This window comes from Streptomyces sp. TBY4 (genome assembly GCF_024213195.1).
Classification (GTDB): Bacteria; Actinomycetota; Actinomycetes; order Streptomycetales; family Streptomycetaceae; genus Streptomyces.
In genome coordinates, this window is sequence record NZ_JANAVF010000002.1 from 115,344 (window position 1) to 226,952 (window position 111,609).

Annotated in this window: 103 protein-coding genes (2 of these 103 running past the window's edge); 49 read left to right on the forward strand and 54 right to left on the reverse strand. The window is 73.6% G+C overall.

Going from position 1 to position 111,609, the window contains the following annotated elements:
- Both NLX94_RS04850 and NLX94_RS04855 read right to left on the reverse strand, forming a co-directional pair.
- Positions 1-2,713, reverse strand: the 5' portion of a protein-coding gene (locus tag NLX94_RS04850) for an FAD-binding and (Fe-S)-binding domain-containing protein (RefSeq protein ID WP_254381324.1). 224 nt of this gene lie to the left of the window's left edge; 2,713 of the gene's 2,937 nt are visible here — the first part of the coding sequence; it begins with the start codon at positions 2,711-2,713; its stop codon lies off the left edge, out of view.
- A 98-nt stretch (positions 2,714-2,811) separates the two neighbouring features.
- A complete protein-coding gene (locus NLX94_RS04855; protein ID WP_254381325.1) occupies positions 2,812-3,273 on the reverse strand; it encodes a MarR family winged helix-turn-helix transcriptional regulator in 462 nt (153 codons plus the stop codon).
- 107 nt (positions 3,274-3,380) lie between these two features.
- On the opposite strand from NLX94_RS04855, the gene NLX94_RS04860 reads away from it, so the two are divergent.
- On the forward strand, positions 3,381-5,333 hold the full coding sequence (locus tag NLX94_RS04860) for an ABC transporter ATP-binding protein (RefSeq protein WP_254381326.1): 1,953 nt from the start codon (positions 3,381-3,383) through the stop codon (positions 5,331-5,333).
- Between the two features lie 63 nt (positions 5,334-5,396).
- Positions 5,397-6,236, forward strand: coding sequence for an endolytic transglycosylase MltG (gene mltG, locus NLX94_RS04865; RefSeq protein WP_254381327.1), 840 nt, complete (start codon positions 5,397-5,399; stop codon positions 6,234-6,236).
- Here the strand turns inward: mltG and NLX94_RS04870 are convergent.
- The 8 genes from NLX94_RS04870 to NLX94_RS04905 form a co-directional block, all read right to left on the reverse strand.
- Positions 6,222-7,331 carry an FAD-dependent oxidoreductase gene (locus tag NLX94_RS04870; RefSeq protein ID WP_254381328.1) on the reverse strand — a complete coding sequence of 370 codons (1,110 nt, stop codon included), beginning with the start codon at positions 7,329-7,331 and terminating at the stop codon, positions 6,222-6,224. The two genes, mltG and NLX94_RS04870, sit on opposite strands and share 15 nt — an antisense overlap.
- Positions 7,332-7,383: 52 nt before the next feature.
- Positions 7,384-8,751 (reverse strand): cytochrome P450, encoded by a 1,368-nt coding sequence (locus tag NLX94_RS04875; RefSeq protein ID WP_254381329.1) that lies wholly within the window; start codon positions 8,749-8,751, stop codon positions 7,384-7,386.
- Between the two features lie 53 nt (positions 8,752-8,804).
- Positions 8,805-9,482 carry an HAD family phosphatase gene (locus tag NLX94_RS04880; RefSeq protein ID WP_254381330.1) on the reverse strand — a complete coding sequence of 226 codons (678 nt, stop codon included), beginning with the start codon at positions 9,480-9,482 and terminating at the stop codon, positions 8,805-8,807.
- A gap of 61 nt (positions 9,483-9,543) precedes the next feature.
- Complete coding sequence (locus NLX94_RS04885) at positions 9,544-10,023, reverse strand: Lrp/AsnC family transcriptional regulator (RefSeq protein ID WP_254381331.1); 480 nt, start codon at positions 10,021-10,023, stop codon at positions 9,544-9,546.
- An 87-nt stretch (positions 10,024-10,110) separates the two neighbouring features.
- On the reverse strand, positions 10,111-10,833 hold the full coding sequence (locus tag NLX94_RS04890; protein WP_254381859.1) for a DUF1295 domain-containing protein: 723 nt from the start codon (positions 10,831-10,833) through the stop codon (positions 10,111-10,113).
- Positions 10,834-10,889: 56 nt separating this feature from the next.
- Positions 10,890-12,179, reverse strand: coding sequence for a class I SAM-dependent methyltransferase (locus tag NLX94_RS04895; protein WP_374683902.1), 1,290 nt, complete (start codon positions 12,177-12,179; stop codon positions 10,890-10,892).
- The gene (locus tag NLX94_RS04900) at positions 12,116-12,907 is read right to left on the reverse strand and encodes a DUF1365 domain-containing protein (RefSeq protein WP_254381333.1); all 792 of its coding nucleotides are present in this window, start codon (positions 12,905-12,907) and stop codon (positions 12,116-12,118) included. Before NLX94_RS04900 ends, NLX94_RS04895 begins: the two co-directional genes overlap by 64 nt.
- Positions 12,904-14,190, reverse strand: a complete 1,287-nt coding sequence (locus NLX94_RS04905) for an NAD(P)/FAD-dependent oxidoreductase (protein ID WP_254381334.1) — start codon at positions 14,188-14,190, stop codon at positions 12,904-12,906. The genes NLX94_RS04900 and NLX94_RS04905 overlap by 4 nt, the downstream gene beginning before the upstream one ends.
- Before the next feature lie 183 nt (positions 14,191-14,373).
- On the opposite strand from NLX94_RS04905, the gene NLX94_RS04910 reads away from it, so the two are divergent.
- The 3 genes from NLX94_RS04910 to NLX94_RS04920 all read left to right on the forward strand — a co-directional run bounded on the left by NLX94_RS04910 (position 14,374) and on the right by NLX94_RS04920 (position 18,736).
- Entirely contained in the window at positions 14,374-15,867 is a 1,494-nt protein-coding gene (locus NLX94_RS04910; protein ID WP_254381335.1) for an SDR family oxidoreductase, read from the forward strand.
- Positions 15,868-16,259: 392 nt separating this feature from the next.
- The gene (locus NLX94_RS04915) at positions 16,260-17,627 is read left to right on the forward strand and encodes a deoxyribodipyrimidine photo-lyase (protein ID WP_254381336.1); all 1,368 of its coding nucleotides are present in this window, start codon (positions 16,260-16,262) and stop codon (positions 17,625-17,627) included.
- Between the two features lie 35 nt (positions 17,628-17,662).
- Positions 17,663-18,736, forward strand: coding sequence for a MerR family transcriptional regulator (locus NLX94_RS04920; RefSeq protein WP_254381337.1), 1,074 nt, complete (start codon positions 17,663-17,665; stop codon positions 18,734-18,736).
- Here the strand turns inward: NLX94_RS04920 and NLX94_RS04925 are convergent.
- Entirely contained in the window at positions 18,624-19,223 is a 600-nt protein-coding gene (locus NLX94_RS04925) for an RNA polymerase sigma factor (protein ID WP_254381338.1), read from the reverse strand. The genes NLX94_RS04920 and NLX94_RS04925 overlap by 113 nt on opposite strands.
- Before the next feature lie 87 nt (positions 19,224-19,310).
- Positions 19,311-20,042 (reverse strand): YoaK family protein, encoded by a 732-nt coding sequence (locus NLX94_RS04930; protein ID WP_254381339.1) that lies wholly within the window; start codon positions 20,040-20,042, stop codon positions 19,311-19,313.
- Positions 20,043-20,112: 70 nt separating this feature from the next.
- On the opposite strand from NLX94_RS04930, the gene NLX94_RS04935 reads away from it, so the two are divergent.
- From NLX94_RS04935 to NLX94_RS04950, 4 genes are all read left to right on the forward strand, one after another.
- Positions 20,113-20,706, forward strand: coding sequence for a histidine phosphatase family protein (locus NLX94_RS04935; RefSeq protein ID WP_254381340.1), 594 nt, complete (start codon positions 20,113-20,115; stop codon positions 20,704-20,706).
- Positions 20,707-20,829: 123 nt separating this feature from the next.
- A complete protein-coding gene (locus NLX94_RS04940) occupies positions 20,830-22,359 on the forward strand; it encodes an APC family permease (RefSeq protein WP_254381341.1) in 1,530 nt (509 codons plus the stop codon).
- Positions 22,360-22,388: 29 nt separating this feature from the next.
- Entirely contained in the window at positions 22,389-22,817 is a 429-nt protein-coding gene (locus NLX94_RS04945) for a universal stress protein (protein ID WP_254381342.1), read from the forward strand.
- 263 nt (positions 22,818-23,080) lie between these two features.
- Positions 23,081-24,589, forward strand: coding sequence for an FUSC family protein (locus tag NLX94_RS04950; protein WP_254381860.1), 1,509 nt, complete (start codon positions 23,081-23,083; stop codon positions 24,587-24,589).
- Here the strand turns inward: NLX94_RS04950 and NLX94_RS04955 are convergent.
- Positions 24,563-25,588, reverse strand: coding sequence for a LuxR family transcriptional regulator (locus NLX94_RS04955; protein WP_254381343.1), 1,026 nt, complete (start codon positions 25,586-25,588; stop codon positions 24,563-24,565). The genes NLX94_RS04950 and NLX94_RS04955 overlap by 27 nt on opposite strands.
- A gap of 135 nt (positions 25,589-25,723) precedes the next feature.
- Between NLX94_RS04955 and NLX94_RS04960 the strand changes: the two genes are divergently transcribed.
- From NLX94_RS04960 to NLX94_RS04970, 3 genes are all read left to right on the forward strand, one after another.
- Positions 25,724-26,008 carry a hypothetical protein gene (locus NLX94_RS04960; protein ID WP_254381344.1) on the forward strand — a complete coding sequence of 95 codons (285 nt, stop codon included), beginning with the start codon at positions 25,724-25,726 and terminating at the stop codon, positions 26,006-26,008.
- 208 nt (positions 26,009-26,216) lie between these two features.
- Positions 26,217-27,374, forward strand: coding sequence for a nitric oxide synthase oxygenase (locus tag NLX94_RS04965; RefSeq protein ID WP_254381345.1), 1,158 nt, complete (start codon positions 26,217-26,219; stop codon positions 27,372-27,374).
- A 76-nt stretch (positions 27,375-27,450) separates the two neighbouring features.
- Positions 27,451-28,518, forward strand: coding sequence for a lactonase family protein (locus NLX94_RS04970; RefSeq protein WP_254381861.1), 1,068 nt, complete (start codon positions 27,451-27,453; stop codon positions 28,516-28,518).
- A 109-nt stretch (positions 28,519-28,627) separates the two neighbouring features.
- On the opposite strand, the gene NLX94_RS04975 is transcribed toward NLX94_RS04970, so the two are convergent.
- Positions 28,628-29,542 (reverse strand): sirohydrochlorin chelatase, encoded by a 915-nt coding sequence (locus NLX94_RS04975; RefSeq protein WP_254381346.1) that lies wholly within the window; start codon positions 29,540-29,542, stop codon positions 28,628-28,630.
- A 109-nt stretch (positions 29,543-29,651) separates the two neighbouring features.
- A complete protein-coding gene (locus NLX94_RS04980) occupies positions 29,652-30,338 on the reverse strand; it encodes a uracil-DNA glycosylase (protein ID WP_254381347.1) in 687 nt (228 codons plus the stop codon).
- A 159-nt stretch (positions 30,339-30,497) separates the two neighbouring features.
- Here NLX94_RS04980 and NLX94_RS04985 point away from each other — a divergent pair, with 159 nt between their 5' ends.
- On the forward strand, positions 30,498-32,144 hold the full coding sequence (locus NLX94_RS04985; protein ID WP_254381348.1) for a von Willebrand factor type A domain-containing protein: 1,647 nt from the start codon (positions 30,498-30,500) through the stop codon (positions 32,142-32,144).
- 49 nt (positions 32,145-32,193) lie between these two features.
- On the opposite strand, the gene NLX94_RS04990 is transcribed toward NLX94_RS04985, so the two are convergent.
- The gene (locus NLX94_RS04990; protein WP_254381349.1) at positions 32,194-33,282 is read right to left on the reverse strand and encodes a sialidase family protein; all 1,089 of its coding nucleotides are present in this window, start codon (positions 33,280-33,282) and stop codon (positions 32,194-32,196) included.
- Between the two features lie 213 nt (positions 33,283-33,495).
- Here NLX94_RS04990 and NLX94_RS04995 point away from each other — a divergent pair, with 213 nt between their 5' ends.
- Positions 33,496-34,596 carry an NADH:flavin oxidoreductase/NADH oxidase gene (locus NLX94_RS04995; RefSeq protein WP_254381350.1) on the forward strand — a complete coding sequence of 367 codons (1,101 nt, stop codon included), beginning with the start codon at positions 33,496-33,498 and terminating at the stop codon, positions 34,594-34,596.
- Positions 34,597-34,729: 133 nt separating this feature from the next.
- Complete coding sequence (locus NLX94_RS05000) at positions 34,730-35,077, forward strand: helix-turn-helix transcriptional regulator (RefSeq protein ID WP_254381351.1); 348 nt, start codon at positions 34,730-34,732, stop codon at positions 35,075-35,077.
- A 40-nt stretch (positions 35,078-35,117) separates the two neighbouring features.
- Here the strand turns inward: NLX94_RS05000 and NLX94_RS05005 are convergent, their stop codons facing one another.
- The gene (locus NLX94_RS05005; RefSeq protein WP_254381352.1) at positions 35,118-36,473 is read right to left on the reverse strand and encodes an FAD-dependent oxidoreductase; all 1,356 of its coding nucleotides are present in this window, start codon (positions 36,471-36,473) and stop codon (positions 35,118-35,120) included.
- 52 nt (positions 36,474-36,525) lie between these two features.
- A complete protein-coding gene (locus tag NLX94_RS05010; protein WP_254381353.1) occupies positions 36,526-37,182 on the reverse strand; it encodes a DUF305 domain-containing protein in 657 nt (218 codons plus the stop codon).
- A gap of 85 nt (positions 37,183-37,267) precedes the next feature.
- Between NLX94_RS05010 and NLX94_RS05015 the strand changes: the two genes are divergently transcribed.
- Positions 37,268-38,749 carry a hypothetical protein gene (locus NLX94_RS05015; RefSeq protein WP_302168833.1) on the forward strand — a complete coding sequence of 494 codons (1,482 nt, stop codon included), beginning with the start codon at positions 37,268-37,270 and terminating at the stop codon, positions 38,747-38,749.
- Here the strand turns inward: NLX94_RS05015 and NLX94_RS05020 are convergent.
- From NLX94_RS05020 to NLX94_RS05035, 4 genes are all read right to left on the reverse strand, one after another.
- On the reverse strand, positions 38,740-39,384 hold the full coding sequence (locus NLX94_RS05020; protein WP_254381355.1) for a TetR/AcrR family transcriptional regulator: 645 nt from the start codon (positions 39,382-39,384) through the stop codon (positions 38,740-38,742). The two genes, NLX94_RS05015 and NLX94_RS05020, sit on opposite strands and share 10 nt — an antisense overlap.
- Before the next feature lie 37 nt (positions 39,385-39,421).
- Positions 39,422-40,147, reverse strand: a complete 726-nt coding sequence (locus NLX94_RS05025; RefSeq protein ID WP_254381356.1) for a phosphatase PAP2 family protein — start codon at positions 40,145-40,147, stop codon at positions 39,422-39,424.
- A 116-nt stretch (positions 40,148-40,263) separates the two neighbouring features.
- On the reverse strand, positions 40,264-41,202 hold the full coding sequence (locus NLX94_RS05030) for a M56 family metallopeptidase (RefSeq protein WP_254381357.1): 939 nt from the start codon (positions 41,200-41,202) through the stop codon (positions 40,264-40,266).
- Positions 41,203-41,303: 101 nt separating this feature from the next.
- Positions 41,304-41,852, reverse strand: a complete 549-nt coding sequence (locus NLX94_RS05035) for a DUF5134 domain-containing protein (protein ID WP_254381358.1) — start codon at positions 41,850-41,852, stop codon at positions 41,304-41,306.
- Positions 41,853-41,987: 135 nt separating this feature from the next.
- Between NLX94_RS05035 and NLX94_RS05040 the strand changes: the two genes are divergently transcribed.
- Positions 41,988-42,527 (forward strand): GNAT family N-acetyltransferase, encoded by a 540-nt coding sequence (locus NLX94_RS05040; protein ID WP_254381359.1) that lies wholly within the window; start codon positions 41,988-41,990, stop codon positions 42,525-42,527.
- Positions 42,528-42,551: 24 nt separating this feature from the next.
- Here the strand turns inward: NLX94_RS05040 and NLX94_RS05045 are convergent, their stop codons facing one another.
- On the reverse strand, positions 42,552-43,244 hold the full coding sequence (locus NLX94_RS05045) for a glycerophosphodiester phosphodiesterase family protein (protein ID WP_254381360.1): 693 nt from the start codon (positions 43,242-43,244) through the stop codon (positions 42,552-42,554).
- Between the two features lie 193 nt (positions 43,245-43,437).
- Positions 43,438-44,079: a PadR family transcriptional regulator gene (locus tag NLX94_RS05050; RefSeq protein WP_254381361.1), complete on the reverse strand. Its 642-nt coding sequence runs from the start codon at positions 44,077-44,079 to the stop codon at positions 43,438-43,440.
- A gap of 49 nt (positions 44,080-44,128) precedes the next feature.
- Between NLX94_RS05050 and NLX94_RS05055 the strand changes: the two genes are divergently transcribed.
- The 6 genes from NLX94_RS05055 (at position 44,129) to NLX94_RS05080 (ending at position 50,406) form a co-directional block, all read left to right on the forward strand.
- The gene (locus tag NLX94_RS05055) at positions 44,129-45,256 is read left to right on the forward strand and encodes an LLM class flavin-dependent oxidoreductase (RefSeq protein WP_254381362.1); all 1,128 of its coding nucleotides are present in this window, start codon (positions 44,129-44,131) and stop codon (positions 45,254-45,256) included.
- 83 nt (positions 45,257-45,339) lie between these two features.
- Complete coding sequence (locus tag NLX94_RS05060; protein ID WP_254381363.1) at positions 45,340-46,371, forward strand: alpha/beta hydrolase; 1,032 nt, start codon at positions 45,340-45,342, stop codon at positions 46,369-46,371.
- 81 nt (positions 46,372-46,452) lie between these two features.
- The gene (locus NLX94_RS05065; RefSeq protein ID WP_254381364.1) at positions 46,453-47,865 is read left to right on the forward strand and encodes a DUF6421 family protein; all 1,413 of its coding nucleotides are present in this window, start codon (positions 46,453-46,455) and stop codon (positions 47,863-47,865) included.
- A gap of 26 nt (positions 47,866-47,891) precedes the next feature.
- The gene (locus NLX94_RS05070; RefSeq protein ID WP_254381365.1) at positions 47,892-48,653 is read left to right on the forward strand and encodes an SDR family oxidoreductase; all 762 of its coding nucleotides are present in this window, start codon (positions 47,892-47,894) and stop codon (positions 48,651-48,653) included.
- An 11-nt stretch (positions 48,654-48,664) separates the two neighbouring features.
- The gene (locus NLX94_RS05075) at positions 48,665-49,753 is read left to right on the forward strand and encodes a low specificity L-threonine aldolase (protein ID WP_254381366.1); all 1,089 of its coding nucleotides are present in this window, start codon (positions 48,665-48,667) and stop codon (positions 49,751-49,753) included.
- Between the two features lie 53 nt (positions 49,754-49,806).
- Positions 49,807-50,406 (forward strand): transglutaminase family protein, encoded by a 600-nt coding sequence (locus tag NLX94_RS05080; protein ID WP_254381367.1) that lies wholly within the window; start codon positions 49,807-49,809, stop codon positions 50,404-50,406.
- Here NLX94_RS05080 and NLX94_RS05085 read toward each other — a convergent pair.
- Positions 50,342-51,646, reverse strand: coding sequence for an MFS transporter (locus NLX94_RS05085; RefSeq protein ID WP_254381368.1), 1,305 nt, complete (start codon positions 51,644-51,646; stop codon positions 50,342-50,344). The genes NLX94_RS05080 and NLX94_RS05085 overlap by 65 nt on opposite strands.
- 212 nt (positions 51,647-51,858) lie before the next feature.
- Between NLX94_RS05085 and NLX94_RS05090 the strand changes: the two genes are divergently transcribed.
- Positions 51,859-53,070 (forward strand): alginate lyase family protein, encoded by a 1,212-nt coding sequence (locus NLX94_RS05090; protein WP_254381369.1) that lies wholly within the window; start codon positions 51,859-51,861, stop codon positions 53,068-53,070.
- Between the two features lie 75 nt (positions 53,071-53,145).
- On the opposite strand, the gene NLX94_RS05095 is transcribed toward NLX94_RS05090, so the two are convergent.
- Positions 53,146-53,868 (reverse strand): 1-acyl-sn-glycerol-3-phosphate acyltransferase, encoded by a 723-nt coding sequence (locus NLX94_RS05095; RefSeq protein ID WP_254381370.1) that lies wholly within the window; start codon positions 53,866-53,868, stop codon positions 53,146-53,148.
- Positions 53,869-54,187: 319 nt separating this feature from the next.
- Between NLX94_RS05095 and NLX94_RS05100 the strand changes: the two genes are divergently transcribed.
- The 5 genes from NLX94_RS05100 (at position 54,188) to NLX94_RS05120 (ending at position 58,743) form a co-directional block, all read left to right on the forward strand.
- Positions 54,188-54,520, forward strand: coding sequence for a thioredoxin family protein (locus tag NLX94_RS05100; RefSeq protein ID WP_254381862.1), 333 nt, complete (start codon positions 54,188-54,190; stop codon positions 54,518-54,520).
- Positions 54,521-54,689: 169 nt separating this feature from the next.
- Positions 54,690-55,223 carry a flavin reductase family protein gene (locus tag NLX94_RS05105; RefSeq protein WP_254381371.1) on the forward strand — a complete coding sequence of 178 codons (534 nt, stop codon included), beginning with the start codon at positions 54,690-54,692 and terminating at the stop codon, positions 55,221-55,223.
- A gap of 201 nt (positions 55,224-55,424) precedes the next feature.
- On the forward strand, positions 55,425-56,210 hold the full coding sequence (locus NLX94_RS05110) for an electron transfer flavoprotein subunit beta/FixA family protein (protein ID WP_254381372.1): 786 nt from the start codon (positions 55,425-55,427) through the stop codon (positions 56,208-56,210).
- Positions 56,211-56,298: 88 nt separating this feature from the next.
- Positions 56,299-57,261, forward strand: coding sequence for an electron transfer flavoprotein subunit alpha/FixB family protein (locus tag NLX94_RS05115; RefSeq protein WP_254381373.1), 963 nt, complete (start codon positions 56,299-56,301; stop codon positions 57,259-57,261).
- A 183-nt stretch (positions 57,262-57,444) separates the two neighbouring features.
- Positions 57,445-58,743, forward strand: a complete 1,299-nt coding sequence (locus tag NLX94_RS05120) for an aldolase/citrate lyase family protein (RefSeq protein WP_254381374.1) — start codon at positions 57,445-57,447, stop codon at positions 58,741-58,743.
- Positions 58,744-58,815: 72 nt separating this feature from the next.
- On the opposite strand, the gene NLX94_RS05125 is transcribed toward NLX94_RS05120, so the two are convergent.
- The gene (locus NLX94_RS05125; RefSeq protein WP_254381375.1) at positions 58,816-61,134 is read right to left on the reverse strand and encodes a WD40 repeat domain-containing protein; all 2,319 of its coding nucleotides are present in this window, start codon (positions 61,132-61,134) and stop codon (positions 58,816-58,818) included.
- A 179-nt stretch (positions 61,135-61,313) separates the two neighbouring features.
- On the opposite strand from NLX94_RS05125, the gene NLX94_RS05130 reads away from it, so the two are divergent.
- On the forward strand, positions 61,314-61,496 hold the full coding sequence (locus NLX94_RS05130) for a hypothetical protein (protein WP_254381376.1): 183 nt from the start codon (positions 61,314-61,316) through the stop codon (positions 61,494-61,496).
- On the opposite strand, the gene NLX94_RS05135 is transcribed toward NLX94_RS05130, so the two are convergent.
- Positions 61,486-62,475: a LacI family DNA-binding transcriptional regulator gene (locus tag NLX94_RS05135; protein WP_254381863.1), complete on the reverse strand. Its 990-nt coding sequence runs from the start codon at positions 62,473-62,475 to the stop codon at positions 61,486-61,488. The genes NLX94_RS05130 and NLX94_RS05135 overlap by 11 nt on opposite strands.
- Positions 62,476-62,682: 207 nt before the next feature.
- On the opposite strand from NLX94_RS05135, the gene NLX94_RS05140 reads away from it, so the two are divergent.
- Complete coding sequence (locus NLX94_RS05140) at positions 62,683-63,723, forward strand: NUDIX domain-containing protein (RefSeq protein WP_254381377.1); 1,041 nt, start codon at positions 62,683-62,685, stop codon at positions 63,721-63,723.
- A gap of 31 nt (positions 63,724-63,754) precedes the next feature.
- Here NLX94_RS05140 and NLX94_RS05145 read toward each other — a convergent pair whose 3' ends face one another.
- A complete protein-coding gene (locus NLX94_RS05145; protein WP_254381378.1) occupies positions 63,755-64,489 on the reverse strand; it encodes an MBL fold metallo-hydrolase in 735 nt (244 codons plus the stop codon).
- Between the two features lie 99 nt (positions 64,490-64,588).
- The gene (locus tag NLX94_RS05150; RefSeq protein ID WP_254381379.1) at positions 64,589-65,953 is read right to left on the reverse strand and encodes a dipeptidase; all 1,365 of its coding nucleotides are present in this window, start codon (positions 65,951-65,953) and stop codon (positions 64,589-64,591) included.
- A 78-nt stretch (positions 65,954-66,031) separates the two neighbouring features.
- On the opposite strand from NLX94_RS05150, the gene NLX94_RS05155 reads away from it, so the two are divergent.
- Positions 66,032-67,549: a geranylgeranyl reductase family protein gene (locus NLX94_RS05155; RefSeq protein ID WP_374683903.1), complete on the forward strand. Its 1,518-nt coding sequence runs from the start codon at positions 66,032-66,034 to the stop codon at positions 67,547-67,549.
- A 354-nt stretch (positions 67,550-67,903) separates the two neighbouring features.
- Here NLX94_RS05155 and NLX94_RS05160 read toward each other — a convergent pair whose 3' ends face one another.
- Positions 67,904-68,362, reverse strand: a complete 459-nt coding sequence (locus NLX94_RS05160) for a nitroreductase/quinone reductase family protein (RefSeq protein ID WP_254381380.1) — start codon at positions 68,360-68,362, stop codon at positions 67,904-67,906.
- 148 nt (positions 68,363-68,510) lie between these two features.
- Here NLX94_RS05160 and NLX94_RS05165 point away from each other — a divergent pair, with 148 nt between their 5' ends.
- Together NLX94_RS05165 and NLX94_RS05170 are read left to right on the forward strand one after the other, a co-directional pair.
- Positions 68,511-69,209: a TetR/AcrR family transcriptional regulator gene (locus tag NLX94_RS05165; RefSeq protein WP_254381381.1), complete on the forward strand. Its 699-nt coding sequence runs from the start codon at positions 68,511-68,513 to the stop codon at positions 69,207-69,209.
- Between the two features lie 184 nt (positions 69,210-69,393).
- Entirely contained in the window at positions 69,394-70,374 is a 981-nt protein-coding gene (locus NLX94_RS05170) for a spherulation-specific family 4 protein (RefSeq protein ID WP_254381382.1), read from the forward strand.
- Here the strand turns inward: NLX94_RS05170 and NLX94_RS05175 are convergent.
- From NLX94_RS05175 to NLX94_RS05195, 5 genes are all read right to left on the reverse strand, one after another.
- Positions 70,360-70,701: a VOC family protein gene (locus NLX94_RS05175; RefSeq protein WP_254381383.1), complete on the reverse strand. Its 342-nt coding sequence runs from the start codon at positions 70,699-70,701 to the stop codon at positions 70,360-70,362. The two genes, NLX94_RS05170 and NLX94_RS05175, sit on opposite strands and share 15 nt — an antisense overlap.
- Before the next feature lie 3 nt (positions 70,702-70,704).
- Positions 70,705-72,189, reverse strand: coding sequence for an oxidoreductase (locus tag NLX94_RS05180; protein ID WP_254381384.1), 1,485 nt, complete (start codon positions 72,187-72,189; stop codon positions 70,705-70,707).
- A 62-nt stretch (positions 72,190-72,251) separates the two neighbouring features.
- Positions 72,252-72,503 carry a DUF6332 family protein gene (locus NLX94_RS05185; protein WP_254381385.1) on the reverse strand — a complete coding sequence of 84 codons (252 nt, stop codon included), beginning with the start codon at positions 72,501-72,503 and terminating at the stop codon, positions 72,252-72,254.
- Between the two features lie 131 nt (positions 72,504-72,634).
- Entirely contained in the window at positions 72,635-73,381 is a 747-nt protein-coding gene (locus NLX94_RS05190) for a maleylpyruvate isomerase family mycothiol-dependent enzyme (protein WP_254381386.1), read from the reverse strand.
- 67 nt (positions 73,382-73,448) lie between these two features.
- Positions 73,449-74,114 carry a hypothetical protein gene (locus NLX94_RS05195; RefSeq protein ID WP_254381387.1) on the reverse strand — a complete coding sequence of 222 codons (666 nt, stop codon included), beginning with the start codon at positions 74,112-74,114 and terminating at the stop codon, positions 73,449-73,451.
- Positions 74,115-74,180: 66 nt separating this feature from the next.
- Between NLX94_RS05195 and NLX94_RS05200 the strand changes: the two genes are divergently transcribed.
- On the forward strand, positions 74,181-74,843 hold the full coding sequence (locus NLX94_RS05200) for an alpha-ketoglutarate-dependent dioxygenase AlkB (RefSeq protein WP_254381388.1): 663 nt from the start codon (positions 74,181-74,183) through the stop codon (positions 74,841-74,843).
- 43 nt (positions 74,844-74,886) lie between these two features.
- A complete protein-coding gene (locus NLX94_RS05205; protein ID WP_254381389.1) occupies positions 74,887-76,275 on the forward strand; it encodes an ROK family transcriptional regulator in 1,389 nt (462 codons plus the stop codon).
- Positions 76,276-76,315: 40 nt separating this feature from the next.
- Here NLX94_RS05205 and NLX94_RS05210 read toward each other — a convergent pair whose 3' ends face one another.
- Entirely contained in the window at positions 76,316-76,960 is a 645-nt protein-coding gene (locus NLX94_RS05210; protein ID WP_254381390.1) for an ATP-binding protein, read from the reverse strand.
- Positions 76,961-77,240: 280 nt separating this feature from the next.
- On the opposite strand from NLX94_RS05210, the gene NLX94_RS05215 reads away from it, so the two are divergent.
- Positions 77,241-78,371, forward strand: a complete 1,131-nt coding sequence (locus NLX94_RS05215; RefSeq protein WP_254381391.1) for a PLP-dependent cysteine synthase family protein — start codon at positions 77,241-77,243, stop codon at positions 78,369-78,371.
- 70 nt (positions 78,372-78,441) lie between these two features.
- Complete coding sequence (locus tag NLX94_RS05220; RefSeq protein WP_254381392.1) at positions 78,442-79,104, forward strand: hypothetical protein; 663 nt, start codon at positions 78,442-78,444, stop codon at positions 79,102-79,104.
- Between the two features lie 27 nt (positions 79,105-79,131).
- On the opposite strand, the gene NLX94_RS05225 is transcribed toward NLX94_RS05220, so the two are convergent.
- Positions 79,132-79,623 carry an SRPBCC family protein gene (locus NLX94_RS05225; RefSeq protein WP_254381393.1) on the reverse strand — a complete coding sequence of 164 codons (492 nt, stop codon included), beginning with the start codon at positions 79,621-79,623 and terminating at the stop codon, positions 79,132-79,134.
- A 164-nt stretch (positions 79,624-79,787) separates the two neighbouring features.
- Between NLX94_RS05225 and NLX94_RS05230 the strand changes: the two genes are divergently transcribed.
- Positions 79,788-80,300: a GNAT family N-acetyltransferase gene (locus NLX94_RS05230; protein WP_254381394.1), complete on the forward strand. Its 513-nt coding sequence runs from the start codon at positions 79,788-79,790 to the stop codon at positions 80,298-80,300.
- A 24-nt stretch (positions 80,301-80,324) separates the two neighbouring features.
- Here the strand turns inward: NLX94_RS05230 and NLX94_RS05235 are convergent, their stop codons facing one another.
- From NLX94_RS05235 to NLX94_RS05255, 5 genes are all read right to left on the reverse strand, one after another.
- Entirely contained in the window at positions 80,325-82,796 is a 2,472-nt protein-coding gene (locus NLX94_RS05235) for a right-handed parallel beta-helix repeat-containing protein (RefSeq protein ID WP_254381395.1), read from the reverse strand.
- Positions 82,797-82,912: 116 nt separating this feature from the next.
- Entirely contained in the window at positions 82,913-83,524 is a 612-nt protein-coding gene (locus NLX94_RS05240) for a hypothetical protein (RefSeq protein WP_254381396.1), read from the reverse strand.
- Between the two features lie 246 nt (positions 83,525-83,770).
- The gene (locus NLX94_RS05245; RefSeq protein WP_254381397.1) at positions 83,771-84,595 is read right to left on the reverse strand and encodes an MOSC domain-containing protein; all 825 of its coding nucleotides are present in this window, start codon (positions 84,593-84,595) and stop codon (positions 83,771-83,773) included.
- 72 nt (positions 84,596-84,667) lie between these two features.
- The gene (locus tag NLX94_RS05250; RefSeq protein ID WP_254381398.1) at positions 84,668-85,270 is read right to left on the reverse strand and encodes a DUF6643 family protein; all 603 of its coding nucleotides are present in this window, start codon (positions 85,268-85,270) and stop codon (positions 84,668-84,670) included.
- A 257-nt stretch (positions 85,271-85,527) separates the two neighbouring features.
- Positions 85,528-86,787 carry a glycosyltransferase gene (locus tag NLX94_RS05255; protein ID WP_254381399.1) on the reverse strand — a complete coding sequence of 420 codons (1,260 nt, stop codon included), beginning with the start codon at positions 86,785-86,787 and terminating at the stop codon, positions 85,528-85,530.
- A gap of 597 nt (positions 86,788-87,384) precedes the next feature.
- Here NLX94_RS05255 and NLX94_RS05260 point away from each other — a divergent pair.
- Positions 87,385-88,203 carry a glutamate racemase gene (locus tag NLX94_RS05260; RefSeq protein ID WP_254381400.1) on the forward strand — a complete coding sequence of 273 codons (819 nt, stop codon included), beginning with the start codon at positions 87,385-87,387 and terminating at the stop codon, positions 88,201-88,203.
- 689 nt (positions 88,204-88,892) lie between these two features.
- Here NLX94_RS05260 and NLX94_RS05265 read toward each other — a convergent pair.
- On the reverse strand, positions 88,893-89,897 hold the full coding sequence (locus NLX94_RS05265) for an ADP-ribosylglycohydrolase family protein (RefSeq protein WP_374683904.1): 1,005 nt from the start codon (positions 89,895-89,897) through the stop codon (positions 88,893-88,895).
- On the reverse strand, positions 89,867-90,466 hold the full coding sequence (locus NLX94_RS05270; RefSeq protein WP_254381402.1) for a TetR family transcriptional regulator: 600 nt from the start codon (positions 90,464-90,466) through the stop codon (positions 89,867-89,869). The genes NLX94_RS05265 and NLX94_RS05270 overlap by 31 nt, the downstream gene beginning before the upstream one ends.
- 100 nt (positions 90,467-90,566) lie before the next feature.
- On the opposite strand from NLX94_RS05270, the gene NLX94_RS05275 reads away from it, so the two are divergent.
- The 4 genes from NLX94_RS05275 (at position 90,567) to NLX94_RS05290 (ending at position 94,415) form a co-directional block, all read left to right on the forward strand.
- Positions 90,567-91,649: an NAD(P)/FAD-dependent oxidoreductase gene (locus tag NLX94_RS05275; protein WP_254381403.1), complete on the forward strand. Its 1,083-nt coding sequence runs from the start codon at positions 90,567-90,569 to the stop codon at positions 91,647-91,649.
- Between the two features lie 74 nt (positions 91,650-91,723).
- Positions 91,724-92,239 (forward strand): hypothetical protein, encoded by a 516-nt coding sequence (locus NLX94_RS05280; protein WP_254381404.1) that lies wholly within the window; start codon positions 91,724-91,726, stop codon positions 92,237-92,239.
- A 40-nt stretch (positions 92,240-92,279) separates the two neighbouring features.
- Complete coding sequence (lnt, locus tag NLX94_RS05285; protein WP_254381405.1) at positions 92,280-93,914, forward strand: apolipoprotein N-acyltransferase; 1,635 nt, start codon at positions 92,280-92,282, stop codon at positions 93,912-93,914.
- A gap of 9 nt (positions 93,915-93,923) precedes the next feature.
- The gene (locus NLX94_RS05290; RefSeq protein WP_254381406.1) at positions 93,924-94,415 is read left to right on the forward strand and encodes an NUDIX domain-containing protein; all 492 of its coding nucleotides are present in this window, start codon (positions 93,924-93,926) and stop codon (positions 94,413-94,415) included.
- A gap of 86 nt (positions 94,416-94,501) precedes the next feature.
- Here NLX94_RS05290 and NLX94_RS05295 read toward each other — a convergent pair whose 3' ends face one another.
- Positions 94,502-98,827 (reverse strand): hypothetical protein, encoded by a 4,326-nt coding sequence (locus NLX94_RS05295; RefSeq protein ID WP_254381407.1) that lies wholly within the window; start codon positions 98,825-98,827, stop codon positions 94,502-94,504.
- Positions 98,828-99,010: 183 nt separating this feature from the next.
- Positions 99,011-99,829, reverse strand: a complete 819-nt coding sequence (locus NLX94_RS39275; protein ID WP_254381408.1) for a helix-turn-helix transcriptional regulator — start codon at positions 99,827-99,829, stop codon at positions 99,011-99,013.
- 279 nt (positions 99,830-100,108) lie between these two features.
- On the opposite strand from NLX94_RS39275, the gene NLX94_RS05305 reads away from it, so the two are divergent.
- Positions 100,109-100,564, forward strand: a complete 456-nt coding sequence (locus NLX94_RS05305; RefSeq protein WP_254381409.1) for a hypothetical protein — start codon at positions 100,109-100,111, stop codon at positions 100,562-100,564.
- A gap of 50 nt (positions 100,565-100,614) precedes the next feature.
- Positions 100,615-101,565 carry a hypothetical protein gene (locus tag NLX94_RS05310; protein WP_254381410.1) on the forward strand — a complete coding sequence of 317 codons (951 nt, stop codon included), beginning with the start codon at positions 100,615-100,617 and terminating at the stop codon, positions 101,563-101,565.
- 40 nt (positions 101,566-101,605) lie between these two features.
- On the opposite strand, the gene NLX94_RS05315 is transcribed toward NLX94_RS05310, so the two are convergent.
- Positions 101,606-102,391, reverse strand: coding sequence for a serine protease (locus NLX94_RS05315; protein WP_254381411.1), 786 nt, complete (start codon positions 102,389-102,391; stop codon positions 101,606-101,608).
- A gap of 279 nt (positions 102,392-102,670) precedes the next feature.
- On the opposite strand from NLX94_RS05315, the gene NLX94_RS05320 reads away from it, so the two are divergent.
- Positions 102,671-103,759: a hypothetical protein gene (locus NLX94_RS05320; RefSeq protein WP_254381412.1), complete on the forward strand. Its 1,089-nt coding sequence runs from the start codon at positions 102,671-102,673 to the stop codon at positions 103,757-103,759.
- Positions 103,760-103,763: 4 nt separating this feature from the next.
- Here NLX94_RS05320 and NLX94_RS05325 read toward each other — a convergent pair whose 3' ends face one another.
- On the reverse strand, positions 103,764-105,257 hold the full coding sequence (locus tag NLX94_RS05325) for a hypothetical protein (protein ID WP_254381413.1): 1,494 nt from the start codon (positions 105,255-105,257) through the stop codon (positions 103,764-103,766).
- Positions 105,258-105,451: 194 nt separating this feature from the next.
- Here NLX94_RS05325 and NLX94_RS05330 point away from each other — a divergent pair, with 194 nt between their 5' ends.
- Together NLX94_RS05330 and NLX94_RS05335 are read left to right on the forward strand one after the other, a co-directional pair.
- On the forward strand, positions 105,452-106,741 hold the full coding sequence (locus NLX94_RS05330) for a bifunctional GNAT family N-acetyltransferase/ATP-binding protein (RefSeq protein ID WP_254381414.1): 1,290 nt from the start codon (positions 105,452-105,454) through the stop codon (positions 106,739-106,741).
- Positions 106,742-107,060: 319 nt separating this feature from the next.
- Positions 107,061-107,378 carry a DUF6191 domain-containing protein gene (locus NLX94_RS05335; protein WP_254381415.1) on the forward strand — a complete coding sequence of 106 codons (318 nt, stop codon included), beginning with the start codon at positions 107,061-107,063 and terminating at the stop codon, positions 107,376-107,378.
- Here NLX94_RS05335 and NLX94_RS05340 read toward each other — a convergent pair.
- The 5 genes from NLX94_RS05340 to NLX94_RS05360 form a co-directional block, all read right to left on the reverse strand.
- On the reverse strand, positions 107,375-108,034 hold the full coding sequence (locus NLX94_RS05340; protein ID WP_254381416.1) for a hypothetical protein: 660 nt from the start codon (positions 108,032-108,034) through the stop codon (positions 107,375-107,377). The genes NLX94_RS05335 and NLX94_RS05340 overlap by 4 nt on opposite strands.
- Positions 108,031-109,656, reverse strand: a complete 1,626-nt coding sequence (locus NLX94_RS05345) for a serine/threonine-protein kinase (protein WP_254381417.1) — start codon at positions 109,654-109,656, stop codon at positions 108,031-108,033. Before NLX94_RS05345 ends, NLX94_RS05340 begins: the two co-directional genes overlap by 4 nt.
- A 111-nt stretch (positions 109,657-109,767) precedes the next feature.
- Positions 109,768-111,024 (reverse strand): Tm-1-like ATP-binding domain-containing protein, encoded by a 1,257-nt coding sequence (locus tag NLX94_RS05350; RefSeq protein WP_254381418.1) that lies wholly within the window; start codon positions 111,022-111,024, stop codon positions 109,768-109,770.
- 48 nt (positions 111,025-111,072) lie between these two features.
- Positions 111,073-111,567 (reverse strand): NUDIX domain-containing protein, encoded by a 495-nt coding sequence (locus tag NLX94_RS05355; protein ID WP_254381419.1) that lies wholly within the window; start codon positions 111,565-111,567, stop codon positions 111,073-111,075.
- A gap of 29 nt (positions 111,568-111,596) precedes the next feature.
- Positions 111,597-111,609 carry the final stretch of a cation diffusion facilitator family transporter gene (locus NLX94_RS05360; RefSeq protein ID WP_254381420.1) on the reverse strand. The gene runs 1,025 nt beyond the window's last position, so only the last 13 of its 1,038 coding nucleotides appear in the window; its start codon lies beyond the right edge, outside the window — the gene reads right to left on this strand; its stop codon occupies positions 111,597-111,599.

A 111,609-nucleotide genomic window follows, 5' to 3' on the forward strand; every position in this document is an offset into this window, starting at 1 on the left:
CCACCTCGTCGGCGCAGGCCTCGGCCACCGCCCGCAGCTGGGCCTCGTCGCCCAAGTGCCGCATCGAGCACGTGGGGTGGAGCACCGCCGAGCCCACCGTGCGCCGGACCTCCAGGCGCGGCAGGAGCTCCTCGGCGGCCCAGACGATGGAGTCGACGATCCGCAGCTCGGCGTGGAGCGCCCGGTTGTCGTCCGTCAGGTACGGGACCACCTCGTGGGCGATGCCCAAGGTGCAGGAGGAGGCGTCCACCACGAGCGGCAGCCGCCCGCCGGCCGTCCAGCCCCAGGCCGCTTCCACGATCCGGTTGGCCATCACGCGGTTGCCGGCGTCGTAGCCCTTGGAGTGCCAGATCGTCGCGCAGCAGGTGCCCCGGACGTCCCCGGGGATCCACACCGGCCTGCCGGCGCGCTCCGACACCGCCACCACGGCCTCCGGGAGGGAGGGGCCGGGCCGTCCCCCGGGACCGCCGAAGATCCGGTTGACGCAGGCCGGGTAGTAGACCGCGGCGGCGCCCCCGCGCCGGGTGGCGGGCAGCGTACGGGCCGCGGCGCCGGGGACCTGCGGCAGCCATTCCGGAACCAGGTCGGGCCGTACGGCCCTGCGCGCGGCCCCCGTCACGGCCCGCAGGACCCCGTCCCCGACCACGCCGGTGATCTTGTCGGCGGCGGCCACGGCCAGCCGTGCGGCCACTTCGACCGCGCCGAACCGCTGGGCGGCGAGCTCGGCGGCGCGCTCCTCGCGCGGGCTGTGCCGGCGGTGGCGGAAGTCCTTCATCAGGGCGCCGGTGTCGATGCCGACGGGGCAGGCGAGCTTGCAGGTGGAGTCGCCGGCACAGGTGTCCACGGCGTCGTACCCGTACGCATCGAGCAGTCCGCCGAGCACGGGGGAGCCGGGCTGCTGGCGCATCATCTCCCGGCGCAGCACGATCCGCTGGCGCGGGGTGGTCGTCAGGTCCTCGCTGGGGCAGGTCGGTTCGCAGAACCCGCACTCGATGCAGGGGTCGGCGACGGCCTCCACCTGCGGGATCGTCTTGAGGCCGCGCAGGTGTGCCTTCGGGTCGCGGTCCAGCAGGATCCGCGGGGCGAGCACCAGATCGGGATCGATGACCCGCTTGGTGCGCCACATCATCTCGGTGGCCCGGGGCCCCCACTCCAGTTCCAGGAAGGGGGCCATGTTGCGGCCGGTGGAGTGCTCGGCCTTCAGCGAGCCGTCGAACCGTTCCACGGTGAGCCGGCAGAAGGCGTCCATGAACGCGGCGTACCGCTCCACGTCCGCGGGCCGGCCGGCGTCGAAGGCGAGCAGGAAGTGCAGGTTGCCGTGGGCGGCGTGGCCGGCGACGGCGGCGTCGAAACCGTGCTCCGCCTGGAGTTCGAGGAGGGCCTCGCAGGCTTCGGCCAGCCGGGACGGCGGGACCGCGAAATCTTCGGTGATCAGGGTGGTGCCGGAGGCGCGGGCACCGCCGACGGCGGTGACGAAGGCCTTGCGGGCCTTCCAGTAGCCGGAGATGGTCCCGGCGTCGCTGGTGAAGGCGTTGGTCACCGAGGCCACGGGGGCCACCAGGTCCAGCCCGGCCAGCACCTCGGCGGCCCGCCGCTCGTACTCCGCGCGGCCGGCCTCGTCGGGGGCCCGGAACTCCACCAGCAGCGCGGTGGTGTCCTTGGGCAGCCCGGCCCAGTCCGCGGGGACGCCCGCGACGCTCACCGAGGCGCGCAGGGTGTTGCCGTCCATCAGCTCGACGGCCAGCGCCCCCGCCTCGTTGAAGAGCGGTACGGCCGCGGCCGCCGCGGGCAGCGAGGGGAAGAAGAGCAGCGCGCTGGTGAGTTCGCGGTCCAGCGGCAGGGTGTCGAAGACGACCTCGGCGATGAAGCCGAGCGTGCCCTCGGAGCCGACCATCAGCCCGCGCAGGATCTCGACGGGGGTGTGGCCGTCGAGGTAGGCGTCGAGGCGGTAGCCGGTGGTGTTCTTGATCTCGTACTTGGCCCGGATGCGCGCGACGAGCTCCGGATCGGCCTCGATCTCCTTCTTGATCTCCATCAGGCCGTGGCACAGGGCGGGCTCCGCGTGTGCCAGCTCCTCGTCGGCGAGCGGATCGGCGGTGTCCACGACGGTGCCGCTCGGCAGGACGAAGGTGAGGGAGGACAGGGTGCGGTACGAGTTCCTCGTGGTGCCCGCGGTCATGCCCGAGGCGTTGTTCGCGACGACTCCGCCGAGGGTGCAGGCGATGGCGCTGGCCGGGTCCGGGCCCAGCACGCGGCCGTGCCGGGTGAGCGCGGCATTGGCGCGCACGACGGTGGTGCCGGGCTGGATCCGGGCGCGCAGGCCCTCCTCCAGCACCTCGACCCCGGCCCAGTGGCGGCGGACGTCGACGAGGATGTCCTCGCCCTGCGCCTGGCCGTTGAGCGAGGTCCCGGCCGCCCGGAAGACGACCTCGCGCTGCTTGCCGTGGGCGTAGGACAGGACGGCGGAGACGTCGTCGATGTCCTCGGCGATCACCACGACCTGCGGCAGGAACCGGTACGGGGAGGCGTCGGAGGCGTAGCGGACCAGGTCGGAGACGCCCCAGAGCACCTTGTCGGCGCCCAGCAGCTCGGTCAGCTCGCTGCGAAGCGGCTCGGGGGTGCCGGTGGAGGCGCGCTCCGGCACCCGGTCGGGGGCGGGGCCGCTGAGGGTGCGCGGGCGCAGGGCCCCCGGCTTCGGTTCCAGCAGTGGCATCTGCAGCCCCTCAACTCGCGCCGTGTCGGTCGATCACACTCGGTCGATCTCACTCGTTCGGCGCAGCCCCGGCCCTCTCCCGGCCGGACCGTCGCCCGTCAGCAGCCGTGCTCCGCCGGAGCGTCCGCCAGAGCGTTCAGCAGGCCGCCGAGCACCTCGCGCTGATCGACGGTCAATGGAGCCAGGATCTCCTCTGCGGCGTCGGTTCGCGCGTTGCGCAGCAGGCGCAGCGTGGCGCGGCCGGTGTCGGTCAGCTCGATCCTTATGACACGGCGGTTCTCCGGGTCGGGCACGCGGCGGACGCAGTCGGCGGCCTCCAGGGCGTCGACCAGCGTGGTCACGGCGCGGGGCACCACCTCCAGGCGGGCGGCGAGGTCTGCCATCCGGGGCGGCCGCACCGTGGAGAAGTGGGCGACGGTGCGCAGCAGCCGGGACTGCGCCGGCGTGATACCGAGCGGCTCCAGATGGCGCTTCTGGATGCGGTGGAGCCGCCGGGTCAGCCGGAGCAGCTGCTCCGCGAGGACGCCGTCGGTCGTGTCGGTCTCGGAAGCGGTGCTCATGCTGCGGTCCTCATAATGGGAACGATATCAGGACAGGATTCATTGTGAGTATAGGTAACAATGAGCTATGCTCATTCGAGTCTCGTCACCTGTCATGAAGGAGGCCCATGCGCCCCAAGGAACCCGAGTGGGAACCCTCGAAAGAATCCCTTGACCCCAGCGGCCCCGCACCGGACGAGCGGCCGCGCGAGCTGCGCCGCATCGTCGGCCTCTTCCGGCCCTACCGGGGGCGCCTCGCCCTCGTCGGTGTGCTGGTCGCGGCCTCCTCGCTGGTCGGAGTCGCCACTCCGTTCCTGCTGAAGGAGATCCTCGACGTCGCGATCCCGCAGGGGCGCACCGGGCTGCTCAGCCTGCTCGCCCTCGGCATGATCGTGACGGCGGTCGTCACCAGCATCTTCGGCGTGCTCCAGACCCTGATATCCACCACCGTCGGCCAGCGCGTCATGCACGATCTGCGCACCGCCGTCTACGCACAGCTCCAGCGGATGCCGCTGGCCTTCTTCACCCGGACGCGCACCGGCGAGGTGCAGTCCCGCATAGCCAATGACATCGGCGGCATGCAGGCCACGGTCACCTCCACGGCGACCTCCCTCGTCTCGAACGCGACGGCCGTCATCGCCTCCGTCGTCGCGATGCTCGCGCTCGACTGGCGGCTCACCCTCGTCTCGCTGCTCCTGCTGCCCGTCTTCGTGTGGATCAGCCGCCGCGTCGGCGGTGAGCGCAAGAAGATCACCGCGCAGCGCCAGAAGCAGATGGCCGCCATGGCCGCGACGGTCACCGAGTCCCTCTCGGTCAGCGGCATCCTGCTGGGCCGCACCATGGGCCGCGCCGATTCGCTCACCCACTCCTTCGCGGAGGAGTCGGAGAAGCTCGTCGACCTCGAAGTGCGCTCCAGCATGGCCGGGCGCTGGCGGATGTCCACCATCGGCATCGTCATGGCCGCCATGCCCGCGCTCATCTACTGGGCGGCCGGCATAGCCCTGCAGACCGGAGCCCCCTCGCTCTCGGTCGGTACCCTCGTCGCCTTCGTCACCCTCCAGCAGGGCCTGTTCCGGCCCGCCGTGAGCCTGCTCTCGACCGGCGTCCAGATCCAGACCTCCCTGGCGCTCTTCGCCCGCATCTTCGAGTACCTCGACCTGCCGGTGGACATCACCGAGCGCGAGGACCCCGTCCGCCTCGACCGTGCCCGGGGCGAGGTCCGGCTGGAGGACGTCCACTTCGCCTACGACGCCAAGAGCGGCCCCACCCTGACGGGCATCGACATCACGGTCCCGGCCGGCGGCTCCCTCGCCGTGGTCGGCCCGACCGGATCCGGCAAGAGCACCCTGAGCTACCTCGTGCCCCGGCTCTACGACGTCACCGGCGGCCGGGTCGTCCTCGACGGAGTGGACGTGCGCGACCTCGACTTCGACTCCCTGGCCCGCTCCATCGGCGTGGTCTCCCAGGAGACCTACCTCTTCCACGCCTCCGTCGCGGACAACCTGCGCTTCGCCAAGCCGGACGCCACCGACGAGGAGATAGCGGAGGCGGCCCGCGCGGCCCAGATCCACGACCACATCGAGTCCCTGCCCGACGGGTACGACACCCTGGTCGGCGAGCGGGGGTACCGCTTCTCCGGTGGAGAGAAGCAGCGCCTGGCCATCGCGCGCACCATCCTGCGGGACCCGCCCGTGCTGATCCTCGACGAGGCCACCAGCGCGCTGGACACCCGCACCGAGCACGCCGTGCAGCGCGCCATCGACAACCTCTCGCAGGGCCGCACCACCATCACCATCGCCCACCGGCTCTCCACCGTCCGGGACGCCGACCAGATCGTGGTCCTCGACGGAGGTCGGATAGCGGAGCGCGGCACCCACGAGGAGCTGCTGCAGGCCGACGGCCGGTACGCGGCTCTGGTCCGCCGTGACCAGGAGACCGCGCTCGTGCCGGAGGCCCCTGAGTCCGGAGGGCTCCTGTCCGGGGCGCTCGGCTCCGAGATGCGCACGGCGGACCTGCTCAAGCGCGGGACGTTCAAGCCGGACACCCCGCGCGGCACCGAGCCGGCCCCGGTGAACGTGTGATCGTATGACCGGCGCACGGGTGAGATGTCGGGAATCCGATGGTTCGCGGGTTAGCGTGCCCGCATGCGTCATGAGAACCGGCCGCCGTCACCGCGCCGATCCCGGCTCACCCGCCGGGGCAGGCTGGCGCTCTTCCTCGGAACAGTCCTGGGACTCGGGGCAGCCCTCCTGATCCCCCTGTCCCCCGGGGAGCAGGCGCCCGAGAAGCCGCGCCAGTTGCTGATCCCCGAGGGCTGGCGGGCCCCGCAGGTCTACGCCGCCATCGACCGCGAGCTGAAGCTCCCCGCCGGCTCCACCAAGGCCGCGGCCGCCGCGAGCGCTCTGCCCCTGCCCGCCGAGGCGAAGGGCAACCCGGAGGGGTACCTCTTCCCGGCCACCTATCCGGTGACCTCGCAATCCACCCCGGCCTCGCTGCTCACCTACATGGTCGAGACGGCCAACCAGAAGCTCTCCACCCCGGCCGTCGCGGACGGCGGCAAGGCCCACGGGATGACCCCGTACCAGACGGCCACCCTCGCGAGCATCATCGAGGCCGAGGCCGAGACCCGCGGGGACATGGGCAAGGTCGCCCGGGTCGTGCACAACCGGCTGGCGAAATCGATGCCGCTGCAGATGGACTCCACCATCAACTACGCGCTGAACCGCTCCACGGTGGACACCAAGCTGAGCGAGACGAAGATCGACAGCCCCTTCAACACGTACGAACGCCAGGGCCTGCCCCCCACCCCGATCGACAGCCCCGGCCTCCAGGCCATGGCGGCGGCGGTGGCCCCGACCCCCGGGGACTGGCTCTTCTTCGTCACCGTGAAACAGGGGGACACCCGCTTCTCGGCGACGTACGAGGAACACAAACGCCACGTTGCCGAGTTCAACCGCCTCCGCGCAGCCTCACGCGCGACCTAGCCGGCGCGCGGTTGCCCCGGCCGGGGTTCGGGTGAGCAGCCGGTGGATCTCGCGGACCGCGGCGCCGCCGGCGCGGTTGGCGCCGATGGTGGATGCCGACGGGCCGTAGCCGACCAGGTGGATGCGGTCGTCGCGGGTCGCGCGGGTGCCTTCGAGGCGGATGCCGCCGCCCGGTTCGCGCAGGCGCAGGGGAGCCAGGTGGTCGATGGCGGGGCGGAAGCCGGTGGCCCACAGGATCACGTCCGCTTCGACCCGGGTGCCGTCCGGCCAGGCGGCCCCCGCGCGGGTGAGGTGGTCGAACATCGGGCGGCGGTCCAGGGCCCCCGACTCCAGTCCGCCCCGGACGGCCTCGTTCAGCGGCAGCCCGGTGACGCTGACCACGCTCCGGGGCGGCAGCCCCTGCCGGACCCTCTCCTCCACCAGGGCCACCGCCGCGCGGCCCTCGGCCTCCCCGAAGCTGCCGTCGCGGAACACCGGGGGCCGCCGGGTGACCCAGGTGGTCTCCGCCGCCACCTCGGCGATCTCCAGCAGGTGCTGCACCGCCGAGGTGCCGCCGCCCACCACGATGACCCGGGCTCCGGCGAACTCCTCCGGCCCCGGGTAGTTCGCGGTGTGCAGCTGGCGGCCCCGGAAGAGCTCCTGTCCCGGGTAGCGCGGCCAGAACGGCCGGTCCCAGGTGCCGGTGGCGTTGATCAGCGCCCGTGCCGACCAGCTTCCGGAGCGGGATTCCACCAGCAGCCGGCGGTCCTCCCCGTCGCGGACGGCGGTGACGTCCACAGGTCGGCGTACGCGCAGGCCGAAGCGGTCCTCGTAGGCGGCGAAGTACTCCGCGATCACCTCGGAGGACGGCCGCGGCGGGTCGGCGCCGGTGAGTTCCATCCCGGGCAGGGCGTGCATGCCGTGGACCTTGCCGTAGGTGAGCGTGGGCCAGCGGAACTGCCAGGCGCCGCCCGGGCGCGGCGCGTGGTCCAGGACCACGTGGCCGATGCCGGCCCGCGCCAGGTGGTAGGCGCTGGACAGTCCCGCCTGCCCCGCGCCCACGACGACCACGTCCACGTCCTGGACATCCACGTCCTGCACAGTGAAGTTGTTCACGGTTCTACTAACCTGCGGTCCTGTCGGGATCTTCCCCGGCGGGTGCGATCCGTCAGGAGCGGCGCGCCCGGAGGGTGGCCACGACCGGGTCCCTGGGCTGGAGGGTGAGCCCCGGCAGGACCCGCGCGAGCGCCGGGCCGCTGTCCAGGTGGAAGCGCTGGGCCACGACGGCCAGCACGAGGGCCGCCTCGACCAGGGCGAAGCGGGCGCCCAGGCAGGCGCGCGGCCCGCCGCCGAAGGGGAACCAGGCGTGTTCGGGGATCTGGTGGGCGTCGGCCGCGTCGGCGGACCACCGCTCGGGGCGGAAGGCCTCCGGCTCGGGGAACCAGCGCTCGTCGCGGTGCATCGACCAGGGGCTGATCCACACCGACAGACCGGCCGGGACCGGACGCCCGCCGAGCGTGGCGCCCTCCCTGGCCACCGCGGAGATCAGCCAGATCGGCGGATAGATCCGCAGCGCCTCCTTCACCACCTGTTGGGTCCAGGGGAGCCGCGCGTAGTCCTCGTACGTCGGCAGCCGGCCGCCGAGTACGCGGTCCAGCTCCTCCGCCAGCCGTTCGCGGGCCTCCGGCGCCCCGGCGAGCAGTTGCCAGGCCCAGGTCAGGGTGGTCGAGGTGGTCTCGTGGCCGCCGATGTACAGGGTGATCGACTCGTCCCGCAGCTCCGTGCGCGACAGCGGCCCGCCGTCCTCGTCGCGGGCGGAGAGGAGCCTGCTGAGCAGGTCGTCCCGCTCCTCCCCGGACGCCGAGGCCGTCTCGTGCTCCCGTATGACGTGCTCGATCTCGCGGTCGAGGACGTCCACCGCCGCCCGCATCCGGCGCCGGCCCGGCGTCTGCACCCACGGCGGCAGGAACATCGTCACGCCCCGGAACTCGGCGCCGAGTTCGCGCTGCGCGGTGGCCATGGCCGCGCTGATGGGCCCCTCCCGGCCGGCGGCGTCGCTCCCGAACAGGGTCCGCACCGCGATGCGCTGGGTGAGCCCGGCCATCTCCCGGTGCACGTCGATCCGTTCGCCGTCGCTCCACCCGGAGACCAGTGCGTCGGCGCACTCCACCATCGTGGCCGCGTACGCGCGCACTTGGCGCGGACGCACCGAGGGCTGGACCAGCGCCCGCTTGCGCCGCCAGTCCTCGCCGGTGGCCACGACCACCCCGTTGCCGAGCAACTGCCGGAAGGCCCAGCCCAGTTCGGTCGGGCTGAAGGTGGACTCCACGGCGCCGAGCAGCTCACCGGCGTGCTCCGGCCGCGAGACCAGGACGTTGCGCTGCGGGCCGAGCGCCCAGGGCACCCAGTCCCCGTACTCGTCGCGCAGCGACTCGAAGAAGGCCAGCGGATCGCGGGCGAAGGCCGGGAGGTTCCCCAGCAGGGGCCAGCGGCGCGGTCCGCGCTCGGAGCCCGGGGGCGTCAGGGTGGCGGTCACCCGGGCATGGTGACAGCGCCGCCCCCAGGACGCCAGAGCACGTTCCCGCGGTCTCAGGCGGCCTGCGCCCCGGTGAGCCAGGTGTAGGCGCTCTCCGCGCTGAACTCCGTCTGCCCGGAGGGGAAGAGGAGCCCGGCCGCCGCGAAGGCCGGGTCGTCGGCCGTGGCCGCCACGTAGGGGATCGCCACGCACCGCATGCCCGCCGCGTGCGCGGCCAGGGCGCCCGGCGCCGCGTCCTCGACGACCACGCAGTCGGCCGGTTCCGCGCCCAGCCGGCGCGCCGCCTCCAGGAACACGTCCGGGGCGGGCTTGCCCTGCGCGACCTCCTCGGCGGAGACCACCGTGGTCAGCAGCGCGTCCAGCCCGGTGCCCGACAGGACCGCGTCGATCGCCTCGAGCGAGGACCCGGAGGCCACCGCCATCGGAACGCCCTCGGAGTGCAGCCGCTTCACGAAGGCGCGCATTTCGGGGTAGGCCTCGGTGTGGCTCCGGGCGAGCTCCAGGTAGGCGGCGTTCTGCTCGGCGAGCAACTGCTCCACCGGGGCCTCGATCCCGTACTCCTCCCGGAGGATCTCCAGGGTTTCCAGGGTGCCGATGCCGATGTACCGGGAGTGCTGCTCCCAGGTGAAATCGGGGACGCCGTGGCGTTCCAGGGTGCGCCGCCCCGACTCGTAGTAGTTCGGCTCGCTGTCCACGAGGGTGCCGTCGAGATCGAATATGACGGAGATCATCCGCTGTGCCCGTCCTGCCGGTGCCGGTCCTGTACCTGTCGTACCTGTCCGGACCATCTTGTCAGGGTTTGCGTGCGCTCCGTCCCACGGACTCCACCAGGGGGAGGAGCCGGTGCGGCACGCGCTCGCGCAGCGCGACCTCGGTCCGGGTGCGCACCACACCGGGCAGCCGGATCAGCCGCTGGATGACGTCCTCCAGATGCGCGTTGTCCCGCGCGGCCACCCGGGTCAGCAGGTCCCCGCCACCGGTGATGGAGAAGGCCTCGATGATCTCCGGTACGGAGGCCAGGGCGTCGCCGACCTCGTCCAGGTGCCCCTGCGTGACCTCGATGTGCACGAAGGCCAGGACGGGGTGCCCGAGGGCGGCGGGGGAGAGGACGGGTCCGGTACCGGTGATCACCCCGGTGCGCTCCAGCCGGTCCAGCCGGGCCTGGAGGGTGCCGCGCGCGACGCCGAGGATCCGGGCGTACTCCCGGACGCTGGTGCGCGGCTGTTCGATCAGCAGGCGCAGGATCCGTGTGTCGAGCTCGTCCACCGCCATGCCGCGACTGTACCAACGCGGCCCGGATCGGACCCCCTGTGACCTGCGAAGGCACCGCGGCCGACGGGGCTGCCGCAGGGGCCGGGATCACCGCGGCCGACGGGGAGGCCGGGGCAGGAAGCCGCTGGTCCGGGCCCGGTACGCGGCGTAGCCCGGGCGGTCCGCCATGTGCCGCTCCAGCAGCCGCTTCCCGCTGCCGCCGATCAGCAGGTACGACATCACGAGCGGGGAGACCACCGATACCGCCGCCGCCGCTCCCGAGGTCCAGGCCGTCAGGGACAGCCCCCACCACACGCAGAAGTCGCCGAAGTAGTTCGGGTGCCGGGTCCAGGACCACAGGCCCCGGTCCATGATCCGTCCCCGGTTCGCCGGATCGGCCCTGAACCGGGCCAGCTGGTGGTCGCCGACCGCCTCGAAGAGCAGCCCGCACAGCCACAGCGCCGAGCCCGCCACCGCCAGGGCGCCGGGCCGCCCGGTCGCGTACGCCGCCGCCTGCACGGGCAGGGAGACCAGCCAGACCAGGCCCGCCTGGAGCAGGTAGACCGTGCGCAGCGCGTACCAGGTGCGGTTGCCCGGGGCCCGGGCGAGCAGCCGCTCGTAGCGCGGGTCCTCGCCGTGTCCGCGGCCCCGCCACGCGATGTGCCCGGCCAGCCGCAGACCCCACACCACGGCCAGGGCCGCAGGCAGCGGGTGGCGGCCGCCCGACAGCGCGTACGTGGTCACCGCGACGGAGACGAAGCCCAGGCCCCAGGCCACGTCCACCCCGCGGTGCCTGCGCAGCCGGACCCCGACGGCGAAGGCGGCCAGCATGACGGCGAGGGCCGCCCCCGCCGAGACGGCCAGGTTCAGCCCGAAGGCGCCCCAGTTCACCGGGAGCCTCCCTCGGCGGACGTCAGCAGGAACTGGTGCACGTCCAGGTACCCCGAGGCGAAGCCGGCCTCGCAGTACGCCAGGTAGAAGCTCCACATCCGCCGGAACGCTGCGTCGAAGCCCAGCTCCGCCACCCGGTCGGCCCGCTCGGCGAAGCGCTCCCGCCACAGTCGCAGCGTCTGCGCGTAGTGGGCCCCGTAGGCCTCGGAGCGGGTCACGCGCAGTCCCGTGTGCGAGCGCGCCATCTCCTCCACCACCCGCACCGACGGCAGCATGCCGCCGGGGAAGATGTACTTGTGGATCCAGGTGTACGTGTCCCTGGTGGCGAGCATCCGCTCGTGCGGCATGGTGATCGCCTGGAGCGCGACCCGCCCGCCCGGCGCCAGCAGCCGGTCCAGGGTGGCGAAGTACACCGGCCAGTACTCGGCGCCGACCGCCTCGATCATCTCGACGCTCACGATGGCGTCGTAACTCCCCTCGGCCTCCCGGTAGTCGCACAGCCGCACCTCGACCCGGTCGGACAGCCCGGCGGCCGCGATCCGGCGCAGCGCCAGCTCCCGCTGCTCCCGCGAGAGGGTCAGTGTGACCACGTGCGCACCGCGCCGGGCGGCCCGGACGGCCAGCTCGCCCCAGCCCGTGCCGATCTCCAGCAGCCGGGTGCCGGGACCGGCCTCCACCAGGTCCAGCAGCATGTCGATCTTGCGGTGCTGGGCCTCGGTGAGCTGCTCCCGGCCGGCGGGCAGGGTGCGGAACACCGCCGAGGAGTAGGTCATCGTCGGGTCGAGGAACTCGGCGAACAGCTCGTTCGACAGGTCGTAGTGGCGTTGGATGTTCGTGCGCGAGCCGGTCGGGGTGTTGCGTTCCGAGGCCGGGTGGCGCAGGGCCCACAGGCCGCGCAGCCGCTGGAGCGGGGCCGGGACCAGCCCCGTCACGTTCCCGGCCAGCACGGTCAGGACCGCGACCGGGTCGCGCGCGTCCCACTCCCCGGCCAGGTACGACTCGCCGAAGCCGATCAGCCCCCCGGCCGCGATCCGGCGCTCGAAGGCGTCCGGGTCGTACACCGCCATCGCCGGGCCGCCCCGCCCCAGCGTCCCGTCGGGGCCCATCCGGACCTGGAGCGGCAGCCGGTCCAGGGCCCGGCGGATCAGCAGCCGCCCGACGGCGGCCCGGGCCCGGGAGCAGGGCGGCACGGCCGGGGCGGTGGCGGTGGTGCTCGACGTGCTCACTTCAGACCCTCCTGGGGTACGTGTCGGGGTCGCGGCCGCACCGGCAGCCCGCGCAGCCACAGCCGGACGCCGTGGAAGCGGATGCCGGCGCTGACGGCGGCGGTGGACCAGGGCCGGCGCAGCGCGGCGCGCAGCAGCCCGCGGGCGCCGGCGGGACGGCGTTCGCCGCGGACGGTCGCGGTCAGGCGGGCGCCGTCCGCACCGCCGGCCAGCCGGACGCTCAGGGAGAGGCGTTCGCCCGGCTCGGGCAGCCGCATGCGGTAGGCGCCCTCCACCGCGAGGAAGGGGGAGACGTAGAACTCCTTGGGGACCGGGCCGGCTTCGGGGGCGCACCCGCCGCCGGAGCCCCCGTGATCCCCGTCGCCCCGGGCGGTCTCCGGCGGGAGCAGGTAGCAGTGCCGCTCGCCGTACGTGTTGTGCACCTCGGCGACCACCTGGCGCAGGATGCCGTCCGGGCCGCGGCACCAGTACACGGTCAGCGGGTTGAAGACGTGGCCGAGCACCCGGGCGTGCGCCAGCATCAGCACCCGGGAACCCGGCGGGAGTCCGGCGTCCCGCGCCGCGAGGAACGCGTCCAGCCCGGCCCGGATCGAAGGGGCGCCGCCGCCGAAGTGGTCCCGCGCCTCGAACCGGGCCAGCGGCCGCAACGCCCGTGGCAGACGCGGCAGTCGGTCGAGGTCCACCAGCCACAGGTAGGTGCGGTGCCGCAGCCGGTAGCGGGTCCCGCCCGACCGGACGTGCCGGATGTCGGCCAGGTAGAGGCGGGGCTCCGCCGGGCCGGGGCTCACCACGACACCCCCAGCGCAGCGGCGGCCGCCACGCCCGAGCGGCAGCCGTCCTCGTGGAACCCCCACCCGTGATAGGCGCCGGCGAAGGCCGTCACCGGCCCCGACAGGGCGGGCAGCAGGCGCTGGGCCGCCACCGACTCCGTGGTGTAGACGGGGTGTTCGTACTCCATCTCGGCCAGGACCAGCTCCGGCCGCACCGCCCCGTCCGCGTTCAGCGTGACCACGTACGGCTCCGGCCCGTCCAGCCCCTGGAGGCGGTTCATGTCGTAGCTGACCCGTACGTGCGCGTCGTCCGGCCGGCACCCCGACAGCCGGTAGTTCCAGCAGCCCCGGGCCCCGGGGGCGCGCGGCAGCACCGAGGTGTCGGTGTGCAGCAGGGTGCGGTTGCGGGAGTAGCGGAAGGCGCCGAGCGCGGTCCGTTCCGCGTCCGTCGGATCAGCCAGCAGGCGCAGCGCCTGATCGGCGTGGACGGCGACGACCACCGCGTCGTAGAGGTCGGTGGCCCCGCCGGCGGTGGTGACCGACACGCCCCGCGGGGTGCGCGCGAGCGCCCGTACCGGAGCGGCGAGGTACACGGCGTCCAGCCGTTCGCGGATCCGCTCCACGTAGCGCGCCGAGCCGCCGGCGACCGTACGCCAGCTCGGCGAGCCGCCGACCGACAGCAGGCCGTGGTGCTCCAGGAAGCGGAACAGGTACCGGGCCGGGTATCCGAGCGCCGTGTCCGGCGGGCAGGACCACACCGAGGCGACCAGGGGGATCGCGAAGTGCGCGGTGAAGTAGGCCCCGAAACGGCCCTGTTGCAGGAACTGGGCCAGGGTGATCCCGGCACCGGCAGGGGAGGCGGTCGCCAGCAGTCTCCTGGCCCGCCGGTGGAAGGCCGGGATCCGGGCCAGCATCCGCAGGTACTCCGGGTTCGCGGCGGACCGGCGCCCGGCGAAGAGTCCGCGCGGCCCGCGCGCACCCGCGTACTCCAGCCCGCACCCCTCGCAGTGGACCGAGAGGCTCATCGTCGTCGGGCGGGTGGCCACCCCCAACTCGCCGAAGAGCCGCAGGAGGTGCGGGTAGGTGCGGTCGTTGTGGACGATGAACCCCGAATCCACCGCCCGCACCACCCCGTCCGGGCCCTTGAGCTCGTGGGTGTGCGCGTGCCCGCCCAGCCGGTCGTCCGCCTCGTACAGGGTCACCTCGTGCGAGCGCGCCAGGACGTACGCCGCCGTCAGTCCCGACACGCCCCCGCCGATCACGGCCGTCCGCGGACGCCCCGCCGGCCCTCGCTGGGTCATCGTGTTCCTCCCTCGTCTCCCCGCCGCCCTCGTCCGGGGCACCCCGTCACCCCCACTTCGGAGCGGAGGGGGGTCTTGGATGTGCCGTACGGGGGAATCCCGCATCCGGCCCGGCGCGCCGCGGAGAATCGGAGGCAGGGGGTGGAGGTACCGAGGAACAGCGCACGAAGAGCGGAGACAGCCATGACGGGCAAGAACTGCCTGGTCACCGGGGCCACCGGATACATCGGCGGACGCCTCGTACCCGAACTGCTGGACGCCGGGCACCGGGTCCGCTGCCTGGCCCGCACCCCGGAGAAACTGCGCGACCATCCCTGGGCCGGGGAGGCCGAGATCGTCCGGGGAGACGTCACCGACCCGCCGTCCCTCGCCGGGGCGATGACCGGCATCGACGTGGCCTACTACCTCGTGCACTCCCTCGGCACCGGATCCGGCTTCGAGGAACGCGACCGGGACGCCGCCCGGGCCTTCGCGGAGGAGGCCCGCGCCGCCGGGGTCCGCCGCATCGTCTACCTCGGCGGCCTCACCCCGGCCGACATCCCCGTCCGCTCCCTCTCACCGCACCTGCGGTCCCGCGCCGAAGTCGGGGAGGTCTTCCTCGACGGAGCCGTCCCGGCGACCGTGCTCCGCGCCGCGGTCGTCATCGGGTCCGGTTCCGCCTCCTTCGAGATGCTGCGGTACCTCACCGAACGGCTGCCCGTCATGGTCACCCCCAGCTGGGTCGGCACCCGCTGCCAGCCCATCGCCGTCCGCGACGTCCTGCGCTACCTCGTGGGCAGCGCCGGCATGCCGCCCGAGGTGAACCGGGCCTTCGACATCGGCGGGCCCGACGTGCTCACGTACGAGGAGATGATGCGCCGCTACGCCGCCGTCGCGGGGCTGCCCGCACGGCTCATCCTGCGGGTCCCGATGCTCACCCCGAGGCTGTCCAGCCACTGGATCGGCCTGGTCACCCCCGTGCCCAGGGCGCTGGCCCGGCCGCTCGCCGAATCCCTGCGGCACGAGGTGGTGTGCGCGGAGCACGACATCGCCGCCCACGTCCCGGACCCGCCGGGCGCGCCCATCGGCTTCGACGAGGCGCTGGCGCTGGCCCTGCGGCGGATCCGCGAGGCCAGGGTGACCACCCGCTGGTCCTCCGCCGCCGTCCCGGGCGCACCGAGCGACCCGCTGCCCACCGACCCCGACTGGGCGGGCGGCAGCCTCTACACCGACTGCCGGGAGCTGACCGTCGAGGCCCCGGCGGCGGCGCTGTGGCGGGTGGTGGAGGGCATCGGCGGCGAGAACGGCTGGTACTCCTTCCCGCTGGCCTGGGCCGTACGGGGCTGGCTGGACCGGCTCGTCGGCGGGGTCGGCATCCGGCGCGGCCGCCGGGACGCGGCGCGGCTGCGGGTGGGGGACTCCCTGGACTTCTGGCGGGTGGAGGAGATCGAACCGGGCCGGCTGCTGAGGCTGCGCGCGGAGATGCGGCTGCCGGGGCTCGCCTGGCTGGAACTGCACGCCGACCCGCCGTCTCCCGGGGAGGCCGGGTCCCGATACCGCCAGCGGGCGCTGTTCCATCCGCACGGCCTGCTCGGCCACCTGTACTGGTGGAGCGTGTCGCCGTTCCACGCCGTCGTCTTCGGCGGCATGGCCCGCAACATCGCCCGCGCGGCGGAGCGCACGCCCGACGCGGAGTAGGCGCAGCCCGGGCCCCGCCCCCGGCCCTCAAACGCCGGACGGGCTGAAGCCGGGCCCCCGGGCTGCGCCTGAACCCCCTGGGGCTCCGCCCCAGACCCCGCGCCTCAAACGCCGGCGAGGCTGGATTTCCCAGGCCTCCGGCGTCCACGTGCGGGCTGGGACCGGCCCAAATCCAGCCCCTCCGGCGTTTGAGGAGCGGGCGTCCGGGGGCTGGCCCCCGGGAACGGCGCCGCGCGCGGCAACGGGTCCGGGGCGGAGCCCCCGGACGCCCGGGCGGCGCCACACCTGGGCAGGGCAGGGGTGGAGTCGGGGTCGGCGCATCCGGGAGTGGGGTCGGTGGCGAAGTACTGCATGACACCCCATCCCGACTTCCCCCACGCGGAGCGAACCCCATGAACGTCGCGGTGGTCCTCTACACCTCCGACCTCCGGCTGCACGACCATCCGCCGCTGCGGGCCGCCCTCTCCTCCTCCGGGCAGGTCGTCCCGCTCTTCGTGCGCGATCCGGCGGTCGCCGCCCCGCCCAACCGGCTCGCCTTCCTCGCCGACTGCCTTGCCGGCCTCGACGCCGGGCTGCGCTCCCGCGGCGGCCGCCTCGTCGTACGGTCCGGCGATCCGGTCGCCGAGACCCTGGCCCTCGTACGGGAGGCCGACGCCGACGAGGTGCACATGTCGGCCGGAGTCAGCGCCTACGCCCACGCCCGCGAGCAGCGGCTGCGCGAGGCCCTCGAAGCCGACGGCCGGCGGTTCCACGTCCACGACGCGGTGGTCACCGCGGTCGCCCCGGGGGCCGTCACACCCGTCGGGTCCTCCGGGTCCGATCACTTCTCCGTCTTCACCCCGTACCACCGCCGCTGGTCGGAGCACCCCCTGCGGGCCGCCGCACCCGCGCCCCGCGCCGTCCCGGTGCCGGACGCGATCCGTTCGGAGCCCCTGCCCGAGCGCGCCGCCGTCACCGGCACCTCCCCGGGCCTCGCCCCCGGCGGTGAACCCGAGGCGCGCCGTCTGCTGGCCGGGTGGCTGCGCTCCGGCATCGACCGGTACCAGGACACCCACGACGACCTGGCCGGCGACGCCACCTCGCGGCTCTCCCCGCACCTGCACTTCGGCACGCTCTCGCCCACCGAGGCGGTCCACCGGGCCCGCGCCGCCGGCGGCCCCGGTGCGGAGGCCTTCGTACGGCAGCTGTGCTGGCGCGACTTCCACCACCAGGTGCTCGCGGCCAGGCCCGCGGCCGCCACCGCGGACTACCGGGACCGCGGCGACCGCTGGCGCACCGGCCCCGCCGCCGAGGAGGAGATCCGCGCCTGGAAGGAGGGCCGCACCGGCTACCCGGTCGTGGACGCGGCCATGCGCCAACTGGCCCACGAGGGCTGGATGCACAACCGGGGCAGGCTGCTGACCGCGAGCTTCCTCGCCAAGACCCTGTACGTCGACTGGCGGATCGGAGCCCGCCACTTCATGGACCTCCTGGTCGACGGGGACCTCGCCAACAACCAGCTCAACTGGCAGTGGGTGGCGGGCACCGGGACCGACACCCGACCCAACCGCGTCCTCAACCCGGTCCGCCAGGGCCTGCGTTACGACCCCGACGGCGGCTACGTCCACCGCTGGGTCCCCGAACTGGCCGGACTCCCCGCACCCCGCGTGCACGAGCCCTGGCGGCTCCCCGGCCTGGAACGGGCGGGCTACGACTACCCCGACCCGGTGGTCGGCCTCGCCGACGGCCTGGACCGTTTCCGCCGGGGCCGCGAGCGATGACCGGCCGCGGGCCCGGCGCGCCGTACGGTGGAACGGTGGAGCCCGAATCCCGGCAGCCGCAGCCGCAGCCGCCCCAGCCCCCACCCCCGCCCGTCGCCCTCGGCACCGGGGCGGTCGCCCGGCGCCTCGGCGTCTCCCCGACCACGCTGCGCTCCTGGGAGCGCCGCTACGCCATCGGCCCGGACCGCCGCGAAACCGGCCGCCACCGGCGCTGGACCCCCGAGGACATCGCCCGGCTGGAGCTGATGTGCCGCCTCACCGCCCAGGGCGCACCCCCCTCCGAGGCGGCCCGGGTGGCCCGGGGAATCGCCCCGGCGGGGCAGCCCGCAGCCGATCCCGCCGCACCGGGCCCCGGAGGGCCCCGCGCGCTGCGCCTCGGGGACGTCCGCCCGGAGTGCAGGGGGCTCGCGCGGGCCGCCGTACGCCTGGACGCACCGGCCGTGGAGGACCTGCTGGCGGCCGTGCTCGCGGAGCTGGGCCCGGTCACCGCCTGGGAAGAGGTCATCGCGCCGACCCTGCACGCGGTGGGCCGCAAGTGGGCTTCGGCGGGGGAGCGTTACGTCGAGGTCGAGCACCTGCTGTCCTGGCACGTCTCCGCGGCCCTGCACCGCATCCGTCCCGCCCCGGATCAACTCGCGGGCCCGCCCGTGCTGCTGGCCTGCACGCCCGGGGAGCAGCACAGCCTGCCGATGGAGGCGCTGGCCGCCGCCCTCGGCGAACGGGGCCTGCCGGTACGGATGTTCGGTGCGGCCCTGCCGGTCGACGCCCTGCGCGAGGCCGTACGGCGGACGGGCCCGCGGGCGGTGGTCCTGTGGGCGCAGTCCCGTACGACTGCGGACACCTCGCTCGCCCGGGCCGTCGCGGGCATCGAGTGGGGCCCGCGCGGCGCCCGCGGCCACGCGGCGCTGCTGCTCGCCGGGCCCGGCTGGGGCGCCGGCTCAGCGGCCCAGCCCCTCGGTACGGAGCGGCTGTTCGGGCTCCGCTCGGGGCTGGCCGTCATCGAGTCGGTTGCAGGACTCCAGACGCCCGGGAGGGCTCCGGAGAGGGCTTCGGCGAAGGCTCCAGGGACTGCCGCAGGACGTGCAGCGCCCGCCGCATGTGGCTCTTGACGGTGCCCAGCGGGAGCCCGGTCCGGTCCGCGATCTGCGACTGGGTCAGGTCCGCGTAGAAGGCGAGCCGCAGCACCCGCTGCTGTGCCGACGGCAGCCGGGCCAGCTCGCCGAGCAGCAGCACCCGTTCCACGGCCCGCTCCGGTCCCGGCTCCGGCTCCGGCCGGACCTGGGCGCAGACGCGCGCGGCGGCCGCGACCGCCCGGGCCCGCCGGGTGCGGGCCTCCAGGGCGTCGGCCACCTTGTGCCGGGTGATGCCGGTGAGCCAGGCGCCGAGGCCGCCGGGCCCGGGCCGGTAGCCGCCGCGGCCCCGCCACGCGGCGAGGAAGACCTGCTGGGTCACGTCCTCGGCCTCCCGCTCGTCACCGAGCGCGCGTCGCGCGAGTGCGTGCACCAGGGGCCGCCAGCGCCGGTAGACCGCCGCCACGCACTCCTCGTCGCCCGCCGCGAATCCCGCCGCCAGCCGTGCGCCGTCCAGGTCGTCCATGCCCCGAGCCTCGCGAGCGGGGCCCCGCCCGCCAACTTGCACCGTTTCCGCATCGTTTTCAGTGCTGCGGCGCACGGCCCGCGCCGCCTAGGGCGACGCCTCCCCGCCGGGGTGCATCAGCGGCTGGGTCAGGTACACCAGCGCCACCGCCAGGACCAGTACGGCGGCCGGCAGCAGCAGCCACCCCACCGACCAGCCGGTCCGTACGAGCAGCGCCCCGGCCAAGCCGCCCGCGAACATCGCGCCGACCGACCCCGCCCGCCGCACCCAGCGCCAGCCCGCGGTCCCGTACCCGAAGGCGGGATCCCGCCCGACGACCGAGCCGCCGAGGAAGGCGGTCAGCGAGCGGGTCACCAGGGTGGTCGGCACCCCGGCCAGGTTCACCCGCAGGCTCGTCACGTTCCGGATCCCCATCGCCAGCGACAGGGTCGCCGAGACCAGCAGCTCCCGGGCGCCGGGAGCCCCGAAATGGGGCGCCAGTCCCCATCCGGCGGCCGCTGCGGCCAGGATCAGGACCGCCTCGGCCGACAGCCCGGTCACGAACCAGCGCCGGCCGCGGCCCTCCACGAAGGCCTCCAGCCGGGCCCCGCACACCGCCCCCAGGACGAACGCGGACAGCGAGACGGCGGGCGCCAGCGCGGGCACCGGGCCCGCGTGGGCCACGCCGAAGGCCAGGAACAGCACGTTGCCCGACTGCATCGCCGTGAAGACGGGCCCGAGCGCCAGCAGGCTGACCGCCTCGATCAGCCCGGTCACCACCGTCAGCACCAGCAGCAGGAGGGTCAGCGGAAGCCGCTTCGTACGGGAACCCGGGCTCATGGGCCCCGACACTGACAGCTCCGGCCCGCTCGCCCGGCGCCGACATGCCGCAGGGGCTAGGGTCCGAAGGGTGAGCGATCTTCTGCTGGTGCGGCACGGCGAGACCGCCTGGAGCGCGACCGGACGGCACACCGGGCGCACGGACATCCCGCTGGCCCCGCGCGGGGTCGAGGAGGCGATCTCGCTCTTCCCGTACTTCCGCGACCGCCACCCCGCCCTGGTGCTGACCAGCCCGCTGCGCAGGGCCGCAGCCACCGCGCAGCTGGCCGGCCTGACCGGCGCCGTCACCGACCCCGACCTGTACGAGTGGGACTACGGCGGCTACGAGGGCATCACCACGGCGGAGATCCTGCGCGAGCGCCCCGACTGGTCGCTGTGGACCGACGGGGTGCCGCCCGGCGACCAGGAGCACCCCGGCGAGAACGCCGCCCAGGTCGGCGCCCGCGCGGACCGGGTGCTCGCCCGCGCGGCCGAGGTGCTGCGCGCCGACCGGGGCAATGTCGTCCTGGTGGCCCACGCGCACCTGCTGCGGGTGCTGACCGCCCGCTACCTCGGTCTGCCGCCCGAGGCGGGCCGCCTCTTCATGCTCCGTACGGGCACCTTCAGCATGCTGTCCACGGAGCACGGCCTCCCCGTGGTCGCGGGCTGGAACACCCGCCCCTGAAGCTCCCGCCCCGACCCTCCCGCCCCGCGTGCCGGGCCCCGTACGACCCTTCCGCCCCGCGCCCGGGGCCCCGTACGCCCCTCCCGCCTCGCGCGCCGGCCGGGTCTGCGTGACGATGCGTACATGGCCCACCATGGCTCGGACGGCGTGCCACCTGAGCCCCTTGATCCCCTCACCGGGGAACCCGGGCTCAAGGCCAACGCGATCGGCTTCCTCGACGCGCTCGTCATCGGCCTGAACTCGACCTCGCCGGCCTACTCCCTGGCCGCGGTCATCGGGCCGATCGTCGCGCTCGCGGGCATCTACGCGCCCGGCGTCATGCTGGCCTCCTTCGTCCCGATGCTGCTGATCGCCGCCGCCTTCTACTACCTCAACAAGGTGGACCAGGACTGCGGGACCACCTTCTCGTGGGTGACGCGCGCCATGGGTCCCTGGGCGGGCTGGCTCGGCGGCTGGGCCATCGCGATGACCGGCGTCCTCGTCATCGGCTCGCTGGCCGACGTGGCCGTCCACTTCGGACTGCTCGCCGCCGGACTCGACAGCTGGGCGGCCAACGAGGCCCTGCGCCAGGGCCTGACCGTCGTCGTGATCCTGGCCATGACCGCCGTCTGCGTCATCGGCACCGAGATGTCGGCCCGGGTCCAGGACGTCCTGATCCTCGCCCAGGTCTTCTTCCTGCTGGTCTTCGCCGTGGTCGCCCTCTACCGCGTCTACGCCGGCACCAGCAGCCTCGACGGCACCAGACCCGCGCTCGAGTGGCTCAACCCCTTCGGCGCCGGCGGCGCCGCCCTCACCGGCGGACTGCTGCTCGGCGTGTTCATCTACTGGGGCTGGGAGTCGGCGGTCAACCTCACGGAGGAGGTCGAGAACTCGGCCACCGCACCGGGCAAGGCCGGCATCTGGTCCACCGTCGTCCTGCTGGTCACGTACCTCTCCGTCGGCTTCGCGGTCGTCGGCTACGCCGGGACGAAGTTCCTCGCCGAGAACGCCGGCGAGGAGGAGGCCGTCTTCGCGGTCCTCGCGCACGAGGTCATGGGCGGCTGGGACTGGATGGTCCTGCTCGCCGTCTGCACCTCCGCCCTCGCCTCCACCCAGACCACGATCATCCCCGCCTCCCGCACCGCGCTGTCCATGGCCCGCCGGCACGCGCTGCCGCCGCACCTCTCGCACATCCACCCCCGGTTCCGGACCCCGGACGTGAGCACCTGGTGGGTGGCGGGCATCGCCATCGCCTGGTACCTCGCCGTCAACCAGATCAGCGAGAACGCCCTCCTGGACTCCCTGACCGCCCTGTCCCTGCTGATCTCCTTCTACTACGCGCTCACCGGCCTGGCCTGCGCCGTCTACTACCGCCGCCATCTGCTGGAGAGCGCGCACAACTTCCTGCTGATCGGCCTCGGACCGGTGGTCGGCGCCGGTCTGCTGGCCTGGCTGCTCGTGCAGTCGGTCGGCGACATGTCCGACCCGGAGAACTCGGCGAGCGGCGTCTCCTGGTTCGGGCTCGGCCCGCCGCTGGTCATCGGGATCGGCATCGCCGTCGTCGGCGTCCTCGTCATGTGCTTCTGGCGGATCAGGGACGGCCGCTTCTGGCAGGAGCGGCGCGGAGTCGCCGACCCCGCCCTCGTCCACACGGCACGCAAGCCCCGGAGCTGAGAAGCCGGAGGGTACGGAGAGGAGCCCCGATGTCCGTCGTCCTCGGGTACGACGAGTCGCCCGGCGCCGAGCGCGCCCTGCGCGTGGCCCTGGAGGTGGCCGCCGCCTTCGGAGAGCCGCTCGTCCTCGTCTACGGGGCCGCCGCCCCGGGCCTCACCGGCGAGGAGTACCGCGCGCACCAGGAGGCCGTACGGGAGGCGGGCCGCAGCGCCCTCGCCCGGGCGGTGGAGGCCGCCGACGAGGCGGGAGTGCCGTCCACGGTCGAGGTGGCCGACGCGAAACCGGCGCAGGCCCTGCTCGACGCCGCCGAACGGCACGACGCCCGGGTGATCATCGTGGGGAGCTGGGGCGACAGCCCGATCCGCGGCGCCCTGCTCGGATCCACCCCGCACAAGCTCCTGCACCTCTCCCCGGTCCCGGTGCTGTGCGTCCCGACCGAGCACGGCCCCGCGGCCTGACCGTTGGTCTTCCCCTGGCCGAAGATCGCCGTCGGATCCTGGGCCAATGGCTCATTCAGGGCGTGCGGAGTTGAGCCAATGCCCCTGCGGATGCTTATCTGTGTCCTATCCATGTATCTACGGCGCCACGCAGCGCCGGACGGCAACGAGGCCGCTCCGGACCGTGGCGCCTTCGCCGTGCCCGTGCACCGCCCACCACCCCCGGGCGGACGCGGGTCCGGCGTGCTCCATCGCAAGGGGGGCGGCACACCGCCGTGAAGAGGATGTTCGTGGCTCCGGATCCGGGGCGGGCAAGACTCAGGAACGCGTTGCGGGCCGTCATGGGCGTCGCGCTCGCGGTGGCCGTGGCCGAGCTCTGCGGGCTCTCGCTCGTAGCGTCGATCACCGGGGGACTGGCGGCCCTGCTCGCCCTCTTCACGGTCACCGACTCCACCGTGCGCGCCCAGCGGGTGACCACCGCCCTGCTGCCGGCCGCCGGTTTCCCCGTCCTGGCCCTGGCCACCACCCTGCACGGTGTACCGCTGGCCCGGGACGCGGTGTTCGTCGCCGTGGTGTTCGCCGGCGTCTACGCCCGCAGGTGGGGGGCGCGCGGCCACGCCCTCGGGATCTTCGCGTTCATGAACTTCTTCGTCACCCAGTTCCTGCACGCCCGGCCCGCCCAGCTGCCCGAGCTCTACGCGGCCGTCGGCCTGGCCCTGCTGGCCGCCGGAGCGGTGCGGTTCGTGCTGTGGCCGCTCGAGCGGACCGTGCCGCCCGCCGCCGTGCCGCCCGCGGCGCCCGGGACCGGACTGGCCCGGCCGACCACCCGCCAGGCCTTCCAGGCCACCGCCGCCTGCGCGGTCGCGCTGGGCATCGGCCAGACCCTGTCGGAGGACCGCTGGTACTGGGCGGTCGGTACCGCCTGGTGGATCTTCGTCAACACCGCCTCGCGCGGCGAGACCCTGGTCCGCGGCTTCCGCCGGGTCCTCGGCACGGTGTTCGGGATCGGCGCGGGCCTGCTGGTCGCCATCCCGCTGGACGGGGCGCCCGCGCCCACGGCCGTCCTGGTGGCCCTCTGCGTCTTCGGGATCTTCTACACCGCCGCCGTGTCCTACAGCTGGATGATGCTGGCCGTGACCGTGATGGCCGGACTGCTCTACGGACTGCTGGGCGTCCTCGACCCGGGTCTGCTCGTGCTGCGCCTGGAGCAGACGGCCGTCGGCGCGGTGTGCGCCGGGCTGGCCGTCATCCTGGTGCTCCCGGTGACCACCCACGCCACCAACGACATGTGGATCCAGCGCGCCCTGCGCTGCGTGCGCGCCTGCACGGCCGAGGCCGCGGCCCGGCTCGCCGGCTCCCCGGTCGCCGACCCCGCGCCGCACGCCGCGGAGCTGGAGCTGTACCTGAGCCGGGTACGGCTCTCCCTGGCTCCGCTCGTCCACCCGCTGAGCCCCTACCGCGGCCGCAAGGCCCGGGCCCGCCGGGTGCTCGCGCTGCTCGACGAGTGCGCCGTGGAGGTCCGCGGGCTGGTCTCGGTGGCGGCCGACCCGGACGCGAGCCACGACGCCCGCCTCGCGGCGGCGTGCTGGCGCGTGGAGGCCGCCGTAGAGGCCCTGCTGACGCCGGAGGCGGAACGCGCCGCGGAGGCGGAGCGCCTGCCGGCCGCGGCGGTGAACCCCGTACGGGTCGCCGCGGAACCGGCGCTGGCGCATCTGCACGGTCTGGAGCGGCTCCTCGCGCAGCTCGACGGCCCGCTGCGCACCGCGTCACGCTCCCCGCTGGTCGGCGCCTGACCCCGGCGGCCCGGACGGGTCCCGCGCGGGGTCGAGGAATCCGGCCCTCGCGAGACTGAAGCCGAGTTCGGCCCTGCTGCGGCTCCCGAAGCGGGTCGAAGCACGTTTGATGTGGGCGCCGATGGTGCGGGTGCTCAGACCGAGCCGTTTGGAGATGGCCTCGTCGGTGTGGCCCCGCACCATGAGGGCGAGGATCGCCTGCTGGATCTCGTCGGTGAGCCGGGGAGGGCGGTGTCCCGTGGTGTCGAACTCGACGGGCACCGCCCGTTCCCACACGGCCTCGAAGGTCTTCGTGAGGAACTGGATCAGGCCGGGTTCGCGGACTTCCAGGGCGTACGCCTCCTGTCCGTTCGCGGCGAGCACCGCGATGAACGCGGCCGAACGGTCGCAGACGATCAGCCGCTCGAACCTCTCGCCCGCCGTCCGCACCTCGGCGCCCTCCTGGGTGATCCGCTCGATGTGGGCGAGCGTCGGGCCGTGCGCGCGGACCGTGTGGCCGTAGACCGTGCGCTGACGCACTCCCCGGCCGGCCGGGGAGAGATCGCGGGGCAGTACGCCGGCCATCGCGCCGGAGGGGCGGCCGCCCTCGGGGTGTGCGCTGAGCAGTTCCTCCGAGCAGCTCTCCAGGGCCCCCTGGACGGCGGTGGCGATCACCTCGCGGCCGACCAGCGGCTGCACGTGGGCCTTGTGGCGCTGGCGTTCGTGCCGGTAGACGGCGTCCATCGGGGAGAGGGAGGCGATCAGCGCGTCGAGCGCGGCCCGCTGGTCCAGGATGGCCCTCCTGATCGGCCGCGCGAGGGTGATCGCGGCGACCGAGGGCGGTACCGGGAGGTGCTCGGCGGAGCCCTCCACTTTCCGCAGCAGACCGAACCGGATCAGGCACTCCGGAACGGTCCCCGATAAACCGCCCTCCCGTAAGGCCCTTCGGTAGGCGGCCGCGCAGTCGCCGCAGACCGACGTGCAGCCGTCGATGTCGGGATGTGCGGAGTTGGTGTCCATCTGGGCCCCCTTCGTGTTCCGGCAATGCAAGATCAGGATGCCCCGGCCGGTTGGCCGCGCGGGAGGGGAACGGCAGGATCCTTCCTGCCTGGTGATCGCGAAATGGCCCACATGACGGTGGCGGGGGTGGCGACGGTGAAGCGAGACGATCGGTCCGAGCACGGGATTGCGCCGGCGGGAGCGACCGAGGCGCTGGACATGCTGGCGCGGGCGCGCAAGGCCATGGACGAGGCCTACGGCTCGGACGGACAACTGGCCCGGGTGGCCCTGCACTTGATCGACTGCGCCGCCGACGCGGCGGCCCTGCTCTCCGGCGGGGGCGGCCTGGAGACGGCCCGCGAGGCGCTGGGCTCCGCCCGCTCCGCGGTGGTCGCCGCCACCGTCGCGGTCCGCGTGGTCCACGACGAGACGCGCCTCTGACCCGACCTCGCGGATGGTACGTCGGCCCAAGTCCCGTCCGCAGGCCGATCGATGAAGATCACACGGAGGAGTGTTCCGGGCGCGCCTTCCGTACGCCGCTGACCTGCGGCGTGTACAACGGGTGATTGTTCATTGCACATTCATCCGGCATGGCGCCCGTACGCGGCGCGCGGGGTGGACCTGGTCGGACAGGGGGTAACCGCCCGGAATGGAAATACTTCAACAGCGCGCCGGCACCGCTCAGGTGTGGGAAGCGGCAGAGGAGTTCATCCGTCTGTTCCACAGGGAGCAAGCCGGCAGTGCGGACGCGGGTGATCCGCGCGAGCGGCTCGCCGCCGTACGGGCCGAGCTCGCCGAGACGGGCACGTACCGGCACACTCCCGAGGAACTGGAGCACGGCGCCCGCGTCGCGTGGCGCAACAGCAACCGCTGCATAGGCAGGCTGTACTGGAACTCGCTGCGCGTCCGCGACCGCCGCGGGCTCACCGACGCCGACGGGATCGCCGAGGAGTGCTTCGAGCACCTGCGCGAGGCGACCAACGGCGGCCGGGTCCGGCCCACCATCACGGTCTTCGCCCCCGACACCCCGGACCGTCCCGGCCCGGTCATCTGGAGCGAGCAGCTGGTCCGGTACGCCGGCTACGGCGACCACCCCTCGATAACCGTCGGCGACGCCCGCAACGCCGAGCTCACCAGCGCCCTGCTCGCGCTGGGCTGGTCCCGCGGCGCCGGCACCCCCTTCGACCTCCTTCCGCTGGTCGTGCAGGGGGTCGACGACAAACCCCGCTGGTTCGACGTCCCGAAGGACGCCGTGCTGGAGGTGCCCATCGAGCACCCCGACGGAGCGGCCGGCGGCGACGGCTGGTCGGACTGGGGCCTGCGCTGGCACGCCGTACCCGCGATCTCCAACATGTGCCTGGAGATCGGCGGCATCCACTATCCGGCCGCGCCCTTCAACGGCTGGTACATGGGCACCGAGATCGGCGCCCGCAACCTCGCCGACACCGACCGCTACAACCTCCTGCCCGCGGTCGCCCGCCGCATGGGCCTCGACACCGCCAGCGACCGTTCCCTCTGGAAGGACCGCGCCCTCGTCGAGCTCAACCGGGCGGTGCTGCACTCCTTCGACCGGGCCAAGGTCACCATCGCCGACCACCACACGGAGTCCCGGCGCTTCCTGACCCACCTGGAGAAGGAGGAGCGCAAGGGCCGTGACGTGGGCGCGGACTGGTCCTGGATCGTGCCGCCCATCTCCGGATCGGCGACCCCGGTCTTCCACCGCACGTACGAGGACCGGCCGAGCTCGACCGCCTACGTCCACCACCCCGGCGCCCAGGAACGGGCCCAAGGGCGGGACTTGGTCTAGACCTCCTGGTACCGTCGCTCACGACCGGATCCGGAACGGCTGAGAGGGGCCTCCCGTGGGCGACGCGGACAGTGGTGTGGGCGGTACGGACCGTACGGCCGACGGCGGCGGACACCTGGCCTGGATCGGCTCGTTCACCTCGGGGGGCGGCCGCGGTGTCACCACCGCGGCCGTGGATCCGGCCACCGGGGCGCTGACCCCGCTCTCGGCCACGGACGCCGTCCCGGACCCCTCGTATCTGGCCCACGAGCCCGTCACCGGCGTGCTCTACGCCGTCAGCGAGGCCGAACAGGGCGCCGTGGGCGCCTTCTGGACCACCTCCGTCGGGCTCGTCCCCCTCGGAGCGGCCGTCGGCGTCGGCGGCTCCGGCCCCACCCACCTCAGCGTGGCCGGGCGCAGGCTGCTGACCGCCAACTACACCTCCGGCAGCGTCAGCAGCCTCCCGCTCGCCGCCGACGGCTCGATCGGCGGGCCCGCCGCCGTACTGGCCCACGAGGGCTCGGGCCCCGACGCCGGGCGGCAGAAGGGCCCGCACGCCCACCAGGTGCTCCCCGCCCCCGGCGGCCGCTGGGTGCTCAGCGTCGACCTCGGCACCGACTCGGTACGGGTCTGCGCGCTCGACCCGGCCACCGGAGCCCCGGTGCTCCACTCCGAGACCGCGCTGCGCGCCGGGACCGGCCCCCGGCACCTCGCCTTCCACCCCTCGGGCGAGGTGGTCTACGTCCTGCACGAGCTGGAGCCGCAGCTGACCGTCTGCCGCTGGAACGGGGAGTCGGGCGAGCTGCAACCGGTCGCCGAGGTTCCGGTAGCCCCCAAGGGCGCTCCAGGGGCCGCCAGGCCCTATCCCTCGGCGGTCGTGGCCTCCTCCGACGGCCGTTTCGTCTGGGCGGCCGTCCGCGGAACCGACACCATCGCCACCCTCTCCCTCGCCGGCGGCGCGGAGAAGCCGCAGCTCACGGCCACCGTGCCGTGCGGGGGCAGCTGGCCGCGCGATCTCGCCGCCGACCCGTCGGGTCGCCGGCTGTACGCGGCCAACGAACGCTCCGGCGACGTCACCTGGTTCGAGGTGGACCAGGAGACAGGAGAGCCGCGCCGAGCCGGCTCGGTGGCCGTGCCGGCCGCCACCTGCGTGGTCTTCAGCTGAGGCCCGGCTGAGCGGTCCCGGCCGCACGCACGAGGGCCCGCGCCCCGGCTCGTCCGATTCGGAACGGTCCGGGGCGCGGGCCCTCGTACGTACGGCATGAGCCGGGGCGTCAGCGGGCGGCGGCGCCCTGCGGGATGCCGAGGGCGGCGGAGTACTGCGCCACGGCCAGCTTGCCCAGCGCGGGGTACGCGCCGAGCACCTCGGCGGCGCTGCAGCCGGCCTCCTTGCAGGCGGTGTCGAGGAGTCCCTCGGCGGCCTCCGGGCCGACCAGGTACGGGGCCAGCGCCAGCTGCGTCGAACCCTCGCGGCGCAGCTGGTCGGCGACGGCGGCCACCGAACCCTCCTCGTCCAGCGCGGCGGCCATCACCGGCACCGCGAGGCGGGCGGCCAGCAGCATGCCGGTGATGCCCGCGGCCTGCACGGCCTCCTCGCCGCCGGTGGTGGCCAGGACGATGCCGTCGGCGGCCGTGGTGACGCTGAAGAGCCTGGCCCGGTCGGCGCGGGCGAGACCGGCCTCGGACAGCCGCACGTGCAGACCCTCGGCGAGCAGCGGGTGCGGGCCGAGCGGGTCGGCGAGCTCGGCGGCGGCCGAGGAGTCCATCAGGGCCTGGCGCACGCGGCGCAGCAGATCCCCGTCGGGGCCGGCCAGCAGGGGAACGACCACGGCGTCCGGGCCGGTCGGCGCGGGCACCTCCTGCCCGGCGGCGCGGGCGGACTCCGCGCGCGCGGCACGGTCCTCGGCGACGGCGGTCAGCACGCCCGACAGGGACGGGAACTCGGTGGCGTCGTCACCGTCGAGGAAACCGACCCGGGCGTCGAGGCCGGGCAGCTCGGAGCGGCCGATGCTGATGATCTCTTCCGCGATCCCCCGCGAGGAGGCCGAGGGGGCACCGGGCACGGCGAGCACCAGCGCGGGCGCGCCCTCGGGCGCCACCGCGGGCTCGGGCCGGCGGTGCCGTCCGGTCTGGCGGGGTCGCGGCATTCGTACGGGCAGGCCATTTGCGGGCCCAGTGGGGGAGCTCATGGCGCCGCATGCTACTGGTTTATCGAAACAGGGTGTTCGGGCAGGGCCTTCTCCGGCGGCATCTGTCCGTATTTATCCGAGGAATGTCAGATACCGTTCAGCCCTTCGGTCACCCCGCGGCGGGGAGCCGCCAGTCCACGGGCTGCGCGCCCTGGCGGACCAGCAGGTCGTTGGTCCTGCTGAACGGCCTGGAGCCGAAGAACCCGTTGTCCGCGGACATGGGGGAGGGGTGCACCGACTCCACGGCCGGCAGATCGCCCAGCAGCGGCCGGAGGTTGCGCGCCTCGCGCCCCCACAGCACCGACACCAGGGGCTTGCCGCGGGCCGCGAGCGCGCGGATGGCCTGCTCGGTCACCGCCTCCCAGCCCTTGCCCCGGTGGGCGTTGGGCTTGCGCGGGGCGGTGGTGAGCGAGCGGTTCAGCAGCAGGACGCCCTGCCGGGTCCACGGGGTCAGATCACCGTTCCGGGGCCGGCCCGTGCCGAGATCGGCGTGCAGTTCGCGGAAGATGTTGTCGAGGCTCGGGGGCCACGGGCTGACCTCGGGGGCCACGGAGAAGGAGAGGCCGATCGCGTGCCCCGGCGTCGGGTAGGGATCCTGCCCGACGATCAGCACCTTCACCTCGTCGAAGGGCTGTTGGAACGCGCGCAGCACGTTCGCCCCCGCGGGTACGTAGGTCCTGCCCGCCGCGATCTCCGCGCGCAGGAAGTCGCCCATCGCGGCGATCTGCGCCGCCACCGGCTCCAGAGCACGGGCCCAGCCCGGCTCGACGATCTCGTTCAACGGTCGTGCTGCCACGATCGATCACTCTACTGGCCCAGTCCGCTGCCCGGTGCCACGCTCCGGGCCCGCGAGGGGAGCGCGGCACCCCACCGGCCTTCCGTTGTCGCTTCGATATCTCTTCGCAACAGGTTCGATTGCTCCAACTCCCCTGCTCCGGCGTCACATTCAACACTGATGACGTTCGAGGGAGACGGTATGGAGCACCACGAGGACCGCACGTCCGGCAGGTCCAGCACGCCCAGCACGTCCAGCACCTCCGGCTCATCCCGCGGGGGCCGCCCGGTCCGGCGCAGAACCCGCGGCAGACTCGCCGCCGCGCTGCTGGCCGGCGGGCTCCTGCTGACCGCCTGCGGCAGCGGCGGATCGAACCGCACCTCCGACGGGGAGTGGAAGGGCGGCGACTCCAAGCCGCGGCCGTCCGCCACCCGGCCCGCCGGGGAGCCCACGGAGGGGGAGAGCGACGGACGGCGCCCCACCGGACCGCCCGCCGACTACCTCTCCACCTTCGCGCTCGACGTGGACACCGCCAGCTACGGGTACGCCCGCCGCACCCTCGCGGACGGCAAGCTCCCCGACCCGGCCACCGTGCGCCCCGAGGAGTTCGTCAACAGCTTCCGGCAGGACTACCAGGAGCCCGACGGCGACGGCTTCTCCGTGACCGTGGACGGGGCCCGCACCACCGAGCCGAACTGGTCGCTGGTCCGCGTCGGTCTCGCCACCCGGGTCGGCAACGGCGGGGCGGACGGCGCCGAGGCCCGGCCGCCCGCGGCGCTCACCTTCGTCGTGGACGTCTCCGGTTCCATGGCCGAGCCGGGCCGCCTCGACCTCGTCCGCCACTCCATGGGCCTGATGACCGACGAGCTGCGCGAGGACGACTCGGTCGCCGTCGTCACCTTCAGCGGCAAGGCCGAGACCCGGCTGCCGATGACCCGGATCGGAGGCAACCAGGAACGGATCCGCGAGGTGATCTCCGCACTGCGCACCGCCGACTCGACCAACGTGGAGGCCGGGGTCACCCGCGGGTACGAGGTCGCGGTCGCCTCGCTGCGGCGCGGGGCCACCAACCGGGTCGTCCTGCTCTCCGACGCCCTCGCCAACACCGGCGCCACCTCCGCCGACACCATCCTGGACCGGATCGGCGAAGCCCGGACCCGGCACGGGATCACCCTGTTCGGGGTGGGCGTGGGCAGCGAGTTCAACGACGCATTCATGGAGCAGCTCGCCGACCGGGGCGACGGGCACACCACCTACGTCTCCGACAAGGAGGGCGCCCGCAAGGTGTTCTGCGAGGACCTCCCGGCGCAGGTGCAGCTGCGGGCCCGCGACGCGAAGGCGCAGGTCGCCTTCGACCCGGGGACCGTCGAGCGGTTCCGGCTGATCGGCTACGACGACCGCCGCGTCGCCGACGGAGACTTCAGGAACGACTCCGTGGACGGGGGAGAGGTCGGCTCCGGCCACTCCGTGACCGCCCTGTACGCGGTACGGCTGCGGCCCGGGGCCACCGGGCACCTGGCCACGGCGACGGTGCGCTGGCTGGACCCGCGCACCCGGGCGCCGCACGAGGAGTCCGGCCGGATCGAGGCGGCGGACCTGTCCCGCGACGTGTGGGGCGCGGCGTCCACGCGGCTTCAGGTCACCGCGGTGGCCGCCTACTTCGCCTCCGCCCTGCGCGAGCGCGACGGCGGCTGGGAGCGGGTGCCGGGCTCGGTCCCGCTGGGGACCCTGGCCGGGCACGCGGACCGGCTGGCCGGGAGCACCGAGGACCCGGCCGTACGCCAGCTGGCGCAGGCCGTGCACCAGGCCCGGGGGCTCACCGGCTGAGGGCCCGGACGGGCGGCTCGTACGGGAGGAGCGGGCGGGGCCGCCGCGGCTAGGGCAGCACGGCGGCCCGTACGCACAGGACGTCGGGGAGGTGTCCGGCCAGCAACTGCCAGCTGTCCCCGTCGTCCTGGCTGGCGTAGAGCTCGCCGTTGCGGTTGCCGAAGTAGATCCCGGCCGGATCCGCATCGTCCGTGCAGAGCGCGTCCCGCAGCACCGTCCCGTAGTGGTCCCCGTCCGGCAGGCCCTTCGTCAGGGGCTCCCAGGTCGCGCCGGCGTCCCGGGTCCGGAAGACCCGGCAGCGGTGCTCCGCCGGGACCCGGTCCGAGTCGGCGTTGAGCGGGAAGACGTAGGCGGTGCCGGGCCGGTGGGGGTGGGCGGCCACCGCGAAGCCGAAGTCGGAGGGCAGGCCGGCTCCGATGTCGGTCCAGCGGGTCCCGGCGTCGTCGCTGCGGTAGACGCCCCAGTGGTTCTGCAGGTACAGCCGGCCGGAGTCCCCGGCGTCCTGGGCGATCTTGTGCACGCACTGGCCGAACTCGGGGTTCGGATCGGGCAGGAACACCGCCGAGACCCCGCTGTTGGAGGGGGCCCAGCTCGCCCCGCCGTCCGTGGTGCGGAACACCCCGGCCGTGGACACCGCCACCGTGACCCGGTCCGGGTCGCCCGGGGTCGTGATCACCGTGTGCAGGCCCTCGCCGCCGCCGCCCGGGACCCACTGGTCCCGGGTCGGGTGCTCCCACAGGGGGCGGACCAGCTCGAAGGACTCGCCGCGATCGGCCGAGCGGAACAGCGCGGCCGGTTCGGTGCCCGCGTAGACCACGCCGGGGGCCTCGGGGCCAGCCGGATGGAGCTGCCAGACCCGCTCCAGGGAGGCGCCGGTGTCCTCGGGAAACTTCACCGCCGCGGCGGCGGGCTCCTGCCAGGTCGCGCCCAGGTCGTCGGAGCTGAAGACGGACGGCCCCCAGTGCGTGCTGTCCCCGGCGGCCAGCAGTCTGGTCGCGCCGCCGCGCCGGTCGATGGCGACGGCGGAGACCGCCTGGGCGTTGAAGTGCGGCTCGTCGAACTCCCAGGTGCCGCCGGCGTCCCGGCGGCCGATGAACAGTCCCTTGCGGGTCCCCGCGAGCAGTACCACGTCGGTCATGGCCGACACCTCCGGACGTCTTTGTCCTGCACGGCAGCTTTTCCGCCAGTCTGCACCCGACCACTGACAGCGGCAGGTCGCCGCGCACGGGACCGCCCGCCCGGGCCACTCATACGAAAGGTCTCGTACTACGAGAGATTTCGTAGTACGGTGAATCTCGTACTTAGCGGCCGGTTCCCCGGCGCGCTTCCAGTCGCTTCTGGGAGATCCCTGATGAGTGCTGCCCCCGCTTCCTTCGCCGCGCTGTTCCAGCCGTGGACCATCCGCTCGGTCACCTTCCCGAACCGGGTGTGGATGGCCCCGATGTGCCAGTACAGCGCCGAGGCCTTCGGCCCGAACGCGGGCGTGGCCACCGACTGGCACTTCGCGCACTACGCGGCCCGCGCCACCGGCGGCACCGGTCTGATCATCCAGGAGGCCACGGCCGTCGCCCCCGAGGGGCGGATCTCGCCGTACGACCTCGGCATCTGGAACGACACCCAGGTCGAGGCGCTGCGCCGGATCACCTCCTTCATCACCGCCCAGGGCTCGGTCCCCGGCATCCAGCTCGGCCACGCCGGCCGGAAGGCCTCCACCGACCGCACCTGGAAGGGCGGGCTGCCGGTCGGCCCCGAGGCGCACGGCTGGCTGCCCAGCGCCCCGAGCCCCGTGCCGTTCTCCGAGGGCCACCCGGTCCCGCACGAGCTGACGGTCCACGAAATCCAGGACGTGGTGGAGCAGTTCGCGGCCGCCGCCCGGCGCTCGCTCGCCGCCGGCTACCGGGTCGTCGAGATCCACGGCGCCCACGGATACCTGATCGGCGAGTTCCTCTCCCCGCACAGCAACAAGCGCACCGACGCATACGGCGGCTCCTTCGAGAACCGCACCCGTCTCGCCCTCGAAGTCGTCGATGCCGTACGGGCGGTGTGGCCCGAGGAGCTGCCGCTGTTCTTCCGGATCTCCGCCACCGACTGGCTGGAGGAGGACGGCTGGACCGCGGACGAGACCGTCCGGCTGGCCGGGCTGCTCCAGGAGCACGGAGTGGACCTCCTCGACGTCTCCACCGGCGGCCTCGCCCCCGGAGTGACGATCCCGGTCGGCCCCGGCTACCAGGTGCCCTTCGCGGCCCGGGTCAAGGCCGAGACCACCCTCCCGGTCGCCGCCGTGGGCCTGATCACCGAGCCGGGGCAGGCCGAGAAGATCCTGGCCAACGGCGAGGCGGACGCCGTCCTGCTGGGGCGGGAGCTGCTGCGCGACCCGTTCTGGGCCCGCCGTGCGGCGGCCGAGCTCGGCGCGGAGATCCGTACGCCCGAGCAGTACCACCGCTCCTGGTGAACCGGTGCGGCGCGGGGACGGGGGTCCCGCGCCGCCTCCGCCGTCCGGCTCCGCTCCTACGATGGTTCTCGTACGATGGAGACGCATACGGCATCGTGGCAGCGCGGCATCACCCAGCGAGTGGAGTACGGACATGACGGAACGTGACGCGGCCCGTGTCCTCGCCCACCCCGAGGCCGCCGAGATCCGGCTCGAAGGGGTCCTGCACGCCCTCTCCGACCCGGTCCGGCTCTCCATCGTCCGCGACCTCGCGGCCACGGAAGCCGAGCTGGCCTGCTCGTACTTCGAGCTCCCGGTCACCAAGTCGACGACCACGCACCACTTCCGGGTCCTGCGCGAGAGCGGTGTCGTGCGCCAGTGCTACCGCGGCACGGCCAAGATGAACGGGCTGCGCCGCGCGGAGCTGGCGGAGCTGTTCCCCGGGCTCCTCGACGGGGTCCTCGCGGCGGCCGCCGCCGAGCAGGCGCGCGACCGGGGCTGACAGGGGCCGGTGGCATCGGTCCCGAGCCCGGGCGGGGCGATCAGTCCGTGCCGCCCGCCGCGGCCAGTAGGCCCGCCCAGTCGGGGATCTTGACGGAGCGTCGGCCCAGCGAGCGCCCGAGGTCCGCCTCCGCCGTCTCGATGGCCAGCCACCCGGGCCACCGCACCGGTCGCAGCCCGGCCTCCCGCAGGGCCTCCAGCGGGTCCCGCTCCCGGTCGCGCCGGGCCAGCGCCCCCGCGTCCTGGAGCAGGGAGGAGGCCGTCTCCTTCGCGCAGGGCCGGTTGGTGCCGATGACCCCGGTCGGGCCGCGCTTGATCCAGCCCGCCACGTACTCCCCGACGGAGGCGCGGCCCGCCCTGAGCACCCGGCCCGCCGCGTGTGGGACCGTACCGCGCCGCTCGTCGAAGGGCAGTCCGTCCAGCGGCACGCCCTGGTAGCCCACCGAGCGCAGCACCAACTGCGCCGGGACGTCCTCGTAGACCCCCGTGCCGGTCACCCCGCCGCGGCCGTCGGGGGCGGTCCGCTCGAAGCGCATCCCCGTGACCCGGCCGTCCGGTCCGCCGAGCACCTCCACCGGGCGCAGGAAGAACCGCAGCGCGATCCGCCGGTCCCCGCCGCTCGCGGGAGCCGCCGCCCAGCCGCGCAGCACCTCCACGTTGCGCCGGTTGACCGCGGGCAGGGCCGCGCCCGGGTCCACGTACGCCGGGTCGAGCGCCAGCTCCGCCGGGTCGGCCAGCGCGTCCACGCCCGGCATCGTGCCCAGTTCGCGCAGCTCCTTGGTGGTGAACTTGCCCTGCGAGGGCCCGCGCCGGGCCACCATGTGGACCGAGCGCACCGCGCTGGCGCCGAGCGCGCCCAGGGCCGGCTGCGGCATGTCGGTGGGGGCCAGTTCCGGCACGCCCCGGGCCAGGATCCGCGTCACGTCCACCGCCACGTTCCCGGCGCCGACCACGATCGCGGAGTCCACCCCGGGCAGCCCGAAGGCCTCGGCCGCGGCATCCGGATGGCCGCTGTACCAGGCCACGAAGGCCGTGGCGGAATGCACCCCGGCGAGGTCCTCGCCGGGGATGCCGAGCATCCGGTCCCGGGCCGCGCCGACGCAGTACACCACCGCGTGGTACAGCTCCAGCAGCCGGGCGGTGGGCAGGGCCTCCCCGCCGACCTCGACGTTCCCGAGGAAGCGGATCCGCTCGTCCTCCAGCACGGTGCGCAGGCTGCCCTGCAGGGACTTGATCTTCTCGTGGTCGGGGGCCACCCCGTAGCGCACGAGCCCGTACGGAGCCGGCAGCCGGTCGAGGACGTCGACCCGGATCCCCGGCACCTCACGCTGCTGTACGAGTGTCTGTGCGGCGTAGACCCCGCTGGGGCCCGATCCGACGACGGCGATACGAAGCACGGCGGAGCTCCTCCCGCAGGTGTTCCCAGCATGACACCGGGTGTCCGGGCCGTCAGCCCATCGCGCGCATCCGGTGGATCTCGGAGGTCTGGGTGGCCGCCACCTCGTTGGCCATCTCCTCCACGGCGGCGTTGTTGCCCGCGGCCAAGACCTCGCCGGCCATCTTCAGGGCGCCCTCGTGGTGGGCGGTCATCAGGGTGAGGAAGAGCCGGTCGAAGTCCGCCCCCCGGGCCGCGGTCAGTTCCGCGAGCTGCTGCTCGGTGGCCATGCCGGGCATCGACGCGTGGTCGTGGCCGCCCGGGGCGGAGCCGGGCGCCGGGTTGCGGGCCGCCCATCCCTCCATCGCGCCGATCTCGGGCTTCTGCGCGGCCGCGATCCGCTCGGCGAGCCGTTTGACCCCGTCGGCCGAGGCCCGGTCGGGGGCCAGCGCACTCATGGTCAGTGCCTGACCGTGGTGTTCGATCATGTTCCGCACGTACGCTCGGTCCGCCGCGTTGGGGGTGTCGTCGGGCAGTGCCTTCGCGGCCTGTTCGGGGGAGAGGGTGCGCGCCTTCTCGCCGGGTTTGCCGGGGGCGATCACCTTCGGCTTGCCGTCGGCCGCCGCGCCGTCCGCTGCGCCGCCGTCCTGGCAGCCGGTGAGGGGGAGCAGGAGCCCGAGGGTCAGGGCCGCTCCGACGATTCGCCCGAGTGAGACTTTCGCCATGTCCATGCTAAGGACCATACTGCCGGGGTCCGCGTTCCGTTCCCACCACGGGCGGAACCGATCGGACTCATGGGAGGGCACAGTGACCTCGATGCACACCAGCAGAGCGCGGCGCAGATCCCTGGGAGTGGCCGTCGCCGCGGCCGGACTCCTCACCACCTTGCTGGCGGCCGGACCCGCGGCCGCCACCCCCGACCCGGGAGACCTGGTCCCGGGCGCGGGCGCGTCGCAGAATGCCGCCACCGCGGACGGCGCGGGCCGGGAACTGGCGCCCGGTGAGATACCGGGCCAGGACGAGATCGTCCACAGCAGCAACATCAAACCCCTGGCCAACATCCCCAGTTCGGACCCGACCCAGATCAACTCCGACATGGCCTTCCAGGGCAAGTACGCCTACGCGGGCAACTACAACGGCTTCGTGATCTACGACGTGGGCAACCCCAGGGCGCCGAAGAAGGTCACCGAAGTGCTCTGCCCCGGCGGGCAGAACGACATCTCGGTCGACGGCGACCTGCTCTTCCTCTCCACCGACTCCTCCCGCAGCGACGACTCCTGCAACAGCGTCTCGCAGCCCGCCACGGAGAAGTCCTCGTGGGAGGGCATCAAGATCTTCGACATCAAGGACAAGAAGAACCCCCGGTACATCAAGTCCGTAGAGACCCCGTGCGGCTCCCACACCCACACGCTGGTACCGGGCGGCCGGGACGCCTACCTCTACGTCTCCTCGTACAACCCGAACGACGCCTTCCCCGACTGCAAGCCGCCGCACGACGGCATCTCGGTCGTGAAGGTCCCCAAGAAGAACCCGACGCAGGCCGCGGTCGTGGCCTTCCCGATCCTCTTCCCGGACGGCGGCAACCCGGGCGCGCCCACCAACCCGGGCGTCTCCAAGACCACCGGCTGCCACGACATCACCGTGCTGCCCTCGAAGGACCTCGCCGCGGGCGCCTGCATGGGCGACGGCATCCTCTTCGACATCAGCAGGCCCGAGCAGCCGCGCGTCATCGACCGGGTCCAGGACAACGTGAACTTCGCGTTCTGGCACTCGGCCACCTTCAACGAGCGCGCCAACAAGGTGGTGTTCACCGACGAGCTGGGCGGCGGTGGCGGCGCCACCTGCAACGAGGCCACCGGACCCACCCGGGGAGCCGACGGCATCTACGAGATCACCGGCCGCGGAGACCAGCGCAAGCTCGTCTTCAAGAGCTACTTCAAGATCCCGCGCATGCAGGCCGACACCGAGAACTGCGTGGCCCACAACGGCTCGCTGATCCCGGTCGGCGGCGGCCGCGACATCATGGTCCAGGCCTGGTACCAGGGCGGCATCTCCGTCTGGGAGTTCACCGACTCCACCAGCCCGAAGGAGATCGCCTACTTCGAGCGGGGCCCGCTGACCACCGACAAGCTCAGCCTCGGTGGCTCCTGGTCCGCGTACTACTACAACGGGCACATCTACTCGAACGACATCGTCAAGGGCCTCGACGTTCTGCGGCTCGACGACTGGCGCACCGACAGCGCCAAGTGGGTGTGGCTGAACCGGCTCAACGTGCAGACCCAGCCCGACTACCGCTGACGCGGCGAGGGAAACGTTCCGCCGGGCGGTTCACCGTCCGGCGGGACACCCAGCTCCCAGTCCAGCCCGTACCGCTGGAACAGCTCGGCCCGCAGCCGCGCCGCCGGCATCGGCGCCCCCGGCAGCAGCACCGCCACCACCGCGCCCATCAGCAGGGCCCGCAGCAGCGGATAGTCGGTGTCCACGTCCGCCGTCCCGTAACGGTCCACGGTGTCCCGCAGCAGCTCCGCGAGCCGCTGCTGCTCCACGCACTGGACGAAGCCCTCGGCCTGCAGGATGCCCGCCATGTGGGTCCGCATCAGCCGGGGCCGCTCCATGGCCAGCCCCAGGATCGCGTCGATGGCCCGGGCCAGGCGCTCCCGGCCCTCCTCGGGTCCCTCGGGCCTGGGCTCCCGCTCCAGCGCCGCTTCCAGGGTGAGGTGCATCAGCCGGTGCACGGCGGACTGCAGCAGCTGGCGCTTGCCCGGGAAGTAGTACGACACCAGGCCGCGGGCGGCCCCCGCCCGGTCGGCGATGTCCCCGAGGGTGGTGGCCTCGAAGCCGCGCTCCCCGACGAGCTCGACCGTGGCCTGCAGCAGTCGCTCCCGGGAACGCCTGCGCAATTCTTCATTGACCGATGCGCTGCGCGGGGACATGCTTGCTCCTGCGTTGACTGGCTCCGGGCCAGTATACTCAGCGCACCGGACCGCCTGCTCTGGGCGACACGGGGGATCGTCCAGAGCAGGCGCCGTCCGAGACCGCGAGCGCCACCAGCAGCGCGCCCAGCAGCCAGCCCCCCAGGACGTCCGAGAACCAGTGGACGCCCAGGTAGATCCGGGTGAAGCCGACCCCGAGGGCCGAGACCGCGGCCAGCAGCAACGCCACGGCCGGAACGGCCCGCACGAGCCACCGCGGTGGCCGGAGCCCCGGCGCGTACGGCCGCGCGGAGCCGCGTGCGGCCACCCACACGAGCAGGCCGCAGACCGTCGTCGCCGTCAGGGCGTGCCCGGAGGGATAGGCGGCGTAGGCCGCGGAATCGACGGGATCCGGCCAAACCGGCCGCTCCCGCCCCACCCAGGCCTTCAGCCCCTGACTGACCGCCGAGGCCGCCAGGGTGGCCAGGGCGATCCGCAGCGCGCACCGGCCCCGGCCCCGCCACCACAGCCACAGGCAGGCCGCGCCGGCCAGGGCGCGCATGGTCCACGGATCCCAGACCCAGTCGCTGAGCACCCGTATCAGCCGGGTCGTCCCGGGGTGGGCGACGGCGTACGCGTGCAGCCCCCGCGCGATCCGGTCGTCGAGGGAGAGCAGCGGACCCCAGCCGACGGCCACCAGCACCGTCAGCGCGGCCGACGCGATCGCCGCGGCGACCAGCGCGCACGCCAGGGGGGTCCGCAACCGAACGTGAGCGCTCCGCATCCGCCGATCCTCGCACCCGGCGGCGCCGATGCTCCGTAAGAGCGGCTCCGCGATCCCCGGCGGGCGGCCCCGGCCGGCCCTCGGATCCCCTTGGTCTCAGACCCCCTCGGCGGCCCTCAGGCCAGCGCGCCGAGTCCCGGTCCGAACGCCACCAGCAGCGGAACCGCCGGGGCCAGCGTCGCCAGGGCCGTCAGCCGCATCCGGCGCACGGCCGTCAGCCGGGGCGCCGCCGCCAGCAGCCGCCGGACCCGTTCCGGGACGTGCGCGTGCGGGGCGGGGGCGGGGCCGAAGACCCCGCGGTCCTCGTTCAGGCCGATCAGGGCCAGGGCCGTGGTCAGGCGCCCGTACCGCCGCGAGGCCACGTCGTCGGCCGCCAGCTCCACCAGCATGTGCATCTGCGCCTCGAACGCGGCGAAGACGGGGACCCGCGGGAACCCCCCGGACAGGGCCCGCGAGCAGTGCAGCAGCCAGTCGTGCCGGGCCGCCGCGTGCCCCTCCTCGTGCGCCAGTACGGCGTCCAGCTGGCTCCCCTTGAGCCGGCCCAGCGCGGCCGTCGTGACCACCAGTTGCGGGACCGGCCCCGGCAGCCACCAGCTGTCGGGCCGCTCCCCCTCCAGCACCACGAGCCGCGCCCCGGTGGCCTGTTCCCCGGGCAGCAGCGGGGCCCGCAGCAGCAGTTCGGCGCCCTGCGCCCGCCGCCGGGAGCGGGCCCGCAGGATCTCCCGGGCCAGCATCGCGCCGGTCCACAGCCCGCCGCCCGCCAGCGCGACGGCGGTGCCCGCGGCCCAGAGCCCGCCGGCGGCGTCCAGCGCGTACGCGTCGACCACCCCGTGCGGGGCCGCGGCGAACAGCCGGCCCCGGACGGCCTCCCAGGCGGCGGCCGAGCTGAGCAGCATCGACAGCGCGAAGCACAGGAGCACGGCGCCCACGACGCACTGCCACGCCCACAGGGCCACGACGGGCTCGCGCTCGGGCCATTGGGCCCGGGCCAGCAGGCGGGGTGCGAGCACCGCGGTCAGGGCGCCGAGCAGCAGGAGAGCGGCGGGGACCATCATGGGGCTCAGCCTAGGAGCGTGCGGCTACCTGCGGGTATGGTCCGGGCCAAGGGTGACGCAGGACACGTTTGCCCGCACGCCGGCCCGCCCCGTCCGCGGCCTCACATCGAGAGCAGCATCGCCAACATCCCCATTCCCATGGCCAGTCGGCAGGCGCGGATCACCTCCGCCGGTCCGGAGGGGGCCCCGGCGGGGGCTCCGGTGGCACCTGTGCCCCCGGCGGCGACCAGCCGGGTGCCGCCCAGCACCACGTACCCGGCGTAGTAGAGGAGCAGCAGACCGGTGAGCAGTGGCAGCCCGGCGCCCTGCCCGTGGGCGTGGCCGGAGGTCCCGGCGGCCAGCGCCATGTAGACCATGGTCAGCGAGCCCACCAGGTGGTGCGCGTGGTGCGGGCCGTCGCGCAGCAGCCAGAGCGCGTGCAGCGCCGCCGCGCAGAAGACGGCGCCCAGTACGGGCGCCTGCCAGCCGCCGCCGAGCCGCAGCGGCACCGCCATCACGGCCATGCCGAACCCCATCGCCGCCTCCCCGGCCGCCGCCCCGCCGCCGGCTCTCCCCGCGCGCCGCAGGCAGTACGCGCCGCTCATCGCGCAGAGCAGGACGAGCAGCCAGGCGGAGACGGCGGTGGAGAGGGACGTGGCGGGACCGTGCACGGCGGAACCTCCCGGTTCGTCGGCTTCACCGGAAGAGATGCCCCCTTCACGCGGCCATCACGCCGGGCGCGGTTAGGCTCTGTGCGACCACCGGAACCAGTACGTCGCACGACCTCGCGCAGAACGGAGCCCTCGATGCCGAGCGCCGCCCCCCACGCCCTGACCTACCGCAGCGCCGTGGAGGCAGACATCCCGGCGCTCGTGGCGCTCGTGGAATCGGCGTACCGGGGAGACGCGAGCCGCGGCGGCTGGACCACCGAGGCCGACTTCCTGGACGGGCAGCGGACCGACGCCGAGGACGTGGCCCGGATCGTCGGGCACCCGGACGGCATGCTCCTCGTGGTGGAGCGCGAGGGCGAGATCGTCTCCTGCTGCCACCTCGAACACCGCGGCGACCACGTCTACTTCGGCATGTTCGCGGTCCGGCCCGGACAGCAGGGCGGCGGGCTGGGCAAGGAGGTCATGCGGGAGGCGGAGCGCCGCGCCCGCGAGCAGTGGGACGCCAAGGAGATGCGGATGACCGTGATCAACGTACGGGAGGAGCTCATCGCCTTCTATGTGCGCCGCGGCTACGAGCGCACCGGCGAGATGAGCCCCTTCCCCTACGGGGACGAGCGCTTCGGCGTGCCGCTCCGCGACGACCTGGCCTTCGAGCTGCTGGTCAAGACGCTGTAGCGGCGGGCCCGCCGGGCGCGGTCCTCAGGCGGTGAAACGGCCCGTGGAGCGGATCTCCGGGAAATCGGTGAGCACGCCGTCCAGTTCGAGGGCCCGCGCCAGCCGCAGCCGCTCCAGCGTGTTGACCGTCCATCCCGTCACGCGCAGTCCGGCCTCGTGCGCCGCCTCCACGGTGTGCAGGCTGAGGTGGCCGATGTTGAGGGCCACCGTCTCGGCGCCCGCCAGGGCAGCCCGGGCGACGACCTCCCCGGCGTCCGCCGGGGTCTGGTTCGCGTAGAGCACCGTCCGTACGCCCGGCACCAGCCGGGCCGCTTCCACGAGCACCTCGTCGTGGAATGAGGCCACTTCCACCCGGCCGGTCAGATCGCCGCTCCTGAGCAGCTCCGCGAAGGTCCCGAGGGCGGCGAGGTCGTGGACCTGGATCCGGAGCGGGGCGCGGACCGCGTCGAGGACCTCGTCCAGGACCGGCACGTGCTCGCCGTCCCCGGCGTCCAGCTCGCGCAGTTCGGCCAGGGTCAGATCGGCCACGGCTCCCGAACCGTCGGTGGTCCGGTCCACCTCGGCGTCGTGCAGGACGACGAGTGCGCCGTCCTTGCTGAGCCGCACGTCCAGCGCGACGACGTCCATTCCGGAACGTTCCGCGCGGACGAACGACCGCAAGGTGTTCTCCGGTTCGACACCCATGACCCCGCGGTGCCCGATGGTGAGGAAAGTCAAGGTTCTCATCCTTCCGTCGACGGCGGCTCCCCGCGCGGTCGCGGTGTCCCGACCGGCCGCGCGCGATGTGAGGCGCATGCTAGTGCGCCCCGCGTGGGATGGAACCGCCTGTGCGGGGGGCTCCGCAACGCCGTCCGGCCGCTTCCCGACGGGCTCGCCGGGGGCCGGGAAGCCCCCGGCGCGGCCCGCGCGGTCACCCGGTGGTGGGCGCGTCCCCGCCGGATTGACGTTCCTGCGCGTGCGGGCCCCCGAGGCCTTCGAGGCCCTCGAGTCCGTCCAGATCCGCGAGCAGCGCCTGCGTCAGCTCCAGTTCGGCCAGGTGCTGGCGCTCGCTCCAGCGCAGGGCGAGCACCGGGAACGCCCAGTCCGGCTCGGTCGCCGCGTGCGCCATGGCCTCCCGTACGGAGGCCAACTCCTCGGTGGTGCGCTCCAGATGCTCCGTCACCATGGCGCGGAGCCGCTCCGGCTCGGCCAGGTGCCCGAGCCAGACCCGCAGCAGCAGCCCGTGCTTGAGCACCGGGGGGCCCGCCTCGGAGACGTCCGAGGCCCAGCCGGCCAGCGCCTCGCGCCCGGCGGGGGTGATGCCGTAGCGGCGCTTGGCCCGCGCCTCCTCGGGCCCCGAGCGCACGGAGGCCGCGTAGCCGAGCTCCTCCAGGCGGCGCAGTTCGGCGTAGATCTGACTGATGGCCGGGGACCAGTAGAAGAAGCGCAGCGAGGAGTCCGCCCACTTCTTCAGCTCGTAGCCGGTCCGCTCCCCGGGGAAGGAGAGCAGGCCGAGAACGGCCCACGCGGTCGGTGGAAGCTCTTGCTTCTTCTGCTTCTGACTACTAGTCATATTTCGAATTGAAGTGAGACCCGGCACGGGACGCGACCCTGGAGGCACCGTGAAATTCTCCGTCATCTTCGAGGCTCAACTGACCGACCCGACCGTGGAGCGGGAGCACCAGGTCATCCGGGACTGCGTCGAGCAGGCCGTGCTCGCCGAGCAGATGGGGTTCGACCGGATCTGGGCCGTGGAGCACCACTCCCTGAAGTGGTACGCCCATATGTCCGCTCCCGAGATCTTCCTGACCTGGGTGGCGGCCCGGACCAACACCATACGCATCGGGCACGGCGTCGTGTGCATGCCCTTCGCCTTCAACCACCCGGTCCGGGTCGCCGAGCGGGCCGCCATGCTCGACCTGCTGTCCGGCGGGCGGGTCGACCTCGGGGCCGGGCGGGGCGGCACCGTGCAGGAGACCTCGCTGTGCGGGGTGGACAGGGACCGCACCACGGCGGAGGTGGAGGAGGCGCTGCGGATCATCGGCAAGGCCTGGCAGGAGGAGGAGCTGGAGTACCACGGGGAGCTCATCGACATCGATCCGCACCCGATCCTTCCGCGGCCCAGCCAGCGGCCCCATCCGCCGCTGTTCCTCGCGTGCAGCCGGGCCGAGACCCTGGTGCAGGCCGCGGAGCTGGGGGTCGGGGCGCTGGTGATGGGATTCGCCGGGCCGGAGTCCATCGCGGGGATGCGCTCCGTCTACGACGCCGCGATCGCGGGGCGGGACGGCGCCCGCTTCGTCTCGACCGCCGTCAACGACCACTTCTCCGTCCTCTGCCCGACGATCGTCCTCGACGACCCCGAGGAGGCCCGCAGGATCGGCATCCGGGGGCAGCGGTTCTTCGCGCAGTCCATCGGCCACTGGTACGGCGGGGCGGGGGTGCCGGACGAGGCGGTGGTCGCGGGCGCCGACGAGGGTGCGGAGATGCGCAGGGCGGCCGAGCAGGTGGTGGCCCGGCTGAACGAACAGGACATCCCGGTACGGCCCACCGCGACGGCCACCTTCAACGCGGACCACGCCTACGGGAGCGCGGACGAGGCGATCGCGTACGTGGAGCGGCTGCGGGAGGCGGGGGCCGACGAGATCATGTGCCTGATCCAGATGGGCACCGTGCCGCAGGAAGCCTGCCTGGAGACCCTGCGGCAGTGGGGCGAGAAGGTCATCCCGCACTTCGCGCACCAGCGGGCGTAGGGACCGGCGCCGTGACGGACGAGACCACTGGGACGGACGAGACTGCTAGGACGGATCAGACCGCCGGGACGAATGAGGCCGGTGTGGCGGACGCGGCTGCCCTGATGGGGGAGGCCGCCGGCTCCGACCGGCTCGATCCCGCCGCGCGTCCCTACGCCGATGCCCTGGCCGCCCTCTTCCCCGACCTCGGGGGGCGCGTCACCGACGCGGACGAGGCCCGCCGGATCCTCGCCGCCGTGCCCGCGACGGCCCGGCCGCAGGTCGTGGGGGCCGTGGAGGACCGGGAGGTCCCCGGGCCGGCCGGAGCGCCGCCGGTCCCCGTACGCGTCTACTACCCGGACCCGGAGCGGTGGCAGGGCTCCCGCCCGACCGTGGTGTTCTGCCACGGCGGCGGCTGGGTCCTGGGCGACCTCGACACCTACGACGCCACCGCGCGGGCGCTCTGCCGGGCCTCCGGCGCCGTCCTGGTCTCCGTGGACTACCGGCGGGCGCCCGAGGCCCGCTTCCCCGCCGCCGTCCACGACGCGTACGCCGCCCTGCGCTGGGCCGGCGCGCACCTCGACGAGCTCGGCGGGGACCCGGACGCGCTGGTGGTGGCCGGGGACAGCGCCGGCGGGAACCTCGCCGCCGCCTGCGCGCAGCTGGCGCGGGACGACCCCGCGTACGGCGACCCCGCCCTCGCGCTCCAGGTGCTGATCTACCCGTGCCTGGACGCCGCCCAGGACACCGGGTCCTACCGGAGCAACGCCGAGGGGTACTTCCTGACGGCGGCGCACCTGCGCTGGTTCTGGGAGCAGTACCTCGGCCCCGGCGGCGACGGCGGGAACCCGCTGGCCTCCCCGCTCGCCGGGGACCCCCGGGGGCTGCCGCCCGCGTACGTGGTGGTCGCCGGGTGCGATCCGCTGCGGGACGAGGGGGAGGCGTACCACCACCGGCTGCTCGGGGCCGGGGGCCGTTCGGCCCTTGACTCCCATCCGGGGATGTTCCACGGATTCCTCGCGCTGGCCGGAGTGCTGCCCGAGGCCCGCCGGGCCTTGGCGCGACTGGGCGAAGTCATCGACTCCACGCATACGAACGGGAAGACTTCCGGTGAAACCGGGGGTGACGCAGGATAATTTCCCGGATCTCCTCTTGAGCGGAAGAGCCTCTCACGCTTACGCTGTGGCGACGTGAGGTTCTCCTGTGGAGGAAGTGACATGACGGAAACTCTTGTGCCGGGTATCGGCGGTGCCGTGATAACCGCCGGTGGACGGGTGGTCGACCACCCGGCGTGGCCCGAGCTCAAGGCCGCCGTGGAGGAGATCCGGCCGTGGCAGTCGGCCGACGGCTCCATCGACTTCGAGATCGAGGGGGCGCACATCCGTGCCGCCGCCCCGGCCGCGGTCGAGCGCGTGATCGCGGGCATCGAGGCCCTCTCGCCGCTGCTGCCGCACGCGGCCGCGTACCACCAGGCCCTCGTCGCGGACCTGCGCAAGTGGGCCGACGGCGGCTTCGGCGTGCCGGACTTCCTCGACTCCCTGCTCGCCTTCGCGCCCGCCGCGGAGCGCGCCGACGGGCTGCAGCACCTCGTGGTCTTCCCGATGTACACGCAGAACGGCAACCCGGACCGCAACCTCGAAGCCGTCGTGCTGAAGATGGTGTGGCCCGAGTGGCTCTCCGAGCTGGAGCGCACCCGGTACGACAACCCGCTCTTCCTCGGCATCACCTTCGAGGACTTCACCCCGGGCTACGACACGCACTCCGCCGTGCTCTTCCCGGAGACCATCGCGGTGCGCGAGGCCCCCGAGCGCTTCACCTGGGGCGGCATCTTCTGCGACCGCGAGGCCGCCCGCTACCGCAAGGTCACCGAGGCCGCCGTGGACATCCTGGGCATCGAACTGCCCGAGGACATCGCCCGGATGGTCGAGGACCAGGAGCGCTGCGAGAAGGCCTTCGTCCTGTGGGACATGGTCCACGACCGCACCCACAGCCACGGCGACCTGCCGTTCGACCCCTTCATGATCAAGCAGCGCCAGCCGTTCTGGATGTACGGCCTCGAAGAGCTGCGCTGCGACCTCACCGCCTTCAAGGAGGCCGTGAAGCTGGAGTCCGAGGGCAACGAGCACGGCCGCGACGTGCAGTACGCCGTCCTCTTCGACCGGATGTTCCGCTTCCCGGTCTCCGGCGACCGCACCCGCAACTACGACGGCCTCGGCGGCCAGCTCCTCTTCGCGTACCTCCACAAGCACGACGTCGTGCGCTGGACGGACAACAAGCTGAAGATCGACTGGATGCGCGCCCCGCAGGTCACCAACCAGCTGTGCGCCGAGATCGAGGACCTGTACCGGGCCGGCATCGACCGCCCGAAGCTCGTCCACTGGTTCAAGGCGTACGACCTGGTCGCCGAGTACCTCGCCCCCCACCCGGGCTCCAAGTGGGCCAAGGGCCCCGACGCCCTCGACCTGACGCAGCCGCCCCGCAAGCTCGTGGACGACGTGCTTCCGGACGAGTTTCCGCTGAGCATGTTCTATGAGGCCCTGGCCAAGAAGCTCAAGGGCGTGATCGCCTCGACCAAGGGCATCACGGCAGGGAACGCCGCGGACCGCGAGGCCGCGCGGGTCGCCGCGTGAGCGCTCGCCCACAGGAGGCTGCACAGATGAACGGCTCCGGTAACGGGAACGGGAAGCTCCACGGGGCGGTAGTGGCGGTGGCGGGGGCCGGCGGGCCCGCCGGCCGCGCCACCCTGCTCCGGCTCGCCGAGGCGGGAGCCGTGGTCGTCGCCTCCGACGCCGACGCGGCCCGGCTCGCGGAGGCGGTGGACGCCGCGCGCTACGCCCACGGCGGCGCCACCATCACCGGCGACACCGTCGACCTGCTCGACCTGGAGGCCACCAAGGCCTGGGCCGAGCAGACCGAGAAGGAGTTCGGCCGCATCGACGGCCTGGTCCACCTCGTCGGCGGCTGGCGCGGCAGCAAGACCTTCACCGATGTCGACCTCGCGGACTGGGACTTCCTGGAGAAGCTCCTCATCCGCACCGTCCAGCACACCTCGCTCGCCTTCCACGACGGACTGCTGCGCAGCGACCGCGGGCGCTACGTGCTGGTCAGCCAGTCCGGCGCGCACAAGCCGGTCGCCAACAACGCCGCGTACAACGCCGGCAAGGCGGCCGCCGAGGCCTGGACGCTCTCGATGGCGGATTCCTTCCGCAAGGCGGGTGGCGAGGACGGTCCGGGCGCCGCGGCTGCGATCCTGGTGATCAAGGCATTGGTGCACGACGCGATGCGCGCCGAGCGTCCCACTGCGAAGTTCGCGGGCTTCACCGACGTCGAGGAGCTGGCCGAGGCCATCGCCGGTGTCTGGGAGCGGCCCGCCACGGATGTGAACGGACAGCGCCTGTGGCTCACCCCCCAACCGTGAAGAAAGGCGCCGTGAAGACCGCGATACGCAAGTCCGCGGCGAAGACCGACGCCCGCCGGCACCACGACCCGGCGGTGCGCGGGTTCGCGAGCGACAACTACGCCGGGGTGCACCCGGAGATCCTCGCGGCCATCGCGCTCGCCAACGGCGGCCACCAGGTCTCCTACGGAGACGACGAGTACACCGAACACCTGCAGTCGGTGTTCCGCGGCCACTTCGGCCCGCACGCCGAGGCCTACCCGGTCTTCAACGGCACCGGCGCCAACGTGACGGCCCTGCAGGCCCTCACCGACCGCTGGGGCGCCGTGATCTGCGCCGAGACGGCGCACATCAACGTCGACGAGGGCGGCGCGCCCGAGCGGATGGCGGGCCTCAAGCTGCTCACCGTCCCCACGCCGGACGGCAAGCTCACTCCCGAGCTCATCGACCGGCAGGCCTGGGGCTGGGAGGACGAGCACCGGGCCATGCCGCAGGTGGTCTCGATCACCCAGAACACGGAGCTCGGCACGGTCTACACCGTGGACGAGGTCCGTGCCATCTGCGAGCACGCGCACGCCAAGGGGATGAAGGTCCACCTCGACGGCGCCCGGATCGCCAACGCCGCGGCCTCGCTCGACGTGCCGATGCGCAGCTTCACCAACGCCGTCGGCGTGGACGTGCTGTCCTACGGCGGCACCAAGAACGGAATGATGGCCGGCGAGGCCGTCGTCGTGCTGAACCCGGACTCCGTCCGGCAGATGAAGCACATCCGCAAGATGTCGATGCAGCTCGCCTCCAAGATGCGTTTCGTATCGGTGCAGCTCGAAGCGCTCCTCGCGAAGGACCTGTGGCTGCGCAACGCCCGCCACGCCAACGCGATGGCGCAGCGGCTGGCGGCCGGGGTGCGCGAGACCGACGGGGTGGAGATCCTCTACCCGGTGCAGGCCAATGCCGTGTTCGCGCGGCTCCCGCACGAGGTCACGCGACGGCTCCAGGAGCGCTACCGCTTCTACTTCTGGGACGAGATCGCGGGCGACGTCCGGTGGATGTGCAGCTACGACACCCAGGAGGAGGACGTGGACGGCTTCCTCCAGGCCCTCAAGGAAGAGCTGGCCCGCTAGCCCTCCATAAATCTATAGGCATGCAGCCTCACGCATGAGTATGCTCCTGGATCATGGAATTGATCCAGGAGCATACTGACATGGCCGCCTACCTGGCCGCGGACGATGTGGTCGATCACGGCCATCCGCTGGTCCAGGAGACCGCCGACGCCCTGTGGGCCGCCACGGGCGATGCATATTCATACGCCAAAGTGGCCTTCGAGTTCGTCCGGGACGCCATCCCGCACACCGCCGACTCCGGGGACGACCGCGTCGCGTGGCGCGCCTCCGACGTCCTGGCCACGCGCAACGGCATCTGCTATGCCAAGTCCCACGCGCTGACCGCGCTGCTGCGCGCCCGGGGCATCCCGGCGGGCCTCTGCTACCAGCGCCTCGCCGACGACGACGGATCGAACCCGGTCCTCCACGGCCTCGTCGCGCTGCGCCTGCCCGGCGCCGGGGACTGGTCCCGGGTGGACCCCCGGGGCAACAAGCCCGGAGTGGACGCCCAGTTCATCCTGGACCGCGAGCAACTCGCCTTCCCCGTACGCCCGGAGCTCGGCGAGATCGACTACCCGGAGCTGTACGCGTCCGCGCACCCGGCCGCGCTCAAGGCGCTCCAGGAGTCCGCGGACCGGACGCAGTTGTGGCGGAACCTTCCCTCGGGTCTCTAGCCGACGGGACTGCAGTTGACGGGACTGCAGCCGACGGGCCGGAGGCCGCGCCCCGGGCGGGCCCGCGCGGCGCCAGCGCGGTGTGCAGCAGGGCCGCGGCCAGTTGCAGGACGGCGATCGCGAGTACCAGGACCCAGGGCGCCACGCCGGCGGCGAGCCCCACGAGGGCGGCGCCCGCCGACGCGGCCGTCACCTTCAGCCCGGCGCCGAGGGTGAAGACCTGGGTCCGCGCCTCCTCGGGCGCGAACTCCGAGCGGATGCGCAGGGTCGCCGTCAGCAGCGGGCCGTCGCACACCCCGGCGGCCGCGAACGCCGCCGCCGCGAGGGGGACCGACGGGGTGAAGGCGGCCGCCGTCAGCGCGACCCCGGTCGCCGCCATGGCCCAGCGGGCCAGCCGGCCGGGCGGCACGGACGTGATCCGGCCCAGGGTCAGGGAGCCGGTCAGGGCGCCCAGGGCGAAGGCGGTCATGAGCACTCCGCCGCCGCCCGGGCTGCCGAGCGCGGTGGCCAGCAGGACCGCGGTGGTCGTGAGGGCCCCGATGCCCACGAAGGCCAGGGTCGTGGCCGAGGTCACGGCCCGCAGCTCCCGGATCCGCCACAGGGCGGCCAGTCCGGAACCCAGCCGGACCCGGGGTGCGCCCCGGGAGGGCCCCAGGCCGGAGTTCGCGCCGGAGGTGGCGGGGGGCTTCGGGTAGGGGAGGGTCGCCGCCAGGGCCGCGGCCAGTGCACCGGAGGCCGCGAGGAGGGCCATCGCCGGCCCGGCCGAGCCGAAGGCCGCGACCAGGCTGACGGCCGCCGGAGCGGTGACCGCGGCGCCGTTGTAGGTCGACGCGTCCCAGCCGTACGCCCGGTCGCGCGCGGGACCGGCCGGGACCAGCCCCGTGACCAGGCTCGACAGCCCGCCGGTCACCATGGGGCCGCAGGAGCCGCCGAGCACCGCCACCGCGAGCACCACCGGTGTCGGAGCCCGCCCGAGCAGGAACGCCAGTGCCGCCACGGCCGTGGTGAATCCCGCCAGGGCGCCCACGTGGAAGAGCCGGGGCCGGCGCGACCGGGCCGCCGCGGTGCCCGCGAGCGGAGCCGCGAGCACGTGCGGGGCCAGCCAGGCGGTGAGGACGAACGCGCCGTGGGCGGCGCTCCCGGTGCGCTGGAGGGCGAGCAGGACGACGGCCATGCTCATGCCCTCGGAGGCGAAGCGCGCCGCCAGTGCGGCGGCCAAGTACCGTCCGAGCCCCGGCATCCCGGCCCCTTTCGCCAGGCGACGTGGCAGACGGTGCGAGGTTACGCCATACGGGTGGACGGGTGTATGGCGAAAGGATCGCGGTTTTCGGTCAACAGGAAACCTTCCTGTCTGACATCGTTGTCAGCTTGGCATGCGCATGAGTATGTTCGGCCGCAGGAATCCCCCCACGGACCCTCCGAAGGACCCCACCTCCGACCGGAAGGCGCTTCATGCGTTACGGAGTCCCCGCCGGGCTGCTCTCCGCGGCCCTCGCCCTGGTCGCGGCGCTGACCCTCGCCCCCACCTCCGCCGCCGTCACCCCCCACACCCCCGCCGAACCCGCCGCCGCCCCCGCGGCCTTCGCCCACCCCGGAGTCCTCAACAGCCGCGCCCAGCTGGACTTCGTACGCACCAAGGTGCAGGCCGGGGAGCAGCCGTGGAAGGCGGCCTTCGACGACATGCTCGCGAGCCGGTACGGCTCGCTGTCCCGGACGCCCAAGCCGCGCGAGATCGTCGAATGCGGCTCCTACTCCAACCCCAACCTCGGCTGCACCGACGAGCGGGAGGACGCCATAGCCGCGTACACCGACGCGCTCGCCTGGTACATCACCCGCGACGCCCGGTACGCGAAGAAGTCCATCGAGCTGATGGACGCCTGGTCCGCACGGATCAAGGACCACACCAACAGCAACGCCCCGCTGCAGAGCGGCTGGGCGGGTTCCACCTGGCCGCGCGCCGCCGAGATCGTCAAGCACACGTACACCGGCGGCTGGCCGAACCAGGGGCGCTTCGCCACGATGCTGCGCGAGGTCTACCTGCCCGAGGTGATCGGCGGGAGGCCGAACAGCAACGGCAATTGGGAACTGATCATGATGGACGCCGCGGTCGGCATCTCCGTCCACCTCGACGACCGCGCGAGCTACGACAAGGCGATGGCGGTCTACCTCGGCCGGGTGCCCGCCTACTTCTACCTGGCCTCCGACGGGCCGCAGCCCAAGTACCCGCCGCGCTCCAGCATCGACACCAGGAGCGAGCTGATCGACTACTGGCACGGCCAGAGCACCTTCGTGGACGGTCTGGCGCAGGAGACCTGCCGGGACTTCGGCCACACCGGGATGGGCATCGCGGCGGCGCTGCACGTGGCCGAGACCTCGCGCATCCAAGGGCGCGACCTGTACCCGGAGTTCAAGGACCGGTTCCGCCACGCGCTGGGCTTCCACGCCACGTACGAGCTCGGTGCGGCGGTGCCCTCCTGGCTGTGCGGCGGGAAGCTGACCAAGGGCCTGGGACCGGCCACCGAGGTCGGATACAACGCCCTGCACACCCGGCTCGGCGTCACGATGGAGAACACCCGCCGGCTCACCGAGGGCCGTCGCCCCGCGGGAACCGAGAACCACTTCGAGGCGTGGGAGACGCTGACCCACGCCGAGAACCCGAACTGACGGGTCCGCACGGCAGAGCGCGGCCCCGCCCGGTGTTCGGGCGGGGCCGCGGTCGTGCGGAAGACCCCGAAGGCCTCAGCCGGCTTCCTTGACCTGCGCCGCGGTCGGCGCGGTGCCGCCGAGGTGGGCCGGCAGCCACCAGGAGTCCTCGGCGCCCTTGGGCTTGGCCGGGTAGGCGGCCTGGGCGGCGTCCAGCAGCTCCTGGACGCGCTCGCGCAGCCGGCGGGTGATGGCGCCCGCGTACTGGTCGGCCGGCGCCTCCAGCGGCTCGCCGACCCGCATCGTCACCGGGATGTGGCTGCGCTTGAGGTCCTTGGGGCGGCCCTTGGTCCACATCCGCTGCGTCCCCCACAGCGCCACCGGGATCAGCGGGACACCGGCTTCCTGGGCCATGCGCGCCGCACCGGACTTGAAGCTCTTGAGCGTGAAGGACTGGGAGATCGTCGCCTCGGGGAACACGCCGATGATCTCGCCGGAGCGCAGCGACTCCAGCGCGTGCTGGTACGCCGTCTCGCCCTGGGCGCGGTCCACCGGGATGTGCTTCATCGCGCGCATCAGCGGACCGGACACCTTGTGCCGGAACACCGACTCCTTCGCCATGAAGCGGACGAGCCGCTTCTGCGGGCGCGCGGTCAGCCCGGCGAAGATGAAGTCCAGGTAGCCGATGTGGTTGGACACCAGAACCGCCCCGCCCTTGCGCGGGATGTTCTCCGTGCCCTTCATGTCGATGCGGACGTCGAGCGCGCGGAAGAGGGTGTGCGCGGCACCGATGACCGGGGGGTAGACGAGCTCAGCCATGGTGGGGAGACCCCGCTTTCTGCCTGGAGGTGCTCCCGGCCGGAAGTTACGGCAGCGTAGGTACGCGGCCATGGGGATCGTGCCCCATACGGGAGCCGCAGGCCAGCCCAGACGGCCGTGCCCGGCGAGATTCTCGTCACGCAGGGAATCGCGCGGGGAATGCGGAGGGTTCGCGGGGCGCTCCGATCAGCGTACGACCGTACCGGGATGATGGACGCGTGCCCGTACGGGTCAGGAGACGGCGGCGACGGCGGAGACGGGGGCGCGGGTGCGCGCGGTTGAGCGGGACGAGAGCGCGGGCGAAGGCGCGGGCGCGGCCGTGGATGAAGGCGAAGGCGCGGGCGAAGGCCGGCTGGGCTTTGCCGAGCTGGGGGCTGAGCCGGGGGAGCGGGCCACGCTCGTGCAGTTCTCCAGTGCCTTCTGCCAGCCCTGCCGGGCCACCCGGCGGATCCTGGACGAGGTCGCGGCCATGGTCGGGGGCGTCGCCCACATCGAGATCGACGCCGAGAAGAACCTGGACCTCGTACGGGCCCTCGGCGTCGAGAAGACCCCGACGGTACTGGTGCTCGACGCGGCCGGCCGGATCGTGCGGCGGGCCGCCGGAATGCCGCGGAAGGCGGACGTGATCGCCGCCCTGGGCGCCGCCGTGTGACGCGCGACACTCCGCGGGCCCCGCGGACGTCCGGTGAGCCGGTACGCACGTCCGTACGCAGCGTGACACGTCCTACATCTGCCCGTTCGGGCTTGACTGTGTACACGGGAGATCGCCAGGCTTGCGATATGCGGTATGAACTCCTGCTTTACGGACGGGGAACCCCCATATGACGGCTCCGACGGCTCCGTCCTCACGGGCCGGCGCAGACCTGCCCGGCTCGCCCGCGCTGTTGCGTTCGGTGTTCCGCCGGCACGCCGCGGGTGTCGCCGTGATCACCGCCGAGAGCGGTGGCCGGCCGGTGGGTTTCACCGCCACCTCCCTCAACTCCGTCTCGGCGGACCCGCCGCTCCTGTCGTTCACCATCGGGACCGGGTCCTCCAGCTGGCCGGCGGTACGGGACTCCGAGCACCTCGGGGTCCACATACTCGCGGAGCACCAGGAGGAGCTGGCGGGCCTCTTCGCCCGCAACGGGGCCGACCGCTTCGGGCCGGCCACCGACTGGTCGCCGGGCCCGCACGGGGTTCCGGTCCTGGGCGGAGTCCTGGCCTGGCTGGTGTGCCGGGTCGTGGCGCGGGTTCCGGCCGGCGAGCACCGGGTGATCATCGCGGAGGCGGTCGCCGGGGATCCGGCGGGGGACCCGTCCGGCGAGGGCCGTCCGCTGCTGTACCACCAGGGGCGCTTCAACGCGTTGCGGGACTGAATCGTCCCTGCTGGGGCCGGTTCCGCCGGCGTTGGCCAGATCACAGTTCACCGGCCTTGCAACCTGGCGGCACCCGCTGTGTACTGACGAGTAACATTCCCGAACGGGGCGCGGGCCGCCCCGGCGGGAACGGCCCGAGATGGCGCCTATGCTGCCTGAACAAGGCGGTACCAGAAATGTCGATGCGGTAGGAGAGCCGGCGTGAGCCTGAGGATCGTTGTCTGTGTGAAGTACGTGCCCGACGCCACTGGCGACCGGCAGTTCACCGAAGACCTGACCGTCAACCGTGACGACGTCGACGGCCTGCTGTCGGAGCTCGACGAGTACGCCGTCGAGCAGGCGCTGCAGATCGCCGACGAGGCCGACGACGCGGAGATCACCGTCCTGACGGTGGGCCCCGAGGACGCCAAGGACGCGCTGCGCAAGGCGCTGTCGATGGGTGCCGACAAGGCCATCCACGTCGAGGACGACGACCTGCACGGCAGCGACGTCATGGCCACCTCGCTGGTGCTCGCCAAGGCGATCGAGAAGGCCGGCTACGACCTGGTCATCACCGGCATGGCCTCGACCGACGGCACCATGGGTGTCCTCCCGGCGATCCTGGCCGAGCGCCTGGGCGTCCCGCAGGTCACCCTGCTCTCCGAGGTCAAGGTCGAGGACGGTGTCGTCACCGGCCGCCGCGACGGCGACTCCGCGAGCGAGCAGCTGGAGGCCTCCCTTCCGGCGCTCGTCTCGGTGACGGACCAGTCGGGCGAGGCCCGCTACCCGTCCTTCAAGGGCATCATGGCCGCCAAGAAGAAGCCGGTGGAGTCCTGGGACCTGGAGGAGCTGGACATCGAGTCCGACGAGGTCGGTCTCGAAGGCTCCTGGACCGCGGTCGACTCCGCGACCCAGCGTCCGGCCCGCACCGCCGGCACGATCGTCAAGGACGAGGGCGAGGGCGGCAAGCAGCTGGCCGCCTTCCTTGCGGAGCAGAAGTTCATTTAAGAACTGTCTGGCCGGCCAGAAGTTCATCTAAGAGCTTCGGTCACCTCTCAAAGCCCCCTGACTACTTCGCATTCGCAGGAGCATTCCCATGGCTGAAGTCCTCGTCTACGTCGACCACGTCGACGGCGCCGTCCGCAAGCCCACCCTCGAACTGCTGACGCTGGCCCGCCGCATCGGCGAGCCCGTCGCCGTCGCCCTCGGCGCCGGTGCCGAGGCCACCGCCGCCGTGCTCGCCGAGCACGGTGCCGTCAAGGTCCTCACCGCCGACGCCCCCGAGTTCTCCGACTACCTCGTCGTACCGAAGGTGGACGCGCTCCAGGCCGCGTACGACGCCGTCTCCCCGGCCGCCGTGCTCGTCCCCTCCTCCGCGGAGGGCAAGGAGATCGCCGCCCGCCTGGCGGTCCGCATCGGCTCCGGCATCATCACCGACGCCACTGACCTGGAGGCGGGTGACGAGGGCCCGGTCGCGACGCAGGCCGCGTTCGCCGCGTCCTTCAGCACCAAGTCCCGCGTCTCCAAGGGCACCCCGGTCATCACCGTGAAGCCGAACTCGGCCCCGGTCGAGGCCGCCCCGGCCGCCGGTACCGTCGAGGCGCTCGCCGTCACCTTCGGCGCCCTGGCCACCGGCACCAAGGTCACCTCCCGCACCCCGCGCGAGTCGACCGGCCGCCCCGAGCTGACCGAGGCCGCGATCGTGGTCTCCGGCGGCCGCGGTGTCAACGGCGCCGAGAACTTCCACATCATCGAGGCCCTCGCGGACTCCCTCGGTGCGGCCGTCGGCGCCTCGCGCGCCGCCGTGGACGCCGGCTGGTACCCGCACTCCAACCAGGTCGGCCAGACCGGCAAGTCGGTCTCCCCGCAGCTGTACATCGCCTCCGGCATCTCGGGCGCGATCCAGCACCGCGCCGGCATGCAGACCTCGAAGACGATCGTCGCGATCAACAAGGACGCCGAGGCTCCGATCTTCGACCTCGTCGACTACGGCGTGGTCGGCGACCTCTTCGCGGTCGTCCCGCAGCTGACCGACGAGATCAAGGCGCGCAAGGGCTAAATCCCTGCCGCAGGCGCTGACCTGCGGGTAAGTGGTCTCCGGGGCCGTGTGGTGTTTCTCACCGCACGGCCCCGAGTCGTTTGTCCAGGACGGCGGGGGGACCATTGACTGAGCGGAACCCCGTGACTAAATTCTGTAATGCGGATCTAAGATTCCGTGAAGCGGAAAAGAGGAGAGTGCACGATGGGTCAGCAGGAGAAGGTGGCGACGAGCCTCGCAGGCGCGGTCAGCGAGGGCATCAGCGCTTCCCTCAAGCCGGTGGACGCGGAGCTCGCGCGCCACTACCCGGGTGACCCCGGCACCCGCCAGCCCATCCACACGGTCTACGTGCCCGGTGACGTCTTCGACACGGACACCATCCGCTCCTGGGGCGACCAGGCCCTCGCGGCCCTCGACGAGCACGCCCCGGACGCCGCCACCTTCGCCAAGGTACTCGGCATCTCCGACGAACTGGCCGTCCCGGTCTACGACCGCGTCCGCGCCAAGCTCGCCTCCGAGCCCATCGAGGACCTCCGCGTCGACTTCGAGGACGGCTTCGGCGTCCGCTCCGACGAGGAGGAGGACCAGGCCGCGGCCCGCGCCGCCCGCCTCGTCGCCGAAGCCTTCTCCAACGGCACGAACGCCCCGTACATGGGCATCCGGATGAAGTGCATGGAGTCCAACGTCCGCGACCGCGGCATCCGGACCACCGACATCTTCCTCTCCGGCCTGCTCGCGCACGGCGGCCTGCCCGAGGGCCTGGTCCTGACCCTGCCCAAGGTCACCTACCCCGAGCAGGTCACCGCCTTCGTGCAGCTGCTGGAGGCCTTCGAGACCGCCCGCGGCCTGCGCCCGGGCCGGATCGGCTTCGAGATCCAGATCGAGACCAGCCAGTCCATCCTCGCCTCCGACGGCACCGCCGCGGTCGCCCGGATGATCGAGGCCTCCAAGGGCCGCGCCACCGGCCTGCACTACGGCACCTTCGACTACAGCGCCTGCGTCGGCGTCTCCGCCGCCTACCAGTCGAGCGACCACCCCGCCGCCGACCACGCCAAGGCGATCATGCAGGTCGCGGCCGCCGGCACCGGCGTACGCGTCTCCGACGGCTCCACCAACGTCAAGCCCGTCGGCACCACCGAGCAGGTCCACGAGGCCTGGAAGCTGCACTACGGCCTCACCCGCCGCGCCCTGGCCCGCGCCTACTACCAGGGCTGGGACATGCACCCGGCGCACCTGCCGACCCGCTACGCGGCCGTCTTCGTCTTCTACCGCGAGGGCCTCGAAGCGGCCGCCGCGCGCCTGAAGGCGTACGTCGCCAAGATCGAGGGCGACGTCATGGACGAGCCCGCCACCGCGAAGGCGCTGGCCGGCTACCTGGTCCGCGGCCTCGACTGCGGCGCCGTCGGCACCGAGGAGGTCACCGCCCTGACCGGCCTGACCCGCGCCGAACTCGACGCCTTCGCCATCCCGCGCCGCTCGGCGACGCTGACGGCGACCGCCTGAGGCGAGTAGCCCCGCGGGAGCGGTTCCCCGTACGAGGCCCGGCCGGTCTGCCCCCGGCCGGGCCTTCGGCGTTCACAGGGGACCGACGATCCAGCGCCGCAGTACGCCGTCGCGGCCCGCGGCGGCCAGCAGACTCCCGTCGGTGGAGAAGGCCACGCTGTGCACGTGCCCGTCGCGGCCGGTCAGCGGGCTGCCGACGAGACCACCCGTGGCCCGGTCCCACAGCAGTACCGCCCCGTCGCCGTCGGCAGAGGCCATGAGCGCACCGTCCGGCGAGAACGCGATGTCGTTGATCTTCGCGGCGTGGCCGGTGCGCAGGGCGCCGACGGGGGTTTCCGTGGCCGGGTCCCACAGCCGCACCGCGCCGTCGGCCCCGGCCGCGAGCAGGTCTCCTGCAGCCGAAAAGGCCACGGCACGGACCGAGCCGGTGCGCACGGCGAATTCGCGGGCCAGACGCCCAGTGGGGATCTCCCACAGTGCGACCTTCCCGTCCGTTCCGGAGGTGGCCAGGAGTCCCTTCGGGGAGAAGGCCAGCCCGACGACCTCGCCCGAATGACCGTTCAGGGTGAGGCCGGTGCTCCCGCCGGTGACCCGGTTCCACAGCCATACGCCGGCGTCCGCGCTTGCGATCGCCAGCAGCAGGCCGTCGGGTGAGAACACGAGGTCGTTGACGGCGCCGCTGTGGCCGGACGGGACCTCTTCCAGGAGCTTTCCGGTGACCGAATCGCGCAGGCACACCGACCGATCGGTGGACGCGGTGGCCAGCACCGCGCCGTGGGGGGAGAAGGCCAGGGCACGGGGGATCATGGGCAGATCGCCGAACGGGGTGCCGAGGGCCTGCCCGGTGATTGGGTCCCGGAAGAGCAGAACCCCCTCCGAGGTGGTTGCGGCGAGGACTTGGCTGTCCGGAGAAAAGGCCACCCGCACCAGGCCGGCCCCGGTCGACACGGCGGGAAGCTGGATGGCGTGCCGTGCGCGCAGTGCGGTGGCGAGGGCCCGCTCCCCCAGCGGGGCCGTGCGGGAGGGGAAGCGGCGTTCGTACACCCAGACCGTTCCATCGGCCGCCGCAGTCGCGAGCAGCCGGCCATCCCGCGAGAAGGCGAGGCCGGTCACCGCGCGCTCGTGCTCGATGAGCGGCGGGCCTGCCGGCAGACCTGTGAGGGTGTCCCAGAGCCGTACGGACATGTCCTCGGAGGCGCTGGCGAGCAGTCGGCCGTCGGGCGAGAAGGCCATCGCGGTGACCATCGCGGTGTGGCCCTCGAGAGTCAGTGCGGTCCGGTGGTCGGGCCCGAAGCCGACGAGCCCCGCAGTGCCGTCGGCGCGTCCGAAGGCGAGCAGTCGGCCGTCCGGGGAGAGCGCCGTCGGCAAGCCCGATTTCACCGCTGAGGGCAGGAGCTCGCCGGGATGGCGGCGGTCCCGGAGCACGTCCCACATGCGCCCGCGACCGGTGCCGAGCAGGCGTCCGTCGTCCGTGAAGGCCACGGACCGGATCTCGTGGCCGGAGTGGTCGGGCAGGGGCGGCCCGAGTCGGCGGCCGGATGCCGGGTCCAGGAGCCGGACCATTCCGTCGAAGTCGAGCGTGGCCAGTCGGTCTCCGTCCGCGTCGTACGTCATCGCGCGGACCTCTGCGGTGCCCCCGGACAGGGGCGGGCCGGCCTGGGACAGGTCCGGGACGGAGAACTGACGCACCACGGATCCGTCCTTGTAGTCGGCCGCCAGCAGCCGTCCATCGCGCGTGAACGCGAGCGGGAAGGTACCGGAGATCCGCCCGGGAAGGCCGACACCCGTGCCGGTGTCCCACAGCCGTACGGACCCGGCATCATCGGCGGACGCCAGCAGCCGGGCGCCGGGCGAGAAGGCCACGCACCAGACCGCGTCGTTGTGGCCGACGAGGCGGTGGACCGCCGCGAACAGCGCCTCGTCGGCCGATGACGACCAACGCCGGTGGCTTCCTTCCGCAGAGCTCGCGGCCGGTCCGGGCGTCGGCACGGGCAACGGCGTCGGCACGTGCTCGGGCGTCGGGACAGGCGCGGGCGTCGGGATCCTGGCGCGCCCTGTAGCCGTCGTCGATCGGAGCGCGGCCAGTTCCCGCCAGCGCTGTCGCCAGGGCTCCAACTGGGGGGAGGTGTGCGAGGGGACGGCGCACTCCTGACCGTACTCGTCGTACGAATACAGGATCCGGACCAGCGCCATCAGCGTGTCGAAGCCGAGCAGCCGCTTCCCCCGGAAGGCGTCGCTCTGCGTCGTGACCGGGAGCCGGATGCCGGTGCCGGTCCGCTCCGCCCGGTCCGCGAGGTCGCGGTACGAGCGGTTGCCGCGCTCGATCCGCAGGCGGCGCAACTCCTCGGCGAATACGGCGAGTCCCTCGTCGAAGGCGTGGTCTGATTCCATTGCTCATCAGGCTAGGCCGGGGCCGGCGCCGTAGCCATGGACTTGCGCGAACATGCTGGAACATCACGGAACACCGCGGAACACCCGTTCCGTTCCGCGTAGTTCGGCAGTGATCGGCTTCGGTCCGGATTCGTTCCGTCACTGCGGCCCGAGGGCGTCCCACCTGGTCGGATCGGGCCATGACGAACCATGAACCCTTCCTGACCCTGTACGCCGCCTTCGTGCTCGTGACCGCCGTTTTCATCGGGTCCGCCGCCGGAGCACTGGCCTACCTCGGCGGCACGCACCCCGCCCTGTCCGTCCTCGCCGGGCTCACCGCCGCCGGCGGGGCTGTGCCCGTGCTGCGCGGCCTCATCCGGTGAACGGCGGGAGTTCGCCCGAGCCGCGGGGGATCAGGCGGGTGGGGAGTTCGATGCGGGACGGGGGGAGGTCGGCGCCGGAAAGGCGCTGGAAGAGGCGGTCCGTGGCGACCCGGCCCAGGGCGGCGGCGTCCTGGGCGATGACCGTGATGCCGGGGTTCAGCAGGTCGGCGAGTTCGAAGTCGTCGAAGCCGACCAGGGCCACCGGGTGGGGGAGGGCGGCGAGGACGCGTACCGCCGTGACCGTCACGCGGTTGTTCCCGGCGAACAGGGCCGTGACCGGCTCCGGGCCCGACAGCATCGAGCGGGCGGCGGCCGAGACGCGCTCCGGAGCCGTCGCGCCGAGGGAGACCCAGGTGTCGTCCACCGGCAGGCCGGCGTCCGCCATGGCCGCCCGGTAGCCGCGCAGCCGCTCGGTCGCCGTGTGGATGCGCGGGTGGTCGCCGATGAAGCCGATCCGGCGGTGCCCGCCCGCGATCAGGTGGGCCACCCCGTCGCGGGCGCCCCCGAAGCTGTCGGACAGGACGACGTCCGCGTCGATCCGGCCCGCCGGGCGGTCCACGAACACCGTGGCCACGCCGGCCCGGATCTCCGGCTCCAGATAGCGGTGGTCGTCCCCGGCGGGGATCACCACGAGCCCGTCCACCCGGCGGGCGCACAGCGCGAGCGCCAACTCCCGCTCGCGCTCGGGGTCCTCGGCGCTGGAACCGTTGATGAGCAGGGCGCCGTGCGCGCGGGCCACCTCCTCCACGGCCCGGTTGAGCGGTCCGTAGAAGGGGTCGGAGAGGTCCTCCAGGACCAGGCCGACCGTCGCGGTGCGGCCCTTGCGGAGCACGCGCGCGCTGTCGTTGCGGCGGAAGCCGAGCGCGTCGATGGCCTCCTGGACCCGCAGCTCGGTGTCCGGGGTCACTCCCGGCTCTCCGTTCACCACGCGGGACACCGTCTTGAGGCCCACGCCGGCCCGGGCCGCCACGTCCTTCATGGTCGGCCGGTTGCCGTAGCGGGGTTCGGACGGGCGGCGGGTGTGCGGCACGGTGTCGGACCTCCGGAGGGACGGGCGCTGCGGCGGGACGGGCCCGGCGCTGCCGACAGGCCCCTGACCTTGAGGATAAGCACTCGGCGGAGGGCCGGGGTTTCCGTGACAGGGTGGTACGGGCAAGCCACTGGGGGCATCGGGAGAGGGGTAGACGTGATTGTCTGGATCAACGGGACCTTCGGCGCCGGCAAGAGCAGCACAGCACGCGAGCTGACCGGCCTCCTGCCGGAGAGCACCTTGTTCGACCCGGAGTTCATCGGCGACGCGCTGCGCGTGCTGCTGCCGCGCAAACGCCTCGCGGAGGTGAGCGACTACCAGGACCTGCCGAGCTGGCGGCGCCTGGTCGTGGACACGGCTGCGGCCATGCTGGCCGAGCTGGGCGGGGTGCTGGTGGTCCCGATGACCCTGCTGCGGCAGGAGTACCGCGACGAGATCTTCGGCGGGCTGGCGGCGCGCAGGATCCCGGTGCGGCACGTGCTGCTCGCCCCGGAGGAAACGATCCTCCGGGACAGGATCGCGACGCGCGAGGAGCCCGGGGCGGCGGCCGACGTGGACCTGCGGGTGCGGAAGTGGTGCTACGACCACATCCCGGCCTACCAGCACGCGCTGGGCTGGCTCGCGGCCGACGCGCACGTCATCGACAACGGGAACCTGACCGTACGGGAGACGGCCGAGCGGATCGCCGAGGCCGTGCACACCGGCACGGCGCGGGTCTGCGACATCGTGCAGACCCCGCAGCCGACGCGCGAGACGGTCGCGGCCGGGGTGCTGCTCTTCGACGAAGCGGACCGGGTGCTGCTGGTGGACCCGACGTACAAGCCGGGGTGGGAGTTCCCCGGCGGGGTCGTCGAGGCCGGGGAGGCCCCGGCGTGCGCGGGGGTACGGGAGGTCGAGGAGGAGTTGGGTCTCGTACTGGACCGCCTCCCGGAGCTCCTGGTCGTGGACTGGGAGCCACCGGGCCCGCCGGCGGGCTACGGGGGCATGCGGCTGCTGTTCGACGGGGGCCGGCTGTCGGCGGCGCAGGCCGGCCGGCTGCGGCTGCCCGGGCCGGAGCTGCGGGCCTGGAGGTTCGTGACGGAGGACGAGGCGGCCGACCTGCTGCCGCCGGTGCGGTACGAGAGGCTCCGGTGGGCCCTGCGGGCCCGCGCACGGGGGCGGGCGGCGTACCTGGAGGCGGGGCGGGCGGTTCCGTAGCGGAGGGCCGGGCCCCGGCCCCTGGTCCGGATCAGGCCGTCGGGGTGGCCCCGGACTCCGTCTCCGTCTCCGCCTTCGCCGCCGCTTCGGCTGCCGCGAGGAGGACGGCCGCGGTGTCCGAGGTCAGGGGGTCGCCGTGGCCGAAGCAGGCCACCGAAGGGGCCAGCGCGGCGAGCCGGAGCATCGACTCGACCGCCTGGGCGCGGTCCACGTTGAAGACGCCCAGCATCACCTGGACGACACCGGCGACGCAGTCGCCCGTGAACAGCACCCCGTGCGCCGGGAGATGGATGCCGATGCTGCCCGGGGTGTGGCCCGGAGCGTGGACGACGACCGCGCCGTCGCCGAACGGGAGCACCTCGCCGTCCGTCAACTCCCGGTCCACCCGGGTCGGCGGGGCCTCCGGGACCGTCAGGCCGTGCGCGTACAGCGGCAGTTCCCAGTCCAGCAGCACCGGCTCCGGGACCGACAGCTCGCCTCGGACGACGGGCGCGTCGAGCCCGTGCGCCAGCACCTCCGCGCCCCAGCGGGCGGCGAGCTCCCCCGCCGCGCCGACGTGGTCGCGGTGGCAGTGGGTCAGGACGATCCGCTCGATCCGCTCCGGGAGCAGCCCGAGGGAACGTATCGCCCCTTCGATCGCGTCCGCCGAACCGGCGTGGCCCGCGTCGATCAGGGTCAGGGCCTCGCCGTCGCGCCAGAGATAGGCCTGGCCGATGGGGAAGCGGAGCATGTGGAGACGGTCGGGAACGACTTCTACGAGATCCATGACCCGAACGTACGGCGGCGAACCACGCCGTCGGCGGAGGTTGCGCCGGTAGCGTGGTTCGCCCGTAGCGATGCGTTCGCGGAACCTTTCAGGCCGCCGTCAGGCGCGCTTGGACTCCGCGTAGTTGATGAGGAACAGCGCCTCCGTGACCGACAGGCGCTCCAGTTCCTCCGGGGAGACGCTCTCGTTCACGGCGTGGATCTGCGCCTCCGGCTCGCTCAGGCCGATGAGCAGCATCTCCGCGTCCGGGTACAGCTCGGTCAGCGTGTTGCACAGGGGGATGGAGCCGCCCATGCCGCTGATCTGCATCTCCTGGCCCGGGTAGGCCGCCTTCATGGCCTGCGCCATCGAGGCGTACGCGGGGCTGGAGGTGTCCGCCTGGAACGGCTGTCCCTGGCCGACGACTTCGAGCTCCAGGCGCGCCTTCCACGGGGTGTGCGCCACCAGGTGCGCCTCCAGCAGCTTGATCGCCTCCGCGGTGTCCTGGCCCGGCGGCACCCGCAGGCTCACCAGCGCGCCCGCGCTCGCGTGCACCGACGGGGTGGCACTGGCCAGCGGCGGGGAGTCGATGGCCAGCACGGTGACGGCCGGCCGGGCCCACAACCGGTCCGCGATCGTGCCCTCGCCGATCAGCTCGACCCCGTCGAGCACCTTCGCGTCGGAGCGGTAGTCGGACTCCGGGTACTGGAGCCCCTCCCACACACCGTCCGAAGCCAGCCCGTCCACCGTGGTCGAACCGTCCGGCGCGCGCAGCGAGGCCAGCAGCTGGATCAGGGCGGCCATCGCGTCGGGGGCGGCCCCGCCGAACATGCCGGAGTGCAGGTTGCCGCCCAGGGTGTCGATCTTGACCTTCAGCAGGCACATGCCGCGCAGGGTCGCGGTGACCGTCGGCAGGCCCGTACGGAAGTTGCCCGCGTCGCCGATCACGACGGCGTCGGCGGCCAGCAGTTCGGGGTGGGCCGTCGCGTACTGCTGGAGACCGCCGGTGCCCTGCTCCTCCGAGCCCTCGACGATCACCTTCACGTTGACCGGGACACCGCCGTTGGCCTTGAGGGCGCGCAGCGCGAGCAGGTGCAGGATGAAGCCGCCCTTGCAGTCGGCGCTGCCGCGGCCGTACCAGCGGCCGTTGCGCTCGGTCAGCTCGAAGGCGGGGGAGATCCAGGCGGCGTCGTCCAGCGGGGGCTGCACGTCGTAGTGCGCGTACAGCAGGACGGTCGGCGCGTCCGCCGGGCCGGGCAGGAACCCGTACACCGACTGGGTGCCGTCGGGGGTGTCGAGCAGCGCCACGTCCTGGAAGCCCTCGGCGCGCAGCGCGTCGGCGACCCAGTTCGCGGCGGCCTGGCTCTCGCTCTGGGGGAAATTGGCCCAGTCCGCCACCGACTGGAAAGCCACCAGCTCGGACAGCTCCTGCTTGGCGCGGGGCATCAGCGAGGCGACGGTCTCGGCGATCGGATGAGACGGCATGGGCACGCTCCTCTTGGGTGCGACGTTGGTGTACGTGTACGGGTACGTATACGCCTCCCGCATGCGCGGGGTGTGCGTATGCGGGCTACGGCAGAAGACTCTTCCGATCCTCGCACAACGGGGCAGTCGATCTCGCGCCGTAGGATTTCCCCGGCATCGGAGCAACGGGATGAACCGCAGGATCAGGAGCAGCAGCACATCGTGAGCAGCGACGAGAGCGACAGCGGCGACGTACGCGACGCGGCGGCAGGACAGACCGCTCAGGGGGCGGACGCGCAAACGGCCGGGGGGACCGGCGAGGTGTGGGACGTGGTCGTGGTCGGGGCAGGGCCCGCCGGGTCCTCGGCGGCGCACGCGGCGGCCACGGCGGGGCGGCGCGTCCTGCTGGTGGAGAAGGCGGAACTGCCCCGGTACAAGACCTGCGGCGGAGGCATCATCGGCCCCTCGCGCGATGCGCTCCCGCCGGGTTTCGTGCTGCCCTTGCAGGACCGCGTCCACGCGGTCACCTTCTCGCTGGACGGGAAGTTCGCCCGCACCCGGCGTTCGAAGCAGATGCTGTTCGGGCTGATCAACCGGCCCGAGTTCGACGCGGCGCTGGTCGCCGCGGCGGAGAAGGCCGGCGCCACGGTCCGTACGGGTACGGCCGTCGCGCGGGTGGAACAGCACGGGGCTTCGGTGCCCGACCGGCGGACCGTCGCGGTGGTCCTCGCCGACGGCGAGACCGTGCTGGCCCGGGCCGTGGTCGGCGCGGACGGCAGCGCGAGCCGGATCGGCGCGCACGTCGGCGTCGAGATGGACCAGGTGGACCTCGGCCTGGAGGCGGAGATCCCCGTCCCGGAGACGGTCGCCGCGGACTGGAAGGGCCGGGTCCTCATCGACTGGGGGCCGCTGCCCGGCAGCTACGGCTGGGTCTTCCCCAAGGGCGACACCCTCACCGTCGGGGTCATCTCGGCGAAGGGCGAGGGCGCCGCGACCAAGCGGTACCTGGACGACTTCATCGCCCGGCTGGGCCTGGCGGGCTTCGAACCGGCGCTCTCCTCGGGTCACTTGACCCGTTGCCGGAAGCCCGGATCGCCGCTCTCGCGCGGCCGGGTCCTGGTCGCGGGCGACGCGGCCGGACTGCTGGAGCCGTGGACCCGGGAGGGCATCTCCTTCGCGCTGCGCTCGGGGCGGCTCGCCGGGGAGTGGGCCGTGAAGATCTCCGAGGCCCAGGACGCCGTGGACGCGCGCCGCCAGGCCCTCAACTACGCCTTCGCCGTCAAGGCCGGGCTGGGCGTGGAGATGGGCGTCGGCAAGCGGATGCTGGAGCTCTTCGAGACCAGGCCGGGCCTGCTGCACGCGGCGATCACCGGTTTCCGTCCGGCGTGGCTGGCCTTCGCGCGGATCGCGCGGGGGTCGCTGACGCTGGCCGAGATGGTGCGGACGTACCCGCTGGCGCGCAAGGCGCTGCACGTGCTGGACGCGCGGCAGGCGCGGAGCCGGGGCGGGGCCCCGGTCGAGGCCGGGGCGGGTGCGGGTGCGGTGGCCGGTTCGAAGGCCGGTTCGGGGTCCGGGGCCGGGGCCGGGGCAGAGGAGCAGGACGGAGCCCAGGGCTGAGCCTTGGGTGCGGAACGTGGCGGTCTTGCCGGGTGTGCCGGCGAGGCCGCCACGGCGTTTTCCGGGGCGGGGTGGGGTGGGGCGGGGTAAGCCGGGCCGGGCATGGCCGGAAGCGGCAGGGCCAAGCCGGGGCGGGGCGGCGCTGGTCGGGCAGGGCCAAGCCGGGCCGGGCAGGGGTGGGGCATGGCCAGGCCGGGCCGGGCAGGGTCAAGCCGGGCAGGGCCGGGCAGGGTCAAGCCGGGCAGGGTCAAGCCGGGAAGGGTCAAGCCGGGCCGGGGCAAGCCGGGCCGGGTAGGGCAGGGGCATGGCCCGGCTTGGCCGGGGCGCCCACCGTCCCGGTGCTCACCGTCAGGGTCAGGGGGTGATCGTGATGCGGAAGACCGGGTGGTCGGGGGCTGCGGCCCGGAGCTCGGACTCGGAGGACTTCGCGGTCACTCCGTTGAAGAACCGGTTGACCTCCCAGCCCCACTTCTTCAGGTAGCCGCGCAGGACGACGGCCTGCTCGGCGGGGTCGGTGAGCTCGGTGACGGTGAAGGCCTGCACGGTGCGGCCCAGCCGGAGTTCGCCGCCGCCCGCGGCACGCATGTTGCGGACCCACTGGGAGTGGCCGCGGGCCGAGACCAGGTACCGGGTGCCGTCCTGCTGGTACGGATTCACCGGGATCCGCTGCATCGTCCCTGAGGTGCGGCCGCGCACCGACAGCTCGGCCGTTCCGGCCAGGCTCATGCCCAGGCGGGCGAGCTTGCCGATGAGGGCGTTGAAGCGGATGCCGAGCGGGCCGGCCTGGACGTAGTACGGCTTGGGCGCGTTCATGGTGGCCTCCGAGGTGTTTGGGAGAGCACTGCTCTCGCTTGAGAACAGTGTGCACGGATCGGCGCTCCAAAACAAGAGCAGTGCTCTCTGAATGGAGCGGAGCTCTCGATGGTGGGCGGTGCTCTGGTCGCGTGGCACACTGGCCCCCATGAGCACCGTGCGAGGGGCGAGGGAACGAGCCCGCATCGAAATCACCGCCGCCATCAAGGACGAGGCGCGCCGCGCGCTCGCGGCGGAGGGCGCCGCCAAGCTCTCGCTGCGCGCCGTCGCCCGCGAGCTGGGCATGGTCTCCTCCGCCCTCTACCGCTACTTCCCGAGCCGCGACGAGCTCCTCACCGCCCTCATCGTCGACGCCTACAACAGCGTCGGCGCCGCCGCCGAGGAAGCCGACGGCCGTGCGCTCGCCGCGGGCGGTACCCCCCGCGCCCGCTGGGCCGCGGTCTGCGGGTCCGTACGGGACTGGGCGCTGGAGCACCCGCACGAGTACGCCCTCATCTACGGCTCGCCCGTCCCCGGCTACACCGCCCCGCTGGACACCGTCGGCCCCGCCTCCCGCGTGGGCAACGCCCTCATCGGCATCGTCCGCGCCGCCTACGAGGGCCGGGGCATCGCCCTGCCGCCGCTCCCGGCCGAGCTGCGCCCCGAAGCCGCCCGCATGGCCGCGGACTTCGCCGAAGGACTGCCCCCCGAGGCCGCCGCGGCCCTGGTCGCCGCCTGGGCGCAGCTGGCCGGGCTGATCTCCTTCGAGTTGTTCGGCCAGTTCGACCGGGTCGTCGAGGACCGCGCCGCCTTCTTCGCGCACGCCGCCGGACAACTGGCCCACGCGGTCGGTCTGCCCGCGGTGTAGGACCGTACCGGTGGGGCGGGGAAGGTTCGCTTGTCAGTTCCTCGTACGGAAGCAGGGGAATCGCCCCTGGCGCGCCCGGCGGCCCGTCTAGTGTTCCTGGGGCCGGGGTTCCGTCCCGGTCGTCATCCCCGGCGCCCGGCCATCGCTCCGGCGCGCCGCCCCGCCGTCGCTCCGAGGAGCAGCCATGACCCGCGCCGCGAAGGCCGTCTACGCCGTCCTGGCCACCCTGTTACTTGCCGCGCCGGCGCCGGCCGTCACCGCGTCGGCGAGCTCGCAGCCGAGCCGGGCGCCGGCGCAGGCCCGTACGCCCGCCCCTGCCCCCGTCCCCGAGGTGAGACCGACCCCGCGGGCGGCCGGCGTGCGGGGCATGGAGATAGCCGTCCCCGCCTACGTCTGGGCCGACGACCCGATGCTCGTCGCCCTCACCGCCACCAGCCCCGCCGCCTCCGTGGTGGTCCTCAACCCGGGCAACGGCGACTCCCCGTTCGACGCCCCCTGGCAGGCCCGCGCCGACGTCCTGCGCACCGGCACCACCGCCACCGGCGAGAACACCAAGGTGCTCGGCTACGTCCACACCGACCACGGCAACCGCGACATCGCCGCCGTCAAGGCCTCCGTGGACAACTACCTCAGGCCGGCCGACGGGGGTGGCGGCCGCCTGCACGTGGACGGCATCTTCTTCGACGTGGTCAGCCGCGACTGCGGCCCGGCCAACGCCACCCGCGACTACTACGCGGAGCTCCGCACCTACGTGCAGGACACCATGGAGGCCATCACCCCCGGCACGTCGGACTTGGTCGTCAACAACCCCGGTACGGCCATCGCCGACTGCTTCCTGGAGCCCGGCCGCCGCACCGCCGACGTCTTCGTCACCTTCGAGGACACCCACGCGGCCTACACGGGCGCGGGCTGGCTCGGCGGCAACGTCTTCAACGAACAGACCGGCTACCGCTCCGGAGCCGAACTCGACCCGAGCGGCACCGCGTTCTGGCACCTCGTGCACGAGGTCCCCGACGCCCCCTCGATGCGCGCGACGCTCCGCACGGCCTTCGACCGAGGCGCCGGCTACGGCTACGCCACCAGCGCGAAAATGCCGAACCCCTGGGACGCCCAGCCCACATGGAAGTACCGCTCCCAGACCGCGTACGCCTCAACCCTGGGCTGAACCGCCCTGTGCTGAACCGCTCTCCGCCGGCCCGACGGCGGTGACCTCGACGGTACGGCCGTCGGGATCCACGAACAGGTGCCGCCCCGGGCCGAGCCGCGGAAACGTGGCAGAGGTGTCGACGACCAGCCCCAGCCGCAGAGCGCCGGTAAGACGCCCGTCCCGGGCCGGATAGAGCTCCAGGACCAACCCGTCCGGGAGAACAGCCGCATAGTGCTCCGGCCCACGCCCGTGCCGCTCCGCGGTGAAGCCGAGTCCCAGGGCCGCGTAGAACCGCCGGCACTCCTCCAGCCGCGCCGTGTACAGCACCAGAAGCGAGACGCTCATCCGTCAGTTCCTGTTCAGGGTGCGGGAGATGCCGGCGACGACTGCTGTGGTGAGGAGCCAGCCGATGGTGATCAGGAGGTACGCCAGCCACTGTGTGGTGCCTGTCCAGTGCCAGGCGGTGCGCTGGCCGAAGTCGCCGATGGGGAAGAGCAGGTCGAGGGTGTAGACGAAGGGGTTGAACGGGGCGCCTTCGCCGGACTTCGTCCGGACCGGTGAGCGGGTGCTGAAGGTCAGGCTGCCGAGGAGCCAGAGCGTGGCCATCCAGAGGGCGGCCAGCCAGGGGCGGTAGCCGTACCCGACGGCAGCGTCGAGGAGGTATCCCCACACCCGTCCGGGCGGGTTCAGGGTGCGGCGGCGGTGGCGCTGCTTCGCCAGCAGCACCGTACGGGCGTCGTCGTCGTGGCCGGCCTGGCGGTAGCAGGCGGCCAGCTGTTCGTAGGGCTGCGGGGCGTAGCCGGGGTTGCGGCGGATCCACGCCAGGCGGTGGGTCACGTCCCGGTGCAGGAGGGTCCCGTCGGAGCGGAGGGAGTCGTAGACGAAGCCGTCCAGGCGCACTTCCCTCGGCCAGCTCTGCCTGCGGTCCTGCAGGACGGCCGCCCGGGCGCCCTGGAGGTCCACCGCTCCCGCGGGCGGCGCGGCCAGGCCGAAGTTGAAGGTTCCCACCTGCATCCCGACGCCGAACAGCGCCGTGCCGCTGCCGCCGAGGACGGCTCCCTCGAGGGTCAGCAGGTCCGATATGCGGGCGCCCCGCAGCCGGAGGGTTCCCGTCGCACTGAACCCCTCGGACAGGTCCACCACCGAAGCCTCCACGTTGTCCGCGATCAGCGCCGTACCACCGGGGTTCTCCAGGCGCGCACCCCGCATGAACAGGCCGCCGGGCAATTGCGCGCCCAGCAGCCGCACTCCGCCCCGTGCGGTGAACCCCTGCTGGCAGAAGACGCCGCCCCCCATGACCAGGCCCCCGGCGAACACCGCCCACTCCCCGGACGCCGTGATCCGCGCCCCGTCGAGGATCAGCTCCCCGGCCACGTGGGCGTTGATCAGGGAGAGGCGGCCCGTTTCCATCACGGAGCCGTTCAGGTCGAGATGGCCCTCGATGCGGGCCAGCCCTGCGTCCACGCCGGGCACCAGGCTGCCCGTGATCCGGATCGTCCGCGTCGAGGCCGCGTACAGGCTGACCGTCTCCTCCAGCCGGCACTCCCTCAGCCAGAGCATGTGGCCGATCTCCGCGCCGGCCAGGTCGAGGCGGCCGGTGATCAGCGCTCCGGTGAGGCGCAGGGAAGGGACGCCGGAGGCCGGCTCCGTGGCGCCGCCCAGCAGCAGGGCGGCCACGACCTCGGCGCGGACCGTGCGCTCGGCCCCCCAGTGCTCTCCTCGGGCGGGATCGTCGTCCGCGGGCACCCCGGTGCGCAGGTCCACCCACCGCCCCTCGCGGTAGGAGTCCCACAACGCACGCTCGGGCGAAGTCAGTTCGTCGTAGCTCAGCACCGCTACAGGCTACGAGGGGTGCACCGGGAAGCCGCCCCCCCGGACGCCCCCCGACCCTCAATTCAGTCGCCGTCGTTCTCCGGGCGGCGGGCGAAGCGCCACAGGACGTGGGTGATCCGGAGCAGGAACACCGCCGCGGCCAGGACGCCGCCCACCGTCGCCAGGACGCGCCCGGCGGCGGGGGAGAGGCCGAAGGCCAGGACGGGGGCGTAGAGCGCCGCGAAGACGAGTCCGGCCGCGAAGGCCCCGCTCACGAAGGCGTACCCGATCTCGATGGTGATCGCGTCCCGGTCGGCCTGACTACGTCGCTCCATGCGCGCAGTCTCGCCGCCCGGGCCGCACCACGGCAAGGGCGAACCGCTCCCGGTGCGCCGGCCCGGCTGTTCGCGGGCCGAGGGGGCAGATTCCAAGGGGCATTTCCCGAGGGTCAGATCCCGAGGGGTCGTCAGATCCCGGCCGTGTCCACCCAGAGCCGGGCCAGTTCCGCGTCGCCGGTCACGCCCGGACCGGCGAGCGGCTGCCGGTTCCACAGCGCCGAGTAGAGCCAGGCGGCCTCGCCCGTCAGCGTGCAGTCGGCCTCGCCGCCGACCGCGTCCCCGCGTACCGTGCGGGCCGGCTCCTGGGACAGGTGTACGGTCCACACCGCGCCCGTGTCGGAGGCCCGTACGCGCATCACCCGCGGCTCCGCCGTCCGGACCCGGCTCTGCGGCCGCGCGTGGAACCCTGCCAGCAGCTCGTCCACCCCGTCCTCCGCGAAGCCGGGGTCCACCGGCCCGAAGGGCACGCCCAGCGCGGCTTCCGCGTCCATCCGGTGCACGGTGGTCTCGTGCGCCTGGCGCCTCGCCCAGAAGGCCAGCGGCGAAGGCGGCGCGGTCGGCAGGAAGGTCCAGCACTGTGCGTCGGCCGAGGTCCCGGTCAGGGCCCGCACCAGCGCCGCGTGGCCCTCGCGGAACCAGGCCAGCAGCTCCGCGCCCACCAGCTCCGGGGCGTCCGGGAACGGAGCCCTCTCGGTCAGCCCCTCGGTCAGGTACCCGGTGGCCCAGCGGTGCACGGAGCCCGTGTGGCGCAGCAGATCGGCGACCCGCCACTGCGGACAGGTGGGCACCAGGGCCTCCGTACCGGCCCGTTCGGCGGCTTCGGCGAGCTGCTCGCCCTCGCGGGCGACGGTCTTCACATAGCTGATGATCTCCATGCCAGGAGTCTCGCAGAGCCAGGAGTCCCGCAGAGTTCCGCGGCCACCCTCGGGGACCACCGGGCGGTCAGCCGCCGTGGAGGCCCCACTCGTCGAGGCCGCCGTAGAGGTGGGCTTCAAGGCATCGAGGGGCGTCGAGGCAGACGGCCTCGCCCCGGTACAGGGCGATGAGCGAGTCCGTGCCCCGCCACCAGGTGTCCGTGATGCCCTGCACTTCGGGCACTTGCTCGTATCCGTCGAGATCGAGGGAGTCGACGGCCTCGCCGGTGATCCTCGTGACAGTTCGGGCCCAGCGCCTCGCGTGGGCGGCCAGTGCCAGCGATTCCACCCAGCCCTCCGTACTGGCATGCAGCGGTGCCCAACGGGACGCGTGGATCCCGAACTCGCCACCGGGGCCGATCATGAATCCGTAGGCCATGGACACGCGACAGTGCCCGGCCGGAATCCACCAGCCCTCCGCGGCCGAGCCCTCGGGAAGATCCGCGTCCAAGATGCGCGGGCCGCTCTCGTAGAACGGGGCCGGCGGCAGCGCGAGACCGCCCCAGCGGTCCTGGAAGGCCACGGCACGGTCGATCTCCGCGGCCGGGATCCCGTGCGTGATCCACGCATCGCGGTGGCGCTCGATTCCCTGCTGAGGAACGCGAATGCCCTCCACCTCCACGAACCACTTGGCTCTCCGGGTCAAACCGTCAGGTGCGACGGGGATCGGAGACGGGGGAGTGGCGGCGGTCATGGTGCCGGATCCTAGTGGTGGGATCTGGAGGCTGAGGCTGAGGCTGTGGAGGAAGGGGCGGAGGGCATGGAGGATCCGGGTGGTGAGCTGTTCCCGCGGGAGCGGACCGAGATCGTGCCCGGCGCCGTGCACGTGCCCGACTGGCTGGGGCCCGGGCGGCAGCGGGAGTTGCTGGAGGCCTGCCGGGGATGGGCCCGGCCGCCCGCCGGGCTGCGCACGGTGCGCACGCAGGGCGGGGGAACCATGAGCGCCCGGCAGGTGTGCCTGGGGCTGCACTGGTACCCGTACGGATACGCGACCACCGCCGTCGACGGGGACGGGGCGCCGGTCAAGGCGATGCCGGACTGGCTGGCGCTGCTGGGGCGCGCCGCCGTGGCCGCCGCCTACGGGCAGGAGCCGGATCCGGGGCTCGCGTACGACATCGCCCTGGTGAACTTCTACGAGGGCGACTCCCGCATGGGCATGCACCGGGACGCGGAGGAGCGCTCGGAAGCCCCGGTGGTCTCGCTGAGCCTGGGTGATTCCTGCCTCTTCCGCTTCGGCAACAACGCCTCGCGCGGGCGTCCGTATCGGGACGTTGAGCTGCGCAGCGGGGATCTGTTCGTCTTCGGCGGGCCCGTCCGACGGGCCTTTCACGGGGTGCCGAAAGTCCTGCCCGGCACCGCTCCGCCGGGCCTCGGGCTGACCGGGCGGCTGAACATCACGCTGCGGGTCGGCGGGCTCGGCTAGCGGGCGGCGTCCTCGACGCTCCGATCATGCGAGGATCGCTGTCATGAACGGCAACGGGGCCCCGCGGCGGGTGGGGGATGTGACCACGGTGTCCGCTGGGACGGACGGGACAGCAGGGACCGCAGGGGCCAGTACGGCCGGGGGAACCGAGGGATCCGACGGGGCCGGCGCGTCCGGCGCCGGCGTCGCACCGACGGCGTCCGCGTCCGCGGCAGCGGCGGCCGGCTCCGCGCGGACCAAGCTGGAGCGGGGCCGCGGCGCGCTGGGCCCGGCCCTGGAGCTCGTCCACACCGGCCGGGCCCCGACCCGCGCCGTCCTGACGGCCGAGCTCGGCGTCACCCGCGCCACCGCCGGCGCCGTCGCCGCCGAGCTGGAGGCGCTCGGCCTGATCCGCGTGGACTCCCGCCCGGGCGGGGCCGGCGGAACCCAGGGCCGGCCCTCGCACCGGCTCTCCGTGGACGAGAACGGCCCGGTGGCCCTGGCCGCGCAGGTGCACTCGGACGGGTTCCGGGCCGCCCTGGTCGGCCTCGGCGGCCGGATCGTCGCCACGGCTCCCGGAAGGGTCCCCGTGTCGGCCGACCCCGCGCAGGTGCTCGGAGCCGTCGTCGAAGCCGGGGCGGCGCTGCTCGCCCGGACCGGCCGGCGCTGCATCGGCGCGGGCCTCGCGGTGCCCTCGGCGGTCGCGGAGCCGGAGGGTACGGCGCTGAACCCGCTGCACCTGGCCTGGCCCGCCGGTTCCCCCGTCCGGGCCATCTTCGCCGACTGCGTGAAGGAGGCCGGCATCGACGGCCCCGCGCTGACCGGCAACGACGTGAACCTCGCCGCGCTCGCCGAGCACCGGCACGGCGCCGGCCGCAGCGCTCAGCACCTGCTCTGTGTGGCCACCGGGCACCGCGGGGTCGGCGGGGCGCTGGTCCTGGACGGCCGTCTGCACAGCGGGAGTTCGGGCCTGGCCCTGGAGGTCGGCCACCTCACCGTGAACCCGGAGGGGCGCGCCTGCCACTGCGGCAGCCGCGGCTGCCTCGACGTGGAGGCCGACCCGCTGGCCTTCCTCACCGCCGCCGGGCGCACCCCGGGCCCCGAGGTGTCCCTGCTCCAGCAGGCCCGCGACCTGCTGCGCGAGGAGTCCGCGGACCCGGGCGTACGGGCCGCCACCGAGGAGCTCATCGACCGGCTCGGCCTGGGCCTCGCGGGCCTGGTCAACATCCTGAATCCGGACCGGATCATCCTGGGCGGACTCCACCGGGAGCTGCTCTACGCCGACCCCGAGCGGCTGCGCGCGGTGGTCGCGGACCGCAGCCTGTGGGGCCGCAGCGGCGGCGTGCCCATCCTGCCGTGCACGCTCGACCACAACAGCCTGGTCGGAGCCGCCGAGCTGGCCTGGCAGCCGGTGCTGGACGACCCCCTCGGGACCCTGGGCACGGCGGCCTGAACCCCCGGAGCCCGCTCCGGGCGGGCACGGCGGCCGGAGGCTACCCGGGCCGGGCGCCGACCGGGTCGGTCGCCGACAGGCGGGCGGAGACCGGCTCGGAGGGTGCGGCGACGGGCGGGGCCGGCGCGGGCTCCCGTACGGACTTCTTGCCGGGTTCCTTCCCGGGCGGCGGCGCCGGCTTCTCGGCGAGGAGCACCGGGTGGCGTTCCGGTGCGGCAGGGCCGGGCGCGGCGCGCAGCGAGAACCACACCACCTTTCCCGGGCAGTCGTCCTGCTGCCGGGCCCCCCACGCCTCGCTCAGCGCCTCCACGAGCGCGAGCCCGCGCCCGGAGGTCTCCAGGGCGTCGACTACGGAGGTGCACGTGCCCGCGGCAGTGCTCGCGGAGGGGTTCTCGGCCCGGGCGGCCCCGGAGTCGTGGAGCATCGGCAGGCGGGGGTCGCTGTCGTAGACGGAGACGGTCAGCCGGCCGAGGCGGAGCTCGATCTCGACCGTGCAGGTCTTGTCGGGCTGCGCATGGCGGTGGACGTTGCTGAGCAGCTCCGTCACGCCGAGCGCAGCCCGGTCTATGAGCGGATCCAGCTGCCAGTGGCGCAGTTGCGCCGAAACGATTCGGCGGATCTGGCCGATCCGCAAGGGCAGGGCCTGCAGTTCGACGACGCAGTGCCTGCGGGAATGACTGATCACGGCTGCGACTCCCCGACATCAGTGTTACGGGTGCTGCACCCTCGGTGACGCCTCCCCAGGGTCACCCACTGTGGGCCGGTGTGCAACCGAACGCGATCGAAAGCATTTCGCATAGGTACCCAAAGTGACCGTTTGTGCAGGTGGGCGGGGTACATTTCGAAAGCGGGCGGTGCGGGGAGACCCGGCGCGCACCAGGACATCAGGACATCGGGGCACAGGACACCGGATACCGGGACACCGGACACCAAGCAGTACCAAGCAGCACGAAGGAGCACGGCGCATGAGCACCACCACCGGTACGACCGCCACGACCATCGACGTCGACCGCAGCGACGCGGACTACCGAGCCTGGCTGAAAGAGGCCGTCCGCAAGGTGCAGGCGGACGCGAACCGCTCCGCCGACACCCACCTCCTGCGCTTCCCGCTCCCCGAGGCCTGGGGCATCGACCTCTACCTCAAGGACGAGTCCACCCACCCGACGGGCTCCCTCAAGCACCGCCTCGCCCGCTCCCTGTTCCTCTACGCCCTCTGCAACGGCTGGATCCGCCCCGGACGCCCCGTCATCGAGGCCTCGTCCGGCTCCACCGCCGTCTCGGAGGCCTACTTCGCCAAGCTGATCGGCGTCCCGTTCATCGCCGTCATGCCGCGCACGACGAGCCCCGAGAAGTGCCGGCTCATCGAGTTCCACGGCGGCGAGTGCCACTTCGTCGACGACTCGATGAAGATGTACGAGGAGTCGGCCGAGCTCGCCGCCCGCACCGGCGGCCACTACATGGACCAGTTCACGTACGCGGAGCGGGCGACGGACTGGCGCGGCAACAACAACATCGCCGAATCCATGTACCAGCAGCTGCGGTTGGAGCGCTACCCGGAGCCCACCTGGATCGTGGCCACGGCCGGTACGGGCGGCACCTCCGCGACCATCGCGCGCTACGTGCACTACATGCAGCACGACACCCGCATCTGCGTGCCGGACCCGGAGAACTCCTGCTTCTTCGACGGCTGGACGCAGGGTGACCCGCACGCGACCAGCGATTGCGGCTCGCGCATCGAGGGCATCGGGCGGCCCCGGATGGAGCCGAGCTTCGTCCCCGGGGCCATCGACCGGATGATGCGGGTCCCCGACGCGGCGAGCGTCGCCGCGTGCCGGGCGCTGGAGCGGGTGATCGGCCGCAAGGCGGGCGGGTCCACGGGGACCGGGGTGTGGAGCGCGCTGAAGATCATCTCGGAGATGGTGGCGGAGGGCCGCACGGGCAGCGTCGTGACCCTGCTCTGCGACGGGGGCGAGCGCTACCTCGACAAGTACTACTCCGACGCCTGGCTGGCTGAGCAGGGGCTCGACATCGCCCCGTACGCGCGGACCCTCGACACGATGCTGGCGACCGGCGTGTGGAGCGAGCCCGTCGGCTGAAACGATTCCCCTGGCCGGTGCGGGGTCCGCTGGCTACGCTGTGCGGACTTCGGGCGCGGGGCGGGGAGCGATGGTGGAGACCAAGGACGGCGGCACCGGCGGTAGCGGCGTGGGCGGGGCAGGGCCGTTGACCTGCCCCCGGTGCGGCCGGGAGGACCAAGTGCTCGGCGTCTCCGCGTCGTTCCTGCGAGCCAAGTCCAAGGTGAGCACGGAGCACAAGGGCGGCGAGGGCGACCACGTCACCACCCGTGAGGAGAACTCGGCGCTGGCCAAGGCCCTCGCGGTCGCCCCGGACGAGCCGGACGAGAGCACCACGGGCTGCCTCGGCGCGCTGCTCGTCGCGGTGTCGATCGGTGCGTTCGTCTGGGGCGGGATCGCGGGCAAGTGGTTCGAGGGCGGCGGCGCGGCCCCGTGGCTCTACGAGGGTGACGGCGACGACCTCCCCTTCGGAGTCGAGGACGCCACCACCTACCTGGGCTGGATCTCGGCGGCCTCGCTGCTCGTGGGCGCCCTCCTGATCGCCCTGTCGGGCCGGGCCGTACGGGTCTGGCGCCGCCGGACCGCACCGGGACGGGCCGCCGCCGACCGCGTCTGGACGGAGGGCTGGTACTGCGGCCGCTGCGGCACGGTCCACATCGCCGGCGAACGGGCCATGAGCCTGCAGGAGTTCCGCGTCCGGGTCTGGTCGGCGGGCGGCTACGGGGACCTGGCCGTGCGGCATCCCGCGGTCTGAACCGTGACGGTCCCGGCCGGACGGCTCCTACTGACCCGCCCCCTGCCCCCGCGCCGCCAGCCGCAGGTCCAGCGCGCGCACCGCCGTGCGGAACGAGTGGCCGAGGGCCGGCCGGGCCGCGGCGAGGGCGAGGCGGACGGTGGGCGGGCCGTCGGCGGCGAAGGTCCACTGGACGTGGGTGCCGGAGCCGGAGGGGGTCAGGCGCCACTCCTCCAGCAGGGCCCGCAGTCCGGGGGCGTTGGTCTTGTCGACCCGGTAGGCGTAGCGCCGCTCAGGATCCGCGGCCATGATCGTCTCCTCGAACCGGACCCCGCCCGCCAACCTGATCGCGCGCCCGGCGCCGCCGTCCGTGGGACGTGCCCCGGTGACGGCCCGGAACCAGCTCGGCCAGCCCTCGACCTCCTCGGCCAGCGCCCGGTACACGTGCTCGGGAGCCGCCGTGGTCCGGCCGGAGAAGACCAGGCGGGTGGGGGCGACCTCGATGAAGTCCAGTCCTACGGGCCGGAGCAGGCGGAACATGGCGGCACTCCCTCGGTTCGGCGGACGGCCGGTGGCATCCGGCGGGCTGTCACCATAGCTGTCGGTCCGTCAGTTGTCCGTGGTGGGGTGGGATACGGGCCGCCCGGCCGGCAGGGCTGCGCACCCGTTTCGCGGACCGGGCCCCGGCCGGGACAATGCCGCACATGCTGATCAGAGCAGCGCACATCGACGAGCTGTCCCTCCTCCAGGACATCGAGCGGGCCGCGGGGGAATGCTTCCGGACCATCGGCATGCCGGAGATCGCCGACGACGAACCGCTTCCGCTGGAGGAACTCCGCGCCTACCGGCGGGCCGGGCTGGCCTGGGTCGCGGCCGAGGGCGCCGGTACGGGGACCCCGGTCGGCTACCTCCTCGCCGACCGGGTCGACGGGAACCTCCACGTCGAGCAGGTATCCGTCCACCCGGACCGCGCCCACCGCCGCATCGGGCGGTCCCTGCTGGACCACCTCGCCGGACGGGCGCGGGCGGAAGGCGCCCCCGCGCTGACCCTCACGACCTTCACCGACGTGCCGTGGAACGCCCCGTACTACGCCCGGTGCGGCTTCCGGACCCTGGGCGAGAGCGGCCTCGGGCCGGGCCTGCGGGACATCCGCGACCGCGAGGCCGTGCACGGGCTCGACCGCTGGCCCCGGGAGTGCATGCGCCGGGACCTCTAGGCCGTCTCTTCCGGATCCTGCCGGTCAGAGCTCCGGCAGGTCGGCCGGATAGAGCAGGGTGAGGTCCTCCTTGTTCGGCTCCGACAGCTGCGCGACCCGCCCCGCGTGCCGCTCGACCATCGACTCGAAGGTCTGGCGGGCGGTGCGGCCGTTGCCGAAGGCGGGCCCCTTGGGCAGGTCGGTGAAGTACGTCAGCAGCGCCTCGGAGGTCTTCTCGCCGAGCAGGTACTCGTGCTCCTCGGCCTGCTGCTCCACGATCCGCAGCAGCTCCTCGGGCCCGTAGTCCCCGAAGGTGATGGTCCGGGAGAAACGGGAGGCCACACCCGGGTTCACGGTGAGGAAGCGGTCCATCTCCGCCGTGTACCCGGCGACGATCACCACCACCGCGTCCCGGTGGTCCTCCATCAGCTTCACCAGCGTGTCGATCGCCTCGCGCCCGAAGTCGCGGCCCGAGTCCTCGGGCGCCAGCGCGTACGCCTCGTCGATGAACAGCACCCCGCCGCGCGCCCGGTCGAAGGCCTCCTGGGTGCGGATCGCGGTGGACCCGATGTGCTCGCCGACCAGGTCGACCCGGGACACCTCCACGAGGTGGCCGCGCTCCAGCACCCCGAGGGAGGCCAGGATCTCCCCGTACAGCCGGGCCACGGTGGTCTTGCCGGTGCCGGGGGAGCCGGTGAAGACCAGGTGGCGGCGGACCGAGGCGGCCTTGAGCCCCGCCTGCTGCCGGCGCCGGCCCACCTCGATCATGTCGGTGAGCGCGCGGACCTCGCGCTTGACGCTGTCCAGCCCCACCAGCGCGTCCAGGTGCCCCAGCACCTCGGCCGAACCGCGGGCCCCGGGCTGTCCGGTGGTGGCCGGGTCCGCCTCGTCGGCCGGCCGCTGGGCGGGCACCCGCTCGGCCGTCGCCGCCGCTACGGGGCCCTGCGCGGCCGATACCGTACGGATCCCCGTGCGCTCCCCGGCCGGCAGGGCTCCCGCACCCTGGCCGGCGCCCGCGCCGGAGGCGGACCGGGCCGCGAGGCGGGGGCCGGACTCGTCGCTCGTGCAGTCCTCGGCGACCGGGCCGTCCTCCGCGAACTCGTAGCCCCCGCGCGCACAGCGCTCGGTGTGGCAGCGGTGCAGGGAGGTCCGGCAGCCGTCGATGACGTGGAAACCGAAGCCGGCGCTGCCCGTGACCCGGCACGCCGTGAAGGTGCCGCGCCCGCCCGCGGACACGTAGAAGCCGGCTTCGGCGGGGGAGCTGACCGTGCACCGCTCCAGCGCGGGATCCGCGCCCTTGGTGACGATCACGCCGGTCTGGACCGAGTCGATGGAGCAGTTGGCGAGGGTGCCGCCGCTGCCGTGGTCGCGGAACCAGGCGCCCGTGGCGGCCTCCCGGATCCGGCAGTCGTCCAGCTGGGCCGTCGCCCCGTCGCTCACCGAGACGGCGGTGTTGCGCACTTGGGAGATGTCGCTGTCCACGACGTCCACCCGCGAACCCCGGTCCAGGACGAACAGCGCGTCCGGCACGTCGTGCACCCGGCAGGAGTCCAGCGAGACCCCGGCCCCGTCGCTGATCCAGACGGCCGGATAGTCGCCGGTGCTGTCGTGGATCTCGCAGGAGTCGGCGACGACACGGGTGCCCGGATCCCACACCGACAGGCCGTTGCGGCCGAACCGGCGGACGGTGGTGCGGCTGAGCGTGAGCACGGACCGGGACCGCAGGTCCACCGCGTTCTCCGGGATGTCGTGGATGTCGCAGCCGGCGAGCGTGAGGACGGCGTCCGTGTCGAGGGTGACCCCGTCGGCGGAGGTGCGGTGGACCGCGCAGTCGGTGAGCACGGCCGTGGCCCGGGCGGCGATCTGCACGCCGGCGCCCTTGATCTCGTAGACCTCGCAGCCCAGCGCCTCCAGCCCCGAGCCGTCGCCGGTCACGGCGATGCCGGCGCCCGTGGCGTGGTGGATCCGGCAGCGCTCCAGCCGGGGACGGCCGCCGCCGCGCACGGAGACCCCGGTCTGGCCTGCGGCCACCACCTCGCAGTCGGCGAACACCCCGCCGCCGCCGTCCAGTACGGCGATCCCGGTCCCGGCGGAGTTCTCCACGGTGCAGCGCCGGACCAGCGGCCGGGCGCCGCTCCCGCGGACCTCGATGCCGGCCGCCGAGCGGGTGCTCACCCGCAGGTCGGTGAGTTCGGGGGAGCCGTCCTCGATGAGGAGCGCGGGCGCCGTGGGGTCCTGGCCCTCCAGGTGGAGGTCCTGGATGACGGCCGAGGCGCGGACGGTCAGCGCGACCCCGTCGGGCGGTGCGATCCGCACCGAACCCAGAGAGCCCTCCGGACCGCGCAGGGTCACGGCGTGGTGCAGCACCAGATTCTCCCGGTAGGTGCCGGGGGCGATGGACAGGACGTCGCCGTCGCCCGCCGCGGCCAGCGCAGCGGTCAGCGTCGGATAATCACCGGAGCGGCGACGCCACCGCGAGGAACCGCCGTGCGTCACCTGGACCGTGCCCTGAGCCATGGTGCTGTCGTGCCCCCACCCTCGTGTTCCGTGTGTCCGACTGCTGGTCGGAGCAGCCGCTCCGGCGACCCGGACGCGCTCCACCGTAGCGCGCGCGGGGCCGGTGAGTTGCCAGGTCAGCTGCCCGCGTCCGCCCGGCCCCAGTCCGGTCCCGCCGCGGCCCACGCGCGGTCCAGCCGGATGTACCGCCGATGCATGAGCCTTCGTACGACCAGGCGGCGGAGCGTCTCCACGAGCACGGCGATGCCCAGGGCCGCCGCGAGGCCCGCCACGCCCGCGTGGAAGCTGGCGGAGGAGGGGTCCAGGGGCTGTCCGACGAGGCGGCCGTGCGTATCGGTCCATATCCTGAACCGGTCGCCGGGATGCGGGGGTTCCTCCGCGGCCGGCACGGTGCCCTGGTGGTTGCTGCCGTCGGGCGCCGTCCACGACGCGACGATCTGCGTACGCTGCGGGGCCTGGCGCTGCGCCGCCGGCTCGGTGGCCGCGCCGAGCAGGGCCTCCGGTGTCGGCCGGACCACCACCGCCGGTACGAGATGCCGCTCCTGCCGCTGTTCGCGTGCGGCCCGCTGTAGCGTGCCGTCCACCCGCAGTCCGGCGGCCCAGCCGACGGCCGGAGCCACCAGCAGGACGCAGACCAGCGCCGCGAAGGCCACCCAGGCCTCGAATAGATCCGTCGGGCGGCGCAGCGGATTGCGCCGCCACCGCCACACTCCCATTGCTGTCCGCACGGTCCGGCTCCCCCTACTTCTGCCAGTCTGCGCCTACCTGCCGTCCCAGCCTCCCGCATGCCCCGGCCACCCGCATTCCGGGACGCGCGAGACGTGTGTCACCCGATCCGGTGTCATGAGTCGGTGCTCACGTCCCGAACGTTCCAACGGGCAGACGGTGGCGGTTGGTTCCAGGGTGACGCGAGAGCCCCTCGAAGGTGTCGGTCCGGGTGGTCTGCCCGGCCCCCTCCGGCCCCCGGCACGCGCTCACGCCAGGACGTGCACCTCGTCGCCGACCCGCAGCGTCCCCAGCCGCACGGGCACCAGCAGCCGCCCGAAGGCCAGCGACTTCCCGATCCTCCGGTGCCGGGCCAGGGTCGGGAGCGGCTCCTTGCCGCGCAGCGCCGTCGTCTGGTCGGTGGTCGTCACGACGCAGCGCCCGCACTCGCGCGCCCCGCGGAAGACGGCATCGCCGATCGCGACGCGCTCCCAGCCGTCCTCGGCCCAGGGCTCGGCTCCGGAGACCACCACGTTCGGGCGGAACCGGTTCATCGGGAGGGGACCCTCGTCGGGATGGCTGCCCTCGGCGATCAGCGCGTTGAGCGCATCCAGCGAGGCGAGGGTGGTGACCAGCAGCGGATAGCCGTCGGCGAGGCTCACGGTCTCGCCGGGCAGTGCGTACTGGGGATCGACCGGCCGGCGTACGGCCGGGTCGTCCAGGTGCACCAGGTGGGCCGGTACGCCCAGGTACGCGGTGAACCAGTCGGCGGCGGCCTGCGCCGCGGCCACCGTCTCGATCTTCTTGCCGAAGAGCACCACCGGCTCCAGCGGACCCCGCTCCGGGACCTCCACCGTCAGATCCGCCATGCCCGGCGCCGAGACCTCGAACCCGCCGCCCCCCAGCGGACGGGCCCGCGCCAAGGCCAGCCTCGGCTGCTGGCGTTGGGTGATGACCGTGCCCTCCCCGTCCACCACAGCCCACCGGCGGTCACCGGACAGACCCCAGGGCTCCACGGCCACCTCGTCGGGTGCCGTCCCCGCCACCGACTTGACGGGATGGACGTGGAGCGCCTGGACACGCAGTTTCACCATGGAGGAATACTGCCAGCCGCCCTCACGGACTCCACCTCGACCTCGTCGCGGGCGGCCGGCGGGAACCGCCGGTCAGTAACCGCGCCCCTGCGGCTGGTACGGACGCCCGTACGGATCCTCGAACGAGGCGGCCGGGACGGGCGCGGGCTGCGCCTGCATCGGACGCGGCGCGGCCGGGCGCATCGCCTCGTACCCGGTGCCCGTGGCGACCGGGCGGGGCTGCTGCGGCTGGGGCTGCGGAACGTAGCCCGTGCGGGCCGCGAACGGCTGCGGCTGCGGCTGCTGCGGAACGTACGGCACCGGCGCCTGCTGGAGCGGCATCGGCATCGACATGGGCTGCGGCATCGGCGGCATCTGCTGCATGTGCGGCATCTGCTGCGGCGCGGCCTGCTGCTGGTACGGGTACCCGTACGCCGGGGCCTGCTGCTGTTGCGGGCGGGCGGGCGGCAGGGCCGCCGGGAGCGCCGCCGGCAGGGCGGGGAGCGAGGACGCGAGGGCCGGGAGGTACCCACCGCTCGAGTAGCCGGCGCTCGGGGAGTCGTAGGCGGCGGGGACGCGGATCGGGGCGATCTGCGGAGTGCCGCGTTCGGCGACGAGGGAGTCGTAGATAGGGGTGTCCGGGAAGGAGGGCGCGGAGTAGTAACCGCCGCCATAAGTGGAGCGGGGGGAGGTCATGGACCTAAGTTAAGCCCACGACTTCACCGGGTCCATAGCAAGGTCCCGTCAAGACCGCTCTGACCTGCATATTCGCAGGTCAGAGCCACAGCTTTCACTTCCTGTTCACGTGCACGATTTGGCCACTTCCGCCCCGTCTTGCTCCTACTCGTACTCACCGGTTGGGTGTTGCACGGATGACGCGCCGGCCACGCGCTGACGAGGCGTCACAACCCTGTGACCTCGGACGACGTGAAGTTGAAGGGCGCGGTCCGGTTTCAGGCGTCACTGGGCCGGGCATAGGTACGGCCCTTCCACGCCGCCCCGCGTCCGCGGTAGTGCTGCACGGCCGAGTCGACGGTCATCAGGAGGTAGAGCAGCGCGGTGAGCGGGAGCAGCGGCGCGAGGACCGCGGGCTGGCGGTAGTAGCGCAGCATCGGCAGATAGGTGCCGGCCATCAGCAGCCAGGCCAGGCCGCCCGCCCAGGCGGTGGCGGGCCGGCCGGCGGCGAGACCGGCGAGGAGCGCGGCCGGCGGCACGAGGTAGACCAGGACCAGCCCGGCCACGGTCCCCGCCAGCAGCAGGGGCTGGTGGCGCAGTTGCGCGTAGGCGCTGCGCGAGACCATCCGCCACAGATCGGTGAGGGAGCTGTACGGGCGCACGCTGTCCACCCGCTCCGCGAGGCCGAGCCAGATCCGCCCGCCGGCGCGCTGTACCGCCCGGGCGAGGGAGACGTCGTCGATGACGGCCTGCCGGATCGACTCCGGGATCCCGGCCCGCACGGCGGCCCCGGTGCGCAGCAGGACGCACCCGCCGGCGGCGGCCGCGGTGCGGGTGCCGGGGCGGTTGATCCAGCGGAAGGGGTAGAGCTGCGCGAAGAAGTACACGAAGGCGGGAACGATCAGCCGCTCCCAGACGCTGACGGCACGCAGCCGGGCCATCTGGGACACCAGGTCGAGATCGGCCGAGGTCGCGGCGGAGACCAGCTCGCGCAGGCTGTCGGGAGCGTGGGCGATGTCGGCGTCGGTGAGGAGGAGGTAGTCCGGGGCGGGGCCCGGGCTGGAACCCGGGCTCGGAGCTGGGGATGCTCCCGGGCTTGCGCCCGGGACTGCGGCCGGGCTGGAGCCCGGGGCGGGGCGGGGGGTGCCGGAGCGGGCGTGCGCGATGCCGTGCCGGAGTGCCCAGAGCTTGCCGGTCCAGCCGGCGCCGGGTTCGCCGGGGGAGAGGACCGTCAGGGGCAGTCCGGGGTGCGCTCCGGCGAGCCGCCGGGCGAGGTCGGCCGTGCCGTCCGTACTGCCGTCGTCGACCAGGATGACCTCGGCCTCGCCCGGATAGTCCTGCGCGAGGAGCGAGGGCAGGCTGCGCGGCAGCACTTCGGCCTCGTCCCTGGCCGGGACCACGATCGCCACCGACGGCCAATGGTCGGGGGCGTGCCGCGGAGGCAGGCGCGTGTCGGTCCGCCAGAACATGCCTTGGCCGAGGGTGAGCCAGAGCCAGACGGCGAGCGAGGCGCACGCGGCGACGAGGAGGAAACCCATCCCGGCAGTGTGCCGCGGGCGACACCGCGAAGAGTGGCGGGACACCGGGCTTCGGTGGCCCGGCTTGGGCGGGGCCGTGGCGGGGCGCACGGCAGGAGCGGCTCCGGGGTGCGTGGTGCTGCCGCCGCCGGCGGGGTGGGGGCCGGGCTGCGCCGTGGCGCACCGGGGGGAACGAGGGCCGGCTGGCCCCGGGCCGCCCCGGGTCCGGGCCGCTCCGGTCCGGGCCGCTCCGGTCCGGGGCCCCTCCGGTCCCGGGCCCCTCCGGGTCCGGGGGCGCCGCTCCGGATCCGGGTCCGGAGCCAGATCGGGGACCGGGGCCCTCCCGGGTGCCCCCGGGTCCGGGTCCTGGGGCGCCGCTCCGGGTCCGGGTCCGGAGCCAGATCGGGGACCGGGGCCCTCCCGGGTCCCCCCGGGTCCGGGTCTGGGTCCCCCTCCGGGTCCGGGTCCGGGTTCGGGTCTGGGTCCTCCCTCTGGGTCCGGGTCCGGGAGTAGGGCCGGGGCCGGGGCCGGATCGGGGCTGGGTGTGGGGTGGCTTCGTAGGGGGTGTGGCGGGCCCGTTGCCCCGGGTGGGGTGGGGGGATCGTTTAAGGTGACCAGGTGAAGATCGCCCTCATGGACTCCGGTATCGGCCTCCTCGCCGCGGCCGCCGCGATGCGGAGGCTGCGGCCGGACGCGGAGCTGGTGCTGTCCTGCGACCCCGACGGGATGCCCTGGGGTCCGAGGACCCCGGAGGACCTCACCGGGCGGGCCCTCGCCGTCGCGCGGGCCGCCGCCACGCACCGGCCGGATGCGCTGATCGTCGCCTGCAACACCGCTTCCGTGCACGCCCTGCCCGCGCTGCGCGCCGCGCTGGAGCCCGCGATCCCGGTCATCGGGACCGTGCCGGCGATCAAGCCCGCCGCGGCTGCCGGAGGCCGCGTCGCCATCTGGGCCACCCCCGCCACCACCGGCAGCCCCTACCAGCGCGGCCTGATCCGCGACTTCGCCGACGGGGCGCGCGTCACCGAGGTGCCGTGCCCCGGGCTGGCCGATGCCGTCGAGGCCGGTGACGAGGCCGCCGTCGTACGGGCCGTCGCCGCGGCCGCCGCGCTGACCCCGGCCGACGTCACCGACGTGGTGCTCGGCTGCACGCACTACGAGCTGGTCGAGGCCCCCATCCGGGCCGCGCTCGACCGGCGCACCGGCGGCGGCGCGTACGTCTTCCACGGCTCCGCCGAGCCCGTCGCCGTCCAGGCCCTGCGCCGGCTCGGCGCCCGCCCGGAGCCCGGCCTGCCGCCCACCGGCAGCCTGACCGTCCTGCTCAGCGGCCGCCCCGGCCCCCTCCCGGAGCCCGCCCTCGGCTACGCCGAGGGGCGTCTGCTCGCGGGTCGGAGCGCGGTGGTCGGGGAACCCGTGGGGGGACCCCTCACGGGCTGACGGCCGACCGAGAACGTGACGCCCGGCCGTGGGCGTGACGCCCGGCCGAGGACACGGAGCTCGTCGCGGCCCCGCCGTATCCCGCCCGCACGCGGTGCCGCGGCGCGCCGATGGCCGCAGCGCGGCGGCACCGGTCCGCAGGCATCGACCACGTCACCGGCGGGCCGCGCGACGGCCGCCTCCGCGGGAGAGGCCGGGTCCGCCCAGCTGGGCATCCGGGGGGCCGTCCCCCGGGTGGGGAGTCGCCGTACGCACCGCGCGACGGCCGCTTCCGCCGGAGGCGCGGGGTGGTGGTCGTCCCGGGTGAGGAGCCGCCGCACGCACTGCGTGGCGGCCGCTTCTGCGGGAGATGCCGGGGCCGCCCGCCTGGGGATCCGGGTGGTCCCATGGGTGAGGAGCCGCGGCACGCACCGCGAGACGGCCGCCTCTGCGTGGGGAGCCGCCGTACGTACAGCGCGGCCGCCGCTTCCGCGGGAGGTGGCGGGCATCCCCACCTGGAGATCCCGGCGGTCGTCCAGCGGGTGCGAACCGCCGCGCGCGCCGCGCCCGTCCCCGGTCGCTCCTCGGGAGCCGTCCCGGCATCGCACCCCGTCGCCGGGCGGGCCGGGCGGGGCGTGCACTGGGGACGCCGCCGCGGATGTGCGTCGCCGTGCGTGGGGCAGAGGTGCGGTGCGGGCCGGCCGGGGGCGTCAGTCGTCCGGCTCGCCCCGGCCCGGGGCCGCCGCCGCGGCTCCGGCCTCGGTGAGGCGGAGGGCGAGGGCCCGTAGGTCGGTCGCGTTCAGGATGCGGTCTCCGAAGCCCGGGAGGGGGACGTGCAGGGGGGCCGTCCAGGGTTCGGGGACCGCCGCCGCGCCGTAGCGGGCGCCGGCCAGGGTTCCGGTGACCGCCGCCACCGTGTCGGTGTCGCCGCCCAGGTCCACGGCGGCCCGTACGGCGTCCGCGAAGCCGGTCGTGGTGCGCAGCGCCCACACCGCCGAACCCAGGCAGGGCCATACCGCCCCGTTGAACTCGGTGGCCAGGTCCGGATGCCAGTCGGGGGCCAGGACCCGCGCGTACCGCTCCCGGTGGTCCGGATGGACCCCGGCCAGCGTCGCGGGGAGCGCGGTGAGGGGGTCGGCGCCGTCCAGGGCCACGCGTACCAGCTCGTGCAGGACGGCCGTGCCCTCCCATGCGGCCCGGTCCCCGTGGGTGAGCGCGGCGATCCGCCGGGCGGCGGCCATCGTCGCGGTGCGGCCGGCCGGGGCGAAGTAGACCGCCGAGGTCGAGGCGCGCATCAGGGAGCCGTTGCCGGCCGCCCGCGCGTTGGTCTGGAAGTGCAGCGCGGCGGCCAGGTCCCACGGGTCGCCGCCGGTCAGCACGATCTCCGTCTGCAGCCCGATGTCCTTGGGGTCCCCGGCCGCCCAGCGCCGGAACCGGTCGAAGACGTCGGGGAGTTCCAGACCTCCGCACTCCAGCAGGGATTCGCCGACCAGGACCGCCATCTGCGTGTCGTCCGTGGCTTCGCCCGGGTCCCAGCCGCCGCCCCCGCGCATCTCCTCGGCGCGGACGCTGAACTGTCCGGCGGGGCCGAACTCGTAGGGCGCGCCGAGCGCGTCCCCGGCCGCCGAGCCGAGCACGGCTCCGACGGCGCGGTCGAGCCGGGTGGGCGCGGGGTCTCCGGTGGTCACACCGCCTCCGCGGGCGGTCCGGGGCATACGCGGTCCAGCAGACCGCGGGTGAAGGAGTCCAGGTCGTCCAGCCCGGCTGCGGCCAGGGTGTCCGGGGCGCCCGCCAGGAGGTGGGGGACGGCTCCGTGCAGCGCGAGGGTGAGGGCGCGGGCGTGCTCCGGACCGGCCGGGAGCCCGGCGGCGGCCAGCAGCTGCCCGAACGCCGCGAAGTCCGCCGCCGCGATCGGGTCGAGCAGTGCGGCCAGCCAGGGCCGCCGGATCGCCTCGGTCTGGAGTTCCAGGTACGCCACGACGCGCGGCCGTCCGGCCCCGGCCGTATCGCGCAGCAGCCCGGCGAGCAGTGCGGCGAGCCCGGCCCGGTCGGCGGGTCCGGGGCCGGCCCCGGTGAGCCGGGCGGCGAGCGCCCGGTACTGCTCCAGGCAGCGCTCGGCGACCGCGCGCAGCAGTTCCTCCCGGGTCGGGAAGTAGTTCTTGGCGGTGCCGAGCGGCACGCCTGCCGCCGCGTCGACGGCCCGGTGCGTCAGGCCGCGCCCGCCCGCCTCGGAGAGCACCGCGATGGCCGCGTCGCGCAGCCGGTCCCTTCGGTCCTGGTTCACCTTGCCAGCTTAACCACAACCGTGGTACCACAAGTGTGGCACCACAGGTGTGGTGGTGGCCATGAATGGGCCGGGGAGCGACTCGAACGAGGGGTGTGCCATGGGTGTGAGCGCCACGGGCAGGAGTGCCGGGACGACGGGCTCGGCGGTGGTCGTCGGCGCCGGGGTGGGCGGTCTGGCCACCGCGATCGGCCTGCGCCGGGCCGGATGGGAGGTGGCCGTACTGGAGCGCCGTGCCGAACCGGAGCGGTACGGCACGGCCTTCGGCATCCACCCCACGGCCCAGGCGGCCCTCGACCGGCTCGGCCTGGGCGACGTGGTCCGGGCGCGCGCGGTCCCGTACCGCGACGCGCAGATCCGGCGCCCCGACGGCCGGGTGCTGGCCGCGCTCCCCCTGGAGCGGATCGAACGCAAGGCGGGCCGCCCCGAACTCCTCATCTCACGGCCCTACTTGATGGACGCGATGCACGCCGAACTGATGCGGCTCGGCGGCACGGAGATCGCGTACGGCCGGGCCTACGAGCCTTCGGCCGCGCGGGGCAGCGCCGACCTCCTCGTCGGTGCCGACGGGATCAACAGCGCCGTCCGGGCCGACCGCTTCGGGGGCGGGAGCCGGCCGTGCGAGCTCGGCTCCACGGCCTGGATCGGCACCGCCGGGTTCGAGACCGGCGTCTACGGCGAGACCTGGGGCCGGGGCCGCTTCTTCGGGATGACCCCGGTCGAGCCCGGCCGCACCAACTGGTACGCCACCGTTCCCGGGGCCACCACGGCCGGGGAACTGCGGGCCGCCTTCGCCGACTGGCACGACCCGATCCCGCGCGTGCTCGCCGAGACCGACCCGCGGAGCTGGATCCGCTACCGGATGCGCCACCTCCACCCCGCGCTGCCCTCCTTCACCCGCACGGACGGGCCCGGGCCCGTCGCCCTGGTCGGCGACGCGGCGCACGCCATGACCCCGAACCTGGGCCAGGGCGCCTGCACCGCCCTGCTCGACGCCGAGGCCCTCGCCCGGGCCGTCGCCGCCCACGGGCCCGGCGGCCTGCCCGCCGCCCTGCGCGCGTACGAGGGCGAACGCCGCCGCAGCGCCCAGCGGACGGCCTTCGGCTCCCGGACCCTGCACCGCTTCATGACCGTCCGCCGCCCGGCCCTGCGGGACGCGCTCGTCGGCCTGCTGCCCGGCTGACGCCTCCGGTCGCCCCGGCGGCCCCGGTCACGAGGCCGGTGGCGTCCATGCGGAACGTGAGTACGCTGCTACACATGACGGGTCACCCTCCGGGACCGCTCTGGGCGGGCCGGGCCTCCAACCGTGTGCAGTGGCTGCTCGCCGGAGCCGGTGCGGCCTTCCTGGCGCTCGGGATCGAGATCGCCGTCGACCACGCCTGGGACGCCGGGATCGTCGCCATGCTCATGGCGGTGGTCGGCTGTCTCGCCGCGGGGCTCCTCATCCTCTTCGGCACCCTCGCCTTCGTGCACGCCTCCGTCACCGTCGACGCCGAGGCCGTCGAGGTGCGCTGCGGGCACATCGGACTGCCGCGCCGCCGGATCCGGCTCACGGAGGTGGAGACCGCCGAGTACGTGCCCCGGATCACCCCGCAGCAGTGGGGCGGCTGGGGCTACCGCTGGCGCCCCGAGCGCGGCACCGCCGTCATCGTGCGGCGCGGCGAGGGCCTGCAGCTGCGGCTCGGCGACGGCAAGCTCTTCACCGTCACGGTCGACGACGCGGAGAACGCGGTCCGTGTGATCCGCACCCATCTGCGCACCCTGGCCCACTGACTCCGCCACCGGCACAGCGAGGGGACGTACACTCCGCCAGATGAGCAGCAGTGCGACCCGCGCGGCCGGGAACGAAGCCGGGAACGAAGCCGTGAACGAGCCGCAGGGTCCCGGGCAGGGACGGGCGACCGGTGCCGCGGCCGTGACGGGGTCTCCCGCGCGCCGCTGGGCCGGCCGGTTCGCGCGGCCCGCGCTCGCCGTCCTCGCCGGAGTGCTCCTCTACCTCAGCTTCCCGCCCCGCCCCCTGTGGTGGCTGGCCCCCCTCGCCCTCGCGCTGCTCGGCGGGTGCCTGTACGGGCGCCGCGCGCGGGCCGGCTTCGGCCTCGGCGTCCTGCACGGCCTGGGCTTCCTGCTGCCGCTGCTCGTCTGGACCGGCGAGGGCGTCGGCCCCGTCCCCTGGCTGGCCCTGGTCACCCTCGAATCCCTGCTGATCGGCCTCACCGCCCTCGGCATCGCCCTCGTCAGCCGGCTCCCCGGCTGGCCGCTGTGGGGCGCCGCCGTCTGGATCGCCGGCGAGGCGCTGCGCGCCCGGGCCCCCTTCGGCGGCTTCTCCTGGGGCAAGCTCGCCTTCGGGCAGCCCGAGGGGGTCTTCCTGCCGCTCGCCGCGCTCGGCGGCACCCCGCTGCTCTCCTTCGCCGTGGCCCTGTGTGGATTCGGGCTGTACGAGGTGGTGCGCGTCGGCGCCGACACCCGCCGGGCCACCGCCGCCCTGCTCGCCGCCACCGCCGTGGCCGCCCCGCTCGCCGGGGCGCTGGCGGCCCGGCCGCTGGTCTCCGACGCCGCCGAGGACGGAACCGTGACGGCCGCCGTCATCCAGGGCAACGTCCCGCGCGCCGGCTTCGACTTCAACGCCCAGCGCCGCCAGGTCCTGGACAACCACGCCAACCGCACCATCCAGCTCGCCGAGGACATCAAGCTCGGCAAGGTGGCGAAGCCGGACTTCGTCGTCTGGCCGGAGAACTCCTCCGACATCGACCCGTACGCCGAGCCCGACGCCTACGCCGTCATCGACAACGCGGTCAAGACCATCGGGGTGCCCGTGGCCATCGGCTCCGTACTGGCCCCGGAGACCGGCCCGCTGCGCAACACGATGATCCTGTGGGACCCGGTCAAGGGGCCCGTGGACACCTACGACAAGCGCAAGATCCAGCCCTTCGGCGAGCGCATCCCGATGCGCTCCTTCGTCCGGCTCTTCAGCTCCGACGTGGACCGGGTGCGGCGCGACTTCGGCCCCGGCAAGGAGCCCGGGGTCTTCGACATGGCGGGCAGCGGGGTCGGCATGGTCACCTGCTACGAGGCCGCCTTCGACGACGCCGTCCGCTCCACCGTGCGGGCCGGCGCCCAGGTCATCGCGGTGCCCAGCAACAACGCCACCTTCGGCCGCACCGAGATGACCTACCAGCAGCTCGCCATGGACCGGGTGCGGGCCGTGGAGCACAGCCGGACCGTCCTGGTGCCCGTCACCAGCGGGGTCAGCGCCGTGATCCGCCCCGACGGCAGGATCGTGCAGCAGACCAGGATGTTCACCCCGGACGCCCTGGTCGCGGAGATCCCGCTGCGCTCCACGCAGACCCCCGCCACCCGCTTCGGCCCGCTCGCCGAGTACCTCCTGCTCGGGGTGGCCCTCGCCGGACTCGGCTGGTCGTTCGCCCGCCGCACCGCCCGGTCCTCGTAGGCTCGGGGAATGACCACACCCGAGTTCATCCGCACGCTCCGCGCCACCGCCGGTCACCAGTTGCTGCTGCTGCCCGGGGTGACCGCCGTCGTCGTCGACGACCTGGGGCGGGTCCTGCTGGGCCGGCGCGCCGACACCGGACGCTGGTCGGTCGTCGGCGGGATCGCGGAGCCGGGGGAGCAGCCGGCCGACACGGCGGTGCGCGAGGTGTACGAGGAGACGGCCGTGCGGTGCGTACCGGACCGGGTGGTGCTGGTGCAGATGCTCCCGCCGATCACCTACCCCAACGGGGACGTCTGTCAGTTCCAGGACATCACCTTCCGCTGCCGGGCCACGGGCGGGGAGGCCCGGGTCAACGACAACGAGTCGCTGGAGGTGGCCTGGTTCGCACCCGACGCGCTGCCGGAGCCGCTGGAGTCCTTCGCGGTGGACCGGATCCGCCAGGCCCTGCGCGACGAGCCGACCTGGTTCGAGGCCTCCGCGGAGGTGGGAGAGGCGTGACGGGCGGCGTGTGACGGGCGGACCCCGGCGGCACGGTGCTGCCGCCGGGGTCCTTTCGGTTCACCGGGTCGCGTCACCCTCCCCGCTCAGTCGGTGCGGGTACTGCTGTACCGGGTCTGCGTGTCGCAGTACATCCCGCTGGACGGCGTCGGATCACCGCCCTCGACCGCGTCGATCTGCCACGGGTTGCCGCTGTTGCCGCGCTCGCCGATGTCGCAGAAGCCGTAGGGGTGGGGGTCGCTGAGGGGCAGCTCCGAGAAGTTGCGGAAGTTGCCCCGGGACGCGGGGCCGGTGGTCGGGCGGCCGGCGTTGTCGATGGCCTTGCCGTTGAGGTAGAGGTACAGGTCGGGCATCCAGCTCTGCGTGACGATGCCGAGGTGGGGGTCCGTCGACGGGGTGTCGGCCCGCGCGGTGGGGACGACCGACCCGTCGGCGCAGAACGCCACGCTCACGTTCTGCCAGATCGGGGGTGCGGCGTTGAACAGGGTCCCGAAGGTGCCGCCCGGCCCCCAGACCTTGAAGAACGTGGAGTAGATGTCGCCCACGGTCTTGCGCACCGATTCGGGCAGGTAGCCGGTGGCCGCGAGCCTTTCGGTCCGCTCCACCCACTGCACCGTCTCGTTCTTGACCGAGTCGTTGGCCACCATCGGGCGGTAGCCGATGGTGCCCCCGCTCACCGACCGGCTCTCCACGCACCGGCCGTCGGCCACGATGCGCGGCGCGGTCACGTTGGGGAGGTACTCCCGCCCCGGGGTCTTGCCCGTCTCGTTGGGCGTGACCAGGACGGAGGCTCCGTCCTTCCAGGAATTGGCGTCGATGGACGCGTGCGCGAGGTTCGGCGCCGGGACGCCGTAGTCCTCCTCGATGGCGTTCATCATCTTCAGGACGAAGGGGGCGATGTGCGTGTCCCCCGTCCGTGTGGTCACGTCCGCCTGTTCCGTGCCCGGGATGATCTTCCCGGTGGGGTCGACGATGTAGCGCGCCTCGATATGGGTCTTGATCTTGTAGGAGCCGTCGCTCATGAACGAGCTGTGCGGGTCGATCTCGGCGGGCGGCCGGGCGTTCGCGTACCCCATCCAGATCGCCTGCGTCATGTCCGGAGCGCTGTCACCGTGTCCGGTGCCGCCGCGCCGCGCGTCCTCGTACCACTCCATCGCCGCCGCGTGGGTGGCCGGACCGACGCAGTCCGGGCCCCGGTTCGCCCCCTGGCAGACGGGCATCATCCCCATACCCACCGTCGGGGAGTCACCGGTCCAGCTCTTGCCCCCGTAACTGCGCTCCACGGCCCAGTCCCGCAGCGTGGTCATGGTCCGGAAGGGGGTCTTGAGCAGCCACGGGGTGTCCGTGTCCATGTTCTGGTCCTGGTCGAAGATCGCCACCGCGTCGAAGCTCTGCTCGGCCCACGTGCCGTCGACGGGCAGGAAGGCGACCGCGTCGTAGGCGATGTCCGCGTCCCCGGTGCCGTCGGTGGTGATGTTGGTCAGGGTCACGGACGGCCGTTCGGTGAAGACGAAGTACCCCAGGGGCACCCAGCGGTTCTTGCCGCTCGGCTGGGAGACCGTCACGGACTTCTTCTTGCCCCGCCCGAGGTTCACCTCGTAGACGGCGCGGCCCGTGTGGGCGCCGTGGTCGGGCAGGTGCACCCATACCTGTACCGGCTTGGCCACGGGATCCCGCAGGGCCCAGGTGGCGGACACCTTGAGGAGCTGCCCCTTGAGGTCGTTCTTGCGGGTGTGGGTGAAGTAGAAGTGCCCGCCGAATCCGGCGCCGATCTGATGGGTGTCGACCTTCGCGGGGAACGTCGTGGCGCCCGGATCACTTCCGAACGACATCGTGAACGTACCGGCGTTGGCCCACGGACGCCCACAGTTCGGGCGTACGGACGGCACGTTGTCCGGCTGGTCGTCGACGATCAGGGCGCCCGCCGGCAGCCCGGTCAGGGTGCAGGCCGGCGGGTAGGCGGTGCCGTCGGGCTCCTCCCTGTACGTGGAGTTGAAACGGACGATCTCGTTGCCGCAGGTGGCCTGGCAGTCGGCCTTCCAGGTGACGGGCGTGTGCCACCAGCAGTGCAGGTTCGACAGGCGGCAGGGGCCGTTGTCGTTGGTGGAGTCGTCGCTGATGCGGCTGGAGTCGCAGTTGTTGGCGGGGTCGTCGGCGAGGACCTGGCAGAAGGTGTCCTCGGCGGGCTTGGCCTGCGCGCGGTTGTACTTGGCGCTGCCGGGCACGGTGGCATCTGCCGTGGTGCCGCTCCACCAGGCGTTGCGGTAGCCGGCCACGGTTTTGCCCGGGGACTCCAGGGCCTCGAGCGCGTGCCCCGCGAAGCCGATGACCTTCTCCTGGTAGGGCCAGTCCTGCGGGTGGGAGGCATCGCGGTAGTCGTCGTTGCCGAGCCAGTCCTCCATGAACGGGGTGCGGCCGGTGTCCCATTCCGGGTTGGCGGGGTTGTTGGCCCAGCCGACGCCCCAGGTGCTGCCGTCGCCCAGGTCCGGGTGGAAGCCCGAGTTGTAGGCCCAGAGCGCGAAGAACCAGTTCTCGATCCTCGACGCGTCGCCGTTGTTGACGATCAGACCGGCGTCGCGGGTCTGGTTCCACTTCTCGCTGACGATCCGGAGCCCCGCGGCGATGTTGGTGACGTAGTCCAGCGCCACGGCGCGCTGGGTGTCGTACGGTAACGGGTTGCTGCCGCGCCCGGCGAGACGCATGCCGTCGGTGATCTGGGCGACACCGTAACCGCAGTCGGCCTTCTCCCAGTTGACGCTCCAGTCGTCGGAGCTGTCCCCGTCGTAATAGTCGATCCCGTAGTAGTTGCCGATCAGCGGGTTCCCCGTGACGCCGGGGACCACGTACCGGCCGGCCTGCCACATGTTGGACTCCTGCGCGGTGATCCCGAGCATGATCTGCGCCGGCACCCGGCCTTGGCCGGACAGGGCCAGCCGGGGGAACAGCGTCTGCGGCGCATAGGCCGGCATGCCCAGGTTCTTCCAGTTCGCGGGACGGCTGGTGTTCTGGTTCAGCGTCCCCTGGATCGCCTGGTCCACGGCCCATTCGACCTGCCGGGGCTTGGGCTGCATGGCCTGGTTGCGCGGGTCGTTGCGCGGGACGGAGCAGTACCGCTCCGACTCCACGATCTCCGTCGGGCCGGACGCGGCGGCGCTCGCGGCGCGCGGCGCCGCGTCCCCGTCCGTGCCGCCCGCCCCGGAGCTCCCCGCCGCACGCGGCGAAGCCTCCTTGCCGCGGCCGAGGCCAGCGCCGCCCCCGGCGGCGGGATCGATCACGGAGGTGGAGCTCTTCCCGGACGCCGTGCGCAGCAGATCGACGGTGACCGGCCGGGCGTCCCTCGCCTCGTCCGGGGAGATCCGGGAGTCCTTGCCGTCCGCCCAGCCGGCGGCGGTCACCACGGATTCGCCGTGGGTGCTGACCGTAGCGCCCTTGGGGGCCTTCGGCAGCAGCCTGGCCGCCTTGGGCAGCTTGACCTTGCCCTTGGTCACCGGCCCGGTCAGGTAGACGGTCCCCGCCGCGTCCCGGGCCAGCCCCGTCGCGGCCAGCGGCCCCGACGCGAGCTCGGCGGGCTTCACGGGCCGGGTGGGCTCACCGGTCGTGGAGGGCTTGCCCTTCTTCGGGGCCGGCGCGGCGATCTGGGCCCCGGCGATCCGCTTCACCTTCGCGGTGGGGACGGCGGCCGGGGCGCCGGCCGCCTTCGGTCCGGCGGTGGACTTGTCGAGGAAGACGACACCGCCGTCCTTGTCCGCCGTGAGCCGGAACGGCACGCCGTCGGTGACCGCGACGGCCGTCGTGGCACCGTCGCTCCCGACCCTGACGACGGCGCCGGCATCGGCGGCCACGATGCTCCCGTCCCGGACCGGAACGGCCGACGTGACCTGCCCCGCCGACTCCACCGGCGCCGCGAGCAGACCGGTGGCGGCGTCCAGGCGGACGAGCCGGGTGGAGGTCTTGTCCTCCCCGGGCGACTGGGTGAGGACCGCGGTCTCGTCCACGCCGCAGCCGGGGTTGTAGTAGGAGAGCGAGGCCCGCAGGGCGAGTTTGGTCACCGCGCCCGTGCCCAGATCGACCACGGCGGTGAACCCGCCCCGGGCCATGAGCCGCGGCTCGTTGGTGAACGTACGCGGGGCGAACACGACGACGGCCCGCCGCCCGGACCCCGTCACACAGGCGTTGCCGATCCACATGTCGGTGTCGAAGCCCGGTTCGGACAGCGACGCGGCGGTGCGCCAGCGGTAGCCGTCCTTCGCGTCGGCCACCATCAGGTGGAAGCCCTCCGCGTCCCCGGTCGTCGTCCACGCCCGGTCCTCGGAGACCTTGGGCGGCGGCGCCGCGCTCGCCGTCCCGGAATTGCCGGCCAGCGCGGTGAACACCATCACCGCGGCCGCGCCCAGTGCCGTGCCAGCACGCACCGCTCCCGGCCGGCCGCGCGTCCGGGCCGGCCTGGCCGTCTGTCCTGGTGGTCGCATGCTTCTCCTTCTGATTCCGGGCACGCGGGTGCCCGCCACCGCGCGGGGTTGCGGACGCAACGGCCACGGAACGCGGCGGAGTCTCTGGACGCGCGGAGCGGACCCCGGACCGACAGGGGCAGGTCCTCAGGCGGACTGGGGCGTCCAGTCGAGCCGGTCGGCGGACAGCTGCGTGGGCGTCAGCCCGATGGCGGCCTTGAAGGCGTGGTTGTAGTGGGCCTGGTCGTGATAGCCGGCCAACTGCGCGACCTTGGCCAGCGGGACCCCCCGGTCCTGCAGCCGCATGGCGTGGTTCAGCCGCAGGACCGCGGCGATGGCGGCGGGGGACCGCCCGACGTGCTCCCGGAAACGCCGCTCGAGGTGCCGGACGCTCCAATGGGTCCCGGCGGCCAGTTCCTTGACGCGGATCCGCCCGCGCGTCCGGTGGAGTTCACTCCAGGCCCACACGATCTCGGGAGCGACGAACGGGCCCCGCCCCAGCAGGCGCGGCAGCGTCTCGTTCAGGATCCGGGCCTGCGCCGCCCCGTCCGCCGCTTCCAACTGCTCGGGCAGGTGGCGGAACTGGTGGGGCAGAAGATCGGCGGGGCTCAGGTGCGACCGGTCCCACTCGTGCATGGGCACCCCGAAGAGCCGGTAGGCGCCCAGCGGGTTCATGACGAGCGTGATGCCCCGGACCCGACCGCAGTGCCGTCCCGTGACCGCGGTGGTCGCCGGCAGGTCGGCCCGGGACAGGCAGGTCCGCGAAAGGGCCGGATCCACCAGGCTGTCGGTCGAGATGGGTGAGCCGAAGCCGAAGCTGACCGTGGCCACGGTGTTGGGCGTGATGAGCCGCCGTACGGGCTTCGTCCGCCTGTACGAGAAGCTCGAGTAGTGGTGGACGAGGCCACGCAGGACGGGTGACCGGGACACGAGGCGGCTGTTCGGGGCGGCGGCTGGTGCGGGCACGGGTGCTTACTCCTTGCGGAGGAGGAGCGGGAGTCCGGCGACGGGACCGGGAACGGGGATTCCCCGCGCCCCGGCAGCGATCCTTTCCCCGCCGGAGGGCCGCGGCCTAGTGATCTTCGGGCCAACCGGGGCCCGGTCCGTGGCCGGATCACGAGGAGCCGCAGAAGTGGGAAGCACACCTCCGGAACCTGTCGCATTCCAACAAGACGGGCGCTCTCAAGGCCCGCGAACCTGTGCACGGTTCAGCTCCCCTCCCCGTCCCACCCGAGGAGATCTCCCATGCGCGTACGCACGTTGACCGGCGCGGCGGTCGCCGGCCTCATCGCCGCCCTGGCCCTGCCGTCGACCCCGGCCGGCGCCGACATCCGCAACTCCCACATGTACGCCCAGAACAAGGCCTGCGACGGCACGGGCGGTTTCACCTTCGGCCTCTACTACAACTCCGGCTTCAACGGAGCCGTGCGGTACTTCCGCTACGACGAGTACGACTTCGGCTACCTCGGCCGGGAGACGGGCGTGGACTACTACACGGCCAGCTTCTGCGAGTGGGGCAACGGCGCCGGAACCGAGGTGAAGAACAACGCCGCGAGCGCCTGGAACGCCAGGACGGACCTGGCCGCGCAGGTGTACTTCAACAAGGGTTACCAGGGGATAGCCGACTACATCGGCCGCGGCAACGGACGCAACCTGTCGGCGACCTACAACGACAACGCCTCGTTCAAGCACGTGTCCTGACGACGGACGCCGATCGCCCCGCCCACCGGCCCACGCGAAGGGAACGACGCATGCACGCTCTCGGACGACTGCTCGCCCTGGCCTGCGCGGTGGGCGCGGCGATGACCGCCACCGCGTGCGCCGGCCCGTCGGAGCCGGCCGCCACCGCGCGCACCGACGTCACCGTCGCCCCGCAGCGCGCGACCCCGCCGGTCCCGGACCCCGTCACCCTGAGCCTCCCGCTCGACGCCTACCGCCCCTCCAAGGCGGAGCTGGCGCAGATCGACAAGGCGCTGGACCTGGTCACCGACCAGTGCATGCGGCGCTACGGGTTCCAGTACACCCCCGCCCCGCCCCTGCCGGCCTACGGCCCGGCCTCCGACACCGACCTGCGCTACGGGATCCACGACGCGGGTCTCGCCGCCGCGCGCGGCTACCGCCCCGCGGGCGACGAGGCCGCCTCCTCGGCCGCCAGGGAGGCGGCGGACCGCACGCAGGCCGCGATGAGCGAAGCCGAGCGGACCGTCCTGGTCGGCCCGGGCGGCGGCGGCCCCCGGCCCACCGCCGCCCCGACCGCGACGGTGGCGGGCCGGCAGGTGCCGGAGCGGGGCTGCTTCGGCGAGGCCACCGCCCGCGTCACGGGCGGCGCCTCACCGGTCAGCGACTTCGTGCAGGACCTCGGCCACACCGGCTACGCCAAGGCGCAGGAGGACCCGCAGGTGGTCGCGGCCTTCGGCGCGTGGTCGCGGTGCATGAAGGAGAAGGGCTTCGGCTACGCGAAACCCATGGACGCCCCCAACGACCCGCGCTTCTCCTCCCCGCAGCCGGCGCCCGCCGAGACGGCGACGGCGACCGCGGACGTGGAGTGCCGTACGCGGACCAACGTGATCGGCGTCTGGTACGCGACCGAGGTGGCCTTCCAGAAGGCCCTCATCGAGAGGAACGCGCCCTCCCTCACCGCCGCCAAGCAGGCCAAGGAGGAGGCCGTCCGGCACGCGGCGGAGGTCCTCGCGGCCTCCTGACGCGCGCTTCCCGGCGGTCCCCTCCGAGGGCCCGGCGGGTTCAGCCGCCGGTGGCCGCCTCGCGGTACAGCTCCACCGCCTGCTCGCCCATGACCGCGCTGTACGAGACCTCCGGGACGGTCCCGCCGCCCTCGTACCCTCCGAGGACCCCGGCCAGGGCGCCGTCGACGAGCCAGGGGCTGCCGCTGGTGCCGCCGCTGAGGTCCGGGCACTCGATGCGCCTCTGGGTCCCGGAGATCAGCGTCGTGGTGTTCGCGCAGTACAGCGGGGACTCCTCGCGGCTCGGGTAGCCCACGACGGACACGGTGACGCCGGCCGGCTGCCGCGCCGCGACGGGGAAGCCCCCGACCACGTCCTCGATCTGCCGGCCGTCCACCGGCGCGACGGTCGCGAAGGCGATGTCCTCGTCGGGGTCCTCGCCGTCCGTCCAGCCCGGGGCCTCGTACACGCCGGTCAGCTTCCACAGGCCGTACGGGGCCTTGCCCGCGCGGTAGCCCGGGGCGAAGTAGGTGGTGTCCGGGCTGGCCAGGCAGTGCGCGGCGGTGACGATCACGTCGCGGCCCTCGCTGCGCACCACGGACGCGGTGCAGAAGTGGCCGCCGTCGAGCCCGCCCGCGAAGAGCGCGCCGACCCGCGCGGCCGTCCCGTCGGCCGGGGCCGGGACCGTGACACCGGGCGGCGGTCCGGCCGGCGGGCCGGGGACGCCGGCGCCGAGCAGGGCCGCCGTGGCGCCCAGGGCGAGCAGGATCCGCGCACCGCGCCGGCCGCGGGCGCGGGCACGGGCGCGTGCCCGTCGGTCCGGTCGGGAGGAGAGGTACTGGATCATGCTCCGAGCCTCGCCGGGGAACCTGTGACCGGGGTCGGGGAATCCTTGTGAATCCCCTGTGAATCACTCGAATCATGCGCATCACGTGAACCGGCGGCCGCGGACCTTCGGCGCGCGCCCGCGCCGACCGGATGGGCGCCGCCCGTTGGCCGCGGACGCGGGGATATGAGGTAGTCGGGGTGAGAGGTGGCCGGGATTTGAGGTGGCCGGGACGTGAGGTGGCAGGGCGAAGCCGGTGACCCCGAGGAGGCCCGGTGACCCCGAGGAGGAGGGCGCAGCGTGCGGGTGCTCAGCGCGGTCGCCGGGTTCCTCGTGGTCCTCGGGACCTTCGTGTCGGTCACCCAGGCCCTGGTGACGCCCCGGGCCATGCGTTCGAAGCTGCCGCGGATCGTGCGCGTCCTGCTCCGCGCCCCGTACCAGTTCGTCGCCGACCGGATGCCCACCGAACAGCTCAAGGACCGCGTCCTGGCCCCGGCCGCCCCGGTCGCGATGCTGTTCCTGCTGGTGATCTGGCTGCTGCTGTTCCTCCTCGGCTACGGGCTCCTCGAACACGGCGTGTCCGGCATGCCGCTCACCGTCGCCCTGCGCGAAGCGGGCTCCTCCGTCCTCACCCTCGGCTTCGCCAGCGTCGACCGCGGCCAGCTGACGGCCGTGGACTTCTGCGCTGCGGCCACCGGCCCCATCGTCATCGGCCTCCAGATCGGATACCTCCCGACCCTCTACGCCGCCTACGCCCGCCGGGAGACCGAGGTCAGCCTGCTGCGCATCCGCGGCGGCGTACCGTCCTGGGGACCGCAGCTGCTGGCCCGCCACGCCCAGGTCGACCTGGTGGACACCCTGCCCGACCTGTTCCGCGACTGGGAGCGCTGGGCCGCGGAAGTCAGCGAGAGCCACACCAACCACCCCGGGCTGATCCACTTCCGCTCGCCGAGCTGGGAGCGGAACTGGCTGATCAGCCTGCTCGCCGTGCTGGACGCCGCCGCGCTCTACCTGGCCTTCAACCCCATGGCCCCGCAGACCCAGATGCGCGTGACCCTGCGCGCGGGCTTCAACTGCCTGCGCGACCTGGCCCACGAGGAGGGCATCGCCCACGACCCGGACCCGCTGCCGGAGGACCCGATCGAGCTGACCTACGAGGAGTTCCTCGACGGGGTCGCCCGGATGCGCGAGCGCGGGGTGACCATGGAGCGCGCGCCGGAGCAGGCTTGGCCGCACTTCCGCGGCTGGCGCGTCAACTACGAGTCGGTCGCCTACGCCCTGGCCTACCGCATCGACGCGGTCCCCGCCCCCTGGTCCGGACCCCGCCGCCGCCGCGGCGGCCCCGTCGAGGTCCCGACCCCCGTCGACCGCAAGCCCGCGGCCGGCTAGGGGGTCAGCCGCGCCGCTCGTACACCGTCAGCCGGCGGCCGCGGACCTCGATGTCCTCCACCACGGTGAAGTCCGCCCGCAGGACGGCCGCCTTCGCCCGGTCCGCCGGGGAGCCCGAGGGTCTGGCCGCCTGCCGCGCGTCCGTGACCAGCAGGACCCGCCGCTGCTCCCGCAGCGCCGCCGAGATCCGGGCCGGGTCGGCCTCCTCGCCCTTCAGGGTCCCCGACTCCACGGGGCCGCGGGCCAGCGCGATGTCCCGCAGGCCGGCGAAGGCCCCGGGGGAGACCAGCGCGGTGTCCCGCCGGGCCGCCGGGACGAAGAGCACCGCGTCCCCGTCCCGCTTCAGCGCCGACACCTCCCCGGCCACCGCGAGGACATCGTCGACCCGGCTGGCCGGTGACCGGTCGGCCAGCGCCACCGGCAGCAGGGCCACCGCCGCGACCGCGACCACGGCCGGCACGAGCGCGCCCGACGCCCGCGGACACCGGGGCGCGAGGGCCCGTACGGCCACGCCCAGCGCCGCACCGATCAGCAGGGCCAGCCCCAGCATGGAGAACAGCACGTACCGGTCCAGGAACAGCGGCTGGACCAGCGAGGCGGCCGCCAGCCCCAGCAGGGGCACCGCCAGCAGCGGCAGGCCGACCGAGGCCGCCGTCAGCCGGGCCGGGAGACCGGCGCGCGGCCCGTTCCGGCGGTCGGCGAGCGCACACAGCGCACCGATCGCCAGCAGGACGCCCGGGCCGATCATCATGTGCCAGGTCAGCGGCGGTATCCAGGAGACCTGCCCGGACTGGGTCCGGCTGAACAGGATCAGCGGCAGCGCCCCCGCGACGGCCGCCCCGGAGGCGAGCAGCCAGGGCGCCACGACACGGCGCCCGGCCCGCGTCCACCACAGGGTGACCGCGTGGGCGGGCAGGATCAGCAGGGAGAACCAGTTCAGCAGGGCGCAGACCAGCACGAGAGCCCCGTACGCTGTCCAGCGCGCCCGGCTCCGCCGCCCGGGACCGGCTCCGCCGGAGGTGATCAGCGAGACGAGGAGCAGGGTCGACAGTCCGGCGCCGCCCGCGATCAGCGCGTACGACCGGCCCTCCTGGAGCTGGAACTGCACGGCCGGCAGCAGCCCGAGGGCCAGCCCGCCGCCCAGCCCCGCCCACGGGCCCGCCAGCCGGCGCCCGATCACCGCCACACAGCCGGCGGCGACCGCCACCGCCAGCACCGAGGGCAGGCGCAGGGTGGCCGTGCTCGCCCCGAACACCTCGAAAAGCACGTGCATGAGCAGGTAGTACAGGCCGTGGACCGCGTCCACGTTCCCGAGCAGGTGCCAGATCTCGACGGGGGAGCGCTCCGCCACCTGCCAGGTCGCCGCCTCGTCCCGCCACACGCTGTTCTGCCGGGAGAGCCCCCACACACCGAGCGCCAGGGTCCAGAGGACCGGAACCAGCCACACGGGAGACGGCCGTCGTCGGATGCCGGTGCCGGTGGATATGTGGGAAGTCATGAAGGCGTACGGATCCTCGGGCAGCGGTTCGGGCGGAAACCACCAGTCTATGGACGATACGGAGGGTTCCCGGACCGGCTGTTGTGCACGACGGAGCGTGATCAAGGGGCCCGCCCGCCCCTAGCCTCGCCGCAGGAAGGTGCGCAACCGGCACGCGGCAGGCACGCAGCAGCACGAACGAGGGGCGGTACCCGGTGAACTGGCTGATCCACGACTACCGCGAGAGCGATCTCGCGGCCGTTGTCCATCTGATCGACACCACGGCCGAACTCGGCCAGGAGTCGGTCTTCTCACTCGCCGAATGCATCAGCGCCCTCACCGACCGGCAGCCCTGCGTGGTCGCCGTCCACCAGGGCGTCCCCATCGGCGCCGCCCTCGCCTGCGTCACCGGCGAACGCGCCTGGGTCATGCGCATCGCCATCGCCGCCGGCTGGCGCGGCCGGGGCCTGGCCAGCGCGCTCCTCGTGGAGCTGGAGCGCCGGCTCATCGCCGCCCGCGTCGGGCGCATCGCGTACGTCCTGCCCGAGGAGGACCTGCTCGGCGAGGGCCTGCTCAACGCCGGCTACACCCGGCAGCCCGCCGTCGCCTACTTCGAGAAGACCGAGCCGCTGCACGGCCCGGCCGCCGGACTCCTCGACGACCTCGGCGGCCGCTTCCTGCCGAACGACCTGTGGACCAAGGTCGCCGGCATGGAGACGGAGAAGGACCTCATCGAGCGGCGCGTGGTGCTGCCCCTCGCCGAGCCCGAGCGGGCCGCCGCGCACGGGGTGCGGCCGCCGCGCGCCATCACCCTCTTCGGCCCGCCCGGCACCGGCAAGACCACCTTCGCCCGCGCCATCGCCTCCCGGCTCGGCTGGCCCTTCGTGGAGCTGCTGCCCTCCCGGCTCGCCGACGAGGGCAACCTCGCGGCCGCGCTGCGCGACGCCTTCGCCCGCATCGCCGAACTGGAACGGGTGCTCGTCTTCATCGACGAGGTCGAGGAGATCGCGCCCGTGCGCACCGAGCCCGCCCAGCCCGGCGGGATCCACGGGGTGACCAACGAGCTGCTCAAGCTGATACCCGGCTTCCGCGAGGGCGACGAACGGCTGCTGGTCTGCGCGACCAACTCCATCCGCTCCCTCGACCCGGCCTTCCTGCGCCCCGGCCGCTTCGACTACCTGATCCCGATCGGCACCCCGGACGCGGGCGCCCGCGCCGCGATCTGGGCCCGCTACACGGCCGGCCGCCCCGACGTGGACGTGGCGGCGCTGGTCGGGGCGAGCGAGCTGTTCACCCCGGCCGACATCGAGCACGCGGCGCGGATCGCGGCGCAGGTGTCCTTCGAGCGGGACCTGGAGGCGGTGGGCGCGCGCGGCGCGGCGGCGGCCCAGCTGGGCGCGAGCACGGAGGACTACCTGGCGGCGGTGGCGCAGTGCCGGCCGACGGTGACCCCGGCGATGACGGGGGAGTTCGCGGCGGACATCACCGCGCACGCGCGCTTCTGAAGAAGGGGCGATCCGAACGGCCCGCCACGGACGGGCAGGTGAGATGGCCCGCAGCCACTCCCCAAAGCGGCTGCGGGCCTCCCGCGCGGACTTGGCATCCGTGCGGGACAGCCACGTTCCGTTGGGGTGTATCGCCGGCTGGAACGTGGCAGCAAGGGTGCCGTGAGGGCCATCCCTGATGCCCTCGCCAACACATTCGAGTCAACCAGGGGCGGGGCGCTGCCGCCTCGGCCGGAAGGCCACGATCGCCCCGGCCGGAAGGACCGGTCGGCAGGGCCGGGGCGTTGGCCGAAAGGAGGACCGGGGTTAGGGTCCTGCCATGGCCTTCGTCGTCTTCATGACCCTCCCCGGGCTCGCGCTGCTGCTCACGGCCATCGCCTTCCTCGACCTCACGCTGGAGCGCGCGGGCCGGGCCGGCCTGCTGCCCTGGCGCTGGAACGGCCGCAGGGGACAGATGTCCTCGACCGGCTTCGAGCAACTCCACGCCAGCTTCTCGCCGGGCAAGCAGAACGAACTCAAGGAGCGGCAGAGCGCGCTGGTCATGCGCGACGACGAGGAGGACGGCGCCCCGCCCCGCTCCCGCGTGGACCTCGACGGAGGCCTCGCGGTGATCCGGCTCCCGGCGGCCACCCCCTAGGGGCGGCAGCGGTACGTGAACTCCGCCGCGGCCGTGCGCCGTACGGGGGAGACGAGTTCGAGCTCGGCCTTCGCGGGGTGGGTGCCCTTGCCCTGGAAGGTCCACAACAGGTGCAGCCGGGCCTCCTTCCGGCCGCTCGGGACGCGCTCGCTGAGCTGCTCCGAGCGCGTGCCGTCACTGCGCAGCCAGCGGTACGTGAGCACCCCCGGGCGCCCGTTGGTCCGTACGACGGCCACCACGTCGGCGGTCCCGTCGCAGCCGGGCCCCTTCGCATCGGTGGACACCACCGCGTCCCGGACCTCCAGGGCCGGGCCGAACCGCTGCCAGCCGAGGTAGCAGAGGACCCCGATCAGGACCACGGCGGCCAGGGTGTAGCGCCGCCACTCGCTCCGCCGGCGGGGGGCCGGAGCGGGGTACAGCGGGAACGGCGCGGGCAGCGCGGCCGTCACCCCCGGTCCGAAGCGCAGCACCGACCCCTCGACCCGGTCCGGCACGGCCCCGGCCGGTACGTCGAACCGGGCGGTCGGGGCCGTTTGTCCGGTGCGGGCGAGCCGTTCCGTGCGGTCCGTGTCCCCGGGCGGTCCGGAGATCCAGTGGCTGCCGAGGACGGTGGCGCTGTAGTCGTCGTCGCCCTGCGGGGCGTGGGGACCGCTCATGCCGGCTTGCACCCCCGGATGTAGATGCTCTGGACGGAACTCTGGTTGGCGGCGGCCGGCTTGGTGGTGGCGCGGACGCTCCAGTAGCAGCCGGCGCCCTGCGTGAAGGCGTGCGCGAGGGTCTTCGTCTGGGTACCGGGGCTTCCGGCTCCGAACTCGATGAGCTCGCGCCCGTCGGGGACGGTCAGGGCGCCCTTGTCGTCACCGGTGAACCACTCCACGACCAGCGTGTACGGGCCCGCGCCGTCGCTGTCGACGGAGAGGGCGGCCTCGGCGGTGCCCGGCGCGGTCTGCCGGAAGGAAAGGACGTTCACCGCGGAGATCCTGACCGTCGGGGTCGGGGACGGGGTCGGTGTGGGGGTAGCGGTCGGGGTCCGGGTCGGCGGCCTGGTCACCGTCCAGGTCGGCTTGGGCGTCGGCGTCGGAGGGAGCAGGGTGTGGCTCGGGGCCGGGCTCGCCGAGGGCGACGGGGACGGCGCGGGTGTGGGAGAGGGGGTCGGTGACGCGGACGGGCTCGGTCCGGGCTTCGGGGTGACCGGGGCCGGGGCCGAGGCGCTCGACGTCGCGAACGCGTTCAGCGCCTTCGCGCCGCCCGGCTCCACGCCCACCGCCTGGTAGCCCAGTACGGCCACCAGCCCGAGCACGAGCGCCGCGCCCGCAGCGAGCAGCCCGCGCCCGCCCGGGGCCCAGCCCGGCGCCGGCGGCGGCAGGACCGTCGTGGCCAGCGCGGTGGTGCCGTGCGCCGGGGCGCCCGCGGAGGGGAACAGCAGGGGCAGCAGGGCCGCCAGCGCGGCCAGCTTGCGCTGTCCGCGCTCCTCCCACTGGGGCCCGTACGCCGCCAGGGCCACCGCCTCCAGTTCGGCGACGAACGCCTCGGCGTTCTCGGGCCGTTGCTCGGGAGCCTTCGCCAGTCCGCGCCGGATCAGCGGGCGCACCGGCTCGGGTGCCTCGGTCTCCGGGACCGGGGCCTCGATGTGCTGGACCGCGAGCTCCGCGAAGTTCTGCCCGTCGTAGGGCTTGCGGCCGGTCAGGCATTCGAAGAAGGTCGCCGTCGCCGCGTACACGTCGGCCTCGGGCGACGCGGGCCGGCCCTGCCACTGCTCCGGGGCCATGTACGCGGGGGTGCCCGCCGCCCCGGGGGTCGTGCCCAGCGGTGTGGCGATGCCGAAGTCCACCAGTTTGGAGGTCCCGTTGGCGGCGACCAGGACGTTGGCCGGCTTGTAGTCCCGGTGGACCACACCGGCCCGGTGGGCGTCGGCCAGCCCCAGCAGGGAGCCCTTCAGCAGCACCAGCGCCGCTTCCGGTCCGGTCTGCCCGCACTGCCGCAGCAGGGCGTTCAGCGGGATGCCGTCCACGAGCTCCATGACGATCGCGGCGCCGCCGGGCGCCTCGACGTACTCGTACAGCCCGACCACGTAGGGGGAGCGCAGGGCGCCGAGCAGCTGGGCCTCGGCCCGGAACTCCCGTACGAAGGCCGGATTCTCCAGCATCCGGTCGTTCAGGTACTTCACGGCGACGGCCGTGCCGGTGCCCTCGTGGACCGCGAGCACCACCCGGCCGCTGGCGCCCGAACCGAGCTCGCGGACCTCCGAGTAACCGGGAACCGACCACACGCCGCTCATGCCTTCCCCCTTGCCGTGGCGTGACCGCACCCTGGAGCCGGTCCTTCCAGGGACCGGCCACCACCTGGGACACATTTCCGCCACGGCCGGTTCCCGGCCGGGGAGGCCGTCTCAGGCCGCGGCGGCCCGCGCCCCGATCATGGCGTGCAGCCGGTCGGCCGCCGCCCGCCCGAACTCCGGATCGTTGATGTGGGTGTCGTAGTCGTGGATCCGGGCGGCGCTGCCCCGCAGCCCCTCGCGCAGCGCCGCGAACAGCGCCCCGTCGGCGTCGGGATCGTGGTAGGGCCCGCCGGGGGCGCCGAGCGTGGACAGTCCGCGCAGGGGCAGGCAGAGGGCCGTGGGGCCGGTGGCCGCACGGAGTTTGGCGGCGACCCTGCGGCCGAGCTCGGCGCATTCGGCGCCGGTCGTGCGGATCACCGTGATCGAGGGGTTGTGGACGTGGATCCGGCGGTGGCGGACCCGTTCGGGCAGGCTCTCCAGCGGGCCGAACTTCACCATGTCCAGCGCCCCCAGGCTCACCACCTGCGGGATCCCGGCCCGCCCGGCGGCGCTGAGCCGGTCGGGCCCGGCGGTCAGGATGCCGCCGCACAGGTCGTCGGCGAGCTCGCTGAGGGTGAGGTCGAGGACGCCGGCGAAGATCCCCTGGCCAGCCAGGGTCTCCAGGGTCCGGCCGCCGGTCCCGCTGACGTGGAAGACCAGTACCTCGTAGCCCAGTTCGGTCAGGCGCTCCCGGGCCGCGTCCACGCCGGTCGTGGTCACGCCCGCCATGCTCGCCGCGATCAGCGGCCGGGGCCCCGAGCCCAGCGGGGCCGGCCGGCGCAGCTCCAGGGCGGAGCGCGCGTAGGCCCCGGCCATCCCGGTCACCGCCGCGACGGCGTTGGCGAGGACCGGCCCGGAGACGCTGTTGATCCCCGCGATGTCCACGACGCTGTACATCATCGTGATGTCCGCCGATCCGACGTACGGGGCCGTGTCCCCGGACGCCATCGAGGAGACCATCACCTTCGGCACGCCGAGCGGCAGGGCGCGCATCGCCCGAGTGGCGATGGAGGTCCCGCCGCTGCCCCCGATCGCGAGGACCCCGTGCAGCCGTCCTTCGGCGTGCAGGCGTAAGAGGACGGCTTCCGCGCCCCGGGCCATGGCGGTCACGGCCGCGCCCCGGTCGGCGGCCGCGCGCAGTGCGGACAGTTCCGTTCCCGCGGCCCGCGCCACCGCTTCGCGCGGTACGTCGGCGGGCACGAGGGGCTCGTTCATGATTCCTGTGTCGACCGTGATCACTTCGACGCCGGTGCGCAGCAGCCTCTCGCGCAGCCAGCCGTACTCCACACCCTTGGTGTCCAGGGTTCCCACCAGCACGACGTTCGTCATATGTGCAATGTCCATGCAGGTGCGGTTTGTTGGCAAGTAAAGGGCAGGTCAACCCTGATCGGGGAGGAGTTCCAACAGCCGTTCCAGGAAAGGGATCTGAGACACCACCAGCTTGGTCCGGGCCGCGTCGGGGGTGAACCACTCGACCCTGTCCAGCTCGGGGAACTCCTGCGTCCGCCCCGACCTCGGCGGCCACTCCATGGTGAAGGTGCCGGGCACCGCGAGGGCCGGATCCAGATCCGCCCGTACCGCCCAGATGGTCACCAGCTTCCCGCCCATCATCCGCACCTCGCCCAGCGGCAGGTACGGACCCTCCGGCGGCGGCAGCCCGACCTCCTCCTCGAACTCCCGGCGGGCCGCGTCGCGCGCGGTCTCCCCGGGCTCGTACTCGCCCTTCGGGATCGACCAGGCGCCCGCGTCACGGCGCTCCCAGAGCGGGCCGCCCATATGGCCGAGCAGGATCTCGACCCCGGCCCCGGCTCCGGCGGCGGGTGCGGGTGCGGGGCGGAACAGGAGCAGTCCGGCACTTCGCTTCGCTGTCATGGCGCATCCCTACCCCGCCCGGGCGGCCCTCAGTGGTCGTGC

Excerpts from the sequence above, each read along its gene's own strand:
- NLX94_RS04955 (WP_254381343.1), bottom strand. The coding sequence starts at position 25,588 with ATGGACACCAACTCCGCACATCCCGACATCGACGGCTGCACGTCGGTC.
- NLX94_RS05235 (WP_254381395.1), bottom strand. The coding sequence starts at position 82,796 with ATGGCTCAGGGCACGGTCCAGGTGACGCACGGCGGTTCCTCGCGGTGG.
- NLX94_RS05030 (WP_254381357.1), bottom strand. The coding sequence starts at position 41,202 with ATGATGGTCCCCGCCGCTCTCCTGCTGCTCGGCGCCCTGACCGCGGTG.
- NLX94_RS04975 (WP_254381346.1), bottom strand. The coding sequence starts at position 29,542 with ATGAGCTCCCCCACTGGGCCCGCAAATGGCCTGCCCGTACGAATGCCG.
- NLX94_RS05310 (WP_254381410.1), top strand. The coding sequence starts at position 100,615 with ATGCACGCTCTCGGACGACTGCTCGCCCTGGCCTGCGCGGTGGGCGCG.
- NLX94_RS05175 (WP_254381383.1), bottom strand. The coding sequence starts at position 70,701 with ATGAGCGTCTCGCTTCTGGTGCTGTACACGGCGCGGCTGGAGGAGTGC.
- NLX94_RS04885 (WP_254381331.1), bottom strand. The coding sequence starts at position 10,023 with ATGGCGGTGGACGAGCTCGACACACGGATCCTGCGCCTGCTGATCGAA.
- NLX94_RS05150 (WP_254381379.1), bottom strand. The coding sequence starts at position 65,953 with ATGCCGTCTCATCCGATCGCCGAGACCGTCGCCTCGCTGATGCCCCGC.
- NLX94_RS05050 (WP_254381361.1), bottom strand. The coding sequence starts at position 44,079 with ATGACTAGTAGTCAGAAGCAGAAGAAGCAAGAGCTTCCACCGACCGCG.
- NLX94_RS04950 (WP_254381860.1), top strand. The coding sequence starts at position 23,081 with ATGTTCGTGGCTCCGGATCCGGGGCGGGCAAGACTCAGGAACGCGTTG.
- NLX94_RS04915 (WP_254381336.1), top strand. The coding sequence starts at position 16,260 with ATGAACGTCGCGGTGGTCCTCTACACCTCCGACCTCCGGCTGCACGAC.
- NLX94_RS04995 (WP_254381350.1), top strand. The coding sequence starts at position 33,496 with ATGAGTGCTGCCCCCGCTTCCTTCGCCGCGCTGTTCCAGCCGTGGACC.
- NLX94_RS05105 (WP_254381371.1), top strand. The coding sequence starts at position 54,690 with ATGACGGCTCCGACGGCTCCGTCCTCACGGGCCGGCGCAGACCTGCCC.
- NLX94_RS04945 (WP_254381342.1), top strand. The coding sequence starts at position 22,389 with ATGTCCGTCGTCCTCGGGTACGACGAGTCGCCCGGCGCCGAGCGCGCC.
- NLX94_RS05225 (WP_254381393.1), bottom strand. The coding sequence starts at position 79,623 with ATGTTCCGCCTGCTCCGGCCCGTAGGACTGGACTTCATCGAGGTCGCC.
- NLX94_RS04940 (WP_254381341.1), top strand. The coding sequence starts at position 20,830 with ATGGCCCACCATGGCTCGGACGGCGTGCCACCTGAGCCCCTTGATCCC.
- NLX94_RS05345 (WP_254381417.1), bottom strand. The coding sequence starts at position 109,656 with ATGAGCGGCGTGTGGTCGGTTCCCGGTTACTCGGAGGTCCGCGAGCTC.
- NLX94_RS04925 (WP_254381338.1), bottom strand. The coding sequence starts at position 19,223 with ATGGACGACCTGGACGGCGCACGGCTGGCGGCGGGATTCGCGGCGGGC.
- NLX94_RS05120 (WP_254381374.1), top strand. The coding sequence starts at position 57,445 with ATGGGTCAGCAGGAGAAGGTGGCGACGAGCCTCGCAGGCGCGGTCAGC.
- NLX94_RS05195 (WP_254381387.1), bottom strand. The coding sequence starts at position 74,114 with ATGACCGCCGCCACTCCCCCGTCTCCGATCCCCGTCGCACCTGACGGT.
- NLX94_RS04930 (WP_254381339.1), bottom strand. The coding sequence starts at position 20,042 with ATGAGCCCGGGTTCCCGTACGAAGCGGCTTCCGCTGACCCTCCTGCTG.
- NLX94_RS05085 (WP_254381368.1), bottom strand. The coding sequence starts at position 51,646 with ATGCCGGGGCTCGGACGGTACTTGGCCGCCGCACTGGCGGCGCGCTTC.
- NLX94_RS05125 (WP_254381375.1), bottom strand. The coding sequence starts at position 61,134 with ATGGAATCAGACCACGCCTTCGACGAGGGACTCGCCGTATTCGCCGAG.
- NLX94_RS05245 (WP_254381397.1), bottom strand. The coding sequence starts at position 84,595 with ATGGTGAAACTGCGTGTCCAGGCGCTCCACGTCCATCCCGTCAAGTCG.
- mltG (WP_254381327.1), top strand. The coding sequence starts at position 5,397 with ATGCGTCATGAGAACCGGCCGCCGTCACCGCGCCGATCCCGGCTCACC.
- NLX94_RS05190 (WP_254381386.1), bottom strand. The coding sequence starts at position 73,381 with ATGGAGATCATCAGCTATGTGAAGACCGTCGCCCGCGAGGGCGAGCAG.
- NLX94_RS04855 (WP_254381325.1), bottom strand. The coding sequence starts at position 3,273 with ATGAGCACCGCTTCCGAGACCGACACGACCGACGGCGTCCTCGCGGAG.
- NLX94_RS05130 (WP_254381376.1), top strand. The coding sequence starts at position 61,314 with ATGACGAACCATGAACCCTTCCTGACCCTGTACGCCGCCTTCGTGCTC.
- NLX94_RS05170 (WP_254381382.1), top strand. The coding sequence starts at position 69,394 with ATGACCCGCGCCGCGAAGGCCGTCTACGCCGTCCTGGCCACCCTGTTA.
- NLX94_RS05350 (WP_254381418.1), bottom strand. The coding sequence starts at position 111,024 with ATGACGAACGTCGTGCTGGTGGGAACCCTGGACACCAAGGGTGTGGAG.
- NLX94_RS04910 (WP_254381335.1), top strand. The coding sequence starts at position 14,374 with ATGACGGGCAAGAACTGCCTGGTCACCGGGGCCACCGGATACATCGGC.
- NLX94_RS05305 (WP_254381409.1), top strand. The coding sequence starts at position 100,109 with ATGCGCGTACGCACGTTGACCGGCGCGGCGGTCGCCGGCCTCATCGCC.
- NLX94_RS05080 (WP_254381367.1), top strand. The coding sequence starts at position 49,807 with ATGGAATTGATCCAGGAGCATACTGACATGGCCGCCTACCTGGCCGCG.
- NLX94_RS05070 (WP_254381365.1), top strand. The coding sequence starts at position 47,892 with ATGAACGGCTCCGGTAACGGGAACGGGAAGCTCCACGGGGCGGTAGTG.
- NLX94_RS05205 (WP_254381389.1), top strand. The coding sequence starts at position 74,887 with ATGAACGGCAACGGGGCCCCGCGGCGGGTGGGGGATGTGACCACGGTG.
- NLX94_RS05200 (WP_254381388.1), top strand. The coding sequence starts at position 74,181 with ATGGAGGATCCGGGTGGTGAGCTGTTCCCGCGGGAGCGGACCGAGATC.
- NLX94_RS05165 (WP_254381381.1), top strand. The coding sequence starts at position 68,511 with ATGAGCACCGTGCGAGGGGCGAGGGAACGAGCCCGCATCGAAATCACC.
- NLX94_RS05025 (WP_254381356.1), bottom strand. The coding sequence starts at position 40,147 with ATGCGGAGCGCTCACGTTCGGTTGCGGACCCCCCTGGCGTGCGCGCTG.
- NLX94_RS04880 (WP_254381330.1), bottom strand. The coding sequence starts at position 9,482 with ATGATCTCCGTCATATTCGATCTCGACGGCACCCTCGTGGACAGCGAG.
- NLX94_RS05215 (WP_254381391.1), top strand. The coding sequence starts at position 77,241 with ATGAGCACCACCACCGGTACGACCGCCACGACCATCGACGTCGACCGC.
- NLX94_RS04890 (WP_254381859.1), bottom strand. The coding sequence starts at position 10,833 with ATGCTGGCCGCCTTCGCCGTCGGGGTCCGGCTGCGCAGGCACCGCGGG.
- NLX94_RS05015 (WP_302168833.1), top strand. The coding sequence starts at position 37,268 with ATGCACACCAGCAGAGCGCGGCGCAGATCCCTGGGAGTGGCCGTCGCC.
- NLX94_RS05325 (WP_254381413.1), bottom strand. The coding sequence starts at position 105,257 with ATGACTTCCCACATATCCACCGGCACCGGCATCCGACGACGGCCGTCT.
- NLX94_RS05065 (WP_254381364.1), top strand. The coding sequence starts at position 46,453 with ATGACGGAAACTCTTGTGCCGGGTATCGGCGGTGCCGTGATAACCGCC.
- NLX94_RS05095 (WP_254381370.1), bottom strand. The coding sequence starts at position 53,868 with ATGGCTGAGCTCGTCTACCCCCCGGTCATCGGTGCCGCGCACACCCTC.
- NLX94_RS05265 (WP_374683904.1), bottom strand. The coding sequence starts at position 89,897 with ATGCCCCGGACCGCCCGCGGAGGCGGTGTGACCACCGGAGACCCCGCG.
- NLX94_RS05185 (WP_254381385.1), bottom strand. The coding sequence starts at position 72,503 with ATGGAGCGACGTAGTCAGGCCGACCGGGACGCGATCACCATCGAGATC.
- NLX94_RS05115 (WP_254381373.1), top strand. The coding sequence starts at position 56,299 with ATGGCTGAAGTCCTCGTCTACGTCGACCACGTCGACGGCGCCGTCCGC.
- NLX94_RS05010 (WP_254381353.1), bottom strand. The coding sequence starts at position 37,182 with ATGGACATGGCGAAAGTCTCACTCGGGCGAATCGTCGGAGCGGCCCTG.
- NLX94_RS05020 (WP_254381355.1), bottom strand. The coding sequence starts at position 39,384 with ATGTCCCCGCGCAGCGCATCGGTCAATGAAGAATTGCGCAGGCGTTCC.
- NLX94_RS05040 (WP_254381359.1), top strand. The coding sequence starts at position 41,988 with ATGCCGAGCGCCGCCCCCCACGCCCTGACCTACCGCAGCGCCGTGGAG.
- NLX94_RS05355 (WP_254381419.1), bottom strand. The coding sequence starts at position 111,567 with ATGACAGCGAAGCGAAGTGCCGGACTGCTCCTGTTCCGCCCCGCACCC.
- NLX94_RS05220 (WP_254381392.1), top strand. The coding sequence starts at position 78,442 with ATGGTGGAGACCAAGGACGGCGGCACCGGCGGTAGCGGCGTGGGCGGG.
- NLX94_RS05340 (WP_254381416.1), bottom strand. The coding sequence starts at position 108,034 with ATGAGCGGTCCCCACGCCCCGCAGGGCGACGACGACTACAGCGCCACC.
- NLX94_RS05000 (WP_254381351.1), top strand. The coding sequence starts at position 34,730 with ATGACGGAACGTGACGCGGCCCGTGTCCTCGCCCACCCCGAGGCCGCC.
- NLX94_RS05230 (WP_254381394.1), top strand. The coding sequence starts at position 79,788 with ATGCTGATCAGAGCAGCGCACATCGACGAGCTGTCCCTCCTCCAGGAC.
- NLX94_RS05090 (WP_254381369.1), top strand. The coding sequence starts at position 51,859 with ATGCGTTACGGAGTCCCCGCCGGGCTGCTCTCCGCGGCCCTCGCCCTG.
- NLX94_RS05315 (WP_254381411.1), bottom strand. The coding sequence starts at position 102,391 with ATGATCCAGTACCTCTCCTCCCGACCGGACCGACGGGCACGCGCCCGT.
- NLX94_RS04860 (WP_254381326.1), top strand. The coding sequence starts at position 3,381 with ATGCGCCCCAAGGAACCCGAGTGGGAACCCTCGAAAGAATCCCTTGAC.
- NLX94_RS04905 (WP_254381334.1), bottom strand. The coding sequence starts at position 14,190 with ATGACCCAGCGAGGGCCGGCGGGGCGTCCGCGGACGGCCGTGATCGGC.
- NLX94_RS04990 (WP_254381349.1), bottom strand. The coding sequence starts at position 33,282 with ATGACCGACGTGGTACTGCTCGCGGGGACCCGCAAGGGACTGTTCATC.
- NLX94_RS05290 (WP_254381406.1), top strand. The coding sequence starts at position 93,924 with ATGACCACACCCGAGTTCATCCGCACGCTCCGCGCCACCGCCGGTCAC.
- NLX94_RS05155 (WP_374683903.1), top strand. The coding sequence starts at position 66,032 with ATGCGGGCTACGGCAGAAGACTCTTCCGATCCTCGCACAACGGGGCAG.
- NLX94_RS05280 (WP_254381404.1), top strand. The coding sequence starts at position 91,724 with ATGACGGGTCACCCTCCGGGACCGCTCTGGGCGGGCCGGGCCTCCAAC.
- NLX94_RS04985 (WP_254381348.1), top strand. The coding sequence starts at position 30,498 with ATGACGTTCGAGGGAGACGGTATGGAGCACCACGAGGACCGCACGTCC.
- NLX94_RS05255 (WP_254381399.1), bottom strand. The coding sequence starts at position 86,787 with ATGGGTTTCCTCCTCGTCGCCGCGTGCGCCTCGCTCGCCGTCTGGCTC.
- NLX94_RS05160 (WP_254381380.1), bottom strand. The coding sequence starts at position 68,362 with ATGAACGCGCCCAAGCCGTACTACGTCCAGGCCGGCCCGCTCGGCATC.
- NLX94_RS05145 (WP_254381378.1), bottom strand. The coding sequence starts at position 64,489 with ATGGATCTCGTAGAAGTCGTTCCCGACCGTCTCCACATGCTCCGCTTC.
- NLX94_RS05250 (WP_254381398.1), bottom strand. The coding sequence starts at position 85,270 with ATGACCTCCCCCCGCTCCACTTATGGCGGCGGTTACTACTCCGCGCCC.
- NLX94_RS05275 (WP_254381403.1), top strand. The coding sequence starts at position 90,567 with ATGGGTGTGAGCGCCACGGGCAGGAGTGCCGGGACGACGGGCTCGGCG.
- NLX94_RS05335 (WP_254381415.1), top strand. The coding sequence starts at position 107,061 with ATGGCCTTCGTCGTCTTCATGACCCTCCCCGGGCTCGCGCTGCTGCTC.
- NLX94_RS05135 (WP_254381863.1), bottom strand. The coding sequence starts at position 62,475 with ATGAAGGACGTGGCGGCCCGGGCCGGCGTGGGCCTCAAGACGGTGTCC.
- lnt (WP_254381405.1), top strand. The coding sequence starts at position 92,280 with ATGAGCAGCAGTGCGACCCGCGCGGCCGGGAACGAAGCCGGGAACGAA.
- NLX94_RS04965 (WP_254381345.1), top strand. The coding sequence starts at position 26,217 with ATGGAAATACTTCAACAGCGCGCCGGCACCGCTCAGGTGTGGGAAGCG.